Source organism: Halomonas lysinitropha (genome assembly GCF_902500215.1).
In the GTDB taxonomy this organism is placed as follows: Bacteria; Pseudomonadota; Gammaproteobacteria; order Pseudomonadales; family Halomonadaceae; genus Halomonas; species Halomonas lysinitropha.
Genome location: NZ_CABVOU010000039.1, coordinates 335,101 through 447,511, shown reverse-complemented (window position 1 = coordinate 447,511; position 112,411 = coordinate 335,101). Strand labels below are relative to the sequence as shown.

General features: G+C 63.9%; 109 protein-coding genes and 2 tRNA genes (2 of these 111 running past the window's edge). 43 read left to right on the top strand and 68 right to left on the bottom strand.

Features of this window, described 5'->3' with window-relative positions; all coding sequences use genetic code 11:
* From HALO32_RS13795 to HALO32_RS13780, 3 genes are all read left to right on the top strand, one after another.
* Positions 1 to 631, top strand: partial view of a type II secretion system F family protein gene (locus tag HALO32_RS13795; protein ID WP_151444458.1) — the 3' portion only. 605 nt of this gene lie to the left of the window's left edge; the window shows 631 of its 1,236 coding nt (coding positions 606-1,236); the start codon falls outside the window, past its left edge; the stop codon is at positions 629 to 631.
* 308 nt (positions 632 to 939) lie between these two features.
* Positions 940 to 1,173 (top strand): DUF4258 domain-containing protein, encoded by a 234-nt coding sequence (locus HALO32_RS13785; protein WP_225810008.1) that lies wholly within the window; start codon positions 940 to 942, stop codon positions 1,171 to 1,173.
* A gap of 2 nt (positions 1,174 to 1,175) precedes the next feature.
* Entirely contained in the window at positions 1,176 to 1,367 is a 192-nt protein-coding gene (locus HALO32_RS13780) for a DUF2283 domain-containing protein (RefSeq protein ID WP_138182481.1), read from the top strand.
* Between the two features lie 173 nt (positions 1,368 to 1,540).
* Here the strand turns inward: HALO32_RS13780 and HALO32_RS13775 are convergent, their stop codons facing one another.
* Positions 1,541 to 2,059 carry a L,D-transpeptidase gene (locus HALO32_RS13775; protein WP_151444455.1) on the bottom strand — a complete coding sequence of 173 codons (519 nt, stop codon included), beginning with the start codon at positions 2,057 to 2,059 and terminating at the stop codon, positions 1,541 to 1,543.
* Positions 2,059 to 2,727, bottom strand: coding sequence for a TetR/AcrR family transcriptional regulator (locus tag HALO32_RS13770; protein ID WP_151444454.1), 669 nt, complete (start codon positions 2,725 to 2,727; stop codon positions 2,059 to 2,061). Before HALO32_RS13770 ends, HALO32_RS13775 begins: the two co-directional genes overlap by 1 nt.
* Before the next feature lie 348 nt (positions 2,728 to 3,075).
* On the opposite strand from HALO32_RS13770, the gene lexA reads away from it, so the two are divergent.
* From lexA to HALO32_RS13755, 3 genes are all read left to right on the top strand, one after another.
* A complete protein-coding gene (gene lexA / locus HALO32_RS13765; RefSeq protein WP_151444453.1) occupies positions 3,076 to 3,729 on the top strand; it encodes a transcriptional repressor LexA in 654 nt (217 codons plus the stop codon).
* 36 nt (positions 3,730 to 3,765) lie between these two features.
* Entirely contained in the window at positions 3,766 to 4,812 is a 1,047-nt protein-coding gene (gene dinB, locus HALO32_RS13760; protein WP_151444452.1) for a DNA polymerase IV, read from the top strand.
* A 524-nt stretch (positions 4,813 to 5,336) separates the two neighbouring features.
* Positions 5,337 to 5,774, top strand: coding sequence for an REP-associated tyrosine transposase (locus HALO32_RS13755; protein WP_151444451.1), 438 nt, complete (start codon positions 5,337 to 5,339; stop codon positions 5,772 to 5,774).
* Between the two features lie 246 nt (positions 5,775 to 6,020).
* Here the strand turns inward: HALO32_RS13755 and HALO32_RS13750 are convergent, their stop codons facing one another.
* Complete coding sequence (locus tag HALO32_RS13750) at positions 6,021 to 6,692, bottom strand: energy-coupling factor ABC transporter permease (RefSeq protein WP_151444450.1); 672 nt, start codon at positions 6,690 to 6,692, stop codon at positions 6,021 to 6,023.
* A gap of 12 nt (positions 6,693 to 6,704) precedes the next feature.
* A complete protein-coding gene (gene purU / locus HALO32_RS13745) occupies positions 6,705 to 7,559 on the bottom strand; it encodes a formyltetrahydrofolate deformylase (RefSeq protein ID WP_151444449.1) in 855 nt (284 codons plus the stop codon).
* A 176-nt stretch (positions 7,560 to 7,735) separates the two neighbouring features.
* On the opposite strand from purU, the gene HALO32_RS13740 reads away from it, so the two are divergent.
* From HALO32_RS13740 to HALO32_RS13720, 5 genes are all read left to right on the top strand, one after another.
* On the top strand, positions 7,736 to 8,671 hold the full coding sequence (locus HALO32_RS13740) for a LysR family transcriptional regulator (protein ID WP_151444448.1): 936 nt from the start codon (positions 7,736 to 7,738) through the stop codon (positions 8,669 to 8,671).
* 111 nt (positions 8,672 to 8,782) lie between these two features.
* Positions 8,783 to 9,817, top strand: a complete 1,035-nt coding sequence (locus HALO32_RS13735) for a TRAP transporter substrate-binding protein (protein ID WP_151444447.1) — start codon at positions 8,783 to 8,785, stop codon at positions 9,815 to 9,817.
* Between the two features lie 117 nt (positions 9,818 to 9,934).
* Complete coding sequence (locus HALO32_RS13730; protein ID WP_225810006.1) at positions 9,935 to 10,384, top strand: TRAP transporter small permease; 450 nt, start codon at positions 9,935 to 9,937, stop codon at positions 10,382 to 10,384.
* A complete protein-coding gene (locus HALO32_RS13725; protein ID WP_151444445.1) occupies positions 10,381 to 11,658 on the top strand; it encodes a TRAP transporter large permease in 1,278 nt (425 codons plus the stop codon). The genes HALO32_RS13730 and HALO32_RS13725 overlap by 4 nt, the downstream gene beginning before the upstream one ends.
* A gap of 16 nt (positions 11,659 to 11,674) precedes the next feature.
* Entirely contained in the window at positions 11,675 to 12,421 is a 747-nt protein-coding gene (locus HALO32_RS13720; protein ID WP_325063459.1) for a M15 family metallopeptidase, read from the top strand.
* A 34-nt stretch (positions 12,422 to 12,455) separates the two neighbouring features.
* Here the strand turns inward: HALO32_RS13720 and HALO32_RS18150 are convergent, their stop codons facing one another.
* Both HALO32_RS18150 and HALO32_RS13710 read right to left on the bottom strand, forming a co-directional pair.
* Complete coding sequence (locus HALO32_RS18150; RefSeq protein ID WP_225810004.1) at positions 12,456 to 16,448, bottom strand: bifunctional diguanylate cyclase/phosphodiesterase; 3,993 nt, start codon at positions 16,446 to 16,448, stop codon at positions 12,456 to 12,458.
* A gap of 149 nt (positions 16,449 to 16,597) precedes the next feature.
* Complete coding sequence (locus tag HALO32_RS13710; RefSeq protein WP_225810002.1) at positions 16,598 to 17,269, bottom strand: transglycosylase SLT domain-containing protein; 672 nt, start codon at positions 17,267 to 17,269, stop codon at positions 16,598 to 16,600.
* Between the two features lie 270 nt (positions 17,270 to 17,539).
* Between HALO32_RS13710 and HALO32_RS13705 the strand changes: the two genes are divergently transcribed.
* From HALO32_RS13705 to HALO32_RS13685, 5 genes are all read left to right on the top strand, one after another.
* Positions 17,540 to 19,522, top strand: a complete 1,983-nt coding sequence (locus HALO32_RS13705) for a sensor domain-containing diguanylate cyclase (RefSeq protein WP_192576511.1) — start codon at positions 17,540 to 17,542, stop codon at positions 19,520 to 19,522.
* 212 nt (positions 19,523 to 19,734) lie between these two features.
* Positions 19,735 to 20,451, top strand: a complete 717-nt coding sequence (locus HALO32_RS13700; protein WP_407646886.1) for an amino acid ABC transporter substrate-binding protein — start codon at positions 19,735 to 19,737, stop codon at positions 20,449 to 20,451.
* Positions 20,452 to 20,468: 17 nt separating this feature from the next.
* Positions 20,469 to 21,143 carry an amino acid ABC transporter permease gene (locus HALO32_RS13695; protein WP_151444441.1) on the top strand — a complete coding sequence of 225 codons (675 nt, stop codon included), beginning with the start codon at positions 20,469 to 20,471 and terminating at the stop codon, positions 21,141 to 21,143.
* Positions 21,140 to 21,901 carry an amino acid ABC transporter ATP-binding protein gene (locus HALO32_RS13690; RefSeq protein ID WP_151444440.1) on the top strand — a complete coding sequence of 254 codons (762 nt, stop codon included), beginning with the start codon at positions 21,140 to 21,142 and terminating at the stop codon, positions 21,899 to 21,901. Before HALO32_RS13695 ends, HALO32_RS13690 begins: the two co-directional genes overlap by 4 nt.
* A 170-nt stretch (positions 21,902 to 22,071) precedes the next feature.
* Entirely contained in the window at positions 22,072 to 23,679 is a 1,608-nt protein-coding gene (locus tag HALO32_RS13685; RefSeq protein ID WP_151444568.1) for a ribonuclease J, read from the top strand.
* 203 nt (positions 23,680 to 23,882) lie between these two features.
* On the opposite strand, the gene HALO32_RS13680 is transcribed toward HALO32_RS13685, so the two are convergent.
* From HALO32_RS13680 to mobA, 7 genes are all read right to left on the bottom strand, one after another.
* Complete coding sequence (locus tag HALO32_RS13680; protein ID WP_151444439.1) at positions 23,883 to 24,173, bottom strand: H-NS family histone-like protein; 291 nt, start codon at positions 24,171 to 24,173, stop codon at positions 23,883 to 23,885.
* 259 nt (positions 24,174 to 24,432) lie between these two features.
* On the bottom strand, positions 24,433 to 25,425 hold the full coding sequence (gene moaA / locus HALO32_RS13675) for a GTP 3',8-cyclase MoaA (protein ID WP_151444438.1): 993 nt from the start codon (positions 25,423 to 25,425) through the stop codon (positions 24,433 to 24,435).
* On the bottom strand, positions 25,422 to 25,877 hold the full coding sequence (moaE, locus tag HALO32_RS13670) for a molybdopterin synthase catalytic subunit MoaE (RefSeq protein ID WP_151444437.1): 456 nt from the start codon (positions 25,875 to 25,877) through the stop codon (positions 25,422 to 25,424). The genes moaA and moaE overlap by 4 nt, the downstream gene beginning before the upstream one ends.
* A 3-nt stretch (positions 25,878 to 25,880) precedes the next feature.
* Entirely contained in the window at positions 25,881 to 26,741 is an 861-nt protein-coding gene (gene moaC / locus HALO32_RS13665; RefSeq protein ID WP_151444436.1) for a cyclic pyranopterin monophosphate synthase MoaC, read from the bottom strand.
* A gap of 13 nt (positions 26,742 to 26,754) precedes the next feature.
* Positions 26,755 to 28,008, bottom strand: coding sequence for a molybdopterin molybdotransferase MoeA (gene moeA, locus HALO32_RS13660; RefSeq protein ID WP_151444435.1), 1,254 nt, complete (start codon positions 28,006 to 28,008; stop codon positions 26,755 to 26,757).
* Positions 28,005 to 28,616: a molybdopterin-guanine dinucleotide biosynthesis protein B gene (gene mobB, locus HALO32_RS13655; protein ID WP_225810042.1), complete on the bottom strand. Its 612-nt coding sequence runs from the start codon at positions 28,614 to 28,616 to the stop codon at positions 28,005 to 28,007. Before mobB ends, moeA begins: the two co-directional genes overlap by 4 nt.
* Complete coding sequence (mobA, locus tag HALO32_RS13650) at positions 28,613 to 29,245, bottom strand: molybdenum cofactor guanylyltransferase MobA (RefSeq protein WP_151444434.1); 633 nt, start codon at positions 29,243 to 29,245, stop codon at positions 28,613 to 28,615. Before mobA ends, mobB begins: the two co-directional genes overlap by 4 nt.
* 195 nt (positions 29,246 to 29,440) lie before the next feature.
* On the opposite strand from mobA, the gene HALO32_RS13645 reads away from it, so the two are divergent.
* Positions 29,441 to 30,025 (top strand): cupin domain-containing protein, encoded by a 585-nt coding sequence (locus HALO32_RS13645; RefSeq protein WP_151444566.1) that lies wholly within the window; start codon positions 29,441 to 29,443, stop codon positions 30,023 to 30,025.
* Here the strand turns inward: HALO32_RS13645 and HALO32_RS13640 are convergent.
* The 14 genes from HALO32_RS13640 to HALO32_RS13575 all read right to left on the bottom strand — a co-directional run bounded on the left by HALO32_RS13640 (position 30,016) and on the right by HALO32_RS13575 (position 44,347).
* Positions 30,016 to 31,272, bottom strand: coding sequence for a uracil-xanthine permease family protein (locus HALO32_RS13640; RefSeq protein ID WP_192576510.1), 1,257 nt, complete (start codon positions 31,270 to 31,272; stop codon positions 30,016 to 30,018). The two genes, HALO32_RS13645 and HALO32_RS13640, sit on opposite strands and share 10 nt — an antisense overlap.
* Before the next feature lie 103 nt (positions 31,273 to 31,375).
* Positions 31,376 to 32,986, bottom strand: a complete 1,611-nt coding sequence (locus tag HALO32_RS13635; protein WP_151444433.1) for a glycerol-3-phosphate dehydrogenase/oxidase — start codon at positions 32,984 to 32,986, stop codon at positions 31,376 to 31,378.
* Positions 32,987 to 33,133: 147 nt separating this feature from the next.
* Positions 33,134 to 34,876, bottom strand: a complete 1,743-nt coding sequence (locus HALO32_RS13630; RefSeq protein WP_151444432.1) for an ABC transporter substrate-binding protein — start codon at positions 34,874 to 34,876, stop codon at positions 33,134 to 33,136.
* Between the two features lie 57 nt (positions 34,877 to 34,933).
* Positions 34,934 to 35,206 (bottom strand): DUF2160 domain-containing protein, encoded by a 273-nt coding sequence (locus HALO32_RS13625; RefSeq protein WP_151444431.1) that lies wholly within the window; start codon positions 35,204 to 35,206, stop codon positions 34,934 to 34,936.
* A gap of 11 nt (positions 35,207 to 35,217) precedes the next feature.
* Entirely contained in the window at positions 35,218 to 36,111 is an 894-nt protein-coding gene (locus tag HALO32_RS13620) for a carbohydrate ABC transporter permease (RefSeq protein WP_151444430.1), read from the bottom strand.
* Between the two features lies 1 nt (position 36,112).
* On the bottom strand, positions 36,113 to 36,994 hold the full coding sequence (locus tag HALO32_RS13615; protein ID WP_151444429.1) for a carbohydrate ABC transporter permease: 882 nt from the start codon (positions 36,992 to 36,994) through the stop codon (positions 36,113 to 36,115).
* On the bottom strand, positions 36,987 to 38,087 hold the full coding sequence (locus HALO32_RS13610; protein ID WP_151444428.1) for an ABC transporter ATP-binding protein: 1,101 nt from the start codon (positions 38,085 to 38,087) through the stop codon (positions 36,987 to 36,989). The genes HALO32_RS13615 and HALO32_RS13610 overlap by 8 nt, the downstream gene beginning before the upstream one ends.
* 1 nt (position 38,088) lies before the next feature.
* Positions 38,089 to 39,177, bottom strand: a complete 1,089-nt coding sequence (locus HALO32_RS13605) for an ABC transporter ATP-binding protein (protein WP_151444427.1) — start codon at positions 39,175 to 39,177, stop codon at positions 38,089 to 38,091.
* 401 nt (positions 39,178 to 39,578) lie between these two features.
* Entirely contained in the window at positions 39,579 to 40,208 is a 630-nt protein-coding gene (gene upp, locus HALO32_RS13600; RefSeq protein ID WP_151444426.1) for a uracil phosphoribosyltransferase, read from the bottom strand.
* 242 nt (positions 40,209 to 40,450) lie between these two features.
* Positions 40,451 to 41,134 carry a uracil-DNA glycosylase gene (ung, locus tag HALO32_RS13595; protein ID WP_151444425.1) on the bottom strand — a complete coding sequence of 228 codons (684 nt, stop codon included), beginning with the start codon at positions 41,132 to 41,134 and terminating at the stop codon, positions 40,451 to 40,453.
* Positions 41,135 to 41,137: 3 nt separating this feature from the next.
* Complete coding sequence (gene gpt, locus HALO32_RS13590; RefSeq protein ID WP_151444424.1) at positions 41,138 to 41,617, bottom strand: xanthine phosphoribosyltransferase; 480 nt, start codon at positions 41,615 to 41,617, stop codon at positions 41,138 to 41,140.
* A gap of 5 nt (positions 41,618 to 41,622) precedes the next feature.
* Complete coding sequence (locus HALO32_RS13585; RefSeq protein WP_151444423.1) at positions 41,623 to 42,168, bottom strand: adenine phosphoribosyltransferase; 546 nt, start codon at positions 42,166 to 42,168, stop codon at positions 41,623 to 41,625.
* Positions 42,169 to 42,210: 42 nt separating this feature from the next.
* Positions 42,211 to 43,515: an NCS2 family permease gene (locus HALO32_RS13580; RefSeq protein WP_151444422.1), complete on the bottom strand. Its 1,305-nt coding sequence runs from the start codon at positions 43,513 to 43,515 to the stop codon at positions 42,211 to 42,213.
* A 202-nt stretch (positions 43,516 to 43,717) separates the two neighbouring features.
* Positions 43,718 to 44,347: a riboflavin synthase subunit alpha gene (locus tag HALO32_RS13575; RefSeq protein WP_151444421.1), complete on the bottom strand. Its 630-nt coding sequence runs from the start codon at positions 44,345 to 44,347 to the stop codon at positions 43,718 to 43,720.
* Positions 44,348 to 44,803: 456 nt separating this feature from the next.
* Between HALO32_RS13575 and HALO32_RS13570 the strand changes: the two genes are divergently transcribed.
* The 4 genes from HALO32_RS13570 to HALO32_RS13555 all read left to right on the top strand — a co-directional run bounded on the left by HALO32_RS13570 (position 44,804) and on the right by HALO32_RS13555 (position 47,987).
* On the top strand, positions 44,804 to 45,862 hold the full coding sequence (locus HALO32_RS13570) for a methionine ABC transporter ATP-binding protein (protein ID WP_151444420.1): 1,059 nt from the start codon (positions 44,804 to 44,806) through the stop codon (positions 45,860 to 45,862).
* Entirely contained in the window at positions 45,843 to 46,496 is a 654-nt protein-coding gene (locus HALO32_RS13565; RefSeq protein ID WP_151444419.1) for a methionine ABC transporter permease, read from the top strand. Before HALO32_RS13570 ends, HALO32_RS13565 begins: the two co-directional genes overlap by 20 nt.
* A 160-nt stretch (positions 46,497 to 46,656) precedes the next feature.
* Complete coding sequence (locus tag HALO32_RS13560; RefSeq protein WP_151444418.1) at positions 46,657 to 47,451, top strand: MetQ/NlpA family ABC transporter substrate-binding protein; 795 nt, start codon at positions 46,657 to 46,659, stop codon at positions 47,449 to 47,451.
* A 77-nt stretch (positions 47,452 to 47,528) separates the two neighbouring features.
* Positions 47,529 to 47,987: a GAF domain-containing protein gene (locus HALO32_RS13555; protein WP_151444417.1), complete on the top strand. Its 459-nt coding sequence runs from the start codon at positions 47,529 to 47,531 to the stop codon at positions 47,985 to 47,987.
* Between the two features lie 51 nt (positions 47,988 to 48,038).
* Here HALO32_RS13555 and HALO32_RS13550 read toward each other — a convergent pair.
* The 5 genes from HALO32_RS13550 to HALO32_RS13530 all read right to left on the bottom strand — a co-directional run bounded on the left by HALO32_RS13550 (position 48,039) and on the right by HALO32_RS13530 (position 52,902).
* Positions 48,039 to 48,115 (bottom strand) — tRNA-Val (locus HALO32_RS13550).
* Positions 48,116 to 48,140: 25 nt separating this feature from the next.
* Positions 48,141 to 48,217, bottom strand: a tRNA-Val gene (locus tag HALO32_RS13545).
* Positions 48,218 to 48,397: 180 nt separating this feature from the next.
* Entirely contained in the window at positions 48,398 to 50,101 is a 1,704-nt protein-coding gene (locus tag HALO32_RS13540; protein ID WP_151444416.1) for a glycerol-3-phosphate dehydrogenase/oxidase, read from the bottom strand.
* A 122-nt stretch (positions 50,102 to 50,223) separates the two neighbouring features.
* On the bottom strand, positions 50,224 to 51,729 hold the full coding sequence (gene glpK / locus HALO32_RS13535; protein WP_151444415.1) for a glycerol kinase GlpK: 1,506 nt from the start codon (positions 51,727 to 51,729) through the stop codon (positions 50,224 to 50,226).
* A gap of 591 nt (positions 51,730 to 52,320) precedes the next feature.
* Positions 52,321 to 52,902 carry a DJ-1/PfpI family protein gene (locus HALO32_RS13530; RefSeq protein ID WP_151444414.1) on the bottom strand — a complete coding sequence of 194 codons (582 nt, stop codon included), beginning with the start codon at positions 52,900 to 52,902 and terminating at the stop codon, positions 52,321 to 52,323.
* Between the two features lie 36 nt (positions 52,903 to 52,938).
* Here HALO32_RS13530 and HALO32_RS13525 point away from each other — a divergent pair, with 36 nt between their 5' ends.
* From HALO32_RS13525 to glpD, 3 genes are all read left to right on the top strand, one after another.
* A complete protein-coding gene (locus tag HALO32_RS13525; RefSeq protein ID WP_151444413.1) occupies positions 52,939 to 53,223 on the top strand; it encodes a hypothetical protein in 285 nt (94 codons plus the stop codon).
* Positions 53,220 to 53,978 carry a DeoR/GlpR family transcriptional regulator gene (locus tag HALO32_RS13520; RefSeq protein WP_151444412.1) on the top strand — a complete coding sequence of 253 codons (759 nt, stop codon included), beginning with the start codon at positions 53,220 to 53,222 and terminating at the stop codon, positions 53,976 to 53,978. Before HALO32_RS13525 ends, HALO32_RS13520 begins: the two co-directional genes overlap by 4 nt.
* A gap of 172 nt (positions 53,979 to 54,150) precedes the next feature.
* Positions 54,151 to 55,728 (top strand): glycerol-3-phosphate dehydrogenase, encoded by a 1,578-nt coding sequence (gene glpD / locus HALO32_RS13515; protein ID WP_151444411.1) that lies wholly within the window; start codon positions 54,151 to 54,153, stop codon positions 55,726 to 55,728.
* Positions 55,729 to 55,748: 20 nt separating this feature from the next.
* Here glpD and HALO32_RS13510 read toward each other — a convergent pair whose 3' ends face one another.
* Positions 55,749 to 56,336, bottom strand: coding sequence for a histidine phosphatase family protein (locus HALO32_RS13510; protein ID WP_151444410.1), 588 nt, complete (start codon positions 56,334 to 56,336; stop codon positions 55,749 to 55,751).
* 102 nt (positions 56,337 to 56,438) lie between these two features.
* Here HALO32_RS13510 and phnD point away from each other — a divergent pair, with 102 nt between their 5' ends.
* From phnD to phnE (HALO32_RS13490), 4 genes are all read left to right on the top strand, one after another.
* Positions 56,439 to 57,446, top strand: a complete 1,008-nt coding sequence (gene phnD / locus HALO32_RS13505; protein WP_151444409.1) for a phosphate/phosphite/phosphonate ABC transporter substrate-binding protein — start codon at positions 56,439 to 56,441, stop codon at positions 57,444 to 57,446.
* An 83-nt stretch (positions 57,447 to 57,529) separates the two neighbouring features.
* Positions 57,530 to 58,345: a phosphonate ABC transporter ATP-binding protein gene (gene phnC / locus HALO32_RS13500; protein ID WP_151444408.1), complete on the top strand. Its 816-nt coding sequence runs from the start codon at positions 57,530 to 57,532 to the stop codon at positions 58,343 to 58,345.
* Complete coding sequence (gene phnE / locus HALO32_RS13495; protein WP_151444407.1) at positions 58,332 to 59,147, top strand: phosphonate ABC transporter, permease protein PhnE; 816 nt, start codon at positions 58,332 to 58,334, stop codon at positions 59,145 to 59,147. The genes phnC and phnE (HALO32_RS13495) overlap by 14 nt, the downstream gene beginning before the upstream one ends.
* Positions 59,141 to 59,950 (top strand): phosphonate ABC transporter, permease protein PhnE, encoded by an 810-nt coding sequence (gene phnE / locus HALO32_RS13490; RefSeq protein WP_151444406.1) that lies wholly within the window; start codon positions 59,141 to 59,143, stop codon positions 59,948 to 59,950. The genes phnE (HALO32_RS13495) and phnE (HALO32_RS13490) overlap by 7 nt, the downstream gene beginning before the upstream one ends.
* A 72-nt stretch (positions 59,951 to 60,022) precedes the next feature.
* On the opposite strand, the gene HALO32_RS13485 is transcribed toward phnE (HALO32_RS13490), so the two are convergent.
* Complete coding sequence (locus tag HALO32_RS13485; protein ID WP_151444405.1) at positions 60,023 to 61,402, bottom strand: class II fumarate hydratase; 1,380 nt, start codon at positions 61,400 to 61,402, stop codon at positions 60,023 to 60,025.
* Between the two features lie 213 nt (positions 61,403 to 61,615).
* Between HALO32_RS13485 and HALO32_RS13480 the strand changes: the two genes are divergently transcribed.
* The 3 genes from HALO32_RS13480 to ehuB all read left to right on the top strand — a co-directional run bounded on the left by HALO32_RS13480 (position 61,616) and on the right by ehuB (position 63,889).
* Positions 61,616 to 61,984, top strand: coding sequence for a phasin family protein (locus tag HALO32_RS13480; protein ID WP_151444404.1), 369 nt, complete (start codon positions 61,616 to 61,618; stop codon positions 61,982 to 61,984).
* 140 nt (positions 61,985 to 62,124) lie between these two features.
* Positions 62,125 to 62,697: a carboxypeptidase-like regulatory domain-containing protein gene (locus tag HALO32_RS13475; RefSeq protein ID WP_151444403.1), complete on the top strand. Its 573-nt coding sequence runs from the start codon at positions 62,125 to 62,127 to the stop codon at positions 62,695 to 62,697.
* A 313-nt stretch (positions 62,698 to 63,010) separates the two neighbouring features.
* Positions 63,011 to 63,889, top strand: coding sequence for an ectoine/hydroxyectoine ABC transporter substrate-binding protein EhuB (ehuB, locus tag HALO32_RS13470; RefSeq protein WP_151444402.1), 879 nt, complete (start codon positions 63,011 to 63,013; stop codon positions 63,887 to 63,889).
* Positions 63,890 to 63,905: 16 nt separating this feature from the next.
* Here the strand turns inward: ehuB and hda are convergent, their stop codons facing one another.
* Together hda and HALO32_RS13460 are read right to left on the bottom strand one after the other, a co-directional pair.
* A complete protein-coding gene (gene hda, locus HALO32_RS13465; RefSeq protein ID WP_151444401.1) occupies positions 63,906 to 64,607 on the bottom strand; it encodes a DnaA regulatory inactivator Hda in 702 nt (233 codons plus the stop codon).
* Positions 64,604 to 65,683, bottom strand: coding sequence for an AI-2E family transporter (locus HALO32_RS13460; RefSeq protein WP_151444400.1), 1,080 nt, complete (start codon positions 65,681 to 65,683; stop codon positions 64,604 to 64,606). The genes hda and HALO32_RS13460 overlap by 4 nt, the downstream gene beginning before the upstream one ends.
* A gap of 123 nt (positions 65,684 to 65,806) precedes the next feature.
* On the opposite strand from HALO32_RS13460, the gene purM reads away from it, so the two are divergent.
* Positions 65,807 to 66,880, top strand: a complete 1,074-nt coding sequence (gene purM / locus HALO32_RS13455) for a phosphoribosylformylglycinamidine cyclo-ligase (RefSeq protein WP_151444399.1) — start codon at positions 65,807 to 65,809, stop codon at positions 66,878 to 66,880.
* The gene (gene purN / locus HALO32_RS13450; RefSeq protein WP_151444398.1) at positions 66,877 to 67,629 is read left to right on the top strand and encodes a phosphoribosylglycinamide formyltransferase; all 753 of its coding nucleotides are present in this window, start codon (positions 66,877 to 66,879) and stop codon (positions 67,627 to 67,629) included. The genes purM and purN overlap by 4 nt, the downstream gene beginning before the upstream one ends.
* 122 nt (positions 67,630 to 67,751) lie before the next feature.
* Here purN and dcd read toward each other — a convergent pair whose 3' ends face one another.
* From dcd to HALO32_RS13415, 7 genes are all read right to left on the bottom strand, one after another.
* A complete protein-coding gene (gene dcd, locus HALO32_RS13445; protein WP_151444397.1) occupies positions 67,752 to 68,318 on the bottom strand; it encodes a dCTP deaminase in 567 nt (188 codons plus the stop codon).
* 95 nt (positions 68,319 to 68,413) lie between these two features.
* Complete coding sequence (gene apbC / locus HALO32_RS13440) at positions 68,414 to 69,214, bottom strand: iron-sulfur cluster carrier protein ApbC (protein ID WP_192576520.1); 801 nt, start codon at positions 69,212 to 69,214, stop codon at positions 68,414 to 68,416.
* A 150-nt stretch (positions 69,215 to 69,364) separates the two neighbouring features.
* A complete protein-coding gene (locus HALO32_RS13435) occupies positions 69,365 to 70,555 on the bottom strand; it encodes a coiled-coil domain-containing protein (RefSeq protein WP_151444395.1) in 1,191 nt (396 codons plus the stop codon).
* 137 nt (positions 70,556 to 70,692) lie between these two features.
* Positions 70,693 to 71,106 (bottom strand): alternative ribosome rescue aminoacyl-tRNA hydrolase ArfB, encoded by a 414-nt coding sequence (gene arfB, locus HALO32_RS13430; RefSeq protein ID WP_151444394.1) that lies wholly within the window; start codon positions 71,104 to 71,106, stop codon positions 70,693 to 70,695.
* Positions 71,107 to 71,142: 36 nt separating this feature from the next.
* On the bottom strand, positions 71,143 to 71,817 hold the full coding sequence (locus HALO32_RS13425) for a spermidine synthase (RefSeq protein ID WP_151444393.1): 675 nt from the start codon (positions 71,815 to 71,817) through the stop codon (positions 71,143 to 71,145).
* Positions 71,818 to 72,136: 319 nt separating this feature from the next.
* The gene (locus HALO32_RS13420; protein WP_151444392.1) at positions 72,137 to 74,818 is read right to left on the bottom strand and encodes an AMP-binding protein; all 2,682 of its coding nucleotides are present in this window, start codon (positions 74,816 to 74,818) and stop codon (positions 72,137 to 72,139) included.
* 258 nt (positions 74,819 to 75,076) lie between these two features.
* Positions 75,077 to 75,625, bottom strand: a complete 549-nt coding sequence (locus HALO32_RS13415; protein WP_151444391.1) for a YqhA family protein — start codon at positions 75,623 to 75,625, stop codon at positions 75,077 to 75,079.
* Positions 75,626 to 75,740: 115 nt separating this feature from the next.
* On the opposite strand from HALO32_RS13415, the gene HALO32_RS13410 reads away from it, so the two are divergent.
* The gene (locus HALO32_RS13410) at positions 75,741 to 76,670 is read left to right on the top strand and encodes a YihY/virulence factor BrkB family protein (RefSeq protein WP_151444390.1); all 930 of its coding nucleotides are present in this window, start codon (positions 75,741 to 75,743) and stop codon (positions 76,668 to 76,670) included.
* Positions 76,671 to 76,693: 23 nt separating this feature from the next.
* Here HALO32_RS13410 and HALO32_RS13405 read toward each other — a convergent pair whose 3' ends face one another.
* From HALO32_RS13405 to HALO32_RS13325, 17 genes are all read right to left on the bottom strand, one after another.
* A complete protein-coding gene (locus tag HALO32_RS13405; RefSeq protein ID WP_151444389.1) occupies positions 76,694 to 78,121 on the bottom strand; it encodes a phospholipase D-like domain-containing protein in 1,428 nt (475 codons plus the stop codon).
* Between the two features lie 166 nt (positions 78,122 to 78,287).
* On the bottom strand, positions 78,288 to 78,515 hold the full coding sequence (locus tag HALO32_RS13400) for a hypothetical protein (protein ID WP_151444388.1): 228 nt from the start codon (positions 78,513 to 78,515) through the stop codon (positions 78,288 to 78,290).
* 51 nt (positions 78,516 to 78,566) lie between these two features.
* On the bottom strand, positions 78,567 to 79,223 hold the full coding sequence (gene ureG / locus HALO32_RS13395; RefSeq protein ID WP_151444387.1) for an urease accessory protein UreG: 657 nt from the start codon (positions 79,221 to 79,223) through the stop codon (positions 78,567 to 78,569).
* A gap of 9 nt (positions 79,224 to 79,232) precedes the next feature.
* Entirely contained in the window at positions 79,233 to 79,949 is a 717-nt protein-coding gene (locus HALO32_RS13390; RefSeq protein WP_192576509.1) for an urease accessory protein UreF, read from the bottom strand.
* Positions 79,939 to 80,460 (bottom strand): urease accessory protein UreE, encoded by a 522-nt coding sequence (ureE, locus tag HALO32_RS13385; protein WP_151444386.1) that lies wholly within the window; start codon positions 80,458 to 80,460, stop codon positions 79,939 to 79,941. The genes HALO32_RS13390 and ureE overlap by 11 nt, the downstream gene beginning before the upstream one ends.
* 9 nt (positions 80,461 to 80,469) lie before the next feature.
* Positions 80,470 to 82,173 (bottom strand): urease subunit alpha, encoded by a 1,704-nt coding sequence (gene ureC / locus HALO32_RS13380; RefSeq protein ID WP_151444385.1) that lies wholly within the window; start codon positions 82,171 to 82,173, stop codon positions 80,470 to 80,472.
* Positions 82,173 to 82,490 (bottom strand): urease subunit beta, encoded by a 318-nt coding sequence (locus HALO32_RS13375; protein WP_151444384.1) that lies wholly within the window; start codon positions 82,488 to 82,490, stop codon positions 82,173 to 82,175. Before HALO32_RS13375 ends, ureC begins: the two co-directional genes overlap by 1 nt.
* Before the next feature lie 92 nt (positions 82,491 to 82,582).
* Positions 82,583 to 82,885, bottom strand: coding sequence for an urease subunit gamma (locus tag HALO32_RS13370; protein WP_151444383.1), 303 nt, complete (start codon positions 82,883 to 82,885; stop codon positions 82,583 to 82,585).
* Between the two features lie 124 nt (positions 82,886 to 83,009).
* A complete protein-coding gene (locus tag HALO32_RS13365) occupies positions 83,010 to 83,891 on the bottom strand; it encodes an urease accessory protein UreD (protein ID WP_151444381.1) in 882 nt (293 codons plus the stop codon).
* A complete protein-coding gene (gene urtE, locus HALO32_RS13360; RefSeq protein ID WP_151444379.1) occupies positions 83,888 to 84,586 on the bottom strand; it encodes an urea ABC transporter ATP-binding subunit UrtE in 699 nt (232 codons plus the stop codon). The genes HALO32_RS13365 and urtE overlap by 4 nt, the downstream gene beginning before the upstream one ends.
* Positions 84,586 to 85,431 carry an urea ABC transporter ATP-binding protein UrtD gene (gene urtD / locus HALO32_RS13355; RefSeq protein ID WP_151444378.1) on the bottom strand — a complete coding sequence of 282 codons (846 nt, stop codon included), beginning with the start codon at positions 85,429 to 85,431 and terminating at the stop codon, positions 84,586 to 84,588. Before urtD ends, urtE begins: the two co-directional genes overlap by 1 nt.
* Positions 85,428 to 86,573, bottom strand: coding sequence for an urea ABC transporter permease subunit UrtC (urtC, locus tag HALO32_RS13350; protein WP_151444376.1), 1,146 nt, complete (start codon positions 86,571 to 86,573; stop codon positions 85,428 to 85,430). Before urtC ends, urtD begins: the two co-directional genes overlap by 4 nt.
* A gap of 6 nt (positions 86,574 to 86,579) precedes the next feature.
* Complete coding sequence (urtB, locus tag HALO32_RS13345) at positions 86,580 to 88,187, bottom strand: urea ABC transporter permease subunit UrtB (protein WP_151444374.1); 1,608 nt, start codon at positions 88,185 to 88,187, stop codon at positions 86,580 to 86,582.
* A gap of 76 nt (positions 88,188 to 88,263) precedes the next feature.
* On the bottom strand, positions 88,264 to 89,571 hold the full coding sequence (gene urtA, locus HALO32_RS13340; RefSeq protein WP_151444371.1) for an urea ABC transporter substrate-binding protein: 1,308 nt from the start codon (positions 89,569 to 89,571) through the stop codon (positions 88,264 to 88,266).
* Positions 89,572 to 89,894: 323 nt separating this feature from the next.
* Entirely contained in the window at positions 89,895 to 91,421 is a 1,527-nt protein-coding gene (locus tag HALO32_RS13335) for a tripartite tricarboxylate transporter permease (RefSeq protein WP_151444369.1), read from the bottom strand.
* Complete coding sequence (locus tag HALO32_RS13330) at positions 91,421 to 91,873, bottom strand: tripartite tricarboxylate transporter TctB family protein (RefSeq protein WP_151444367.1); 453 nt, start codon at positions 91,871 to 91,873, stop codon at positions 91,421 to 91,423. The genes HALO32_RS13335 and HALO32_RS13330 overlap by 1 nt, the downstream gene beginning before the upstream one ends.
* The gene (locus HALO32_RS13325; protein WP_151444366.1) at positions 91,873 to 92,859 is read right to left on the bottom strand and encodes a Bug family tripartite tricarboxylate transporter substrate binding protein; all 987 of its coding nucleotides are present in this window, start codon (positions 92,857 to 92,859) and stop codon (positions 91,873 to 91,875) included. The genes HALO32_RS13330 and HALO32_RS13325 overlap by 1 nt, the downstream gene beginning before the upstream one ends.
* A 206-nt stretch (positions 92,860 to 93,065) precedes the next feature.
* Between HALO32_RS13325 and HALO32_RS13320 the strand changes: the two genes are divergently transcribed.
* The 4 genes from HALO32_RS13320 to HALO32_RS13305 are packed head-to-tail and all read left to right on the top strand — an operon-like array spanning position 93,066 to position 96,788.
* Positions 93,066 to 93,680: a helix-turn-helix domain-containing protein gene (locus tag HALO32_RS13320; protein ID WP_151444364.1), complete on the top strand. Its 615-nt coding sequence runs from the start codon at positions 93,066 to 93,068 to the stop codon at positions 93,678 to 93,680.
* Entirely contained in the window at positions 93,677 to 94,339 is a 663-nt protein-coding gene (locus HALO32_RS13315; RefSeq protein ID WP_151444363.1) for a response regulator transcription factor, read from the top strand. The genes HALO32_RS13320 and HALO32_RS13315 overlap by 4 nt, the downstream gene beginning before the upstream one ends.
* Positions 94,336 to 95,709 (top strand): sensor histidine kinase, encoded by a 1,374-nt coding sequence (locus HALO32_RS13310; protein ID WP_151444361.1) that lies wholly within the window; start codon positions 94,336 to 94,338, stop codon positions 95,707 to 95,709. Before HALO32_RS13315 ends, HALO32_RS13310 begins: the two co-directional genes overlap by 4 nt.
* A complete protein-coding gene (locus HALO32_RS13305) occupies positions 95,706 to 96,788 on the top strand; it encodes an ABC transporter substrate-binding protein (RefSeq protein WP_151444360.1) in 1,083 nt (360 codons plus the stop codon). Before HALO32_RS13310 ends, HALO32_RS13305 begins: the two co-directional genes overlap by 4 nt.
* Positions 96,789 to 96,826: 38 nt before the next feature.
* On the opposite strand, the gene HALO32_RS13300 is transcribed toward HALO32_RS13305, so the two are convergent.
* The 4 genes from HALO32_RS13300 to HALO32_RS13285 form a co-directional block, all read right to left on the bottom strand.
* Complete coding sequence (locus HALO32_RS13300; RefSeq protein ID WP_151444358.1) at positions 96,827 to 97,213, bottom strand: septal ring lytic transglycosylase RlpA family protein; 387 nt, start codon at positions 97,211 to 97,213, stop codon at positions 96,827 to 96,829.
* A 374-nt stretch (positions 97,214 to 97,587) separates the two neighbouring features.
* Positions 97,588 to 99,048, bottom strand: coding sequence for a sodium-dependent transporter (locus HALO32_RS13295; RefSeq protein WP_151444357.1), 1,461 nt, complete (start codon positions 99,046 to 99,048; stop codon positions 97,588 to 97,590).
* Between the two features lie 160 nt (positions 99,049 to 99,208).
* Positions 99,209 to 100,315: a 4-hydroxyphenylpyruvate dioxygenase gene (hppD, locus tag HALO32_RS13290; RefSeq protein WP_151444355.1), complete on the bottom strand. Its 1,107-nt coding sequence runs from the start codon at positions 100,313 to 100,315 to the stop codon at positions 99,209 to 99,211.
* A gap of 303 nt (positions 100,316 to 100,618) precedes the next feature.
* Positions 100,619 to 100,924: an MTH1187 family thiamine-binding protein gene (locus HALO32_RS13285; RefSeq protein ID WP_151444354.1), complete on the bottom strand. Its 306-nt coding sequence runs from the start codon at positions 100,922 to 100,924 to the stop codon at positions 100,619 to 100,621.
* 146 nt (positions 100,925 to 101,070) lie between these two features.
* Between HALO32_RS13285 and cfa the strand changes: the two genes are divergently transcribed.
* From cfa to HALO32_RS13270, 3 genes are all read left to right on the top strand, one after another.
* Positions 101,071 to 102,222 (top strand): cyclopropane fatty acyl phospholipid synthase, encoded by a 1,152-nt coding sequence (cfa, locus tag HALO32_RS13280; protein ID WP_151444353.1) that lies wholly within the window; start codon positions 101,071 to 101,073, stop codon positions 102,220 to 102,222.
* Positions 102,223 to 102,412: 190 nt separating this feature from the next.
* On the top strand, positions 102,413 to 103,327 hold the full coding sequence (locus tag HALO32_RS13275) for a GGDEF domain-containing protein (protein WP_151444351.1): 915 nt from the start codon (positions 102,413 to 102,415) through the stop codon (positions 103,325 to 103,327).
* A gap of 84 nt (positions 103,328 to 103,411) precedes the next feature.
* Positions 103,412 to 105,373 (top strand): RecQ family ATP-dependent DNA helicase, encoded by a 1,962-nt coding sequence (locus HALO32_RS13270; protein ID WP_151444349.1) that lies wholly within the window; start codon positions 103,412 to 103,414, stop codon positions 105,371 to 105,373.
* Between the two features lie 5 nt (positions 105,374 to 105,378).
* Here the strand turns inward: HALO32_RS13270 and HALO32_RS13265 are convergent, their stop codons facing one another.
* Both HALO32_RS13265 and HALO32_RS13260 read right to left on the bottom strand, forming a co-directional pair.
* Positions 105,379 to 106,008 (bottom strand): hypothetical protein, encoded by a 630-nt coding sequence (locus HALO32_RS13265; RefSeq protein WP_151444347.1) that lies wholly within the window; start codon positions 106,006 to 106,008, stop codon positions 105,379 to 105,381.
* Complete coding sequence (locus tag HALO32_RS13260; RefSeq protein WP_151444346.1) at positions 106,008 to 107,567, bottom strand: sigma-54-dependent transcriptional regulator; 1,560 nt, start codon at positions 107,565 to 107,567, stop codon at positions 106,008 to 106,010. Before HALO32_RS13260 ends, HALO32_RS13265 begins: the two co-directional genes overlap by 1 nt.
* Positions 107,568 to 107,792: 225 nt before the next feature.
* Between HALO32_RS13260 and HALO32_RS13255 the strand changes: the two genes are divergently transcribed.
* Together HALO32_RS13255 and HALO32_RS13250 are read left to right on the top strand one after the other, a co-directional pair.
* Complete coding sequence (locus HALO32_RS13255; RefSeq protein WP_151444344.1) at positions 107,793 to 108,131, top strand: 4a-hydroxytetrahydrobiopterin dehydratase; 339 nt, start codon at positions 107,793 to 107,795, stop codon at positions 108,129 to 108,131.
* Positions 108,132 to 109,319 carry an amino acid aminotransferase gene (locus HALO32_RS13250; protein WP_151444342.1) on the top strand — a complete coding sequence of 396 codons (1,188 nt, stop codon included), beginning with the start codon at positions 108,132 to 108,134 and terminating at the stop codon, positions 109,317 to 109,319. It abuts the gene before it with no gap.
* A 115-nt stretch (positions 109,320 to 109,434) separates the two neighbouring features.
* On the opposite strand, the gene HALO32_RS13245 is transcribed toward HALO32_RS13250, so the two are convergent.
* Complete coding sequence (locus HALO32_RS13245) at positions 109,435 to 110,733, bottom strand: MATE family efflux transporter (RefSeq protein ID WP_151444563.1); 1,299 nt, start codon at positions 110,731 to 110,733, stop codon at positions 109,435 to 109,437.
* Positions 110,734 to 110,851: 118 nt separating this feature from the next.
* Positions 110,852 to 112,411, bottom strand: the 3' portion of a protein-coding gene (locus tag HALO32_RS13240) for a putative bifunctional diguanylate cyclase/phosphodiesterase (RefSeq protein WP_151444340.1). Its footprint extends 267 nt past the window's final position; only the last 1,560 of its 1,827 coding nucleotides appear in the window; its start codon lies beyond the right edge, outside the window; its stop codon occupies positions 110,852 to 110,854.

The window sequence follows — 112,411 nt, the reverse complement described above, 5'->3', positions numbered from 1 at the left end:
GAGCCTCTTCCAGGGCTTCGGCGCCGAGCTGCCCGCGCCGACCCGCGTCACCATCGCGCTCTCCGAGTTCGCCCAGCAGTACTGGTGGTGGGGGGTGCTGGGCCTGGCGGCATTCATCTTCCTGCTGCGCGCCGGCATGAAGAAGTCCGACGCCTTTCGCTACCGCATGCATGCGCTCTCGCTGCGCATCCCGGTGATCGGCGACATCCTCGACAAGTCCTCGGTGGCGCGCTATTCGCGCACCCTGGCCACTACCTTCGGTGCCGGCGTGCCGCTGGTGGAAGCCCTGAATACCGCCGAGGGTGCGGCGGGCAACATGGTGTACGAGCGTGCCATCGCCCAGATCCGCGAGGACGTGTCCACCGGCCAGCAGCTCAACTTCGCCATGCGCCTCACCGAGCAGTTCCCGGCGCTGGCGGTGCAGATGGTGGGCATCGGCGAGGAGGCCGGCTCGCTGGACGCCATGCTCAACCGGGTAGCGGACTACTACGAGGAGGAGGTCGACAACAAGGTGGATACCCTCACCTCGCTGCTCGAGCCCTTCATCATCGTGGTGCTGGGCGTGCTGGTCGGCGGCCTGGTGATCTCGATGTACCTGCCGATCTTCGAACTGGGCAGCGTGATCGGGTAAGCGCCGAGCGCCGAGCGCCGAGCGCCGAGCGCCGAGCGCCGAGCGCCGAGCGCCGAGCGCCGAGCGCCGAGCGCCGAGCAGGATGATGGCACCGGCCGTAATGTGGGAGCTGTTTGTTCGACGCTTCGCCTTGCAGCGCAATGAGGGTTTTGTGGGAGCTGTGCTTGCACGGCGATTTTTGCCCTCCGCCTTTCGCCGTGCAAGCACGGCTCCCACGAAACTCTGCTTTCACATCGTCAGTCATCTAGCCAGACCGGTGTGCCCGGTTGGATGATCCGAGATAATTCATGTACTGCCAAAGATTTGACTTGAACGTACATATTACCCGTCATGCCCGTGAACGTATGGCAGAAAGGTGCATCAACGAGTGTGAATTGCACGACCTGCTCGAAACCGGCGCTACGCGCCAAAAAGATGATGCCAGACTATGGATCGCCAAGAAGATGCCGGGCCGAGCGGACAATCTGGTCTGTGCAGCCGTGATCCTGGAAGATAATCTGGTCGTCAAGACAGTGATGCATCATTTCCAATGGGAGGACTGATCATGCGCACCACCTACGATGAGGCGGATGACATCCTGGTACTGCACCTTGCAGACAAGCCGATCGTTCGTGAACGCTCACAGGACTGGAATACGCATATCAGCTATGCAGAGGACGGCACCATCGTCGAGGTGGTGATCCTGGAAGCATCGAAACAGGGTGCCTGGCCACTGCTCAAGAGCGAGGCGGCATAAGGCGCCGAGCGCCGAGCGCTTTGTGTGAATCGCCGCTCCCACAACTGCTCCCAGAATAGGTGCCTGATTCCTTGTGGGAGCACTGCTTGCAGCGCGATCTGTGCCTTCCCCCATTCGCCGTGCGAGTCGAAGCGTCGAACCGACGGCTCCCACAAGACCCTGCTCTCACATCGTCAGTCATGCAGCCAGACCGGGGTGCCCGGCACGGCGATCTCGAACAGCGCCAGCAGATCGGCGTCGCGCAGGCGAATGCAGCCGTGGGAGCGGGCAACGCCCATGGGCTCGCTCGGTGGGGTGCCGTGCAGGTAGATATAACGGCGCTGGGAATCGACGCTGCCACCGCGGTTGCGGCCGGGCTCCAGGCCGCTGAGCCACAGGATGCGCGTGAGGATCCAGTCGCGACCCGGGTGCTCGGCGGCCAGGGCCTCGCTGTAGACCTCGCCGGTGGGCCGACGGCCGCGGTAGACGGTGCCCGGCGAATTGCCCGCGCCGATGGCGGCGCGCACCTGGTGCCAGCCCAGCGGCGTGGCGCCGCTGCCCTCCTCCTCCCCGGTGCCGTTGGCGCCCGTGGAAACCACACACTGCCAGTCGATCTCCCGCCCCTGCCACACCGTCAGCCGCTGGGCGGCGGTGTCGATCTCCAGCCACACGCCTTCCGTCGGCGGCAGCTCGGTGAGCACGGGCGGGCGCATCAGCCCGCCTCGCGCTGTGCCGGAAGGGGCTCGGGCAAGGGCGCGTTCATGGCCGCCACCACCACCGGGCGCAGGCGGCGCACCAGGTCGCGCACGCTGACGTGCTCGCCGTAGTCCTTCTCGGCGATATCGCGCAGGGCATCCAGGCCGGAGAGCGTGAAGATCACCGTGCCCAGCATGAAGTGCAGCCGCCAGAAGCGTTCGGCGTCGGGCAGCTCCGGCGTGGCCCGGCGCACCAGCTCGGTGAAACGGGTGAAGACGCTACCGTACTCCTCCTGGATGTAGCGCCGCAGGTGCCCCTGGGCCTGGCTGTAGGCGAGCCCCAGCAGGCGCATGAACACCTTCAGGCTGTGGCGCTCCGCCGGCACCTCGAGCACGCTGCGCGCCATGGTTTCCAGCAGCTCTTCCAGGGGGATGTCGTCGCCCTCGTGGCGCGCCTCGAGCTCATCGAGCGCCGCGTGGAAGCGCACGGTAAAGGGGTCGAGATAGCGCGCGAACACCGCCTGGATCAGCGACTTCTTGGAGCCGAAATGGTAGTTGACCGCCGCCAGGTTGACCCTGGCCTTGCTGGTGATATTGCGCAGCGAGGTCTCGGCGAAGCCGCGTTCGGCGAACAGCACCTCGGCGGTATCCAGGATGCGCGTGACGGTGTCGGGCTGCTGGGCCATGAGAAGCGGCTCCATCTGATTGGAAACGGCAGTTTGAAAGCCATGAAAGTGTATGACAGCCAAGGGCGTGGCTCAAGACAGGAGGATGATGGGTGTTTGAAACGGGAGCAAAAAGCAGCCGAGGACCAGGTCTCTGTAGGAGCCGTGCTTGCACGGCGATTCCTGCTATCCGCCTATCGCGATGCGAGCATCGCTCCTACAAAACACCAAACCCACAAAACGACCGTTCCTGCAAAGCTGCACCGCTCGGCGCTTCTCGCTTTTACTGGACAGAAAGACATGCTGTATACTTGGCCAGACAGGTGGCGAGGCAACCGCCACTCCCTGGTTACCGACCCTGGAGGCCCCATGAGTCGCTCTCTCACGGCCCGGCAGCAGAACGTATACGACTTCATCGTCAAGACCATGAACGACCTGGGCTACCCTCCAACCCGAGCGGAGATCTCTCGGGCGCTGGGGTTCAAGTCGCCCAATGCCGCCGAGGAGCATCTGCGCGCCCTGGAGCGCAAGGGGGCGATCAAGGTGATCCGCGGCACCTCCCGGGGCATCCGCCTGCCGATCCAGGAGCCGGAGGCCGCCAACGAGGAGGGGCTGGAAGAGCCGGCCCAGGGCCTGCCGATCATCGGCGAGGTGGCCGCCGGGAGCCCGATACTGGCCGCCGAGCATATCGACCGCTACTGCCCCCTGCCGCCGGAGTACTTCACCCCCCGGGCCGACTACCTGCTGCGGGTGCGCGGTCTCTCCATGAAGGATGCCGGCATCCTCGAGGGTGACCTGCTGGCGGTGCACCGCACCGAGCGCATCCGCGACGGCCAGATCGTGGTGGCGCGCCTGGAGGACGAGGTCACCGTGAAGCGCTTCCATCGCCAGGGTCACGTGGTCACCCTGGAGGCCGAGAACCCCGACTTCGCGCCCATCGAGGTGGACCTGCGCCACGACCCGCTGGAGATCGAGGGCATCGGCGTCGGCGTCATCCGCGGCGGCAGCGGCCAGGCCCTCTGAGCAAGGCTGGCCGCCCCTCGCCCCATGACCGAGCGCGTGCGCAAGATCCTCCACGCCGACTGCGACTGCTTCTTCGCCGCGGTGGAGATGCGCGACAACCCTGCCCTGCGCGACATCCCGCTGGCCATCGGCGGCTCGCGGGAGCAGCGCGGGGTGATCGCCACCTGCAACTACCCCGCGCGCACCTTCGGCATCCACTCCGCCATGCCCACCGCGCGAGCCCTGCGCCTCTGCCCCCATCTCACCCTGATGCGCGGGCAGTTCGAGAAGTATCGCGAGGTATCGCGCCAGATCCAGGCGGTGTTCCATGAACTCACGCCGCTGGTGGAGCCGCTGTCGCTGGACGAGGCCTTCCTGGACGTCACCGAGGTCGAGGGTTTCCGCGGCAGCGCCACCTGGATGGCAGAGTGGATAAAGGCAGAGTGCTATCGGCGCACCGGCATCACCGTCTCGGTGGGCGCAGCGCCCTCGAAGTTCCTGGCCAAGATCGCCAGCGACTGGGAGAAACCCGACGGCCTGACGGTGATCCCGCCGGAACAGGTCGATGCCTTCGTGCGCGACCTGCCGGTCAAGAAGCTGCACGGTGTGGGGCCGGCCACCGGCGCCAGGCTCGACGCCATGGGCATCCGCACCTGTGCCGAGCTGCGCACGCTGCCCATCGAGCGCCTGCTGGACGACTTCGGCAAGTTCGGGCGTCGTCTCTATGAGCTCTCCCGCGGCCTCGACGACCGCCCGGTGCGCATCGAGCGCGAGCGCAAGTCGGTCGGCGTGGAGACCACCTTCGACCAGGACCTGCCCGATCTGGCGGCGGCCAGCGCCGCCCTCGCCCCGCTCTGCGACAAGCTGCAGGGCCGCCTGGAGCGCCACGGCCACCCGCCGATGGCGGGACTCTTCGTCAAGGTGCGCTTCGACGACTTCAGCCTCACCACCCTGGAAAGCCGCGGCCTCACCCCCGACGCCGACAGCTACACCCGCCTGCTGGAACAGGCCTGGGCCCGCGCCCGCCGCCCCGTCCGCCTGCTCGGCGTCGGCGTTCGACTGGTGCCCGAGGAAGCGCGGCAGCAGCTGACCCTGCCGATCTAGACCTTGTGGGAGCCGTGCTTGCACGGCGATTCAGTGCTCTCAGCCTTTCGCGGTGCAAGCACCGCTCCTACTGATGACCTGAGCCTGCTGCAGGAGCCGTGCTGGCACGGCAATTCAATGCTCTCAGACTTTCGCGGTGCAAGCACCGCTCCTACTGATGACCTGAGCCTGCTGCAGGAGCCGTGCTGGCACGGCAATTCAATGCTCTCAGTCTTTCGCGGTGCAAGCACCGCTCCTACTGATGACCTGAGTCTGCTGTAGGAGCCGTGCTGGCACGGCGATTCAGTGCTCTCAGTCTTTCGCGGTGCAAGCACCGCTCCTACTGATGACCTGAGCCTGGTGCAGGAGCCGTGCTGGCACGGCAATTCAATGCTCTCAGCCTTTCGCGGTGCAAGCACCGCTCCTACTGATGACCTGAGCCTGCTGTAGGAGCCGTGCTTGCACGGCGATTCGCTGCCGGCCTGCGCAGTTCGGGGTGCAAGTCGCTAGACTGAAAATCACGGCAATCGGAGGGATCCAAATGCATGCCCCAACTCCACAGCCATGATCTTCGAAAGGGCCGCAAGTCCATTCCCGGGTACTGCTACCTGCTGACGATCGTCACCGATGATCGGCAACCTCATTTCCGTAACCCGCTCAAGGCATGTCTGGCCTGCCGCTACCTGTATTGCGATGCGGTACAACGGCATGCGGATACCCTTAGTTTTGTGCTGATGCCTGACCACCTGCATTGGCTGATTCAGCTAAAGGGGTCTTCGATTTCTACCGCAGTAAAGCTCTACAAGGCCAAGGTAGCCCGCGATATCGGCGAAGCCGTGTGGCAGCGTGGCTTTCATGACCATGCCCTGAGGCATGAAGAGGACCTTAAGTCGGTTGCCCGCTATATCGTGGCCAACCCCCTTCGGGCGCGCCTGGTGGACAACATCATGGACTACCCATACTGGAATGCGGCGTGGCTGTAGGGAGGTGGATGCGGGAGCAGTCGGTTAGACGCTTCGACTTGCACGGCGATTCAGTGCTCTCAGCCTTTCGCGATGCGAGCATCGCTCCTACTGATGACCTGAACCTGTTGTAGGAGCCGTGCTGGCACGGCAATTCAGTGCTCTCAGCCTTTCGCGGTGCAAGCACCGCTCCTACTGAAGACCTGAGTCTGCTGTAGGAGCCGTGCTTGCACGGCGATAGGTTAGACCCATTCGGCGCTCGGCCGGTTATTTAGTATCGATATAGCGATGATCGTTGAAGGTGGCGACCCAGCCGGGGTGATAGACCAACAGGATGCTCATCAGCATGCCGGTGATGAAGGCCTCGGAGGGCATCAGTAGCGGCAGGAAGCGGGCGTACTCCAGCGCCTGGCGCAGCGCTTCGGCGTCACTGGCGCCCAGCGCCATCAGCCCCACGGCGGCCAGGCCCGCCGCCAGGGTGGCCAGCGCCGAGCCGAAGAAGGCGCAGACGAACAGGAAGACCATCAGGTTGTCGGGCAGGCGCCGGTCGACCAGCCGCCAGATGATGCCCATCACCAGGGCCGGCACCACCCCGGTGATCAAGACGTTCACCCCCAGCAGCGGCCACTCGATGCGCCCCAGCAGCACCATGGCGATATTGATCGCGGTGATCGAGAGCAGCGCCAGCGGCGCCTTGAAGACCAGGGTCAGCAGCGCGGTGAACATCAGGTGCAGGGTCAGCCAGTCCACCGCCTGGGCCCGCAGCTGCCAGAACAGCATCACGATGACGGTGGCGGCCAGCCAGCGATGCTGCAGGGCATGACCGTCGAGCAGTGCCGCCCACGGCCGGCGACTCAGTGCCAGGCCGATGACCGCCAGGGAGACCAGGCCGCAGAGCCACAGCAGCCAGGGGGCAAGAACCGGCTCGGCAATCGTCATGCAGTCACCTCGTCAGGCAAACACCACGGTCTTGTTGCCGTGGATCAGCACACGATCCTCCAGGTGCCAGCGCAGACCGCGTGCCAGCACCGCCTTCTCCACATCGCGCCCGAAGCGCACCAGGTCGTCGGGGGTATGGCAGTGGCTGACCCGGTGGATATCCTGCTCGATGATCGGCCCGGCATCGAGTTCCTCGGTGACGTAGTGGCAGGTGGCGCCGATCAGCTTGACGCCGCGCTGGTGCGCCTGGTGATAGGGCCTGGCGCCGGCGAAGGAGGGCAGGAAGCTGTGGTGGATGTTGATCATCCGCCCCTGGAAACGCTGGCAGAGCTCGGGCGGCATGATCTGCATGTAGCGCGCCAGCACCACGCAGTCGGCGCGGGCGTCGTCGACCAGCCGCTGCACCTCGGCGAAGGCGGCCTGCTTGTCGTCGGCCTTGACCGGCACATGGTGGTAGGGGATGCCGTGCCACTCCGCCAGGCCGCGCATGTCCTCGTGGTTGGAGATCACGCCGGCGATGTCGCAGTCGAGTTCCCCTGCCGTCCAGCGATAGAGCAGGTCCACCAGGCAGTGGGTCTCCCGGGAGACCATCAGCACCACGCGACGCCGCTGGCGGGTGTCGGTGAGCGCCCAGGTCATCTCGAATTCGGAGGCGATGGGCGCAAAGGCCTCGCGCAAGGCCTCCGGCGGCATGCCCACGGAGTCGGCGAGGATCTCGTAGCGCATGAAGAAGCGACCGGCCTCCAGGTCGGAGTGCTGGCTGGCCTCGGTGATCGAGCCGCCGTGGCCGGCGATGAAGTTGGAGACCCTGGCGACGATGCCCAGGCGGTCGGGACAGGAAACCACCAGGCGGTAGTAGTGTGACATCGGATGATCCCGGGTTGCGGCGGTGACTGAGGGCGACAGTGTAGCCAAAACAGGGGCTTCGGGCACGCTGGGGAGCCACGCGACGCTGCGGTGTCTGCTGCGCCGGGGTATGGTGAAATCCTCAGGGTGCCGACTCCCGACTCCCCCTTCATGACTGACACCTGGAGCTAAGGCCGATGCTCAACAGCAGAGCCCTGTCATATCTGAGCGAAGTCATTCGTCGCGGCTCACTACGCAAGGCGGCCACCTACCTCGGTATCGATGTCTCGGCCATCAGTCGGCAGATACGTTATCTCGAGGAAAATCTCGATATTCGGCTGCTGGAACGCCATACGGGTGGCATCAAGGTGACCGAGGCGGGGCGCCTGCTCGTCGATCATTACCATCGACAGCAGGCAGCAGAGGACGCCGTGATCTCACGTCTGTCGGCGCTGCAGGGACTGGACAGCGGCCATGTCCGGATTGCGGTGGGCGAAGGCTTCATCGCCGACCTGATCTCCGCTCCCCTGCAATCCTTCATGACCACCTACCCGGGAATCGAGCTGGAGGTCGTGATGGCCGGTGTCAATGAGGCCATGGCACTGGTCAAGGATCGCGAGGTCGAGCTCGCCCTCCTCTATGCGCCCCCCGTCGACCCGCAGCTGACCTGCCATGTCGAGACACGCCAGCCGCTGGACCTGATCGTCCCCTCCGTCCATGAACTGGCCCATGTCCCGCGGCCGGTCACCCTGCAGGACCTGGTGCGATGGCCGATCGGCCTGATGGACAATCCCTTCGGCATGCGCCAGATGATCAATGCCGTGGCCCATCAGGAACGCATCTTTCTGCATGCCCGCCTGCACACCAACTCCGTGGCCGTGCTGAAGAATTTCGTGCGTTCGGGCATCGGAGTCACCTTCATGCCCGAGTTGACCGTGGCCGAAGAGGTCCAGCAAGGGGATATCGCCGTGCTCCCCATGGCCTACGACATGCTCAGTGATGCCCGAGCCCAGATCGTAAGCCTTGCGGGCCGCGAGCTCACGGTGGCCACGAATGCCTGTCTGGACCACCTATGCCGCGGTATGCGCTTTTTCAATGCCGATGCCCCTCGCCTTCTGAGCGCTGAACGTTGATGTAAAAACAACACCATCGGGTTTGATTAGTCAACACAACAACGCCTAGTCTGCTGGTATGCCGGCCGACAGGCCGGGAGTTCCGCCAACAATAACGTCCGGAGTCCAAGCATGAATCCTACTCGATCGTTTGCCATTTCCTCCCTCGCTGCCGCCGTGCTGGCCGCTGGCACCCTGGCCAGCCAAGCATATGCCGCCACGACCGTGAACCTGAGCTACAACGGCGCCCCGGATCCCGAGAAGAATGCCGTGCATGTCTTTGCCACCAACCTCAAGGAGCTGGTCGAGGAGAAGACCGACGGCGAACTCGAGCTCGAGCTCTACCCCAACAGCATGCTGGGGGAGGAACAGGAGCGCATGGAGCAGACGATGAACAGCGCCAACCTGAACATCGCCTCCTTCGCCGGCATGTCGCCGCTGGTACCGGAAGTCTTCGTGAGTGCCATCCCCTTCCTCTTTGACGATTTCGAATCGGCTCGCACCTTCTTTGATGAAGGCCAGTACTGGCAGGCCGTCGAGGATGCCCTGCACGAACGTACCGGCATGGAGCTGCTGGCCGTCGTCGAGGAAGGCGGTTTCCTGGCCTTCACCAACGACGAGAAACCCATCTCCTCCCCCAGCGACTTCGAGGACCTGCGCTTTCGCGCCATGGACCCAAGCCAGGTAGCACTTTATGAAGCCTTCGGGGCATCAGGCACGCCGATCCCCTGGACCGAGGTCTACATGGCCCTGAAGACAGGCGTCGCCGATGGCCAGATGAACCCGCCGATGTACATCATCATGGGCAGTCTCTATGAGGTGCAGGACTACCTGACGCTGGCCAACATCCAGTACTCGGACCAGTTCCTGATCGGCAACGGCGCCATGATCGACGGCTGGGACGACGCGACGCGCCAGGCCTTCATGGAGGCCGTCGAGGAAGCCAACCAGATGGCTCGCGAGCACAACGAGTCCCGGGTCGACGAGCGCATCGCCTTCCTCGAGGAAGAGGGCATGGAGGTGATCCGGCCGTCCGAGGACGAGCTGGCAGCGTTCCGCGAGCAGGGCCAGCCGGCCTATCTGGAATGGCTCGGCGAGCAGGACATCGATCCGTCCTTCATCGACATGGCGCTCGAGGATGCGGGGATGACCCATCTGGCCGAGTAAGCCACACCGTCCCTGAGACGTCCTGCAGTTCGGGCAGGGGCTCTCCCCCTGCCCCATGACAGATGGCATCCCTCTATGACGTTATCGAATTCTCGCATACTGGCCATCAGCCGGTCCGTGTCCTTAACTGTTGCCGGTAGCCTGCTGCTCATCGATCTGGCGATCATCCTCTTCGGCGTGTTCATGCGCTATCTGGCCGGAGGGGCGCCCATCTGGACAGACGAGCTGGCCCGCTTTCTGATCATCGGCAGCGTGCTGCTCGGGGCCGGTGCTGTCTGGGTGGAGGGTGGCCACATGCGCGTCGCGCTGATCGAGCGCCTGCTGCCAGCGCCGCTGTGCCGCCTCCTCAACCTCTACCAGTGGCTCCTCACGCTGGGCATTGCCGTTGGCGCCGCCATCATCAGTTATCGCTACGCCATGTCCGTCTCGATGTTCACCAGCCAGGGCCTGGGAATCAGCAGGACCATTCCCATGCTGTCGGTGCCGGTCGGCTTCGCGCTGCTGGCCTGGCATGCCCTGTGGCATGGTCCGGCACCCCTCAAGACGCTAACGGAGGACCCCGCATGACCTTGACCATGCTGGTTGTCTTCCTCGTGCACGTGCTGCTGGGGTTGCCGCTGTTTATCTCGCTGCTCGCCACGGCGGTGGTGGGCTTCATGTTCGTGGATCCCGCCATGATCCCGCGCATGATGCCCCAGCAGTTCTTCGGCGGTATCAATGCCTTCTCGCTGATGGCCATTCCGCTGTTCATCCTGGCCGGCAACCTGATGAACGTGACGCGACTGACGGATCGGCTCATGGCCTTCGCCAAGCTGCTAGTCGGACACCTGCGCGGCGGCATGGGCCATGTCAACGTGGTATCCAGCATCTTCTTCGCCGGGGTGAATGGCTCAGCGGTGGCCGACACCTCGGCGCTGGGCTCGCTGCTCGTGCCGCCCATGCGCAAGGAAGGCTACTCCACCGCCTTTGCCGCGGGCCTGACGGCCGGGAGCTCGCTGATCGGGCCGATCATCCCGCCCAGCATCTTCATGATCCTCTACGCCTCGCTGACCAACACCTCGGTCGGTGACCTGTTTCTTGCCGGGGTGATCCCGGGCTTGGTGCTGGGTCTTGCGTTCATGGCCATGAATGCCTGGTATGCCTGGCACAAGGGACTCGAAAAACGTGGCGGTCTCCCTTCACGACGGGAGCTGGCCGTGACGGCCCTGGGCGCCCTGCCCGCGCTGGTGGCACCGTTCATCATTGTCTCGGGTATCGTCATGGGCTTTGTTACACCTACCGAATCCGGCGCACTGACGGCGCTGTACGTGGCACTTTGCGGCCTGGCCCAAGGCAACTTGCGCATCGCCGACTTCTGGAAGGCCATGGTCGATACCACGCGCCTGACCTCGGCGATCTTCCTGATCATGGCCGCCTCGGCCACCATCAGCTGGCTGCTCTCCTATGCCCAGGTGCCCAACGAGTTCGTGGCGCTGCTGGCTCCCTACATCGAGCAGCCGGTGCTGATCCTGCTGCTGCTGAGCTTGATCACCTTCGTCACCGGCATGTTCATGGAGGAGGTCTCGGCCCTGATGCTGCTGACGCCGATCTTCTCCCCCGTGGCCATGATGGCGGGCATCGACCCGGTGCATCTGGGCATCATCATCACCTTGAACATCACGATTGCCCTGATCACCCCGCCGATGGGCGCCTGTGTCTTCGTCGCGGCCGCGGTAAGTCGGCTCGAGATCACCTCGCTGTTTCGTACCATCTGGCCGTTCGTGGTGACGGCGATCCTGGTACTGATCCTGCTCATCCTGTTCCCTTCCCTGACCCTCTGGCTACCAACCCAGCTTGGCTGACCCCATGGAGACCGTCGTGAACCCCTCCCCGTCATCGCCCATCGACCGTTACCCCGATCCCGACTGGCCGGTGGTGAGCCGCATCCCCATCACGGGAAGTGACGAGCCGCTGGTCCCGCTGAGCCTGGCGCCGTCACCGATCAAGATCTTCCCGGTCTATGCCAAGGAGGATATTCCCGGCGCCATCAACGAATGCTATGTCCGTGAAGGGGTCTACCGGCGGCTACTGAAGGTGGCACGTGCCCTGCCAGCGGAATATGGGCTGATTGTCCTCGACGGCTGGCGGCCCTGGCGCGTGCAGCAGTACCTCTTCGATACCCTGCAGGAGGCCATCCGGACGCACCACCCTGCCCTCGACGAGGAGGCGCTACTGGAGCGGACGCGGGAATTTGTCTCCGTGCCCAGCCGGGAGCCGAGTTCCCCTAGCCCTCACCTCACCGGCGGTGCCGTGGATGTGACCCTGAGCGATGCCGACGGGCTGCCGCTGGACATGGGCACCCTGTTCGACGAGGCCGTGCCGGGATCCCACACCGCCGCGCTGGAAGCCAGCTCTCGCCCGGATGCTCGGCAGCGACAGGCGCGTGACAACCGACGTCGCCTCTATCACGCCATGTGCGAACAGGGCTTTACCAACTTGCCGAGCGAATGGTGGCACTACGATGCGGGGGACCAGCTCTGGGCTCATTACAGCGGTCGCGCCCGGGCGCTCTACGGGCCGGCGGAGCTGGAGACCATCGAAAGTCGCTGGCGTCGGCAGCTGTGACCGGCACGCCACTCCCCGGCCGGACGGCAGTGGATCATTCTCGCGGCCCGATGCTGTCGAGTGCGCGTGACGCGCCGATGAATTCGATGAGGCGCTCCAGGGGCATGGGGCGCGCCAGATGGAAGCCCTGAAAGAGGTCACAGCCATGGCTCATCAGCAGGCGGTACTGCGCTTCGTGCTCGATACCCTCGGCGACCACCTTGAGCCCGAGGTGATGCGCCATGGAGATGATGCCCTGGATGATGGCGTCATCTTCCGCACTGCGTGTCACTTCGCTGACGAAGCTGCGGTCGATCTTCACCGTATCGACGGGCAGATTCTTGAGATAGCTGAGACTGGAAAAACCGGTACCGAAGTCATCGATGGCCACCCCCACGCCCATGCCCCTGAGGGCATGCAAGATGTCGATGGCACTTTCGGTATCGTTCATCAGCACGCCCTCGGTCAGTTCCAGTGACAGTTTCGGCGCCGGCAGCCCGGTCACCGCCAGGGTCTGGCGCAGGTTGCCGAGAAAGCTCGAACGGTGGAACTGCAGCGGCGAAAGATTGACCGCGACATTGAGGATGCCGTGTCCTGCCTGGTCGAGCATGCGCAGGTCCTGGCAGGCTCTGGAAAGCACCCACTCGCTGATGGGAATGATCAGGCCGGTCTCCTCGGCCAGGGGAATGAACTGGGCGGGAGAGACATCGCCGCGCACGGGGTTGGACCAGCGCAGCAGCGCCTCGACGCTCGCCACCCGTCCGTGGCGATCGATCAACGGCTGATAGTGGAGCTCGAAGGCCTCGGTATCGATCGCCTCCTGGAGCTCGTTGCGCAACGCGACGCGATCCCCCAGCCGGTGGGTGATCTCGGGCGTGAACCACTGGTAGGCATTGCACCCTTGCTGCTTGGCCCGGTACATGGCCATGTCAGCCTGCTGGATAAGCTCGATGGCCTGGGAGACCGCGGGGCTGCTGACGGCGATACCGATACTGCACGACAGCGAAAGCTCATGCTCACCGATCCGATAGGGCCGGGCGATGATCGGCAGCAGCCGCTCGGCCACCTGCAGCGCCTGCGCTTCGTCATGCAGGTCGGGTAGCAGTATCACGAACTCGTCGCCGCCCAGGCGCGCCAGCGTATCGCCCGGACGCATCGCCGCGGAGAGTCGCTGTGCGACACCCTGCAGCAGCTGGTCTCCTATGGCATGGCCCAGGCTGTCGTTGATCGGCTTGAATTCGTCGAGGTCGACGAAGAGCACCGCCAGCAGGTGCCCCTGTCGCCTGGCCAGGGCAAAGTCATGGACAAGTCGATCCTCCAGCAGCGAGCGGTTCGGCAACCCGGTCAAGGCATCATGGCTGGCATGGTAGGCCAGTCGGGCCTCATAGGCCTTGTGCTCGGAGATATCGTGCTGGATGCCCACATAGTGGGAGACGCGACCCGCTTCATCGCGCACCGGCGCGATGAAGAGGTCGTTCCAGAAGGGGGTGCCGTCCTTGCGATAATTGCACAGGGTGACATGTGCCTCACTCTGGCTGGCCAGCTGCTGGCGAATCTGCTGCACCGCCGCCATGTCGGTCTCGGCGCCCTGCAGAAAACGGCAATTGCGGCCGATGACCTCCTCTCGCGAATATCCCGTCATGCGCTGGAAGGCGTCATTGGCATAGATGATCGGCAGATCGGGCTGTCCCGCGTCGGCGATCAGCACCCCGTTGACGCTGGCTTGCACACTGCGCTCGAGAATCCGCAATCGGGTCTCGTGCTCGCGTCGCTGGGTCACATCCTTGGCGATGCCATAGACGCCCTTGATTCGCTGGCCGACAACGATCGGCAAATTGGTGAGATCCAGACGGCGCATCTTGCCATCCAGATGAGGAATCTGCAGCTCATAGCGGCAGGGCTCACCGTCCAACGTGACCTCGAATTTCTGTTGCACGTCGGCAAGGTCGTTCGGGTTCAGGAATCGAGAAAAGTGCGTGCCGATGATCTGTTCGACGGGGAAACCGGTCAGCTCGGCACAGTGTGCATTGGCGGAAACGAAATGGCCCTGCAGGTCGAGTGAAAACACCGCATCCGGGTTATAGACAAACAGCGAACGGTAGCGCTGCTCACTCTCCCACAACGAACGCCTGTCCTGCTCACGCTCCACGGCCAGCGCCACCAGATCCACGGCCTGTCGCGTCATTTCCAGTTCGGTATTTCCCGGCTTGCCCGGGCGGCGATAGTAGGTCGCAAAGGTCCCCAACAGGCGACCCTCACTGGCGATCACCGGATAGGACCAGCAGGCCAGGAGCCCCGCGTCGACCGCCAGCGACTTGAACCCCTCCCAGCGCGGATCATGCTCGATGTCCTCACAGATCACGACTTCACGGCCATGGGCCGAGCTGCCGCAGGTACCGACGCCGGCCCCGATGGGAATCGAGCCGAGGGCCTCACGGAAGCTGACCGGCAGACTCTTGCCCGCCACCAGGCGCAAGGTGTGGTCTTCGTCGTCGGCCAGCATGATCGAGCATAAGCCCCCCGGTAGCTGCTTCTCGAGCATGGTGCAGATGGCCTCCAGGATCTGATCGACCGGCACCTCCTCGGCGATCATCGCCTGGATGGATTGTTGCTGCTCGAGCTGCTCCCGGGCTGCCATCAGGTTCCGGGAATGCCCCAGGGCCAGGCGCACCATCCCCAGGCTGAAGACCAGCAGATAGCTCAGCGTCAGACCGCCCAGGCCAACGGCCGACGGCACCAGACCCGCCTGCAGCCAGTTCGCCTCGGCACGGGGATGCACCGAGGGGCTGAGCATGGTGCCACCCGGCAGACCGATGTGGCGTACGGCAAGGAGGGGCGCATCACTCACATCACGCGCTCTCATGCCCCGCGCCGCCAGGGCGGTGATCAGCTCGGCGTCACGGGAGAGGTTGACCTGGAAGCCGACCAGTTGAATACGCAGCCCTCGCTCGAGGAGGGTCGCCATGTCCAGCACGGCCACCAACTGCTGGTCACGACTCGGTACCGCGATCGCCATGATCGCCATGCCGGGTGTGCTGTCATCCGGCACCATCATGCGCGGCTCGGGAAACGGCATGCTCAACCAGTCCTGCACCCGCTCGGCATCCGACCATTCTGCCAGCCACGCCTGAGCCTCACGGCTGCGCGCCTGGCGCCACAGCCAGTCCTGGTCGCTGCTCAGCAGGCCGATGACCTCGAGACTCGGCGTGTCGCTCAGATTGTTGGCCACATCGCGTTGGCGTACGGCGGGTTCCAGTCCCGTAGCGGAGGCATCCAGGCGCTCGGCCATGCGCTGCATCAGCGTCAGGTGAGACTCCATCACCTGCTCGGCATTGAAGCGAACGTTGTCGAGCAGGTGTTCCGCCTGCTGGTAGGTCCGTTGCTGCTGTTGCCAGCCCAGCAGGTACCACGCCAGACTGCTGGCCAGCACGCCGACCAGACCGGCCGTCAGGGCCGCTCTTCCCAACTGGAGCTGACCGTGGCGCGTTCTGACACTCGCCGCGACCATGGCACTGCCATACGTCAGCGTGACCAGTGCCACCCCCGGCGGAGATGAGATCATGTCCGCCAGAGCCGGGCCATCCGCCGGGAGCAAGAGCGTGGCACCCAGCACGAAGGCCCCGAACAACAGCAGCAGGCCGCCACACAGCTGCCACAGTCGTCGCCCGCCTGGTCGATCGAGCCCGGACAGCAGACAGCTGGCCACCCCCACCAGCAAGACGGCTGACGGCGATGCTACCCGCGGCTCCCCGGACAGCCAGTAGACGCCGGACTGACCGGGGCCGAGGAGGGTGTTGTACAGCAGGATATAGCCCGTCAAGGCCAGCAGGCCGCCACCCGCCAGAAGGCGTAACCGCGGCCAGCACTGCACCACGGCAACCAGGCCAGTCCCGCACAGCAAGGCGGCCAGCGCGGCGTCCGCGGCCAGCAGCGTCGGCAGGGCGTCCTCAAGCCACTGCATCATCCCGGCCAGCCCCATCAGCACGAAGGCGGCCGACACCATCAGCAGCCAGCTGTCCAGGGCGATATCACGGGTCTTGAACGGCATGAGCCTTGCTCCCTGCGCATGATCGACACGGTGCCGGGCAACCGCCGGCCCGGCACACCCTTGTCGTGATATCCAGGATGATGCGGCGCTTCGTACGCGGATGCCAGTCTCCGCGCTCCTCCCCTCGAGGGCAACTCATCAGCGTGAGATCAGCGGCAGAAGGGCCATATCTCGAGCGGACCATCGCAGCGGAACTCCGCCTCACAGGCGGCCAGCTGTTGCCTGTAGCGCGAGGCGGTAGCCGCAACCTGGCGAGCGGTGCGCCGCACGGCGGGCTTGCCTCGCCAGGAGCCGCGCCGGTAACCGCCCTGTCCTTCGTGATAGGCCAGATAGAGGTGCTCGGGGTTGTGCAAGGAAACCCCGGTCATGCGCCGGGTACGGGCGTTGTACCAGCCGATGAAGTCGGTGGCGTGTTTCATGTGGGAGCGCCGTGCAAACAGCCGCCCTGCCTCGTCCTGGTACTCGCCCCACACCGGGTCCTGGGCCTGGGCGTATCCGTAGGCGGAAGAGGGCCGTGTCCAGGGAATGAAGCCGAGCAACTTGTCACGAGGCGGCTTCACATGGCTACGGAAGCTGGATTCGCGCTGGATGAACGCCATCTGGGTCGCGATAGGCGTCCCCCATCTCTCCTGGGAATCCCGGGCGTAGTCGTACCAGTCGGGCTGCTCGCGGAAGATCTCGCAGATGTTCGACGGAGTCTCGGGGGGTGCCGGGGCCAGCATCGCACAGCCAGAGAGCAACAGGAGGAACGCCAGAGCGGACAGAAGGCGTAGCGCCACCCCAAACGGCGAAGTCCGGTTGACAGTGTCAGTCGAGGTCATGGTTCAGCCGCCTTGTTGGCCCGGGTGGCGCTCTCCTTTCAACGGCGCCTTGGGGGTAAACTGTAGCGAAAACAGGCGAACACTGCGATGGCTAGCGTTGACCGGTCAAAAGCCAACACGCCATCCATCAGCCCGTGGTGTTTTCAAGGCACGAATGCGCCGTAACCATGCCTTTCCGATCCCGGTAGCGGGGTGACATCCTTTTTCGTCAGATGTCCAAGACCCACACCCGCGACACGAGCCCCGCGGGACGACGGCATAAGGAGAGCCGTGGCCTTTCAACAGAAATTCGCTCAGCCCTTGAGACATGCTCTCCATCGCCACCTCTTCTCGCTGCGGGGCCGCCTGCTGCTGGGGGTCGTGGTGATCTGGACACTCTTGTGCCTGATACTGCTGGCCCTGGGCTGGCAGTCCGGCACCCTGCTGGTCGAGGAATCCAACCGCATCCACCTTCGCTACGAGGCGAACCTGATACGCAACGACATCACGCATGAGATCGAGCAGCGCCTGGAGGTGCTGGACCGCCTGGCCGACCAGCTCCCGGACCCCTCGCCGGGATCTCTGGCCCAGGGAAACCACGACCCCTTGCTCGCGCTGTTCGAGGGCCTGGTCGTGGTCGATGCCGAGAATACCGTCATCGATGACTGGCCGACGATAACGGGGCGTATCGGCCGGGACATCAGCCACCGGACCTACGCACGCTTCATGCGCAATATCCAGCGCCCCCATGTCAGCGAGCCCTTCGTCGGGGAGGTCTCCGGCAGGCTGCTGGTCATGATGCTCGTTCCACGCCACGATGAGCGGGGCCGCTATGCCGGTTTCCTGGGCGGACTGGTCGAGCTCGACCACAGCGAACTGTTCACGGGGTTCGATCGGCTCCGGCTGGGCGACGAAGGCCATGTGGTGATCACCACGACCTCGGGCCGGCTGATCTATCATCCCGACCAGAGGCAGAACCTGCCGACGCGGGATGATCTGATGGAAGACCCCTGGCTGGACCTGGCGCTGGATGGCTGGGAGGGCGAAGCCAGTGGCGAACTGCATGAAGGCGGCTCGGCGCTGACGGCCTATCGACAGATCTGGCCCGCCGACTGGATACTGGGCCTCTACCTGCCCCTCGAACAGGTCTATACCCCCTTGACAAACGTCATGGAGCGCATTGCTCTGCGGGCCTTGTGGGTCCTGGGGCTGTTGTTGCCGGTGATGGCAGCCTTGATCTGGCTGGTGCTGCGGCCACTGACGCGTCTGGCGCATCAGATCAAGGATCTGAGGCACGGCCGCCGGCGCGCTCTTCAGATAGCGACCCGCATGCACGAATTGCGCCGCGTCATTGACGTCTTCAATGAGGTGGAACAGGACCGTGCGAGGACGATGGACGACCTGCAACGGCGCAAGGCGTTCCTCAAGGGCATCCTGGCCGCGTCACCCCAGGCCATGTTCGTCACCGATACCAGGGGACGTCTGACCTTCGTCAACCGGGCACTGAAAGACCTGCTGGGGATCAAGCCGCCGGTCCATCTGCCAGTCTGGGCCAAGCGTATCCACGAGGAGGATCGCGAGCCGCTGGTGGCCGCCTGGCAGGCGTGCCTTCTCCAGCAAAAGGACCTTGTCCGACAGTTCCGTTACTTCAGCAAGGAGGGAGAACTTTACTGGCTGGACGTCCACGCCAACGCGATCCGCGTGGACGGCGAGATCATCGGCCTGGTGGGGATCGTACGCGACATCACCCAGCGCCAGCACGAGGATATCCTGCTGCGTTGGGAAGCGGAGCATGATCCACTGACCGGCCTGCTCAACCGTCGCGGTTTCCAGCGCCGGGTGGAAGAGGCCTTTGCTGCCTGGGAAAAAGCCGGCACTCCATCCTCCCTGCTGATATTCGATCTGGACCACTTCAAGGCCATCAATGATACGGGCGGCCACGCCCTGGGCGACAGGATGCTGCAGCAGGTATCCGCCGCGATGGTTGCTGAAACCCGCAACAGCGATCATGCCGCTCGTCAAGGGGGCGACGAATTCGCCATCCTGCTACCGGGCTGCGAGGCCTCTCGGGCCTTGCGCATCGCCGAGTCGCTGCGGGCGCGGATTGCGGCCAATGGCCTGGAGCAGAACGGCCAGACATGGCGGGTGACGGTCAGCATCGGGGTGGGTAGCTTCCAGGGGACGGACCAGACCATCGACGACGTGATAGCGCGTGCCGACGCGGCGAGCTATGCGGCCAAGTCACTGGGGCGCAACAGCGTGGTCGGCGAGTGACCGGACCCCGCAGGAAAGCCGTTGCGGAACGGATAGCCGGCTTGACACCCTATACCTAATAACCAAAGGCTATTGGAAATACCTCTCCTTATTCTTTAGCGTATGCGGCCATGAGCGACGGGCACGCCGTGCCAATTTCCTAGTTCCAGCCAATACACAGGAGCCATCCCATGCTCAAGCGCATTGCCTTGACCACTCTGGCCGCCGGCCTGATGACCGCCGGCAGCCTGGCCCACGCCGACGAGCACGCCATCAAGGTCGGCATGTCCGGTGGCTACTTCCCCTTCACCTTCGTCGAACAGGACAAGCTTCAGGGCTTCGAGGTGGATGTGATGGAGGCCGTGGCCGAAGAGTTGGACGTCGAGGTCACGTTCGTCACGGCGAACTTCTCGGGGCTGTTCGGCATGCTCGAATCCGGCCGGATCGACACCATCGCCAACCAGATCACCATCACCGAGGAGCGGGCCGCCAAGTACGCCTTCACCGAGCCCTATGTCTATGACGGCGCCCAGGTCGTGGTCCGGGAAGGCAACGAGGCGATCCAGGGCGTCGAGGACCTGAAGGGCAGGACGGTGGCCGTCAACCTCGGCTCCAACTACGAGGAGCTGCTGCGCGAACTGCCCTACGCCGACGAGATCGACATCAAGACCTACGAGAGCAACATCGAGCAGGACACCGCCCTGGGCCGCGTCGATGCCTTCGTCATGGACCGGGTGAGTGCCAGCCAGGTGATCAAGGAGAAGCCGCTGCCCCTGGCGCTCGCCGGCCAGCCGTTCTCCAAGATTCGCAATGCCCTGCCCTTCCGGAACACCGAGGAGGATCGCACCCTGCGTGACCGCGTCGATACCGCACTGGCCAGCCTGCGCGAATCGGGCGAGTTGCAGGCGATCTCGGAAGAGTGGTTCGGCACCGATATCACTCGCCCCTGAGGGGCTGAGTCGCTGCCATGCCACTGCTTGATTTCGACTACATGCTGGGGCTGGTGCCTGTCCTGCTGCGCTACCTGCCGCTGACCCTGCAGATGGCCGCCGTGGGCATGGCGCTGGCCCTGGTTCTGGCCTGCGGCCTGGCCGTGATCCGCGTGCTGCGCATCCCGGGCCTGAACGCGGCCACCCTGCTGTTCATCTCCTTCTTTCGCGGCACGCCGCTGCTGGTGCAGCTGTTCCTGTTCTATTACGGGTTGCCTCAGCTGCTGGCCTTCCTGACCCAGATCAACGGCATCACCGCCACCATCATGGGGCTGACGCTGCACTTCTCGGCCTACATGGCCGAATCCATCCGTGCCGCCATTGTCGGGGTCGACCGCAGCCAGACCGAGGCGGCGCTGTCCATCGGCATGACCAACGGCCAGCTGATGCGGCGCATCGTGCTCCCCCAGGCCACGCGGGTGGCGGTGCCGACGCTGATGAACTACTTCATCGACATGATCAAGGCGACCTCCCTGGCCTTCACCCTGGGCGTCACCGAACTGATGGGCGCCACCCAGAAAGAGGCCGCCGGCAGTTTCCTCTACTTCGAGGCCTTCATCACCGTGGCGATCTTCTACTGGATCATCGTCGAGCTGCTGGCCTGGTTCCAGCGGCGCCTGGAAACCCGACTCAACGAGGCGTATCGCCGATGATCAAGGTACAGGGACTCATCAAGCGCTTCGGTGGCACCGCCGTGCTCGACGGCATCGACCTGGCCATCGAGCAGGGCGAGATCATCGTGGTGATCGGCCCCTCGGGAACCGGCAAGTCGACGCTGCTGCGCTGCCTCAACTTCCTCGAGCGACCGGATGCGGGGCGGCTGACCATCGGCGACCTGGACGTGGACGTCACCCGGGCCAGCCGCGCCGACATCCTGACGGCTCGGCGGCGCACGGCTTTCGTATTCCAGAACTATGCGCTGTTCGCCAACAAGACGGCGCTGGAGAACATTGCCGAGGGGCTGATCGTCGTCAATCGCTGGCCCAAGGAGAAGGCCCATGCCCGCGCCCGGGAGATCCTGGAGCGCATCGGCCTGGCCGACAAGGCCGATGCCTACCCCGCCTCCCTGTCCGGTGGCCAGCAGCAGCGGGTGGGCATCGGCCGAGCCATGGCGGCTCAGGCCGAGGTGATCCTCTTCGATGAGCCGACCTCCTCGCTGGACCCGGAATGGGTCGAGGAGGTCCTGGGCCTGATGAAGCAGCTCGCCCGGGAGCGCCAGACCATGCTGGTGGTGACCCATGAGATGAGCTTCGCCCGGGACGTGGCGGACCGGGTGATCTTCATGGAGGGAGGGCGTATCGTCGAGCAGGGACCGCCCGGCCAGCTCTTCGGTTCACCCCAGGATCCCCGCACCCGGGACTTCCTGCGCAAGGTGCTGGCGACCCAGGTCGCGCTGGACACTCCGACCTGAGCCGAATGCCTTACGGCCGCGTTGTGGGGCCCGGCGGGCTTCCCGTATAGTGTCGTAACACTTTATCCAGGCCCGCCCCTTCCTCGATGCCACAGCCACGCGCCCAGATTCGCCCTCGCCGCCGCACTCCCCTGTATTTCCTGCCGCTGGGCGGCTGTGGCGAGATCGGCATGAACCTCAGCCTCTATGGACATGGGGAGCGCGGCCAAGGAGATGACTGGATCGCCGTGGACTGCGGCATGATGATCCGCCAGGATCTGCCGGACAACCCTCTCCAGGTGCCGGATCTCTCCAGCCTGGAAACGTTGTCGATCCGGCCTCGGGCGCTGATCATCACCCACGGCCACGAGGATCATATCGGCGCCGCCGCCTGGCTTTGGCCCAGGTGGGGCTGCCCGATCCACGCCACGCCGCTGGCCGCCGGCCTGCTGAGAGCCAAGTTCGCCGAGCGTGGGCTGGCCACCGACGCCATCCGGGTCATCGAGCCCGGCGAGGCGCTGGAAACCGGGCCCTTCACCCTGCGCTTCCTGCCGGTGACCCACTCGATTCCCGAGAGCTGCGCGCTGTTAATTGCCGCCGGCGCTCATCGCGTGCTGCACACCGGCGACTGGAAGCTCGATCCCGAGCCGCTGATCGGCCCCCCGATCTCGGCCGCGACCTTTCGCGCCATCGCTCCCGTGGATCTGGTGGTGGGCGACTCCACCAACGCGCCGATCCCCGGCCACTCGCGCAGCGAGGGAGATGTCGCGGAGGCGCTGAGCCACACCATTGCCCGCTGCGAGGGGCGGGTGGTGGTGAGCTGCTTCGCCAGCAACCTGGCACGGGTGCTGGCGATTGGCCGCGCGGCCGAGCGCTGCGGGCGCCGGGTCAGCCTGATGGGACGCTCCATGGAGCGCATGGTGGGCGTGGCCCGCGGACTTGGCTACCTGGACGACCTGCCCCCCCTGGTGCCGGTGACCGACCTTGGCTACCTGCCTCCCGAGGAAGTGCTGGTGGTCGCGACCGGTAGCCAGGGCGAGCCGCGCGCCGCGCTTTCACGCCTTTCCCGGGGGCGCCACCCCCACTTCGAGCTGATGGCCGGTGACACGGTCATCTTTTCTGCCAAGGCCATCCCCGGCAACGAGCGGTTAATCGACCGCCTCAAGCGTGGCCTCAAGCACTTCAGCGTGACCATCCTCGACGACGAGAATCACCCCGAACTGCACGCCTCGGGCCATCCGGCCCAGGACGAACTGCGCACCTTCTACGGCTGGGTAAGACCACGCCACCTGCTGCCGGTGCATGGCGAGCCTCGCCACCAGCAAGCCCACCGGGACCTGGCCGAGTCCCTCGGCATCCAGGCACCACTGGCGCCGACGAATGGCGATTTGATCCGCCTGGATGCCGAGGGGCTCTCCCTGGAGGCGCGCCACCCCCAGCAGCCACATATCGTCAGCCAGGATGCGGTCTCCGCCCTGCCCGGTCTGGGGAGTGGCGACGGGATCAACCGTTCACGCCATGGGAGCCTGTATCTGGCCATTTCGGTGGCCGCCACCGACAGCGGCTGGACCCGAATCGGCCGACTGATGCTCGACACCAGTCATGCGAGCCCGATGGACGAGACAGCCTTCGCCGACTGGCTGGACGACTGCCTCGAAAGGATCGAGGTGGATTCCCTGGCAGAATTGCGCCTGGCCCTGCAACCCAGGCTGCTCGGCTGGCTCGCCGATCATCTGCACCGGGTACCCGAGGTACACCTGCAGATTCTGGCGGTGGAAGCCGAAGCGTTGGGGAAGTAAAAGGATAAGTCTCAGGTCATTAGTAGGAGCGGTGCTTGCACCGCGAATAGCGGAGATCGGCAGACAATCGCCGTGCAAGCACGGCTCCCACAAGTGCGCAGTGGCATCATCGTGCTGTGGGAGCTGTGCATGCACGGCGATTTCAAGCAAGAGCCCTGCTCACGCTACACCATGACTGCAGCAAAGCTCACAATAAAAACGCTTTAACCCTTGCTGGCGTTCTTCGGCGGACGACCACGCTTGCGCTTGGGCTGTTCGGTCACCAGATCGTCCAGGGAAAGGCCGGCTTCGTTGATCTGCTCACGGATCTCGGCGAGTTTTCTGGCTTTATCGGCTTCCTCTTCCTGGCGCTGTACTTCCTCGTCCCTCTTCTGATCGATCACTTCACCGATGACCTCGGCCAGCTTACGAAGCTGTTCCATGCTCAGCTGGCGTGCCGCGGCACGAGCCACGTTCTTGTTGCGGGCGATGCGCTCCAGTGATTCGCTGGACATTAGCGGTCTCCATGCCGAATGTTGGACGGTTGTGTTGCGTAATGACACGTCAAAAGTATATGCAATTGCGCCATATTGGCAAGAAAAGCCGCGGGAAAAAAGGGACAAGGCCAGGAAAGATTCACGCCACCTGAACCAGACAATCGGGCGGGAAACGCAGTGTCTCGGCCGGATTTCTTCTGCCCACAAAAAAGCGGGCGACATCGTGATGTCGCCCGCTATGCCATGATGCCGGCCTCGGCCAGGCGATAGTGTCGGCTCAGCCGCCGGTCATGTTCATGAAGCGTACCACCTGGACCTCGCCGTCCGTGGTGAAGTAATGACGCTCCGGCTTGAGCGGCATGGCATGCACGATGGCGTGCTTGAGCGCATCCATATCGCCGGGGTGGCGACGCAGCACGGCGCGCAGGTCCACGGAGTGCTCGTTGCCGAGGCACAGCAGCAGCCGCCCTTCCACGGTGACCCGAACCCGGTTACAGGTGTCGCAGAAGTTGTGGCTGTGGGGAGAGATGAAGCCGACGCGAGACTCACTGTCGGGCATCTTGAAGTAGCGCGACGGGCCGAGGGTCGATTCGGTGGTGGGAATCAGGGTGTGACGGGTCTCGATACGTGCCTGGACCTCGTCGCTGGAACAGAAGGTCTCGGCACGCGAGTGGTCCGACACATCGCCGAGGGGCATCTCCTCGATGAAGCTGATGTCGAGCCCCTCATCACGGGCGAAATCGACGAGGTCGACCACCTCGTCATCATTGCGACCCTTGAGGATGACGGCATTGAGCTTGATACGCTCGAAACCGGCATCGCGAGCGGCACGAATGCCGTCGATGACCTTGTGCAGGTCACCGGTACGAGTGAGCCGGCGAAAGCGCTCGGGGTCTAGGGAGTCGAGGCTGATATTGAGTCGCTGCAGGCCGCCCTCGCGCAGACGCCCGGCGAATTTGGGCAGGCTCGCACCGTTGGTGGTCATGGCAAAGTCCTTGAGCCCCGGCAGCGCCCCGATATCACCGACCAGGTGATCGATATCACGCCGCACCAGGGGTTCGCCCCCGGTCAGGCGGATCTTCTCCACCCCCATTTCGGTAAAGGCCCGGGCGACCATCGCCAACTCCTCCAGGGTCAGCACCTGGGCGCGCGGCAGGAAGGTCATCTCCTCGCTCATGCAGTAGACACAGCGAAAATCGCAGCGATCCGTGACCGAAATGCGCACATAGCGCACTCGCCTGCCGAAGTCGTCGATCAGCTCATCGGTCATGTAGACATCTCCCAGCGACGGGCATCCTGATGATCGCCGTCGCGTTCCGAAACCCAGTAGTCCCCGCTGGCAGTGTGCTCCTTCTTCCAGAAAGGCGCGCGGGTCTTGAGGTAATCCATGATGAAATCGCAGGCATCGAAGGCGGCGCGTCGATGGGCGCTGGCGACCACTACCAACACGATAGGGTCTGCGGGGTCGAGGCGTCCAATCCGGTGGATCACGGTCACCCCCTGGAGCACCCAGCGAGACCTCGCCTGCTCGACGATCTCGCCCAGGGCCGCCTCGGTCATCCCCGGATAATGCTCCAGGGTCAGTGCCTGAACCTCGGGGCGCTCGTTGAAGTCACGCACCAGGCCGGTAAAGCTCACCACTGCGCCGATGTCGCTGCGCCCCTCGAGCAAGGCTCGCTGCTCAACGCCGGCATCGAAGACGCTGTCCTGCACGCGGATCATCGTTCAGCCTCCGGTCACGGGGGGAAAGAAGGCGACCTCGTCGTTATCGGTCAGCGGCGTGGCATCGCTGGCCATCACCTGATTGACGGCACACAGAACACGCCCCTGATCGAGGCCTTCGAAGCGGGCGTCGAGTGCCTTGAGGGCCGTCTTGAGTCCTGCCACATCGGAACTCGGCAGACGCTCGATCGGCACCGAGACATCGCCGACCCCGAGTCGCTCGCGCAGCTCGGCCAGGCACTTGACGCGCAGGCAGGGCGCGGCAATGTCGCATCGCGGCCCCACCGAGACCTCGCCGGTTACCCCCTCGCCGGTGACGATCGGTGACGGGGCGGACTCGATGATGGAGGGCGCCACCGCTCGCGATGCCCAGGCTTCGTCACGCCGGTAGTCGCCGGACTTGCCGCCGGTCTTGGTATCGAGATGGATACCGCCAATCTCCATCTCCTTGTCAACGGCCTTGCACATGTCGTAGAGGGTCAGACAGGCCACCGAAACGGCGGTCAGCGCCTCCATTTCCACCCCGGTTCGCCCGTTGAGACGACAGGTGGCGATGACGTGTACACAGGACTGGGCCTCGTCGACGTTGAAGTCGATGGCGACCTTCGACAGCGCCAGGGCATGGCAGAGCGGGATCAGTTCATGGGTGCGCTTGGCGGCCTGAATGCCCGCGATACGCGCCGTGGCCAGTACGTCGCCCTTGGGCAGACCACCCTCGGCGAGCAGCGCCAGGGTCGCGGGCTGCATCCGGATGAGGCCCGAGGCAGCGGCCTCGCGGCGGCTCTCCGGCTTGTCGGCGACGTCGACCATATGGGCCTCGCCGCGCGCATTGAGATGGGTCAGGGGCTGATTGGTCAGAGGCATGGGGGTCAGCGTCTCATGGCAGTCGATGAAGGGGTTGGATACTCACCGTTTCGCCCGGGGCCACCCCCTCACGGTCGTCGGTGAGCTCGATCAGGCAGTTGGCCGCCACCATCGAGGAGAGGATCCCGGATCCCTGGGCCCCGGTGCTGCCTACGTGGAGGCGGCCATCGGTATCGGCGTAATAGCGACCGCGCAGGAAGTCGGTCCGCCCGGGGCGGCTCTTCAGGGCCTCGTCGGTGATGGCGTTCAGCCGCTCGGGCTCGCATGCCGGCCTGCCCTGCAGCTTGGACAGCAGCGGCGCCACGAATTGCAGGAAGGTCACCATGACCGCCACCGGGTTGCCGGGTAATCCCAGGAAGGGCACGCCCCGCTCGCCCAGCAGGCCACACGCCAGGGGGCGCCCGGGGCGGATGGCGATCCGCCAGAAGGCCAGGCGGCCCACGGATTCCAGCGCCGCACGGGTGAAGTCGGCGTGTCCCACCGACACCCCGCCGCTGGTGATGACCATGTCGGCGAACCCGGCGGCATCGCTCAGAGCGGCAACCATGGCGTCGCGGTCATCGGGAAGGATGCCAAGGTCGATCAACTCGGCGCCCTGCTCGGCCAGCAGGCCGGTCAGGCTGTAGCGGTTGGCATCGAAGATACCCGCGGGTGGCAGCGGCTCACCGGGCGCCGTGACCTCGTCTCCCGTGGAGAAGATCGCCACCCGCGGGCGTCGGTGCACCTTCGCCTCGGCCAGGCCCAGCGAGGCCAGCAGGCCAAGTTCGGCGGCGCCCAGCCGAGTACCGGCGACCAGCGCCGTGTGGCCGCGGGGGATGTCTTCGCCGGCCCGGCGTACGTTCTGGCCACGCCTGACGCGCTCGGGTTGGCGCACCACCACCGTCTCGCCGCGCTCCTCGAGCTGTTCGAGCATGATCACGCTGTCGGCCCCCGGCGGTAGGGGTGCCCCGGTGGTAATGCGCACGCACTCGCCGGCACCGAGCGTCTCATCAAGGCAGCGGCCGGCAAGCACCTCTCCTACCACGCGCCACTCGCCAGGCACTTCGTCAGCCAGAGGCCAGGCCAGGGCGATGCCGTCCATGGCGGCATTGGTGTTCTGAGGCACATCGATGGGCGAGACGAGACCTTCGGCCAGTACCCGGCCGTAGAGCTCGGCTAGCGCGACATCTTCGGTGGGTAGTGGCGCTTCGACAAGACTGGTCAGGCGTACGCGTGCCTCCGACACCGGGAGCATGCGTTCGCCGAGATCGAAGCAGGAAAGCGTCATGGCGCGGTCTCCTCATCACAGGAACGCTCGCGAGGCCGTTGACTGGCCGGCCAGCGGGCGGGCCAGGCTGTGATCCAGTCACTGAGGGCCTCGAGGTCATTGAGGTCCAGCGCCTCGACGCCCTCGGGCAGGGCGAGACTCGCGTCACTGGCCACGGCCCGTACCCAGGGATCCTCGGCCACCCGCAGCGTCTTGCCGACCTCGGGACGGTAGAGCTCGAGCTTGGGCAGCGGCCAGGCCTTGAAGCCTTCCACCAGTACCAGGTCAGGGCGCTGAGGACGCACCATGTCGATGAGCTCGGCCAGGTCCGCTTCCTTGCGCCCGGGCGTCTCCATCATCAGCGCCACCCGGGCACGAGAGGCCACCAGCATCGGGGAGGCGCCGGCCTGGCGCAGGCGATGGCTGTCCTTGCCGGGCTGGTCCACGTCGAAAGCGTGGTGGGCGTGCTTGATTACCGCCACGCGCAGCCCCCGCGCGCCGAGGTGCGGTAGCAGCTGCTCCAGCAGGGTCGTCTTGCCGGTGCCGCTCCAGGCGGCAATGCCGAGCAGTGGCAGGTCATCATCGAACGGCACCGCCTTCGGTACGCCATCGCCCAAGGGTTCGGTCACTTCCAATCCGCTGGCTCCTCTCTTCCGGGGGCTGACGTCACCCCACTGAGGGCGCGCTCAAGCCGCTGCTTGTCGTCGTCGGTATTGAGGTTGGCGAAGGCGTCGGGACAATCGCTGACGTCCACCCGACACCAGGCGTGGCGCGCATACCAGCGATCGATCTTGCGTTCCCCGTCGGCCAGGGCCGCCGCCAGGTCCTCGGCCAGGGAGGTGCGGATCAGCGCCACCACCGGATGGAGGCGCTCGCCATCGAAGGCCACGGCGATATCGCCCTCGCCAACGCCGACCACCAGCCGATCCACCAGGTCATGGGGCAAGGCCGGCGTGTCGCAGGGCGTCACCAGCAGCCAGGGGGTCCTGGCCGCACACAAACCGCTGTAGATCCCCATCAGCGGGCCCTGGAAGCCGCCTTCGGCATCCGCGATCACGCGGTCGGCCAGCGGCGCATAGGCCTCGGCATTGCGGTTGGCGTTGATCAGCACCTCAGCGACTCGCCCTGCCAGGCGCTCGCGAACATGGGCCACCAGCGGACGACCCGCGAAGGATTCGAGCCCCTTGTCGCGACCGCCCATCCGGCGTCCCTGGCCGCCGGCCAGGATCAGGCCGGTAAGGTCGTCTCGGGTGATCATCGGCTCTCTCCTGACGAATCGGTCATGGTATGACGCATGATGCCTTAGCCCGACGGCGGGTGCCATGCCGGACGTCCACGCTGGCGCCCTGCCCTGACGCCGGTCAAGCCATGGCTTATCCCCGTGCCTCCAAGGAGGTACACTATGTTGAAAATAATCCACGAATGCGGCGACAACCGCGCCAAGGATCGACCCATGGACGAGGCATTCGATGTCGGCGCTCGGCTCAAGCAATTGAGGCTGTCGCGCGGACTTTCCCAGCGAGAACTGGCCAAACGGGCCGGGGTTACCAACAGCACCATCTCACTGGTCGAGCAGAACAACGTCAGCCCGTCGGTGAGTTCACTGAAGAAGATACTCGACGCCCTGCCGGTGTCGATCAGCGCCTTCTTCGCCGGTGACGAGCCCAGTCAACCACAGTCCTTCTATCGTCAGGGCGAGCTGACCGAGATCGGCGATGGCCAGCTCTCCTGGCAACTGGTGGCCGCGCGGCGACCCGACAGGCGCATGTCGATCATCTACGAGCGTTACCCACCCGGGGCCGATAGCGGCGAGGAGATGCTGGAGCATGACGGCGAGGAAGGCGGCGTGGTGGTCGCGGGGCAGATCGAGATCACCGTGAACGGCGAGGTGGGTGTGCTGAGCGCGGGCGACGCCTACTACTTCGACTCCCGCCTGCCCCACCGCTTTCGCAACACCGGCGACGAGGAGTGCGTGATCGTCAGCGCCAGCACCCCGCCGACCTTCTCCGACGCGGGCCAGGAACAGCATCACGCCTGAGGCGTCTCATCCTCGTCGGCCCCGGGCAACACCCAGTTGAGGACAATACCGACCAGGGCGGCGAGGCTGACCCCCTGCAGGGTGAACTGGCCATTGCCGAACTGCATGCCGCCGATACCGAAGACCAGTACCAGGGACACCACCACCAGGTTGCGCGGCGCCGTCAGCGGCTTGCCGGCTCGCACCAGGGTGTTCATGCCGATCACGGCAATCGACCCGAAGAGCAGCGTCATGATGCCGCCCATCACCGGACCGGGGATGGTCTGCAGCAGCGCGCCGAGCTTGCCGAGAAAGGCCAGGAGAATGGCGATGCAGGCGGCCACCACCATGATCCGGGGATTGAACGCACGGGTCAGGGTCACGGCACCGGTGACCTCGGAGTAGGTCGTATTGGGCGGGCCACCGAAGATCGCCGCCGCGGTGGTGGCCAGGCCGTCGCCCAGCAGAGTGCGATGCAAGCCGGGCTTTTCCAGGTAGTTCCTGCGGGTCACCGAGCCGATCGCCACCATGTCGCCGATATGCTCTACCGCGGGGGCGATGGCCACCGGAATCATGAAGAGGATGGCCGCCCAGTGAAAGCTCGGCGCGGTGAACGACGGCAGCGCCAGCCAGGCCGATTCCTGCACCGGAGAAAAATCCACGACGCCCATCACCAGCGCCAGGGCATACCCTGTCACGATACCGCCCATGATGGGGATCAGGCGGATCAGGCCGCGTCCGAACACCGCCAGCACCAGCGTCACCAGCAGGCTGGCCATGGAGAGAAAGATGGCCGCGCCATAGCCGATATTGTCGCTGGTCTCGCCGGTGGCCATGTCCACCGCCACCGGGGCCAGGGCCAGGCCGATCACCATGATCACCGGCCCCACCACCACCGGGGGCAACAGCCGATGCAGCCAGGCGGTGCCCTTGAGGCGCACGAACTGCGAGATCACCACGTAGACCAGGCCGGCTGCCATCAGGCCCCCCAGGGTGGCGGGGATACCGAAGTTGGCCACCGAGCCCTGGATGGGGGCGATGAAGGCAAAGGACGAGGCCAGGAAGACCGGCACGCTGACCCGGGTGACGCCATGAAAGATCAAGGTGCCGACCCCTGCCGTGAACAGCGCTACATTGGGGTCCAGCCCGGTGAGCAGCGGCACCAGCACCAGGGCACCAAAGGCCACGAAGAGCATCTGCGCCCCGGTCAGCAGGGTGCGCAACGGGGTCTCGGTGGGCATGGCGGCGGCCGCCGTGTTGTCGGTCATGGTCCAGGGCTCCAGAAAGGTCGAGGGGAACGGGTCGCGCGGCATTCTACCAGCAAGGCGCTTGCAGGGGTCCCCCGGGGATCCCCGCGCCCCCTCCCCTCTTTCAACCTTCCTCTGTCTCGAGGAACTCCTGCAGGCGTGCCTCGGCCTGGTCGTCGAACAGGATATCGCAGGCCTCGCGCAGCCCCGGCGAATGGCGGATGCTCTCCTCGGGCACCACCAGCGATACCTTGGCGCGACGCCTCAGGAAGTCCTCGAGCTTGGTCACCATCTCGCGACGCCTGGCCAGCTTGAGTTCGCAGCGCAGGTATTCCGTCCCCTCGATGAGCACCTCGCCCTGGGTCGGGTCCTGGCGGATGTCCTCGAGCATTTCCAGTGCCTGAGCGCCATAGCGGCGCCATAACCGTGTGCTCAATGGCTCGGAGGCCTCCGCGCTGGTCATGGCGTCCAGGTCCATCAGCCGCGCCTGGTGCATGAAGGCCTCGCGCACCGAGGCATCGGGTTCCCCGTACCAGCGGACATCCGGGTACGGAATCTCGACACCGAGCCGACGCACTTCCTCGACGACTTCCTCCCCCACATTGAGGCAGTCGGTCAGCTTGCCACCGAAGATGCTCAGGTGACGCTTTTCGCTGTCGATGTCGATGGCATGCTTGCGCGACAGATTGAGGAAGTCACGACCGCCGTCCCCGCTGGGCTTGACCGCCAGAGGACGCACGCCACAGCGCGTGGCGATGATGTCCTCCTTGCCCAGCGGGGTCTGGAGCTCGAGGCGCGTATTGATATTGTCGAGCACGAAGCGGATATCCTCCTCCGTTGCGCCGACCTCGGGTTTCTCGACCCGAGTATCCGTGGTGCCGATGCAGGTACGCGGGCCCATGGGAATGACGAAGAAGAGCCGTCCGTCATCGACAAAGAAGGCCAGCACACGCTTGCTGTCGGTCAGTCGGGGCACGATCAGGTGGATGCCCTTGGAAAAGACATGATGATGGTCGGTCTTCTGGCCCGAGAGGCTGTTGTGCTGATCGACCCAGGGACCGGCGGCATTGATAAGCACCCTGGAGCGAATCTCGAAGGACCTGTCGTCGGTGCGATCCCGGACCCTGGTAATCCAGAACTCCCCTTCGCGGCGCGAGCCCAGGGATTCGACGTAGTTCGCCGCCACGGTCCCGAAATCCAGGGCGCCGCGTACGAAGTTGAAGACGAAGCGCGCATCGTTGTCGTGCAGGTAGGCATCGGAATACTCGAAGCCCCCCTGGGCATTGCGGGTATCGATGATCGGCTCACGCGCCTTGATGCCCGAGGGGCGCAGAAAGTTGGGCATACGCGTGAAGGCGCTGCCCATCAGCCAGTAGAGCCAGGTGCCGGCCCAGGGATAGAGGGGATGGTGGCGAAAGCCCTTGTTGATGGTGGTCAGGAAGCGGATCTCCTGGACCGTGGATGGATAACTCTTGATCAGGTGGTTGCGGCTCTTGCACAGCTTGCGCACCAGCTTGAAGTCACCGCTTTCCATGTACTTGATGCCTCCCCAGACAAGGTTGGAGGAGTGCATGCTGGTACTGCCAGCGAAGTCGCCGCGGTCGATCAGGGCCACCTTGGCCCCTTTTCCACTCAACGCTGCCGCCGCTGACGCCCCGTTGATGCCACCTCCGATCACTAGAACATCAAAGGTCTGATCGGGAAGCTTGCGGATATTGTTCGCTCTGAGTTGCATGTCTGGCCCTTTTTCAAAGCAACGGGCCCCGCTCGGACTGCACCGAGCGGGGCCCTGGGTCCCGTTCAGGCAACCGGTTACACGGACTGACGTCGCCCCGGCAACACCGGGGAAAGGTGTGGGCGGGTCAGACGACCCGCCCGCCCATCATTCGCGAGAACCGGCGGCCATCCACGCCTCCATCATGTCGTCGTAGGGGACGGTCGTGCCCTGCGGCATCTCGTCGGCCAGCTTCGCCTTCGGCGAGCCGGGCTGATCGAGCCAGTACTGCGGATCACGTTCGTCGTTCAGGTTGGGCGCGTACTGCTCGAAGACCCTGGCGCGTGCCAGGCGCGCCATGATGCTGTCCATGTCGCCGGCCAGGTTGTCGAGTGCCTCCTGAGGCGTGACCTCGCCATTGACCGCGGGCGCCAGGTTCTGCCACCAGAGCGGTGCCATGCGCGGATAGTCCGGCACGTTGGTGGAGGACGGCGTCCAGTTGGACTCGTTGGGGCTGCGGTAGAACTCGACCAGACCCCCCAGCTTCGGCGCCATGTCGCTCATCTGCTCGGAGAACACGTCGGACTCGCGGATCGGCGTGAGACCTTCCATGAGTTTTTCCAGGGAGACGGACTTGGAAACGGTAAACTGAGCGAACAGCCAGGCGGCGGTGCGGCGGTCTTCCGGGGTGGAGTCGAAGAAGGTCCAGGACCCCACGTCCTGATAGCCGACCTTCATGCCCTCTTCCCAGTACGGCCCGGCGGGCGACGGTGCCATCCGCCACTTGGGATTGCCGTCCTCGTCGGTCACCGGCAGGCCGGGGTCGGTCATGTCCGCGGTGAAGGCGGTGTACCAGAACATCTGCTGGGCGATGTTGCCCTGGGCAGGCACCGGCCCGGCCTCACCGAAGGTCATGCCGCTGGCCTCGGGCGGGGCGTACTTGTCGAGCCAGTCCACCATCTTGGTCACGGCGAACACCGAGGCCGGCGAGTTGGTGGCCCCGCCGCGAGACACGCTCGCGCCGACCGGCTGGCTCTCCTCGTTCACGCGAATCCCCCAGTCGTCCACCGGGTTACCGAACGGGACGCCGGGGCTGCCCATGCCGGCCATGGAGAGCCAGGAGTCGTGGAAGCGCCAGCCCAGCGACGGATCGCGGCGGCCGTAGTCCATATGGCCATAGACCTTGGTGCCGTCGATCTCGCCGACATGCTCGGTGAAGAACTCGGCGATGTCCTCGTAGGCCGTCCAGTTGGTCGGCACCCCCAGGTCATAGCCGTAGAGCTCGCGGAACTGCGCCTGGAGGTCCTCGCGCTGGAACCAGTCGTAGCGGAACCAGTAGAGGTTGGCGAACTGCTGGGTGGGCATCTGGTAGATGCTGCCATCCGGCCCGGTGCCGTACTGCAGACCGATGAAGTCGTCCAGATCCAGGGTTGGCAGGGTGTAGTCGGCCCATTCATTCTCCATGGCGTTGGAGATGTTGATGGTGGTGCCGTAGCGAATGTGCGTGCCGATGGCGTCGGAATCGTTGACGTAGCCATCGTAGATGTTGCGGCCAGACTGCATCTGCGTCTGCATGTTATTGACCACATCACCCTCGCCGATGATGTTGTGGGTCACGTCGATACCGGTCAGCTCACTGAACGCCTCGGCCAGTACATCCCGCTCGTAGATGTGCGTGGTCAAGCCCTCGGCAACGGTATTGATCTCCATGTCGCGAAAGGGCTCGGCCGCCTCGGCGAACCACATCAGTTCCTCGATCTGCTCCTCGCGGGACAGCGTCGAGTTCTGGAAGTGCTCGTCGACCAGGCGTTCGGCAATGGCGCGCGCGTCGTGCTCGTCGGCGTGCAGGGCACCGCTCGCCAGCATGACACTGGCAGCGAGGAGAGAGAGTCGCATTGTTGTCGCTTTCATATTGACCTCTTGAGTTGTAGTAGTCCGTCCGTGGACATTCGGCTCCATGCGTTTCTGTCAGCCCCAGCGCATCAGGACGAGTAGCCAGAGACCCGATGCCCCCAGAGCCAGCCAGATGCTGAACGGGGTAAAGCCCACCACCGCAAGGTGGATGTAAGCCGCGGAGAGAAGCCCGATGAAGAGCCGATCACCGCGGGTGGTCGAGATCGGCAGGAAGCCCTTGCGCTCGACCGTTGGCGAGATGACTTCCCAGGACGTCATGCCGGCCAGCATGACGGCAATGACCGCAAAGAAGATCGTGGTGGGCGTGGTCCATACCATCCATTCCATGTCGCGTCTCCTCAGGTGCGGCCCAGGGCAAAGCCCTTGGCAATGTGATTGCGAACGAAATAGACCACCACGATGCCCGGCAGGATGGTCAGCGTGCCGGCGGCCGCCAGCGTCCCCCAGTCAATCCCCGAGGCCCCCTTGGTCTGGGTCATTACCGAGGCGATCGGCTGAGCGCCCGTGGAAGTCAGGGTGCTGGCCAGCAGCAGCTCGACCCAGGAGAACATGAACAGGAAGAAGAGGGTCACGCCGATCCCCGAGCTGATCATCGGAATGAAGATCTTCACGAAGAACTTCGGGAAGCTATAGCCATCGATGAAGGCGGTCTCGTCGATCTCCTTGGGAACCCCGCTCATGAAGCCCTCGAGAATCCACACGGCCAGCGGAATGTTGAACAGGCAGTGAGCAAGGGCCACCGCGATGTGCGTGTCGAACAGACCGACCGTGTAGTAGAGCTGGAAATAGGGCAGCAGAAAGACGGCCGGCGGCGCCATCAGGTTGGTCAGCAGCCAGAAGAAAAGATGCTTGTCGCCGATGAACTTGTAGCGGCTGAAGGCATACGCCGCCGGCAGCGCCACCGCAATGCTGATCAACATGTTCATCAGCACATAGGTGATGGAATTGACGTAACCCATGTACCAGCTGGGTTCGGTCAGGATCTTGGCGTAGTGCTCGAACGTGAAGGCTTCCGGCCAGAGGGTCAGCCCACCGAGAATTTCGGTATTGGACTGGAAGGACATGTTGAGCAGCCAGTAGATCGGCAACAATACGAACACGATATAGGCGGTCATGAGCCCCCGGCGGCGCCACTGGCGGGAGGCCGGACGTGCCTTGCGACGACGGCGGTTGTCGGCGGCCGCGGCACGCTGGCGCACGGCGTCGGGGGTCGTGGGCAATGAATCACTCATGTCATGCCTCCTGGTTGTTGTCGTCTTTCTGCATGTTCATGATCGCGGTGTAGAACACCCAGGTGACCAGCAGAATGATCAGGAAATAGATCAGCGAGAATGCCGCCGATGGCCCGAGGTCTTGCTGACCGATGGCCATGGTCGTCAGTGACTGGCTGAGGAAGGTCGTGGAACTGCCCGGGCCACCGCCCGTGAGCACGAAGGGCTCGGCATAGATCATGAAGGAGTGCATGAAGCGAAGCAGTACCCCGATGACCAGTACGTTGGTGAGCTTGGGTAGCTGGATGTAGCGGAACACGGCCCACTTCGAGGCACGGTCGATACGCGCAGCCTGATAATAGGCATCGGGAATCGAACGCAGGCCGCTATAGCAGAGCAGTGCAATCAGTGGCGTCCAGTGCCAGACGTCCATCAGGATGATGGTCGCCCAGGCATCTACCGGGCTGGCCGTAATGTTGTAGCCATAGCCGAGTTCCCGCAGGCTCCATCCCATCAGGCCGATATCCCCCCGGGTGAAGATCTGCCAGATACTGCCTACCACGTTCCAGGGAATCAGCAGGGGCATGGTAACGAGGATCAGCACGGCCGAGGCCTGCCAGCCCTTCTTGGGCATGATCAGGGCGATGCCGATCCCCAGGGGCACCTCGATGGCCAGCACGGTCAGCGAGAAGGCAAACTGACGCAGTACTGCCGACTGCAGCGCCGGGTCGTTGAGCATCTGCTCGAACCATTCAGTACCGGTAAAGAAGCGCGTATTGGCATCGAAGACATCCTGGACCGAGTAATTCACCACGGTCATCAGCGGGATGACGGCCGAGAAGGCCACCAGCAGCAGCATGGGCAGGATCAGCCACCATGCGCGATTGTTGTAGACTTTATTCATGGTCGATCTCCACGCGAAATTCGTCGACGTAAAGGCCAATTCGATCGTCCGGGAAGCGCAGCCATGCCTTACCCGAGGGCGTCTTCTGGTCCTCCTCGATGCGTGCCTTGAGCGAAATGTTGCCCAGTTTCAGGTAAACGATAGAGTAGGTTCCCAGATCCTGGGCGTGCTCCACTCGGGCTTCCATGCCACTTTCAACCGGCTCGGCATGCACCTCGATAAATTCAGGACGGATACCGAGCTTGATGTTGGAGGAGCGCGCGTTGGCAACGGCATCGTGCACGTTGTTGCCTACCGTCAGCCGGGTATCACCGGCCATTACCCTACCGTCACGCGTCGTGACCTCCAGGAAGTTCATCCCGGGGCTACCAATGAAATACCCGACGAAAGTGTGGTTGGGCTTTTCAAAGAGCTCTCTGGGCGTGCCGAACTGCACCACCTGTCCTTCGTACATGACGGCAATCTTGTCCGCGAAGGTGGAAGCCTCGAGCTGGTCGTGGGTCACATAGACCATGGTGATCTCGAAGCGCTGGTGGATCTCCTTCAGCTTGCGGCGCAGCTTCCACTTCAGCTGAGGGTCGATGACGGTGAGCGGCTCGTCGAAGAGGATCGCCGAGACGTCCTCGCGCACCAGCCCCCGGCCCATGGAGACCTTCTGCTTCTCATCGGCAGTGAGGTTCTTGGCCTTGCGCTTGAGCTGGGCAGTGAGTTCCAGGACGTCGGCGACTTCCATGACGCGCTCTCGCACACGCACTTCGGGCGTGCGCACATTGCGCAGCGGAAAAGCCAGGTTATCGTAGACCGTCATGGTGTCGTAGATGACGGGGAACTGGAAAACCTGGGCAATATTGCGCGCCTCGGGCGGAAGGGCGTTGACCACTTCGCCATCGAACAGCACTTCACCGCTGGAGGGCTCCAACAGGCCGGAGATGATGTTGAGCAGGGTCGACTTGCCGCAGCCGGAAGGCCCGAGCAGCGCATAGGCCCCACCCTGGTGCCAGACGTGATTCATCTCGCGAATGGCGTAGTCTTCCGGCGACTGCGGATCGGTCAGATAGGTGTGAGCCAGGGATTTCAGGGTGATCTCGGCCATATCAGACACCCCCCAGGTGGGTCGGTATATGCACCACCGCCCCTTGGCGGTCGAAGGCGTAGACCTTGTGGGTCGGGAAATAGAGCGTCACGGGTGCATCGACGGGAAATTCGTGAACCCCCTCAAGGTGGACCGTCATGTGGAAGAGGTCGTTGTGCACATGCAGAAAGGTTTCGGAGCCACTGATTTCGGCCAGATCGACGGTCATCTTGACCTCGATATCATCCTTGTCACGCGGCGCGAGTGAGATGTGCGAAGCACGCACACCAAAGCGATACTCGCCGGGTGCCAGGGTGCGCAGATCGTCGTTGATGGGAAAATGCAGTGACTTGTCGAAGGTCACCTCGGACCCGGAGATGATGCCCCTGACGATATTGATCGGGGGCTCCGAGAACATTTCCGCGGTGAGAATATCGCACGGCCGGTGATAGACGTCTTCGGTACGTCCGTACTGCAGGAGGCGACCCTCATGAAGGACCGCAGTGTTTCCGCCCAGGGCGAGCGCCTCGGCAGGTTCGGTGGTGGCATAGACGGCGATGCAGTTACGCTCGCTGAACACGGAGCGCAACTCCTCACGGAATTCCTCGCGGAGCTTGTAGTCGAGGTTGACCAGTGGCTCATCGAAGAGCACGACATCGGCATCCTTTACCAGCGCGCGCCCCATGGCGGTCCGCTGCTGCTGGCCACCGGAAAGTTCGAGAGGCTGGCGGTCTAGCAGATGCTCGATATGCAACATCTCGGCGACCTCTCGCACTCGCCGATCGATTTCGGCACGCTCGACCTTGGCCAGTTTGAGGGGTGAGGCGATGTTGTCGTAGACGGAGAGCGCCGGATAGTTGATGAACTGCTGATAGACCATGGAGACGTTGCGCTTGCGCACGGAGCGACCGGTCACGTCTATCCCATCCATCAGGATGCGGCCCCGAGTCGGCGAATCCAGCCCCGCCATCAGGCGCATCAAGGTGGTCTTGCCGGCCAGGGTTCGCCCCAGCAAGACGTTGAAGGAGCCGGGCTGGAGCTCCAGGTTCACGCCCGCTATGTAGGTGTCACCACCTACCACGTGATCGATGTTTTCTAGGATCAAGGACATACGGATCTCGACGGTTCGTTGTTATGTGTTGATTCAGGGACAGCTGAATACAACGTAGCCGAGATTCGCTTTCAAACACAAATGTCGTCAACCGAAAATAGCGGTCAGCGCCCTGACCTTTCTCGCAAAACCTCTCCAAATGACTGTTATTGTTTATTTTTTAAAAAGCATTGAACTTTTGTCTTAGGACAGGCGGGACAGGGCCCGAGGGACAAACCTGGGACTTCCTGTTTCTTTATGATCGAAAACGAACATTGCGCAGCACCACACAGTCGGTGCGACGAAAGTCGAAAATCGGGCCAGGGGAGTGGTGAAACGAAGGGAGGGAAGAACAGCGACGGGTTAACCCCGAAGGCCTCAGTCTTCGGGGCGGGAAGGCATCGAGAGTCGTGGCATGTCGCTCAGCGGGTGCCGAAGATCTTGTCGCCGGCGTCCCCCAGGCCGGGGACGATATAGCCGTTTTCGTCGAGGTGGTCATCCACCGCGGCGGTGTAGAGCTCGATATCCGGATAGGCGTCCTGGACACGCTTGATGCCCTCGGGAGCAGCGACCAGCACAATGACCTTCATGTGCTTGCAACCCCGCTCGCGAAGCATGTCCAGGGTAGCGACCATGGTGCCGCCGGTGGCCAGCATGGGATCGATGACGATGGCCATGCGCTCGTCCAGATCGTTGGCGAATTTGGCGAAGTAGGGCACCGGCTCCAGCGTTTCTTCGTCGCGATAGAGACCGACCACGCTGATCCGCGCACTGGGAATCAGATCGGTGACGCCGTCGAGCATGCCCAGCCCCGCGCGCAGGATCGGAACGATCGTCACCTTCTTGCCCTTGAGCAGCTGCACCGCAATCTTGTTGCCGCTCCAGCCATCGATCTCCTGGGTTTGCAGCTCCAGGTCGCTGGTCGCCTCGTAGGTGAGCAGCTTGGCCAGCTCGCCGGACAGTTCACGGAAGCTCTTGGTGCTGATGCCAGCTTCTCGCATCAGACCAACCTTGTGCTGAACCAGCGGATGCTGGATGGCATGGACGCTCATGGGGGAACCTCTTGGACGGCGGTAAGTAGCTGATGGGAGCACCACTTGCAGCGCGAAAGGCGGCGGGCACACATCGCCGTGCAAGCACGGCTCCCACAAGGGTATAGAGCCTACATCGGATTGTGGGAGCGGTGCTCGCACCGCGAAAGGCGTCGGCCATACATCGTCCTGCAAGTCGATGCGTCGAACCGACGGCTCCCACGATAATTAGCGCGCCATTCTAACCGCATCCCGCGTTGAGGTTAAGGCTGGGCGGGAAGCTGCCAGTCGATGGGCTCGCGGCCCTGCTCGGCCAGAAAGGCGTTGGCGCGGGAGAAATGGTGATTGCCGAAAAAACCGCGATGGGCCGAAAGCGGCGACGGATGCGGGGATTCCAGCACCAGATGGCGCGACGTGTCGACCAGTGCCTTCTTCTGGCGGGCGTGACTGCCCCACAGCAGAAAGACCGCAGGCTCGGCATGCTCGCTTACCGTGGCGATGGCGCGGTCGGTGAAGGTCTCCCAGCCCTTGCCGCGATGCGAGCCGGCATTGCCCTGCTCCACCGTCAACGATGTGTTGAGCAGCAGCACCCCCTGGCGCGCCCAGTGCTCGAGGTTGCCGTGGTCCACCGGCTGAAAGCCCACGTCTGCCTGCAGTTCCTTGTAGATATTGACCAGCGAGGGGGGCACACGCACACCGGGGCGCACCGAGAAACAGAGCCCGTGGGCCTGATTCGGCCCGTGGTAAGGGTCCTGGCCAAGGATCACCACCTTCACGCGGTCCAGCGGCGTCAGCTCGAAGGCGCGAAACCAGTCCGTCGAGTGCGGATAGATCACCTTCCTGGCGGCCTTCTCGGCCGCCAGGAAGTCGCGCAGCGACTGCATGTAGGGCGCCTCGAACTCGTCGCCCAGCCACTGTTGCCAGCTGTCAGGGAGCGGACAGGCCATGGCTCAGCGCTTCGCCTGATCGACCAGCGGCTCGACATAGGCCACGCCCATGTCCCAGGGAAACTGGATCCAGCAGTCCTGAGCCACCTCGGTGAGGTACTGATCCACCAGCGGCTTGCCCTCAGGCTTGGCATAGATGGTCACGAAGTGGGCCTTCGGCAGCATCTCACTCACGGCCTTGGCGGTACGACCGGTATCGACAAGATCGTCGACCAGCAACCAGCCTTCTCCGTCATGGTCGACGCCCTTCAACACGTCCAGGCCGCCCTGATCCATGTGCTCGTAGCTCTTGATGCAGACGGTGTCGATCAGGCGCACGTTGAGCTCACGGGCGATCAGTGCCGCCGGGATCAGGCCGCCGCGGGTGATGGCGATGATACCCTTGAAGTCACGCTCGATCAGCCGGTGGCAGAGCTCGCGCACGTCGCGGTGCAGCTGGTCCCAGGAGACGGTAAAATGCTGGTGGTAGCGATGGGTGCTCATGGGGCTCACTCGTCCTCGGTGAAGGAACAGACGGCGAAGACACCATACCCGGCCTCACGGATTCGCTGGGATCCGCCGAGGTCGGGCAGGTCGACGATGGTGGAGGTTTCGACCACCTGCCCGCCGCTGCGGCTTATCAGCTTGGCGGCAGCCAGCATGGTACCGCCGGTGGCGATCAGATCGTCGACGATCAGGATGCGGTCTCCCCGCTTGAAGGCGTCGGAGTGCAGCTCCACCTCGGCCTCACCGTACTCCAGGGTGTAGGTCTCGCTGATGGTGCGGAACGGCAGCTTGCCCTTCTTGCGCACCGGCACGAAGCTGCAGCCCAGCTCATAGGCCAGGGGCGCGCCGACGATAAAGCCCCGGGCGTCGATGGCGGCGACGGCATCGATGCCCATCTCCTGATAGCGATGCACGAAGCTATCGATCAGTTTGCGGAAGGCAGACCTGTTCTGCAGCAGCGGGGTGATGTCGCGGAAGTTGACCCCCGACTGCGGCCAGTCGGGGACGGTGCGGATCACGGACTTGATGTAGTCGCCGTAGATGCTCATCGGGTCGAGTCTCGGTGAGTGAATGCAATCGATAGGCAGGAATCAGCCAAGGAACAGGAACTTGCCGGCAAACAGCAGGGCCAGCACGATAACCGCAGGATTCAGGTCCTTGAAACGCCCTGAGAGCGCCTTGATAGCGGCATAGCTGATGAAGCCCAGCGCGATACCTTCGGCAATCGAGAACGTCAGCGGCATGGCCAGGGCGGCGATCAGCACCGGGGCAGCGTCCGTGGGATCGTCCCAGTTGGCATGGGCCAGGCTGCCGGCCATCAACACCGCTACATAGAGCAGGGCGCCGGCGGTGGCATAGGCGGGAATCGAGCCCGCCAGCGGCGCGAAGAACAGGCTGATCAGGAACAGCACCGCCACCACCACGGCGGTCAGACCGGTACGCCCGCCGGAGGCAATGCCGGCGGTGGACTCGATGTAGCTGGTGGTGGTGGAAGTCCCCAGTACCGCGCCGGCCATGGAGGCGCCACTGTCGGCCATCATCGCGCGCCCGATGCGCGGCAGCTTGCCGTCCTTGTCCAGCAACTTGCCCTTCTGGGCCACGCCAACCAGCGTACCGGACGTATCGAAGAGATCGACGAACAGGAAGGCGAAGATCACGCTGAGCATCGCCACGTCGAAGGCACCGGCCAGATCGAGAGCCATCAAGGTCGGGGCGATGGAGGGCGGCATGGACATGAAGCCACCGAACTCGTTATGGCCGAAGAGCATCGCCAGCAGGGTGACCCCGAGGATCCCGATCATCACCGCACCGGTGACCTTGAGATAGGCAAGCGCGGTGATCACGAAAAAGCCCAGCAGCGCATAAAGAGCCGGCGGCTGGGACAGATCCCCCAGCGCCACGAAGGTTGCCTCGTTGGCCACCACGATGCCGGCATTCTTCAGCGCGATCATCGCCAGGAAGAGCCCGATACCCGCGGCGATCCCCAGCCGGAGGGAGAGCGGAATGGAGTTGATGATCCACTCCCGGATCTTGAAGACGCTGAGCAGGAAGAAGATGAAGCCCGAGAAGAAGACCGCGCCCAGCGCCGCCTCCCAGGTATACCCCATGCCCAGCACCACGCCATAGGTAAAGAAGGCGTTGAGACCCATGCCGGGCGCCTGGGCAATCGGGTAGTTGGCCCACAGGCCCATGATCAGACAGCCCACCGCGGCGGCCAGACAGGTCGCGACGAACACCGCGCCATAGTCCATGCCTGCCTCGGAGAGGATGCTGGGGTTGACGAAGATGATGTAGGCCATGGTCAGGAAGGTGGTGATCCCGGCGATGACCTCGGTCTTCACGTCGGTGTGGTGTTCGACCAGCTTGAACTGGTTGTCGATCAGGCGTTTCAGCATGGTTATTGTTCCTGCGCGCAGTGACGTCGTGGCGTCCGGGGTGCGAGAAAAGCCGCCTATGGTACCCAAAGCCTCGAGATGTTGCGAGGCGCCCAAGGGCTCATAGGCAGCACGGCTCCACCTAGTTAAGCAACTTGCGGGCCATACGCCACCCGGCCGACCAACGAAGACTTGACGGAACGGTCAAGTTTTCCATGGCACATCAGGCGCCTCGCGCTTGAAGCACTCGCTCCACCGTCTCGACGATGGCCTGGGTCTGGGGATCGATCTCGATATTGACGCCGTCGCCCGGGGCCCGGTCCACCAGGATCGTCCGGGCCAGTGTCTCGGGAATCAGGTCGACACAGAACCGCGGCCCCTGGCCCGTGGTGGCCGCTTTTACCTCTCCAATGGTCAGGCTGATGCCATCCACTCCGATGTAGCCCTTGTCGAACAGGAAGCGGCTCAGGGCGTGAGGCACCTCGAACCAGAGCCGGCGATTGTTGGGGGCCTCGTCGAGTTCGACCAGTTCGGCCAGCGCCATCACATGGCCGGACATGACATGACCGCCGATCTCGTCCCCGAATCGCGCCGCGCGCTCGATATTGACGCGATCTCCCTCCCTGACTGCACCGAGATTGGTCACCCGCAGGGTCTCGCGCATCAGATCGAAGCTGACCCGTTCGCCGTCGATGGCGGTGACGGTGAGACAGACCCCGTTGTGGGCCACCGAGGCACCCAGCGACAGGCCCTCGCACAGCTCGGCCGGCAGCGCCAGCACATGGGTGCGAAAGGCCTTCGCTTCATGGATGGCCACCACCTCGGCGGTGCCCTGTACGATGCCAGTGAACATGAACGCTCCTCGTGCTGGCCGGCCGCGAATGGGCCGGGAAAGATCGCCAGTCTAGGAAACCCCGGGGACAACGTCCACGACAGCGAGGAGCGAGGGTCGAGTGACATGGGGCAAGGGGGCCCACTGAGCGCCATTACCATCGATATGTTCCAGGTCCACCCCTTCACGCAGGAAATCCCACCAGAGATAAGCTTTCTTAACGGCATCATCTCCCATTCTCATTGACTTACGCTCGTTCGAAACCTAAGATGCACGGCTACATTTTGAAGGCGCCGATTTGACCCCCGGATTGCGGGCGCCGACGTCGCGGACCGTCCCTCGAGGCAGTCCGCGGCGTGAAGTGCAGCTAAAAGGGTGTGTCCAGCGTTGATGGCCACCCGCCAGGGTGGCTTTTTTTCGTGCCTGCCCACTGCCCTGCCCGCCCGACACTCGACCGGCGCCCCACCGGTGGCTGTGATGATTCGACTCCACGACGTTTCCAAGACTTACTACCCCAAGGGGCGACGCAGTACCGCCTCGGGCGTGACGGCGCTAAAGCATGCCGACCTCCACGTGCCCCAGGGCCGGATTCATGGCGTGATCGGCCTTTCGGGTGCCGGAAAATCCACGCTGATCCGCTGCGTCAACCTGCTCGAGCGCCCCACCACGGGCACCGTCACCGTGGACGGCCAGGAACTGACGGCCCTCTCCGGGTCGGCCCTCAACCAGGCCCGCCACCGCATCGGTATGATCTTCCAGCACTTCAACCTGCTGACCTCGCGCACGGTCTTCGCCAACGTGGCCCTGCCGCTGGAGTTGATGGGCATGAAGCGCGGCGAGATCCGCGAGCGGATTACCCCCCTGCTGGAACTGGTGGGCCTCACCGACAAGGCGCGACAGTACCCGGCACAGCTCTCGGGCGGCCAGAAGCAGCGCGTGGCCATCGCCCGGGCATTGGCCAGCCGTCCCAAGGTGCTGCTCTGCGACGAGGCCACCTCGGCCCTGGACCCTCATACCACCGGCGCGATCCTGGACCTGCTGCGCGACATCAACCGCAAGCTCGGCCTGACCATCCTGCTGATCACCCACGAGATGGAAGTGGTCAAGTCGATCTGCCACCGGGTCAGCCTGATCTCGGACGGCGAACTGGTCGAGGAAGCCGACGTCGGCGACTTCTTCACCGCGCCGCGCACCCAACTAGGGCGAGACTTCCTCAACGACTTCCTGGAACTCGAGCCGCCCCGCGCCTTGATCGAGCGCCTCGAGGACGCCCCCGGACCACACAGCCATCCGGTGGTGCGCCTGGCTTTCTCGGGCGACGCCGTCTCGACACCACTTATCTCGCGACTGGCCAGAGAGTGCAGCGTGGACGTCAGCATCCTCCAGGCCAAGGTGGAGTCGATTCAGGAGCGCACCCTGGGGCTGATGATCGCCGAACTGATGGGCCCGGCGGAGAAGACCCGCGAGGCCCTCGACTATCTCGAATCCCACGACCTGCAGGTGGAGGTGCTTGGCCATGTCCAGCGCGATGATTGATCTGATCCTCAAGGCCACCCTGGACACGCTCTACATGGTAGGCGTGTCGGGGGTGATCTCGGCCCTGGTGGGTATCCCCCTGGGTGTGCTGCTCTACGTCACGCGGCCACGACAGATACTCGCCGAGCCGACGCTCAACCGGGTGCTGGGGGCGGTCACCAATATCGGCCGCTCGATCCCCTTTATCATCCTGATGGTGGCGATCATCCCCTTCACGCGGATGCTGGTCGGTTCATCGATCGGCACCAATGCCGCTGCCGTGCCCCTCACCATCGCCGCCATCCCCTTCGTGGCGCGCCTGGTGGAGGGCGCCCTCAACGAGATCCCCCCGGGCCTGGTCGAGGCCGCCCAGTCCATGGGCGCCACGCCCTGGCAAATCATCACCAAGGTGCTGGTCCCCGAGGCGCGCGGCGGCATCTTCACGGCGCTCACGGTAACGGCCGTCACCCTCGTCAGCTACTCGGCCATGGCCGGTGCCGTGGGCGGCGGCGGCCTCGGCGACCTGGGCATCCGCTATGGCTACAACCGTTTCAACCCCACCATCATGCTGATCACCGTGGTGATCCTGGTGGTGATGGTCCAGGGCTTCCAGAGCCTGGGGGATTATCTGGTCCGCAAGAGCGACCACAAGTGAATCACTCGGCCTGATAACCAGAATGCATTATAGTTTTTCTGGTTATTCTATTACTATTGGCTTGAACGGTAATCAGGGCTATCCCCGGAACAGCCTTGAGCGTTCCTTGCATATGCGATAGCCCCGGAACAGTAATACCTTCAACGAGGAGAACCAAGATATGCACAAGCGCCTGATCGGCACCCTGGCGGCCTCCGCCCTGACCCTCGGCGCCGGCACCGCACTGGCCGACGAGCACGCCATCAAGGTCGGCACCGTGGCCGGCCCCGAGACCGACGTCATGCAGGTCGCCGCCGAGATTGCCGAACGCGAGTACGGTCTCGAGGTCGAGATCATCGAGTTCACCGACTACGTGACACCCAACGCCGCCCTGGCCGACGGCAGCCTCGATGCCAACGCCTACCAGCACGAGCCCTACATGCGCTCCATGGTCGAGGACCGCGGCTACGACTTCGCCATCGCCGGCTACACCTTCGTCTACCCGATCGGCGCCTACTCGGCAAAGTACGACAGCATCGAGGAGCTCCCGGACGGGGCCACCATCGCCCTGCCCAACGACCCCTCCAACGAGGGACGCTCCCTGATCCTGATGCACAACGAAGGGCTGATCGAACTCGAGGATCCGGAGTTCCTGGAAGCCACGCCGCTGGATATCGCCGAGAACCCCCGCGACTTCGACTTCCGCGAGATCGAGGCCGCCCAGCTGCCCCGCGTGCTGCCCGACGTGGACATGGCCTTCATCAACAACACCTTCGCCCAGCCGGCCGGCCTGAGCCTGGACGACGCCCTGATCAAGGAGGGGCCGGAGTCTCCCTACGTCAACCTGATCGTGGTGCGCGGCGGTGACGAGGATCGCAAGGCCATCCAGCAGCTGGTCGAGGCCTACCAGACCGAGGAAGTCGAGGCCAAGGCAGCAGAGCTGTTTGGCCCGCAGGCGGTGCCCGGCTGGAAGTGAGTGAACTCCCTTACCCGGGTTTGATGAGTTTGGGGGCCGGCCGCTGTGCCGGCCCCTGTCATGTTTGAGGAGTGACGATGACGCCCGACTATGCCCTGCTGGCTCGCCAGCTCGAAGCCCTGCTCGATACCCGCGACTGGCTGACCAACAGTGCCCAGACCGGCGCTTTTCTGATGCAGGAGCTCCCCGACCTCAACTGGGTCGGCTTCTACCTGCAGCGTCAGCCGAATATGCTCTCCCTGGGCCCCTTCCAGGGCAAGCCGGCCTGCCACCCCATTCCCTTCTCGAAAGGCGTCTGTGGTGCCGCCGCCCGCACGCACGAGACCCAGCGCGTGGCGGATGTGCATGCCGTGGCGGACCATATCGCCTGCGATGCGGCCTCCCGGGCCGAACTGGTGGTGCCCAGCGTGGCCAATGACCGGCTGTGGGGAGTCCTGGACCTGGACAGCCCAATGAAAGAGCGCTTCAGCGAGGCCGACCAGGCGGGTATCGAGCGGCTGGTCGCGGTGTTCATCGCGCACACCGACATCCAATAATCCAATGAAAAACGCCCCCGCAGTTCAAGACTGAAGGGGCGTTTCGGAATCTGGTAGGACCAGGCGGATTTGAACCGCCGACCTCCACGATGTCAACGTGGCGCTCTAACCAACTGAGCTATGGTCCTGACGCTGTCGTCACCGGGCGGGATCTGGTAGGACCAGGCGGATTTGAACCGCCGACCTCCACGATGTCAACGTGGCGCTCTAACCAACTGAGCTATGGTCCTGCTTCACCGCGACGGCCGAAATTCGCCGTGACAACGGATGCGTATTCTACCCATCCGCTTCGGAAATGCAAGTCAATAAACGACGCCCCGTCGGCATCCAGCAACGCCGCGGGAGCAGTGACTTGGCTCTGATGACCAAGGCGCCGGACCGCTACGCGCGCCCCTCGTATCGACGGGATCTCAGGTCGACGAAAAGCCCCTGTTCGACCAGTTCAGAGACTCGGAGTGCGCCGGATTGTCGGCCTCGGCTTCGGGACTGAGCTTCTCGGGGGTCCATTCCGGTGTTTCGGCGAAGTACTCGTCGAAACGCTCCCTGGCCTGGTCGCCGAAGAGGATCTCGCAGGCCTCCATGAGCCCCGGGGACCGACGGATCCTTGCATTGCTGACCACCAGGGAGATCTTCGAACGACGACGCAGAAAATCCTCGAGCCGAGTGATCATTTCGCGCCGCTGTGCCTGGCCAAGTTCGCAGCGCAGATACTCGGTGCCCTCGATCAGCAACTCACCCTGCCGCGGGTCCTCGCGGATCTCCTCGAGCATGTCGAGGGCGTGAGTGCCGTAGCGCCGCCACAGGCGCGCCGTCAGCGGCTCGGAGGCCTCCGGCGCGGTCATGGCGTCAAGATCCATCAACTCGGCCTGATGGAGAAACTCCTTCCTGACCGATTCGGAGGGTTCGCCGTACCAGCGATAGTCCGGATACGGCACCGAGACACCGAGGCGCTTAACTTCGCTGACGATCTCTTCCCCGACGTTCAGGCAGTCGGTGAGCTTGCCGCCGAAGATGCTGATATGCGCCTCGGCATCGTCGGTATCGATGGCATGCTTGCGCGAGAGTTGCAGAAAGTCGCGACCTCCACCCGCGCGGGCCTTGACCGCGAGGGGCCGAACCCCGCAGCGAGTCGCGATGATATCCTCCCTGCCCAGCGGCTTGTCCAGTTGCAGGCGCTTGTTGATGTTGTCCAGCACGAACTGGGTATCTTCGTCGGTAACATGCACCTCGGGGTTCTCCACTCGAGTGTCGGTGGTACCGATGCAGGTGCGCTGCCCCATGGGGATAACGAAGAACAACCGTCCGTCGTCGGCAAAGAACGCCAGCACGCGCTTGCTGTCGGTCAGCCGTGGCACGATCAGGTGGATGCCCTTGGAGAAGACGTGATGGTGCCCGGGCTTCTGCCCGGTCGATTCGTTGTGCTGGTCGACCCAGGGCCCCGCGGCATTGATCAACACCCTTGAGCGAATCTCGAAGGTGGCGTCGTTCATGACGTTGCGGGCACGCGTGACCCAGACACCGTTCTCCCGTCGTGCGCCCCGGGACTCGACATAGTTGGCCGCCATGGCCCCGTAGTTCAGCGCGGAGCGCACGAAATTGAAGACGAAGCGGGCGTCATTGTCGTGCAGATAGGCATCGGAATACTCGAAGCCGCCTATGGCGTCCCGGGTATCGATGATCCCCTCCCGCTCCTTGATGGCAGACGGTTTCAGGAAACGCGGAATCCGCGTGAAGGCATTGCCCATCAGCCAGTAGAGCCAGCTGCCGGCCCAGAGATAGCGCGGATGATAGCGAAAGCCCCTGGCGATGGTGGTCAGGAAACGGATCTCCTGGACCGTGGAGGGAAAGCTCTTGATCAGGTGGTTGCGGCTCTTGCAGAGCTTACGCACCAGAGGGAAGTCGTAGCTCTCCATGTACTTGATGCCACCCCACACCAGATTGGAGGAGTGCATGCTGGTCTCGCCGGCAAAATCGCCGCGGTCGATCAAGCCGACCCTGACGCCTTTGCCAGCCAGGGCGGCGGCGGCTGAGGCGCCATTGATGCCGCCACCGATGATCAGGACATCGAAGGTCTCGCGGGAAAGTTTCTCGATATTGCTGTCGCGCAATTGCATGAAGGGGTCCCTTCACAGATGGCTAAGATCCTGTCCGGCGGACACCGACAGGTGCCTGGAGGGCGCCCCCAGATACTCGTCGGGACGCTCCGGGGAAACACGTGCTGACGAAACGCCTTACTTTACTCCTCGTCTTCCCGCTCCCAGTCCATGGTGCGGCGAACGGCCTTCTTCCATCCCCTGTAGGCGCGTTCGCGACATTCGCTATCCATCTGCGGCTCGAATGTGCGCTCCACCTTGCCCTTGTTGACCACCTCGTCCTGCGTCCAGAGGCCCACGGCCATGCCGGCCAGATAGGCCGCCCCCAGGGCGGTGGTCTCGGTGATCCTGGGGCGATCCACGTTGACGCCCAGCATGTCGGCCTGGAACTGCATCATGACGTTGTTGGCCACGGCGCCCCCGTCAACGCGCAGGGACTTGAGCGTGATCCCGGAATCGGCCTGCATGGCATCGATGACATCCTTGGTCTGGTAACCCAGGGAGTCCAGCGTGGCGCGGATGATGTGCTCCTTGCGGGTTCCGCGGGTGATCCCGAAGATCGCACCGCGTGCATACATGTCCCAGTAGGGGGCTCCCAGTCCCGCGAAGGCTGGCACCACGTAGACCCCGCCGGAATCCGCCACCTTGCCGGCGTAGTATTCCGAATCCTCGGCCGAATCGATGAGCTTGAATTCATCACGCAGCCACTGCACGGCCGCTCCGGCAATGAAGATGGAACCCTCCAGGGCATAGTAGACCTTGCCTTCCGCTCCCCAGGCGATGGTGGTCAGCAGGCCGGACTTGGAGGCCACAGGCGTTTCCCCCGTGTTCATCAGCAAGAAACAGCCCGTGCCGTAGGTGTTCTTGACCATCCCTTTCTCGAAGCAGGCCTGCCCGAACAGGGCCGCCTGCTGATCGCCGGCAATGCCGGCGATAGGTATCCGTGCACCGCCGAACATCTCGGCCCCCGTGGTTCCGTAGACCTCGCTGGAGGGCCGAACCTCGGGCAGCATGGCGTCCGGAATATCGAGCTCCTCGAGCATGCGCTTGTCCCACTCCAGGGTGCGGATGTTGTAGAGCAGCGTCCGCGAGGCGTTGCTGTAGTCGGTCACATGACGCTCCCCGCGGGTCAGGTTCCAGACCAGCCAGGTATCCATGGTCCCGAACAGCAGGTCGCCGTTTTCCGCCCGCTCGCGAACCCCCGGGACATTGTCCAGGATCCAGCGAATCTTGGTGCCCGAGAAATAGGCATCCGCCACCAGGCCGGTGGTCTCGCGAATGTAGTCCTCCAGTCCGCGCGCCTTGAGCTCGTCACACAGGGCCGCGGTGCGGCGATCCTGCCAGACGATGGCATGGTGCACGGGCTTTCCGGTGTGACGATCCCAGACTACCGTGGTCTCCCGCTGGTTGGTGATGCCGATCGCCGCCACCTCGGAAGGCTTGATGCCCTGGGTCTCCAGCACTTCTCGGGCCACCCCCATCTGGCTGCCCCAGATCTCCATGGCATCGTGTTCTACCCAGCCCGGGGTCGGGTAGTGCTGCTTGAACTCCTTCTGGGCGATACCCACGATCTGGGCGTCACGATCGAAGAGGATGGCGCGGCAGCTGGTGGTGCCCTGATCGAACGACAGGATGTATTGTTTTTCCATGGGACTTTCCTCGGTGTTGACAGCTGATTGTTGCTTTCTTTTGGTGTGACAGTGCTCCCCAGGCCTTGCAAGAGCTATCGAAGGCGCCAATCAAGGGTTTCACGATGGGCACCCAGGCGTATTTCCCGTTCGTCCCTCCCATGCCAACAACGGGCAGAAGACGATGCGCCAGGCGCGGCGCCAGGTTGCGGGCCGGGTTGATGGCTTACAAAAAACAGCACCTGAGTATCTGACGGAAAACCGTATCCTGCCGAGGCTCTATGCCGCATGCCTTTGCGGAGTACCAGGCGACAACAAGGTTCGTTTTCGAACATTAGAGTATCTTTTCGAACTCAGCAAGAGGGCTCTATCAAAAACATCGGGGGTGTATGTACTAGATTGTTTTATATGAACTTTATTAACATTATACTTTTGTCTATCCCGCCTGATCGCAAGAAATCCATCATGCTCGAACCGTGGCAATTGGCCAGGAGCGATACAATTATGCTCCAGGATGTTCGTTGTTGAATATATCGACAGGGCCCCAGGACCGCCCCAACGCAGCGAGCGCCGACCGGCGGCGCTCCTGTGACAGCTGGCCCGGAGAGGGGGTTAGAGAGTAATGCGTGTTCCCAGGACCTCGAGGAATTGCGCCAGCCAGGCCGGGTGGGCCGGCCAGGCCGGTCCGGTGACGAGATTGCCGTCGGTTTCGGCGCCATCGATGGCGATGTCGGCATACGTGCCACCGGCCAGTCGTACTTCCGGCGCACAGGCGGGATAGGCAGAAATGCTACGACCTTCGATGACTTCCGCCGCAGCCAGCACCTGGGCACCGTGGCAGATGGCCGCCAGGGGTTTGTTCTCGTCGGCGAAGTGGCGCACCAGCGCAATCACCTCGGGATCAAGCCGCAGGTACTCCGGGGCCCGGCCGCCGGCAATCACCAGAGCATCGTAGTCGGCCGCCTTGATGTCCTTGAAGGTGGCGTTAAGGGCGAACTCATGTCCCGGTTTCTCGGTGTAGGTCTGGTCGCCCTGGAAATCGTGAATGGCGGTCTTGACCTTCTCGCCCTTCGCTTTTCCGGGGCAGATGGCGTCCACCTGGTGGCCCACCATCTGCAGGGCCTGAAAGGGGACCATCACCTCATAGTCTTCGGCGAAGTCGCCGACCAACAGCAGGATACGTTTTGCAGCCATGGAACCATCTCCTTGTTAATCATTGCAGGATAGAGAATGCTCGATATGATCGATATCGAACATTCACGCCCGAATCGTGCCGCCTCTGTATTGTATTTGCAACTTTGCATTGCCGCTATTTTCACATTCAATCACCACCACCGGAACTCACGGGTTTCCGGCACCATAAAATCGCGAGGCCCTAATAAAGAGGGCCATGACACGTCGGCGGTTATAGAGGGCAAGGAAGCGCCGTCGCCGTTACCGACTCCGCATCTGCACGACCATCCCCCAAGCGACGGAAATGCAGTAGAATCATGCTTAACCAAGGAGATGCCATGAACCAGCAGCAACGCCAGGACGCCATCATCGAGCTGGTGCGCCGCCAGGGGTATGCCAGCATCGAGCAGCTCACCGAGCACTTTACGGTCACGCCCCAGACCATTCGTCGCGACCTCAACACGCTCTCCACCGAAGGGCGCATTCGCCGGGTTCATGGTGGTGCAGGCCTGGAGTCGAGCACCGTCAATACCGCCTACTCGACACGCAAGACCCTGAACCTCGAGGCCAAGCAGCGTATCGCCGTGTTGCTCGCTCGGCACATTCCCGACCACTCGTCGCTGTTCATCAACATCGGAACCAGCAACGAGGTCATCGCCGAGGCGCTGCTCGATCATCAGGGACTGGAGGTGATCACCAACAATCTCAACGTGGCGGCGATCCTCCAGCACAAGGATGACTTCAACGTGATCATCGCCGGCGGCGAGGTCCGCTCCCGGGATGGCGGCATCATCGGCGAGGCGACCATCGATTTCATCAATCAGTTCAAGGTCGACTACGGCATCATCGGCATCAGCGGTATCGACGAGGATGGCTCCCTGCTGGAGTTCGACTACCAGGAAGTGCGCGTCGCCCAGGCCATTATCCGCAATTCCCGAAAGATCTTCCTGGCCACCGATCACTCCAAGTTCCAGCGCAACCCGGTGGTTCGTCAGGGCAACCTGGCACAGCTCGACGCCCTGTTCACCGACCGCGAGCCCCCCGAGGCTATCCTGCGCCTGCTGAAGCAGCACGATGTGACGCTGCATATCGCCTGATGCCGCGTCTGGCAGCGATTTCATCCCTTGCCCTCTACATCCGGCACATTCGCCATCACTCCTCTGGCAGGACGCCAGGGCGTGATGACGCGCCTTGATGTTCGTTTGGTTTTCGTCTATTTTCGAATTCAAACATCCTAGCGGTCCAAGCCAGTGTCGGGAGGGGGAATCCATGGATAACACATCGGATGAGGTACTCGACCTCTTCGTGATCGGCGGCGGCATCAACGGCACCGGTATCGCCAATGATGCGGCCGGACGCGGCCTGTCGGTCGGGCTATGCGAACAGGGGGATCTTGCCGGCGCCACCTCATCGGCCAGCAGCAAGCTGATCCACGGTGGCCTTCGCTACCTGGAGCACCATGAATTTCGTCTGGTGCGCGAAGCCCTGCGCGAGCGCGAGGTACTGCTTGCCAAGGCGCCCCATATCATCTGGCCACTGCGCTTTATCCTGCCGCATCGTCCACACCTGCGACCGGCCTGGATGCTTCGGGCCGGCCTGTTTCTTTACGACCATCTCGGTAAACGCGAGACGTTACCGGGCTCGCGCAGCGTCAGGCTCTCAGCGCATCAGGGCCTGGCCACGGACATTAGCCGCGGCTTCGAATACTCGGACTGCTGGGTGGAGGATGCCCGCCTGGTGGTACTCAACGCCATCCAGGCTTGCCGCAACGGGGCCGAGATTCGAGTTCGCACACGCTGTACAGGCGCCCGGGAAGTCGACGGCATCTGGGAGGTGGATATCGAGGAAATCTCCGGCCAGCGCCTGACCCGCCGCTGTCGAACACTGGTCAACGCGGCGGGTCCCTGGGTCGAGAAGGTGGTACGCCACCAGGTACAACGTCAGTCTCTCTACGCTGTTCGCATGATCCAGGGTAGCCACCTCATCGTGCCTCGCCTGAATCGCGACGACCGCGCCTACATCCTGCAGAACAGCGATCGGCGCATCGTCTTCGTGCTGCCCTACGAGGAAGACTTCAGCCTGATCGGCACCACCGACCGCCGCTACGAAGGGGACCCATCGCGCGTCGAAGCCAGTGAGGAAGAGATCGACTACCTGCTGTCGGTGGTCAACACCCACTTCCGCACCCAACTTGCGCGCAGCGCCGTGATCCGCACCTTCTCCGGGGTGCGCCCGCTGTGCGATGACGAATCCACCGCCCCCTCGGCCATGACGCGCGACTACACCCTGGACCTCGATACCCAGGGCGCGCCGCTGCTCTCGGTGTTCGGCGGCAAGATCACCACCTATCGCAAGCTCGCCGAAGCGGCGCTTGAAATGCTCGCCCCACACTTGCCGGCGATGGCCGCTCCCTGGACGGAGGAAACGCCGCTGCCCGGGGGCGATATCGGTAACCAGGCCAGCTTTGCGGCGCAGTTGCTCGAGGAGTATCCGTTCCTGGATGCCTTCCAGGCGCGCCGCTATGCGCGCACCTACGGCTCGCTGTGCCGTATCTTCCTCGACGACAAGGGGTCCCAGTCCGCCCTGGGGCCGGCCTTCGGCGCCGGCCTGACCGCTGCCGAAGTGGATTACCTGGTCGATCAGGAGTGGGCTCGGTCGCTGGAGGACATCCTGTGGCGACGGACCAAGCTGGCGCTGCACCTCAATGCGGTCCAGACCCGGCGCCTGGCCAACTACCTGAACGATCGCCTTGACCTGCGCGATGACAGCCCGCTCCCTCCTGCCGCGCCTCCCGAGTCGCGTGTCGGCGCTGCTCGCGACCCATCGCGGTCGCTGCGCAGTGCCTGACGCGGTGCCCCAAGGCGCCATCACAACGGCGTGATGCTGGCCGGGGCAAGCGACACCCGCTCGCGGTGCCGTTTCAGATCGCCGCCTTCCAGGGCGGTCAGCAGAATCTGCAGGGGATCGCCGTGGCTGACCAGCAGAAAGGTCTCTCCCCGGTGGTGCTGTTCGAGCTCGGCGACCAGTCCCGCGGTGCGCGCGGCCACCTCAGTGACGGCCTCCACTCCGGCGAGGGTGTGGGCCGGGTCTCGGGCGTCGTGTGCCCATACCTCGGCGTAACGGGCATCCCCTTCCCCTTCGAAGTCACCGAAGTGTCGCTCGCGAAGCCGTTGCTCTGGCTCCAGGCGCAGCCCAAAGTGGCGCGCCACGCGCTCTGCCGTCTCGGTGGTACGCCGAAAATCCGAGTGCAGAATTCGGCTGGGGGGATCCCAGCGCCACTCGGCCAGGAGTTCATCGAGTTGGTCACGGCCAATGGGCGAGAGTCCGAAACCGGCTAGACCGCGTTCCGGCGAACTGATGATCAGCCCCTGCTGGTTGGCCTGGCTATGACCGTGGCGCATCAGCAGGTAGCGGTTACGCCGATGACACGACGCGGGCGGGAAAGTGTTTGACATGGTTTTGTCACAAACTCTAGATTAGAAAGAGCTGTTCGGAATCGATCGTCGACATGTCGAAAACCGAACGCACTGTACAACAATAATCTCAGGAGACACGCCATGATTCATCATCCCAACCGATCTGGAAAGCGCTCGTTCGCCAAGCTGGCCCTCACTTCTTCGCTGCTGCCCCTTGCCCTGTTGGCCGCCAACCAGGCCCAGGCTCAGGAGGACTGTGAGCGCGGCGCCCTGGCCGAGATCTACTGTGACAGGAACGGTGACATGGTAGCCGACCTCCCGCAGGACGAGTCGGAGTGGGCCAACCCCGACACCCTGATCTTTGCCTATACGCCGGTGGAAGACCCCGCCATCTACTCGGATATCTGGCAACCCTTCATCGATCACCTGGAGGCAGTAACGGAACGTGACGTGCGTTTCTTTGCCGTACAGTCCAACTCGGCCCAGGTCGAGGCCATGCGCAGCGGCCGCCTGCACATCGCCGGCTTCTCGACGGGTCCGACGCCCTTCGCCGTCAACCTGGCCGGTGCCGTGCCCTTCGCCCTGATGGGCTCCGACGATGGTCGCTTCGGCTATACCCTGCAGCTTTATACCCACGTGGATTCCGGCATCGACGAAATAACGGACCTCGAGGGCAAGCGAGTCGCCCACACCTCGCCGACCTCCAACTCGGGCAACCAGGCGCCGCGCGCCCTCTTTCCCGAGATGGGCATCGTGCCCGGCGAGGACTACGAGGTGGTCTACTCCGGCAGCCACGACCAGTCCATGCTCGGCGTGGTGGCTCAGGACTACGACGCCGCCCCGGTGGCCTCGGAAGTGGTGGATCGCATGGCGGCCCGCGACCTCTATGACCCGGAAGACGTCAAGATCATCTACGAGTCCGACCGCTTCCCGACGACGTCCTACAACTATGCCCACAACCTGCATCCCGATCTGGTCGACAAGATCGAGGAGGCCTTCTTCAGCTTCGAGTTCGCCGGTACCGAGCTCGGCGAGGAGTTCGAAGGGGTCGAGAAGTTTATCCCCATCAATTACCAGGAAGACTGGAAGGTCATTCGCACCATCCAGAATGCCAACGGGGTCGAATACACCCCCGACAATCTCCAGTAACCTTCCCTGACACCACGACGCCGGCCTTCCCGACGAGGTCGGCGTCGCTGTCTCGTTGACCCTTCGCCCGCCCGGAACCGCCGATGCTAGAGATATCCAACCTGATCAAGCGCTACGGACACGACGAGCCCGTACTCAAGGGGCTCGATCTGAGCGTGGAGGACAACAGCGTGGTGGCCATCGTCGGTGCCTCTGGCGCCGGCAAGAGCACCATGCTCCGTTGCATCAATCGACTCGTCGAACCGACCTCGGGCTCGATCAAGCTCAACGGTACCGAACTCGTCAATCTCAGGCATGGGGAACTGCGCCGTGCCCGACGCAAGATCGGCATGGTCTTCCAGGGCTTCAATCTAATCGATCGCCTCACCGTGATGGAGAACGTGCTCTCCGGCCGGTTGGGCTATGTCAGCCTCTTCCAGGCCATCACCCGCCGCTACCCTGCCGCGGATATCGAGCGCGCCTTCAAGCTGATGGAGCGGGTGGGCATCGCCCACTATGCCAACAAGCGCGCCGACGAGCTCTCCGGCGGCGAACGCCAGCGGGTCGGCGTGGTGCGCGCTCTGATGCAGGAACCGGAGGTGCTGCTGGCCGACGAGCCCACGGCCTCCCTGGACCCGCGTACCTCAGAACAGATTATGGTGCTGCTGCAGAGCCTGGCCAGCGAGCTGTCGCTGCCGGTGCTGATCAACATTCACAACGTGGCCCAGGCGAGGGCCTATACCGACCGTATCGTCGGTCTGCGCCACGGCACCATGATCTTCGATGGCGCCCCCGCGGACTTCGACCAGGAGGCACTGGATGCCATCTACGGCGGTATCGAATCGCCGGAGGACGAGACCGCCACCCCGCAGGACGGCTCGCAAGCATCTGGAGGGGAGGCCCGCCATGACGCGACGTGACAGTACCACCACGTCAACGCCGCGGACCTGGCGCAAGCCGCCCTTCATCGCCAACCCCCTGCTGCGCTATGGCCTACTGGCGGTGCTAGCATTCTATCTGGTGTGGGCCTTCGCCACCCTGCCCTTCAACTGGGAACGCATCAGCGAAGGGCTGCCCCGGGCGGCTCGTATCTTCGGCGGCGGCTTTCCGCCAAGCTTCTCGCGCTTCGACCTGCTGCTGACCGGCTTCACGGAGAGCCTGCAGATCGCCATTCTGGCCACTCTGCTCGGGGTGCTGCTGTCGATCCCCTTTGCGGTGATGGCGGCACGCAATATCGCGCCCTTGCCAGTCTACCTGCTGGGGCGAGCGGTGATCATCGTCTCGCGCAGCTTCCATCCGGTGATTGTCGCCATCCTCTTCGTTGCCGCGGTGGGCTTCGGGCCCCTGGCGGGAATTTTGACCCTGACCCTCTACTCCATCGGCTTCGTCGGCAAGCTGCTCGCCGAGGAGATCGAGGAGATCGACTGGGGCCAGGTCGAGGCCATGCGCGCCACGGGTGCCGGCTATCTGGCCACGCTCTACTATGCGGTCTTCCCGCAGATCCTGCCGCGTCAGGTGGGGCTCTCCATGTACCAGCTCGACAGCAACCTGCGCGCCTCCGCGGTGGTGGGTATCGTCGGCGCAGGCGGCATCGGCAGCACCCTGATGAATGCCTTCGGGCGCTACGACTATGATTTCGCCTTCGCCATCCTGCTGGTGATCATCGCGGTGATCCTGATCAGCGAAGGCGTCAGCGGCTGGGTAAGGAAGAAGATATGGTAAAGGATGCCGACCTGCTCGCCGATCGCATCTGGCGACGCCACAATCCCAGGGAGCAGCTCATCCGTTACGCCGTGATGCTGGTGACGCTGATGCTGGTCGTCTGGGCAGTCCGCGACATCGACATCTTCTGGCCCTGGGTCTGGGATGCCCCCAATCAGATCTCGAGCCTGGGGGCACGCATGTGGCCGCCGGACCCGAGCCGCCTCGGCGAGATCGTCAATGCCATGATCGAGACCGTGCATATCGCCACGCTCGCCACCATGCTGACTATCTTCATCGCCCTGCCGGTCTCCTATATCGCCGCCCAGAACACCACGCCCAATCGTGCCTGCCTGTGGTTGGGGCGCTTCATCCTGGTCTCCAGCCGCTCGGTGAACACCATCATCTGGGCACTGCTTTTCGTGGCGATATTCGGGCCCGGGGTGCTGGCCGGGATACTGGCCATCATGTTCCGCTCGGTGGGCTTCATCGGCAAGCTGATGGGTGAAGCCATCGAGGAGATCGACCGTCGCCCGGTGGAGGCCATGGAAGCGACAGGGGCCTCCAAGGCGAAGGTGATCGCCTATGCCGTCGTCCCCCAGGTGATGCCGGCCTTCTTCGCCATCATCATCCTGCGCTGGGACATCAATATTCGCGAGTCCACGGTACTCGGGCTGGTGGGGGCCGGCGGTATCGGCGTGATCCTGCAGGGCTCCATCGACACTTTCGCCTGGCAGACAGTCGCCACCATCCTGATCGCCATCGTTGTACTGGTACTGATCGGCGAGGGGATTACCGGCCTGCTGCGCCGCAAGGCACTCTGATCATCCGCAGCAGGCATTCACGCAAGACGACCACCGGCCCAGGCGATGACCGGGCCGCCAGCGAATTCACGTCTACTCCGGCACGCCGCCTCGCGTCAGGGCAGCGGGGTCGAGCAGCCGCTCGAGTTCCTGTCGCGACAGATCGGTCTGTTCCTCGGCCACCTCGATGATCGGCCGCCCCGCCTGATAGGCCTGCTTGGCGATGGAAGCCGCAGCGTCATAGCCGATCACCGAATTCAGCGCCGTGACCAGGATGGGGTTGCGCGCCAGTGGCCCCTCGAGGTTGTCATGGCGCACCTTGAAGGTGGCGATGGCGCGGTCGGCCAGCAGCCGCGAGGTATTGGTCATCAGGGTGATCGAGGTCAGCAGGTTGTTGGCGACCAGCGGCAGCATGACGTTGAGCTGGAAGTTGCCGCTCTGCCCGGCCACCGTCACCGCCGTGTCAAGCCCGATCACCTGAGCGGCGACCTGAGCCGCCGACTCGGGAATCACCGGATTGACCTTGCCGGGCATGATCGAGCTGCCGGGCTGCAGGGCCTCAAGCTCGATCTCACCCAGCCCGGCCAGGGGCCCGGAGTTCATCCAGCGCAGGTCATTGGCGATCTTCATCACCACGCACGCCAGGCCCCTCAGCTGCCCGGAGAGCTCCACCGCGGCGTCCTGGGCACCGAGGCTGGCGAAGAAACTGTCATTGGGCGAGAACAACAGCCCCGTCTGCTCGCTCAGGTCGCGCGCCATGCGCCCGGCGAACTCGGGATGGGCATTGATGCCGGTGCCCACCGCCGTGCCCCCCTGGGCCAGGCGACAGAGCCGCACCAGGGCGCTGTCCAGACGCTCGATGGCCTGCCCGACCTGGCTCGACCAGCCCCCCAGCTCCTGGCTCATGCGCAGCGGCATGGCGTCCATCAGGTGGGTACGCCCGGTCTTGACCACACCGTCGAGTTCCCCGGCGCGCGCGTCGAGGGTCTCGCGCAGGTGCTCAAGCGCCGGACGCAGCTGGCCGGTCACCGCCAGTGCGGCCGACACATGGATCGCCGTGGGAATCACGTCGTTGCTCGACTGCCCCATGTTGACATGGTCATTGGGTCCCACCTCGAGACCATCACGGCTGGCCAGGTGGGCCAACACCTCGTTGACGTTCATGTTGCTGGACGTTCCCGAACCGGTCTGGAAGACATCTATCGGGAACTGATCATCGTGTTCGCCACGGATAATCGCCTCGGCAGCGGCAACGATCTCCCCGCATCGCGCATCGTCGAGCAGTCCCAGCTCGCGATTGACCCGGGCCGCCGCCAGCTTGATACGGGCAATGGCATGGATAAACGCCGTGGGCATCGGCTGGCCGGAGACCGGGAAGTTGTTCACGGCGCGCTGGGTCTGGGCACCGTAGAGAGCTTCCCTCGGCACCTGCAGCTCGCCCATGCTGTCGCGCTCTATGCGATGGTCGCTCATGTCCAGCTCCTCCTTTTCTGCGTGAATGACGCTCTTCTCAACATGGCGTCAGGCGGTCGGCCTTGCAAGAAATCGCCCTGATCGAAAAAAGAAAGAAAGCATGTTGCACTGCACCAATCGCTTTGCTATTGTGCATTGCAACAGAGACGCAGAAGGCATCGGCAGACCGCCACGGCCTTCGAATTGATCCGAAATCCCCGGGAGGGACTCACGATGCAAAACTTCGACACCAAGCAGTTCACCGAACAGTTCGAATCCATGTTCTTCGGCCCGGCTCGCGCCTACGCCGCCCTGTCCGTGGATTACACCGAGAAGCTGGTCAATGCCCAGCTGGATGCCAGCAAGGCCTACACCGACACCGGCATGGCGCAGCTCCGCAGCCTGCTGAACGTCAAGGATGCCGAAGACCTGCGCACCTACATGGAAGGCCAGCAGAAGGTCGCCAAGGACCTGACCGAGCGCCTGAAGGGCGACACCGAGAAGGTCGTCTCCCTGCAGCAGGACTTCGTGCAGCAGAGCCAGAAGCTCACCGAAGACAACGTCAAGCAGGCAACCGAGACTGCCACCAAGGCAGCCAAGTAAGCCTGACGGCGCCCGCGCTGCCGGCGCCCGCTTGATCACAAAAGGGCCGCCGATCGATGATCGGCGGCCCTTTTGCGTTATGCTCACCGGGTACTTTGCTCACCGGCCCGGGGCATCCTCCACCCGCAGGGAGACTGAAGATGAAACCTTGGATTCTACCCGCCCTGCTGGGGCTCTGGCTGACCGGCTGTCAGATCATCGAGCCGCGCTATCCCGCCGGTGAACGCGAGCGCGTCGAGGTGATCGAACGCGGCACGGAGGCGCCCCGCGAGACAGGCGAGACACGCGAAACCGAGCGTGCCGAGCGCCCTTCCACCACCGGCCGGGTCGCCCGCCAGGTAGCCTTCCCGGACGAGGAGTATGCCGCCCTGGAGAAGAGCGGCAGCGGCGTGATCAGCGGACGTCTGCTGCTGGGTGGCCGCCCCGTGCCAAACGCAGGCGTCGCGGTTGCGCCGGTGACCACCTATTCCGCCGAGGCCGCGGAGCAGGCCCTGGCGGGAAACGCCGTGGAGCGTGCGGATCCTCGAGCTCGCGCCTACACCCACACCACCCGTACCGACGGCAACGGCTACTTCCGCATCACAGGCCTGCCGGCCGGTGAGTTCTATGTTTCTGGCAGCGGCCAGGATCCATCCACCGGCGAGACGCGCGTGGTCATCCAGCAGGTCAGCCTGGGTAACGGCCAATCGCGCAGCGTTGAGCTCAGTCGCTGAGCCCTCCCTGACACTGGCTCCCTGTTGCTGACAGCCACCTGCCCGCGTCATGCAAGACATTGCCGACAGTCGCTGTGCTTGATCTGAGATAATGCTTGTTGGCCCTAGCATTCCTTCAACGGCACTTCTACGCTGAATGTGTCGCCATCGAGAGATGGCGGACATCACGCCATGAGGGCTTCAATACGCAGACGCCATGCAACATGGTCAACCACCCACCGTTCTGACCCTCCTCGGCACCACCCATCAGTCAAATCCCGGATGATCCGAGACGAGAGACGGGTCAGAAAAACAGTACGCGGGGCTGACAACAATGACACCCAACACACCTTTCTTTGGCAGAGAGTCCCTTCTGGTCGGCGCTCTCGCTGCCCTGATGGCCATCCCTGGCCTGCAGGCCGCCACCCTCGAAGAGATCCGCGAGCGCGGCGTGATCCGCATTGCCGTCGCGAACGAGCAGCCCTATGGCTACCTTAACGAGGAGGGCGAAGCGCTCGGCGTCGGCCCGGAAGTCGCACAGCGTATCCTGAAGGAGCTCGGCATCGAGGAGATCGAATGGGTCGAATCCGAGTTCAAGAATCTCATTTCGGGGCTCGAGGCCGGCCACTTCGACATGGCCGCAGCGGAAATGGCCATAATGCCTGAACGCTGCACGCGCGTGCTCTTCTCGGACCCCAATACCTCCTACGGCGAGGGGCTATTGGTGCTGGCCTCCAACCCCAACAACATTCGCGCCTACGAGGACTTCGTCGAACGCTCGGATACCATCCGCGTCGCTGTACAGGAGGGAACGGTCACCCAGGAGATGTTCACTGCCCTGGGTATCGATCCGGACCGGATCGTAACGGTGGAACGCCTCCCGGAGGCCGTGGACGCCATCGTTCGCGGCAGGGCCGATGCCTTCGCCGCCACCGGCATGACGGTCGCGGCCCTGGAGGATACGAGCCCGCGGGTAGAAGCGGAATTCAACTTCAAGGACCCGGTGATCAACGGGCAGGAGATCCGTTATTTCGGCGGCTTCGCCTTCCCCCCCGATGCCGAAGACCTGCGCGATGCTGTCAACGAGGAACTGCTGGAAGAGAAGCGTTACGGCGATTGGCAGCAGACGCTGGCTCGCTACGGCTTCATGTCAAAGGACATCATCTACTCCTACCGTTTCAATGCCGACCAGCTCTGCAGCGGGGCAGGCTAGGCCATGCGCTTCGCCGCTACCAGCCCAGCGCCTGCTTGACGAAGGGAATGGTCAGCTTGCGCTGGGCCGAGAGCGAGGCCCGATCCAGAACCGCCAGGATGTCGAAAAGCGCGTCCAGGCGGCGTGGTCCGCGATGCAGGATGTAGCGGGCCACCTCGTCGGGCAATTGCATGCCACGCCCCCGAGCACGCAGCTGAAGCGCGGCCAGACGCCCGGCATCATCGGGCCCCTGCAATTGGAACGTCATTCCCCAGGTGAGTCGCGAGGCCAGGTCGGGCAGCTTTATGGGTAGCTGGCGTGGCGGTGCCGCGGCGGCGATCAGCAGGCGCTTGCCGGCATCCCGCAGACGGTTGAAGGCGTGAAACAGCGCCTCCTCCCAGCGCTTGCGCCCCGCCACCTGGTCGAGGTCGTCGATCGCCACCAGATCCAGGCGCTCGATCTCTTCGAGCATCAGCGGTGGAAAATGGCCGAGCTCAGACAGCGGCAGGTAAAGCGCCCGACAGTCGCGATCGGAGGCCTCGTGGCAAGCGGCCTGCAGAAGATGGCTGCGTCCGGTGCCGGAGGCCCCCCATACATAGAGAAAGGGTTCACCGCCGTCGTCGAGCTGATGCACGAGCCGGTCGACCAGGGTGGCATTGGGTCCGGGGTAGAAATTGCCAAAGGTGGCATCATCGCGTAACCCCACGCCCAGCGGCAACTGCGTGGGTAATCGGCTCATGGCGACTCCTCGTCGTGGCCACGTTGACGACCGGCGTCATACAAGGTGCTGTTCTTGTAGTGCTCGAAGAGATAACGCAACACTACCATCAGCACGGCGGCCACGGGCAGCGCCAGCAGCACCCCGGTGAATCCGAACAGCTGTCCCCCAGCCAGCACGGCGAAGATGACGGCCACCGGATGCAGGCCGATCTTGTCACCAAGTAGCTTGGGCTGCAGCACCACGCTCTCCACCAGCTGACCGAAACCGAACACCCCCGCGACGCCGAGCAGGATCAACCAGTCGCCGAACTGGAAAAACGCCACTACTCCGGCCACCGAAATCCCCACGATCACCCCGAGATAGGGGACGATGCTGGCCAGGCCGGCGAGCAGGCCAATCAGCAGGCCGAAACGCACGCCGAGCAGGGTCAATCCTACCGCATAGATCACGCCCAGGCAGAGCATGACGATCAACTGGCCGCGCAGGAAGGCGGACAGCACCTCGTCACATTCACCGGCAAGGCGAACCGCCGCCGGCTCCCAGCTGCGCGGGAGCAAGCCGCGCAGCTTGGCGACCAGAACATCCCAGTCCAGCAGCAGATAGAAAGTGACCACGGGGATCAGCGCCAGGTTGCCGATCCAGGCGACCAGCGCCAGTCCGGAACGCGAGGCCTGCGCCAGCACAGTGGCGGCGAAGGTCCCGGTCTCCTTCCAGTTGTCGACGATCGCCTGACGCATCTGGTCGATATCGGTGGAGAGATCCATGCCCGTCAGCGCCTGGATGTGTGGCACCACCGTCTGTTGAAGCCAGTTGAGCACCGCCGGCAGCGATTCGACCAGCTGGCCAAGCTGTCGGCCCAGTATCGGCACCACCAACAGCAGAGTGAGCACGATGGCAAGCGAAAGCAGCAGGAAGACCAGCGAAACCGCCAGGCGCCGCGAGAGGCCGCGAGCCTCGAGGCGGTCCGCCAGGGGGTCACCCAGATAGGCCAGGATCATGCTGACGAAGAAGGGCATCAGCACCGGCTCGATACTGATCACGAACCACAATCCCAGCGCCGCGACGGCGGCCACCACCCACCACTGCCTGTGCATCGTCTCCTCCCTGTGTGCGGCATGGCTGACGGCTGCCAGTCGCGCGCCGTGATGCTACAATTCTCTGCCTTAATCTGACCGCTGCGCGTCGTCCTGCGACCGCCATCTCATACAGGAAGCGTCATGACCGATTCCACCCATCGCCCTAGCGGGGCATCGCTCAGTTACAAGGATGCCGGCGTCGACATCGATGCCGGCAATGCCCTGGTCGATCGCATCAAGGGCGTCGCCAAACGCACATCCCGCCCCGAGGTCATGGGAGGGCTGGGCGGTTTCGGCGCGCTGTGCGAACTGCCGACCGGCTACCGGGAGCCCGTGCTGGTCTCCGGTACCGACGGCGTCGGCACCAAGCTGCGCCTGGCCATGGACCTGGGCCGCCATGACACCATCGGCATCGACCTGGTGGCCATGTGCGTCAACGACCTGGTGGTGGCCGGGGCGGAACCATTGTTCTTCCTCGACTACTATGCCACGGGCAAGCTGGACGTGGATATCGCCGCCGATGTGGTGACCGGTATCGGTGAAGGCTGCGAGCGGGCCGGCTGCGCCCTGGTGGGCGGCGAGACCGCCGAGATGCCGGGCATGTACGAGGGCAGCGATTATGACCTCGCCGGCTTCTGCGTTGGCGTGGTGGAAAAATCAAAGATCCTCGACGGCAAGCAGGTCGGTGAGGGTGACGTACTGCTGGGCATGGCGTCCTCCGGCCCCCACTCTAACGGCTACTCGCTGATCCGCAAGATCCTTGAGGTCAGCGAATCGGCGCTGGACACCGCCATCGACGGCCGGTCGCTGGGCGAGGCGCTGCTCGCGCCCACGCGCATTTACGTCAAGCCGCTGCTCTCCTTGCTCAAGGAGACCGACATCCCGGTGCATGCCCTCTCGCACATCACCGGGGGCGGCCTGCTCGAGAACCTCCCCCGTGTACTACCCGAGACCCTGGCCGCGCGCATCGATACATCCAGCTGGACGCGCCCGGCGGTGTTCGACTGGCTGCAGACGCAGGGCAACGTCGACGAGCAGGAGATGCACCGCGTACTCAACTGCGGCATCGGCATGGTGATCGTCGTTCCGGCGGAGAAGGCCGACCAGGCCCGTGCCCATCTGCAAGCCCTCGGCGAGACGGTTTACCGCATCGGTGAAATCACCGCGCGGAGCAATGACGAAGAGCAGGTCCAGCTGGAGAACCTCAAGGGATGAGCGTCACCGACTATCAGAGCGACACGCTGAACGCCTTCACTCCCGAGCCCAGCGAGACGCGCCGGGTAGTGGTGCTGATCTCCGGTAGCGGCAGCAACCTGCAGGCGCTGATCGAGGCCCAGCGTCATGACGCCCTGGGCGGCGAGATCGTCGCGGTAATCTCCAATCAAGCGGATGCCTACGGACTCAAGCGTGCCCGTGACGCGAGCATCGATGCCGTGGCCCTGCCGCATCGCGAGTACGACAGCCGCGACGCCTACGACGGCGCCCTGATCAAGGTCATCGAGCGGCACGAACCCGATCTGATCGTGCTGGCCGGCTTCATGCGCATTCTCACGCCGCGCTTCGTCAACCGTTTCCTGGGGCGCATGCTCAACATCCACCCCTCGTTGCTGCCGGACTATCCCGGGCTGCATACCCATGCCCGCGCCCTGGCCGATGGGGTAGCCCTGCACGGCTGCAGTGTGCACTTCGTCACCGAGGAACTGGATGGCGGGCCGGTCGCCCTGCAGGCCGAGGTGGCCGTCACCGAGGACGACACCGAAGACAGCCTCCAGGCGAAAGTGCAGGCCCGCGAGCATCTGATCTATCCGATCGCCGTGCGCTGGTTCCTGGAGGGGCGCCTGCAGCTCAAGGGCGACAGCGCCACCATGGACGGCGTTGCCCTGCCGCCCACCGGCATGCGGCTCTCCCACTCCGATGCGGCCGAGGAAGTGGACGAGGACGAGGACGAGGACGTCGAGGAGTAAGCGGCCAAGCGGCCAAGCGGCCAAGCGGCCAAGCAGTGTTTGTTGATCTCGTGCAAAAGCGAGCCCCGTAGGTCTCGGCCTTCGGGGTTCGCTTGTAGCTCGGCGCTTGTAGCTCGGCGCTTTCAAGTCCGCGGCAAGGTCACTCCCCGCTGCCCCATGTACTTGCCGCCGCGGTCCTTGTAGGAGGTCTCGCAGATCTCGTCGGATTCCAGGAACAGCATCTGCGCCACCCCCTCATTGGCGTAGATGCGCGCCGGGAGGTTGGTGGTGTTGGAGAACTCCAGGGTCACATGCCCTTCCCACTCAGGTTCCAGCGGCGTGACGTTGACGATGATGCCGCACCGCGCATAGGTGGACTTGCCCAGGCAGATCGTCAGCACGCTGCGCGGGATGCGGAAGTACTCCACGGTGCGCGCCAGGGCGAAGGAGTTGGGGGGAATCACGCAGACATCGCCCTTGATGTCGACAAAGCTCTTGTCGTCGAAGCCCTTGGGGTCCACCACCGCCGAGTGGATATTGGTGAACACCTTGAACTCGTCGGCACAGCGCACGTCGTAGCCGTAACTGGACGTCCCGTAGGAGATCACCCGCCGCTCGTTCTCGTAGCGGACCTGGTCGGGCTCGAAGGGCTCGATCATGCCGTCTCGCTCGGCCATGCGGCGTATCCACTTATCGGATTTGATGCTCATCGAAGCGTCCTGAACTGGGTAAACAGGCAAGAAACCGGGGCCACATCATAGCGGCCCCGACGCTGAAGGTCACGGCAGGCGTCGCCGTCGCCAGATCACTCGCTGAAGGAGATCTCCGGCCCCTCGGTATCCTGACCACGAATCTGCTCGGCAACCTGGCGCGCCATACCACGGAAGGTGACGGTCACCTCGCTGTCCGGTTGGGCCACGACCGTAGGCCGCCCGCCATCCACCTGCTCGCGGATCGACAGGGTCAGCGGCAGACGACCGAGCACCTGGGTCTCGTACTCGTGGGCGATGCGCTCGCCCCCGCCTTCGCCGAAGATCGGCTCACTGTGGCCACAGTTGGAGCAGATGTGCAGGCTCATGTTCTCCACGACTCCCAGCACCGGCACATTAACCTTGCGGAACATCTCGATGCCCTTGCGTGCGTCCAGCAGGGCAATGTCCTGGGGCGTGGTGACGATCACCGCGCCATCCACCGGCACCTTCTGGGCCAGGGTCAATTGGATGTCGCCGGTGCCCGGTGGCATGTCGATGAACAGATAGTCCAGGTCATCCCAGACGGTCTGGTTGAGCATCTGCTGGAAGGCGCCGGCGACCATCGGCCCGCGCCAGACCATGGGCTCGCGGATGTCGACCAGAAAGGCCATGGACATGGCCTGAATACCATGGGCCTCGAGCGGCTTGAAGCGGTTCTCGCCTGCAGACTGGGGACGCACGCCCTCGCCCACCCCCAGCATCTGCGCCTGGCTAGGACCATAGATGTCGGCATCCAGGATACCTACCCGATAGCCTTCGGCGGCCATGGCCAGTGCCAGGTTGACGGTCACGGTGGACTTGCCCACCCCGCCCTTGCCGGATGCCACGGCGACAATATGCTTGACCCCTTCGATCACGACTCACTCCTTATCCAGTTGGGGTTGCCACGCAAGCGGCAAGAAGTGCCAGTATACCCGTCGAGTCGCCCTGCCATGCAATGCCTGCCAACGCACGACGGCGAGCCAGTGGCTCGCCGTCGTGGCTGATGGAACGTCCCGTGAGAATCAGTCGGTATTGCCGTCTTCCAGGACATCGGCCTGTTGCTCCAAGGCACCACCATCACCTTCTTGCGGGTCATCGGCCTCTTGCTGTGCGGCTCCGCCATTACCCTCTTGCGGGGCCTCGGCCTGCTGCTGGGCCGCAGCACCATCACCCTCTTCCTGGGCACTGGCCTCCTGCTGGCCGGCAGCGTCATTGCCGCCCTCGGAATTTACGCTGTTCTCCAGACGTGACAGCTCGTTGCGCCAGGTATCGAGCTGGCCTTCCAGGCGCTCGAGCTGGGACTGGCGGGATTCGATCTGAGACTCGATCTTGGCAACCTCGTCACGGCCTAACTGGATGGCGAGTTCGAGGTCCTTGAACGTCTCACGAGCCTGGACGAGTTCTGATCTGGCCCCTTCCAGTTCACCACGGGTCGCCTCCAGCGCCTCGCTGGCCTGGTTACGGCTGGCCTCGAGTTCGCTGATCTCCTGCTGGAGGGCATCACGCTCTTCCTGACTAGCGGCGATCTCGTCATTGACGCCGGCCAGGCTCTCTTCGGCCGAAGCGATCTCGTCCTGCAGCCCCTCGAGCTCGGCACGGGCTTCGTCGCGGGCAGCAATCGCCTCGCTACGCTTCTGCTCGGCCTCTTGGCGAGCGGCCTCGGCTTGCTGTCGTTCCTCTTCGGCAGCCTGGCGAGCCTCCTCGGCTTCCTGACGCGAAGCTTGAGCCTCGTCACGAGCCTCGGCGGCCTGCTGACGCTCCTCTTGCGTCGTCGCGAGGGCCTCCTCGGCGGCTTCGAGTTCGCTCTGGCGAGCTTCCAGGTCAGCCTGAGTTGCCTCTACCGAGGCCCGGGCCTCCTCTTGCTCGGTGCGAGCCGCGGTAATCTCGTCCTGGATGCCCTGCAGCTCGGCCTCGGCGGCCTGCAGTTGCGACTCGAGATCGCTGCGCTGCTCTGACAGCTCATCTACATTGCCGGCCGTGTTGCGCAGTTCCTCGACGCGCTCGGTCAAGGATGCATTCTCGGCCTGGACACTCTCGTTTTCGGCCTGAACATTCTCGAGTTCAGCCTGGGTATTCTCGAATTGCGCCTGCAACGAATCGCGGGCCTCGTTACTGGAACTGACGCTCGACTGGGCAACCAGGGCCCAGATGATGGCAATCACCGCCACGGCCGCCAAGCCCTTGACGCGATTGTCCTTGAACAGCTCACTCATCGACGTATCCGCCATCGATGTATCCCCCTACGTGGTTGGATGTCGCCGGCCAAGGATGGCCAGCCTTCGTCGTCACGACTTTCAGCATACACGCCCGGTGAGACGTCGCCACCCGAACATCCACCTCTCAGTCAACGTCAGGTCTCGACCTTGCCACGCAACGCCTTGTACCGGCCGCGTTTCTTCTTGCTGTCGAGCCGACGCTGCTTGGCGCCCTTGCTGGGACGGGTCGCAACGCGCTTCTTGGGCGCATACATCACACTCTTGATCAACGCCTTGAGCCGTGCAAGGGCCTCGGCACGATTGCGCTCCTGGGTACGATGGCTCTGGGCCTTGATGATCACCACCCCGTCGCGTGAGATGCGCTGGTCGCCCAGCGCCAGCAGCTTCTCCTTGAAGCCCTCGGGCAGGCTGGACGCCCGAACATCGAAACGCAGGTGAATGGCACTGGCAACCTTGTTGACGTTCTGACCGCCAGCCCCCTGAGCGCGCACAGCCTGCATCTCGATCTCTTGATCGGGAATGCTCACCTGGCGAGAGAGTTCCAGCATGCGTTGGCCCTCCGGGTGAATATTGAATGTGGGGCCTCAGTATGCCAGCCAGATCCGATGCTTGGCGCCCTTGCCGGGGCGATGAGCGCGCACCGTGACCTCCTCGACCAGCAGCCCGACGCGCCGCAGTCTCTCGGTGAACGCCGGGTCCTGACCTGCCGACCAGACCGCTAGTACCCCCTCGGGTCGCAGGGCCTGCTGGGCTGCAGCCAACCCCCGGGGAGAATAGAGCCAGTCGTTCTCACGGCGCGTCAGCCCTTCGGGGCCATTGTCCACGTCGAGCATGATGGCATCGAAGCCGCCGGGCTCACGACGCAGCAACTCGCCGACATCCCCCGGGCTGACGCGGGTTCGGGGGTCATCGAGGGGACGACCGGCGGCATCACCGAGCGGGCCCCGATTCCATTCCACTACCCCCGGGACCAGCTCGGCGACGACGATTTCGGCGTCCTCGCCCAGTGCCTTCAAGGCCGCGGCAAGCGTAAAGCCCATACCCAGTCCGCCGATCAGGACACGCGCTCCCGGACGCTGAGCGATTCGCTCACAGGCCAGTTCCGCCAAGGCATCCTCGGAACCATGCAGGCGGGTGTTCATCAGCTCGCCTGACTTGCCGGCGATACGGATCGAGAACTCGTCATTACGCTGCAGCAGCCGCAGCTCGCCACCCTGCCCGGGAATGCTCGCCGTGCCGATCTCTTCGAATTTTGCCATGGGGCCTCTAAGAGGAAGGGAAAGAAGTGCCTCGAGGATACCTGCCGGGAAACCGGTCACCGCCCTTGCCTCGGCAGGCTACCCGGGAAGCGCACCCCATCAAGGGAGACAAAGAATGTCCATGCCGGTGAGCGGGTCTACTATGGCAGGGGGTTTGGCACTGGAGGTGGATCAGATAAGTCCAAGCAGGGACAGAATGAATAACACCACCACGATCAAGCCAATAAGATAGATGATATTTCGCACGTTGTTCTCCTTGCCGACACCTCATATGAAAAAGTGAGGGGAAATTCCCCGTTACCTGGCCGCAGGCTACCACTCAGTGTAGCCGGGAGCGGCGACCGGACAACCTCCTCTCACCCAGCGCCGCCATTTCGTCCTGGAGCCGTTCGATGATCTCGCGCTCGTCCCCTTCCAGCCGTTCTGGATCGACGGGCTCGCCGATGACCACCCTGACCCGCCCTCGCCGCGGCAACCGCTGCCCTGGGGGCATCAGCTCGTGGGTTCCCTCGATCCACACCGGCACCACCGGTACCGGCTGGGCCCTGAGCAAGAGCCCCAATCCGGGACGAAAGGGCTGCAGCCGGCCATCCGGCGAGCGTTGTCCCTCGGGAAACCAGACGAGCTGATGACCGCGGTCCAGGGCGGCAGAGGCGAGCACCAGACTGCGCCTCGGCGCGGTCCCCGGATCGATGGGCAGTATCCGCGCGATGCGACTGAACCCGCGACGCACGCGCCCGGTGAAGAGCATGCCGGTCCAGCCGGCCCAGTAGAGTGATTCTGCCTGACAACGATCCATGATCTGCAGCAGCACCAGCGGATCGAGTACGCTCAGATGTCGCGGAGCGATCACACAAGGCATCCTGTCGGGCCACTGACCACTGACAGAGACTCGCAGCAATCCTCTGCTGATCAACCGCGCCAGCCCCCAGACCCACCATCCCATGAATCCGTGGATACGCCCGGGTGGCATGAGAGCCCTGCGCTGTCTGTCATCCAGCAACCCCTCGGGGTTCCGCAAGGCTTCCACCAGATCCTCGTCCTCGCCTTCGCTGCCGGTCGGACCGGCGGCCGCCTCGTTGAGCAGATCCCGCACGGTCTCCACTCGGGCGATCGCCGAATCCTCCAGATCGATGCCCGCATGCTCGCGCAGGGCCAGGGTCAGGTCCACCCAGCTCAGCGAATCGATGCCCAGGTCCATGGCGAGGTGGCTGTCCGGTGTCAGGCGAATGTCGTGGAAGCGCCGAGCCAGGTAGCGCCAGGTGCTATCGGCGGCGGGATCGGACAGCAGCTGCTGGTCCTCGGGGGCCATGTCCTCGGGCGAGAGGGGCTCAACAACCGCTTCGGCGGCCTCGTCGCCTTCCTCGAGATGCTCGAACAACGCCTCGAGCTTGTGACGCCGCAACTTGCCCAGGCGGGTTCGCGGCAGCGGATCCAGTGACACCCGCACTTCACCAGGCCGATGATGGCTCGGCAGAGCCGCGGATATCTCGCTCACTGCCTTCTCGAGGGTGCGTCTCAGCTCATCGCCGGTTACCTCGCGCAGCAGCCCGGGGGCGGGGACGACGACGACCGCCAGCCGGTCCGCATGCGCGAGGAGGCCGGTCTCACGAATCCTGTCCGACGCCTCGAGGGCCTTCTCGACCCGTTCCGGATCGACGTTCTCACCCCCGGAGAGCACGATCATCGCCGATGCCCTGCCATGCAGGTAGAGATGGCCCTCCGCATCGAAGGAGCCCGTGTCGCCGGTATGGAACCAGCCCTCCTCGTCGAGGGATTCCCGCGTCTTGTCCGGCAGGTTCCAGTATCCACCGAAGACATTGGGGCCGCGTGCCAGCACCTCGCCACGCCCCCTGCCCTCTCTGTCATCGATCGCGAGCTCCACCCCGGGCAGCGCCTTGCCCACGCTCTCCAGCTTGACCTTTTCGGGAGGATTCATGGTCAGGATCGGCGAAGTCTCGCTGAGTCCGTAGCCGGTCGCCACATCCCAGCCAAGGCCACGTAGTTTGCGGCCGAGTTCCGGGTCCAGGGCGGCGCCCCCTGCCACCATCAACCGCAAGCGCGGGGCAATACGCTGATGAAGACTAGCGAAGAGTTGCTTGCCCGGGTTCCAGCCCAGGCGCTGCCGTACCGCCATGGAAACGCCGAGCATGCCGGAAAAGAGTAAAGCCGCCACCCGTCCGCGCTCGGCCACGCGCTCATGAAGGGCGCTCCATATCGCCTCGTAGAGGCGTGGCACGGCCAGCATCACGGTGGCCTCTCCCTCGCGCAGGGCGCGCACGATCTGGGGACCGACGAGGGAGAACGGCACGATGATGGAAGCCCCCAGGGTGAAGGGAACCAGGATACCCACGGTGAAGGGATAGACATGATGGAACGGCAGCGGCACCAGGACGCGGTCGCTGCTGTCGGCCAGCTCCTGGGTACAGAGGGCCTCCACGTTGCTGGTCATGTTGTGGTGGGTCAACGGCACCCCCTTGGGAGGGCCGGTGGTACCGGAGGTATAGAAGATAGTGGCCAGATCTTTCCCATCGGCGCAGGCGGCCACGGGCTCGGCCTGAAGCAGGTCCTGCCAGGCGCGACCCGACTCCCTGTCATCCCCATCGCCATCGAAGAGAAACAGGGCGACCTCTCCCGGCAGAGGAGAGAGCCGCGAACGCAGAGCCGCCGTCGTGAAGACCATGCAAGGCGCACAGTCACCCAGGGCGTGCTCCAGATCCTCTTGGGGCATCTGGGTGTCGAGGGGTACGACCACGCCACCGACATGCAGGATGCCCAGTGCCGACACGACCCAGTCGACGCTGTTGGGCGCCATGATCACCACGCGATCACCGCGGACGAGACCCTGCTGGCGGAGACCGCCGGCCAGGCGGGCAGCACGATCGAGGAGATCCCGCCGGCTGGTGCTGCCGAGGGTGTCTCGCCCCAGGGAGACGATGGCCTCATGTCGGTCGTCGATATTCCGGGAAACGATGAGTTCGTTGAGAGTTGCTGTGTCCATTGGCCTGAAGCTCCTGGGTCGAGGATCGGCTGCGCCTTCTTTATTCAAGCCCTTGGTGAAGATCGCCCTTTATCCAAGGATGAGGGATATATGAATAGCAGAGAAACTCACCCGATACCTGGCCACAGGTCACCTCTCAGTGGAGTCGGCAGCGGTGACTGGATAACCTCGGCGCCCGCCGTGCAAGGATGCAACCGACGGTATCGGCCACGAAGCTCTCCACTGGCTGCACGGCACGCACGTTTCTCGAGCCCGGTATTACTCCTGCTTGTGAGCCAGCGCCATCAGGTAGAGGGCGAGAGCCAGGGCCAGCACCGACAGCGCCAGGTAGATGGCATCCAGTGGCGTATCGAAGCTGATCCCCACCACGGCCCGGAAGAACTCGATGATCACGGCCAGAATGACCACCCGGGCGATCTTGTCCTTGAGTTGATCGAGAGAGCTGACGTTGAAGGGGTGCTGGGGGTCGCGCCCCTCGACGGGCTCGATACGGGAGACGAAAAGCTTATAGACCCCCAGGCCGAAGATCATCAGCACCAAGGCGATCAGGTAGATATCCACGGCGACAATGATATCGGTGACCACGCTCTTGTGGATGTCGTCTCCCCCGCCCAGGTAATGACGCCAGGTATCGGCCACAACCGAGAGGATATCCAGGCTGGCGATAATAAACAGTACCAGGGCCCCCAGCAGGGCCGGCACCACGGCCAGAAGCACCATCAGGCGTGAGTTCCAGAGGAAGGCCTCGAAGTGCCGCTCGAGCTGACCGCGTCTCGTCTTGGGTGCGGGCCGGGAATCCGGATCCATGATTCTCTCCTTGTGAATTCAATGACATCGGCTGAACACCTTGTCGGCCGGGGGTTTGACCCGACGACGCTGGATGCGCCTATGATGACGGAAGTCCTTTCGCATGGCAGCTCCGATGACATCACCGACTGTTCGCTCACGACGTCTGATCTTCACGCTGTTGCCACGCATTCTGCGCTTCCTGTGGCGGGTGCTGTGCGCCTTCCTGCGCAACCGCGGCATTCTGCTGGCCGGTGGCGTGGGTTACAACATCCTGCTCTCCATCGTGCCGCTGTTTTCTCTGCTGGTGGTACTACTGGCCGGCGTGGTCGACGAGGCGCACCTGCTCGAGGTGCTCAGCGTCCAGGCTCGCCATCTGGCGCCCGCTCATGCCGAAGTCCTGCTCGATGCGGTACGCACCCTGCTCGATTCGCGTGACGTGATCGGCATTCTGGGCTTTCCCGTGCTGCTGCTGTTCAGCTCCTTTGCCTTTCGCATGCTCGAGGACGCCCTGGCCATCATCTTCCATGCCCCGGACACCCACCCCCATGGCCGCAGCGCCTGGGTCTCGGTGTTGTTGCCCTATGCCTTCATGCTGGTACTGGGGGCAGGCCTGCTGGCCCTGACCCTGCTGGTGACCTTGGTCAGCTCCATGAATGCCTTGTGGCTGGCACTGTTCGAACGCGAACTGCCCCTTGCCGGCCTTTCCGAGCCGATGCTCAACCTGACCAGCTTCCTCGGCGTCTTTCTGCTTTTCAGCGCCATCTACAAGGTCCTGCCCGTGGTGACGATCGCCCTGCGACGCGCCATAGTGGGCGGATTCATCGCTGCCCTGCTGTGGGAGGGCGTGCGCCTGCTGCTGGTCTTCTACTTTGCCAACATCTCTCTGGTGAACGCGGTATACGGCTCCCTGGCCACCCTGGTGGTCGTGTTACTTAGCCTGGAGGTGGGCGCCATCATTCTGCTGCTCGGGGCACAGGTCATCGCCGAACTGGAGCGCAACGCCCGCCTGGGCCTAGCCTGGTACATCGATCCTCGCTACCAGGCAGTGACGCATGTCGACTAGTCACGAGCAAGAGGGATCAGCCATCAGAACGTGGAAAGTCCCGTCGCCTCCATGACTCGATAGCGCAGCCACTTCCAGACCGTGGTGTCGTCATGGGCCTCGAAAGGCTCGCTGGTGATCCGCCGGGGGGTACTCTGCCAGCGACGTTCGAAAAAAGAAGCGGCGTCGAGCAGGGCCGGGGTGTCTGGAGGACCGACCAGTCGCACACTGGTCTCCAGATTGAGGTCATCCAGATTGCGCCGTGTGAAGTTGGCCGAGCCGAGAATCATCTCGGCCTCGCTGCCCGGCTCGGCGGGCCGACGCAGCAGCAGCTTGCTATGGCACTGCTCGCCCCGGCTGACACACCAGCGCACCGTGATGCCGGCCTCGTGGAGTTCATGGGCCACGGGACGGTTAGGAATCCCGCCTTTCTCCAGCCCGAAGGCATCGCGGTTGGGGTCGAGCAGGACGCGAAGCACCACTCCGCGCTCCTTGGCCGCCACCAGCGCGTCGATCATTTCCCGATGGGAGAGATAGAAGACGGCGATGTCCAGTCGGTCACCGTGGCCGCTGGCATCGATGGCCGCCATCAGGGCATCGCGGATCGCGCCCTCGGTCAGCACCTGAAGCCTGGCCTGCTCGAGCGGCCTCTCGTCGCGGTCGAGCGGTGCCGGGCCACCCAGGCTAACCCCCGCCCAGCCCGCCACCGGACGTTCCGAGGCCAGCAGATCGAGTGCCGCCGCGCCTTGGAAACGCAGCGCCATATTGCCATGTAAGCTGCTGGCATCGTGGGGGTTGGCAGAGGTGACCAGACCCGCCCAGCTATCGCCATGGTCCACCACCAGGGTCTTGCGATGGTTGGCGTTGAAGTTGAGCAAGGCCAGGTAGCTGCGCAGTGACACCCGCCCCGGGCCCAACGCATTGGGCAGCCAGCCGCCGTCGCTATCGTTACCGAGCCAACGCGGGCCCAGGTGCCAGATCCCCGACCAGAGGGGATTGGAGGCCCGTAACCGATTAACGTCGCTGATCACCACGCGCACCCCGGCTTTGCGTAGTCTGTCGAGATGTGCGAGTTCCAGCCCCCCGTAGAGGGTGTTGAGCGGGTCGGTGATCACCACCGCCTCAAGCTCAGGATATTGCCGCTTCTGTGCGATCAGGGCATCGCTGACCTCCGTCGAGAGCGGTCGGAAGGCCTCGTCGGCGGCACCGGTAAAGTCGTTGAAGAGGAACATGTCCAACACCACCAGTCGCCGGGCCTGACCGATCAGGGAAAACACCTCGTCGAAGATTTCATATCGAGCGTGCCGTTCCCCCGAAGGGGTGTACCAGGTCTCGTCGGCAAGAAAGCGTACCTCGGTGGCGACCCGTTCCGGAAAGGCTAGGGAGACCCCGTCGGGCAGTGGCTTGTAGCGCTGCCAGGCGCCCATAACGACCCAGGCCACCAGCAACACCATCACGATCCATGGCCACATTCGGCGCCTCCGCTGTCCCAGCTTGTGCTTGCCGTCCATGACGCCCTCAGTCAGTCGCGTCGCCTCATCGTGCAACGTCAGGGGCCAGCATAGCGACAGGGCTGGCAAAAAGCAGGTGTGCCCGGCCGAGGCCGGGCACAACGAACGTCTAGCGGCTCAAGGGAGCTCAGTCCTGGCGGCTCAGCCGGCGGCGGCGCAGGATCAGGCGTGCCACTCCTGCCAGGGAAGCGATTCCCAGAGCAATGATACCGAGCACGACCAGCATCGACGGGCTGCCGGTATGGGCATGCACCGAGGGGGCACCATGCCCCGAGTGTCCGGAGGCAACGACCGGCAACAAGATGACAGCGCCAGCACCGAGGGTGCGCAGGGTGGTAGAACAAAGTGGCTTCATTGGAGTGTCTCCTGGTCATGACAAGAACGGAAGTGGCGAGGCTTCAGGCGATCATCCTGCGGTCGCGGTATCCGCTGCGGCGCGGCGTTCGGTCGGCCGGCGGTCCGGCAACATGCCTCGGTCGAGGATGAAACGGATGATCTCCTCGAGGCCGACGCCGTCGTAGAGATTGGTAAAGACGAAGGGCCGCTCGCCGCGCATCTTTCGAGAATCACGATCCATCACCTCCAGGGAGGCGTGAACCTGTTCGGCAATATCGATCTTGTTGATGATCAGCAGATCCGACTTGGTGATGCCGGGGCCACCCTTGCGTGGAATCTTGTCGCCGGCGGAGACATCGATCACGTAGAGGGTCAGATCGGAAAGCTCCGGGCTGAAAGTGGCCGAGAGGTTGTCGCCGCCGGACTCGACCAGCACCAGTTCCAGTCCCGGATGCCGTGCCTGGAGCTCGTCGATAGCGGCGAGGTTCATCGAGGCATCTTCGCGGATCGCGGTGTGCGGGCAGCCGCCGGTCTCCACGCCGAGGATGCGATCCGCGGGAAGCGCCTCATGCTTGAGCAGGAAGTCGGCGTCCTCCCGGGTATAGATATCGTTGGTGACCACGGCGATGTCGTAGAGGTCGCGCAGTGCCAGGCAGAGCTGCTTGAGCAATGCCGTCTTGCCGGAACCCACCGGGCCGCCGACGCCGATACGCAGGCAATGTGTCATCTCGTTCTCCTAGCTTCGAAAAAGTCGCGAATACTGGGTCTCGTGCAGGGCGCTGGCCAACGCCAGGCCCGGCAGGACGGGCCCCAGATCGTCATCGTCCAGTACCAGTGCCTCCTCCACGGCGGCCACCAGCGCCGGGCGCAGTCGTTCTACCAGGCGTTGGGCGGCGGTGTGGCCCAGCGGCAGCGCCTTGCAGGCGACGGCAAGCTGGTTCTCCAGCCAGGCCCAGGAAAATCCCAGCAGCGCCTGGCGTTGCCCGATGCGGCGCTGATGGGCCGTCCAGGCGAAAACCGTCACATAGGCCGCACCCGCCGGTAGTTCCGGCGACGCGCTTGAAGGTCCCGGGGGCAGAAGCCCCAGACTATCCAGCAGGCGAGTCAGCGAGGCGCCAAGTCGCGAATCCTCGGCGGCCAGTTCGGCGGTCTCCCGGTTGGCCGCCAGCCAAACATCCCAGGCGGCGATCGCTTCCCCGTCCCCGGCCTCCCAGGCCGTCATCAAGCGAGCCAGCACCGGCAGTTCGCAGCGGGTCAGTCCATCGTCCAGCACGCCGTCCAGCCACTCGCCGAGGCTCGCCTCGTCCCACACCCAGCCCAGTTCGAAGGCGCTCTCCAAGCCCTGGGAAAAGGCGAAGGCGCCGATGGGCAATGCCGGACTCACCAGTTGCAGTAACCCCAGCAGTGCCAACTCATTGCCCTGCCCTGCCGTCTCGTCGATCTCAATGCGCATGCTCTTGCTCACGGTCATCCTCATGCAGGTGGTCATGGGCATGGCCATGTTCATGACTGCCATGGCTGTACGCCCCCGACTCCGGGTCGAAGGGCGCCTGGTGATGCGTCAGGCGCGCGCCCAGGCGCTCGGCGAGCGCCTCGAGCACATGGTCCGGCGGGAAGCGCACGAAGCCCTGACCTGATGAAGAGTCCTCGTCCTCACCCAGCGCCAGCTGCACATGGCGGTTGCCCAGGTGGTAGGCGAGCCGCGCCAGAGGCAGCCCAGCGGCAATACGCGCGGTGACCACCGGCTCCACGGCCGCACGGATACGCACCACCTCGCCGTTCTCGGCGCGCAGCCCCTCGCCGTCGCGCAGCACCGGGCCACGATCGAGGAAGAGGCCCAGCTGGCAGCCGCTGTCGCTGACCGCCTTGAGGCGACCCAGCATGCGCTGATCGAAGGGCAGGGTCAGGGTGTCATCCGCCTGCCTCGCCGCGATGGGCCCGAGGCGTTCGGTCAATTTCAACATGTCGAGCTCCTAGAAGAGGTGATAGCGCTGTGCCAGAGGCAATTCAGTCGCGGGCTCGCAGGTCAGCAGCTCCCCGTCGGCATGCACCTCGTAGGTCTGGGGGTCGACACTGAGTTCAGGGCAGGCGCCGTTGAGCTTCATATCGCCCTTTCGTACCTGACGGACATCACGACATGCTGACAAGGGACTCTGCAGGCCCAGCCGTTCCTTGATGCCGGCGTCCAGCGCCGCCTGGCTGACGAAGGTAAGGCGGGTCTGGCTCGCCGCCCGGCCGTAGGCGCCGAACATGGGTCGGTAGTGCACCGGCTGGGGCGTGGGGATCGAGGCGTTGGGGTCGCCCATGGGTGCCGCGGCGATCATCCCGCCCTTGAGGATCATGGCCGGCTTGGTGCCGAAGAAGGCCGGTTTCCAGAGCACCAGGTCGGCCAGCTTGCCCACCTCTACAGAGCCCACCTCATGAGCAATGCCATGGGTGATCGCCGGGTTGATGGTGATCTTGGCGATATAGCGCTTGGCGCGGAAATTGTCGGCGCCAAGGGCCTCGTCTTCCGGCAGCAGGCCTCGCTGGACCTTCATCTTGTGGGCGGTCTGCCAGGTGCGGCAGATCGATTCGCCCACCCGCCCCATGGCCTGGGAATCCGAGGCGATCATCGAGATAACGCCCAGGTCATGAAGGATATCCTCGGCGGCGATGGTCTCGCGGCGGATGCGCGAGTCGGCGAAGGCCACATCCTCGGGGATCTTGGGATCGAGATGGTGGCACACCATCAGCATGTCGAGGTGCTCGTCGATGGTGTTAACGGTATAAGGTCGCGTCGGATTGGTCGATGACGGCAACACATAGGGCTTCGCACAGGCAGTGATGATATCGGGCGCATGGCCGCCCCCGGCCCCCTCGGTGTGGTAGGTATGGATGCAACGTTCCTGGAACGCCGCCAGGGTATCCTCCACGAAGCCCGACTCGTTGAGGGTATCGGTATGGATCGCCACCTGGACATCGTACCTGTCAGCCACGCTCAGGCAGTTATCGATGGCCGCCGGCGTGGTCCCCCAGTCCTCGTGGAGCTTGAGCCCCATGGCGCCGGCCTCGAGCTGTGCCTCCAGTGCCTCGGGCAGGCTGGCATTGCCCTTGCCCAGAAAACCGATATTCATCGGCATGTCGTCCACCGCCTGAAGCATCTTGCCGATATGCCACTCGCCGGGCGTACAGGTCGTCGCATTGGTGCCGGTGGCCGGCCCCGTGCCGCCGCCCAGCATGGTGGTGATGCCGCTCATCAGGGCCTCCTCCACCAGCTGCGGACAGACGAAGTGGATATGGGCGTCCAGCGCCCCGGCGGTGAGGATCTTGCCCTCGCCGGCAATGATCTCGGTGCCCGGGCCAATGATAATCTCCACACCCGGCTGGGTGTCGGGATTGCCGGCCTTGCCGATGGCCGCGATGCGCCCGTCCTTGAGGCCCACATCCGCCTTGACGATGCCCCACCAGTCGAGGATGAGGGCGTTGGTGATCACGGTGTCCATCACGCTCTCGTCGGCGCGCTGGCTCTGGCCCATGCCATCGCGAATCACCTTGCCGCCGCCGAACTTGACCTCGTCGCCGTAGTGGGTGGCGTCGCGTTCCACCTCGATCCATAGCTCGGTGTCGCCCAGTCGCACCCGATCGCCCACCGTGGGGCCGTACATATCGGCATAGGCTTGTCTCGAAATTTTCATCAGGTGTCGTCCTCCAGGCTGCCCATGACGGCACCGCGAAAGCCGTAGATATGGCGCCGCCCGACATAGGGAATCAGCGTCACCTCGCGGCTCTGCCCAGGCTCGAAGCGGATGGCGGTGCCGGCCGCCACGTCGAGGCGATAGCCGCGCGCCTTGTCGCGGTCGAAGGTCAGGGCCGGGTTGGCCTCGGCAAAGTGGTAGTGGGAACCCACCTGGATCGGCCGGTCGCCGGTGTTGGCGACCTCGACGCTGATACGCTCACGCCCTTCGCAGAGAGCGATCTCACCGTCCTGCAATTTGTATTCGCCGGGAATCATGGCGTGCTCCTTCGTCGCGTGAGGGGTGAGGAGGGAGGAGTGAGGGGCAAGGTGGTGAACACACCTCATGCCTCACGCTTCTCTCCTCACACTCAAACAATCGGTTCGTGGATCGTGACCAGCTTGGTACCGTCCGGGAAGGTCGCTTCGACCTGCACGTCCTCGACCATCTCGGCCACCCCCTCCATGACGTCATCACGTCTCAGGATCTCGCGGCCATAGCTCATCAGCTCCGCCACGCTGCGCCCGTCCCTGGCGCCTTCCAGTATCTCGAAGCTGATCAGCGCAACGGCCTCGGGGTAGTTCAGCTTGAGGCCACGGTCGCGGCGCCGCTCGGCCAGCTGTGCCGCCGAGAACAGCAGCAGCTTGTCCTTGTCTCTGGGGGTCAGTTCCATGCAATTCTCTCCTCTTTAAATATTCGCGACTGAGCATTCATGCCGCTTGTGGGAGCCGTGCTTGCACGGCGATTACTGCCGCCATCGCTCTGCAAGCAGAGCTCCCACCAGAGAGCTCCTGCTCCTACGTCAACCAGATACGCGGTACCTGCGCGGGTTTACCGATCAACAGGGGGCGCAGGATCTCCCAGGCGCCCTGGCAGAGTTCCCAGGCCTCGTTGCGCTCGTTGCCGAGATAGCGCAGCAGCAGTACTCCGTGGCGCACCGTAACCGCCCAGCGGACCGCGGTCGGCAGGGTCTCGCGCAGCGCCTCGATGGCCTCGCGCTCGTCATCCAGGCCTACCGCCCAGAGGGTAGCCTGCACCGTGGCGCCGCCCTGGCCCCAGCGTCCGAGGAAGCGTGGATGTGCCGGGTCAAGGGGCTGGCGTTCCAGCCACAACGGTCGGCCGTCACGGGTCAGGCGAAAGCGCTGGTCGATCCGGCCCGAGACATAGGGCAGCGAACTGGCCGGCCGGCCCAGCGCCAGCACCTCCCAGCCCAGGCAGCGGGCGCCTCCCTCGAGCTCGATCGTCGTGGCCTGCTCTCCCCGGGAGCCGTCGAAGGCCAGGGTTTCCTGAGGCAGCCACTCGAGAATGCCGTCATCGGCTACCGCCAGCCGGGAGTGCTGAGACCAGGCCACGCCATGGGTATCCGCCTTGTAGAGTTTATTGGCCGCCGGGGTGGTGAGCAGCGCATGGGCACCAGGTTCGACGCAGGCCGATATCGACAGGGCATCGCCACTGACTAGCCCGCCGGGCGGGTGCAGCAGATAGGCATGACAGGCGCCCGTGGTCCCTTCCGGATGAAAGGTGCGCTGGACGCGAAGCGGTCCCTGGTGACGTGCCCGGACCATCCGGGTGATGCCCTCTCGTGCCGCGAAGGCCAGCTCGAGGGAGGCCGCCCAGTGGCGCCGGGCATCGAAGCGATGGCCGGAGCGCCCGGGTATCGTCGTCTCGAAGGCCGTCATACCGTCAGATGCTCCTTGATGAGTGCATCGGAAAGCCCGTCGATCCCGCCCCCCGCCACGGGGCGCCCGCGATCAATGATGGCGAAGCGGTCGGCGAACTTGCGGGCGAAGGGCAGTTTCTGCTCCACCAGCAGCACCGTCAGGTTGTCCTCGCGGATCAGGCGACGAATCACCTCGCCGATCTGAGTGACGATATTGGGCTGGATGCCTTCCCCCGGCTCGTCGAGAATCAGCAGCCGCGGCTCGATCACCAGGGCACGGCCGATGGCCAGTTGCTGCTGCTGGCCGCCGGACAGGTCCCCGCCGCGACGATGCTTCATCTCCTCGAGAACCGGGAAGAGTTCATGGACCCGATCGGGGATGCGCTTGACACCGTCCCCCCTGGCGGCGAGGCCGGTCCTGAGGTTTTCCTCAACGGTCAGCAGGGGAAAGATCTGGCGGCCTTGGGGCACATAGCCGATGCCCAGCCGTGGGCGATCCTCGATGGGCTTGCGGGTGAGGTCGATATCGCCGTCATAGCGGATGCCGCCCGAGGAGATCGCCACCTCGCCCATGATGGCCTTCATCAGAGTGGTCTTGCCCACCCCGTTGCGCCCCATCACACAGGTGCACTGACCGGCCGGCACCTCGAGGTCGAGATCCCAGAGGGTGTGACTCTCGCCGTAGTACTGGTTGAGTCCCTCGACGTTGAGCATCAGGCGGCCTCCTCGTCGGGATCGGCGCCCAGGTAGACCTCGATCACCCTGGGGTCACTGGCGACCTGGTCCATGCTGCCCTCGGCCAGCACGCTGCCCTGATGCAGCACCGTCACGGTCCCTGCGATAGAGCGCACGAAACCCATGTCGTGCTCGACCACTACCACCGACTGCTTGCCCTTTCCGGCAAGGCCGGTCAGCAGTTCGGCGGTACGCTCCATCTCCTGTTCGGTCATGCCGGCCACCGGCTCGTCGATCAACAGCAAGCGTGGCCGCTGCATCAGCAACATGCCGATCTCCAGCCACTGTTTCTGGCCATGGGAGAGGATGCCCGCGGGCCCGTTACGCAACGCCTCGAGCCCGATGGTCTCGAGCACCTCCTCGATACGATCTCGCACCTCGCCGGTCATCCGGGCGGTCAGCGTCGGCAGGATGCGCTTGTCGGCGGCCATGGCCAGCTCCAGGTTTTCGAAGACACTGAGCGCCTCGAAGACCGTGGGCTTCTGGAACTTGCGGCCGATGCCGAGGCTGGCGATCTCCGGTTCGTTCATGGTCAGCAGGTTGTGACGACTGCCGAACCATACCGAGCCACTGTCGGGTCGGGTCTTGCCGGTGATGATGTCCATCATGGTGGTCTTGCCCGCCCCGTTGGGGCCGATGATGCAGCGCAGTTCGCCGTCATCGATGGTCAGGTTGAGATCATCGATGGCCTTGAAGCCGTCGAAGCTCACGCTGACATCCTCCAGGTAGAGGATGGGACCGTGACGCACATCCACCGGAGAGGTGGCGGGCACCAGGAAATCGAAGACATGATCGCGATCGGCCAGGGAACTCAGGAAACTCATGCGGAGGCCTCCTTGCTGATATCGTGAGACAGCGTTTCATTACTGCCTCTCTTGAATCCCTGCCCTTTAAAACGATAGGCCAAGAGGCCGGCGACGCCCCTGGGCAGGAAGACCGTGACCAGCACGAACATCCCCCCCAGGGCAAACAGCCAGGCGTCGGGCATGACGCCGGTGAAGACGGTCTTGGCATAGTTGACCAGCAAGGCCCCGATCACCGCGCCATACAGCGTGCCGCGACCGCCCAGGGCGACCCAGAGCACGATCTCGATGGAGAAGATGGGCGAGAACTCGCTGGGATTGATGATGCCCACCTGGGGCACATAGAGGGCGCCGGCCACCCCGGCGAGCATCGCCGAGACCACGAAGACAAACAGCTGGAAGCGCTCGACGCGATAGCCCAGGAAGCGCGTGCGCGCCTCGGCATCACGACAGGCGACACTGACCCGGCCTAGCTTGCTGGCAACGATGGCGCGGCACAGCACATAGCCCAGCGCCAGGGCCACGCCGGTGGCGATGAAGAGCCCCAGGCGGGTGGCGTCGGTACGCAGGTCGAAGCCCAGCAACTCGCGGAAATCGGTGAGGCCGTTGTTGCCGCCGAAGCCCATCTCGTTGCGGAAGAAGGCCAGCATCAGAGCGAAGGTCATGGCCTGGGTGATGATCGACAGGTAGACCCCGGTGACCCGCGAGCGGAAGGCCAGGAAGCCGAACACCAGCGCCAGGGCCCCCGGTACCAGCATCACCATCAGAAAGGCGAACCAGGGCATGTCGAACCCCAGCCAGTACCAGGGCAGGCTGTCCCAGTTCAGAAAGACCATGAAATCCGGCAGGATCGGATCGCCATAGGTGCCGCGATCGCCGATCTGGCGCATCAGGTACATCCCCATGGCGTAGCCACCCAGGGCGAAGAAGGCCCCATGCCCCAGGCTGAGGATGCCCAGGTAGCCCCACACCAGATCCACGGCGACAGCCAGCAGGGCATAGCTCAGATACTTGCCGAGCAGCGTCACGGTGTAGGCCGAGACGTGCAGGGGGTGCCCGGCCGGGACGGCCAGATGAAGCACCGTCACCAGTGCCAGGCAGGCGAGCAGCACGCCCAGGAAGAGTCGGGTCGCGCCTTCATTGAAGGGTTGCATCAACCACATGGCAGTCTAGCCCTCCGCTGCACGGCCCTTCTGCGGAAAGAGTCCGCGAGGGCGTTTCTGGATGAACAGGATGATGAAGACGAGCACGATGATCTTGGCCAGGACGGCACCGGCCCAGGGCTCGAGGACCTGGTTGATGACGCCCAGCGAGAGACCCGCCACCAGGGTGCCCCAGAGGTTTCCCACGCCGCCGAACACGACCACCATGAACGAATCGATGATGTAGTTCTGGCCGAGGTTGGGGCCCACATTGGTGAGCTGGGACAGGGCGACGCCCGCCAGCCCGGCGACGCCCGACCCCAGGGCGAAGGTCATGATGTCCACCCGGGTCGCCCGAATGCCCATGGAGCGCGCCATGGCCCGGTTCTGGGTCACCGCGCGGACCTCGAGGCCGAGACGGGTACGACGCATCACCAGCATCAGGCAGGCGAACACCACCAGGGCGAACCCGAGGACGAAGAGACGGTTCAAGGTGAGGGACAAGCCTTCATTGATCATCAAGGAGCCGCTCATCCATTCGGGCGAGACGACAGTACGGTTCTGCGGGGAGATGACCGTGCGAACCAGCTGCTGGAGAATCAGGCTGACCCCGAAGGTCGCCAGCAGGGTCTCCAGGGGACGCCCCTTGAGGAACTGGATGACGCTGCGCTCGATAGCGACGCCGGCCAAGGCCGCCACCAGGAAACCCGCGGGAATCGAGAGGACCAGTGCCAGGCCGGGCTGGCCGGGCAACAGCTGTTGCATCGCCCAGGTGGTGTAGGCGCCCAGCATGATCAACTCGCCGTGGGCCATGTTGATCACGCCCATGACACCGAAGGTGATGGCCAGGCCGATGGCCGCGAGCACCAGCACCGAACCCAGCGACAGCCCGAAGTAGAGGGTCTCGAGGCCGCTGTTGATGCGCAGCCTCTGTTCGATATCGGCCAGGGCCGCCGAGGCGGCATCGGCCACCAGGGGATCGTCGCTGCGGGTGGCCGAGTTGAGCGCCGAACGCACTCGGCTATTGAGGCTGCCCTCCAGGTCGGCGATGGCCTCGATCTCTCCCTGCTCGAGGCGATGGATGGCCAATGCCTGCTCGAGCAGGCGGCGAACCTCGGCATCGTCTTCACTGGCGATCACCTCGCGTAACGGCTCGACCATGGGGGCATCCACGCTGCCCAACAGCTCACGGGCCGCATCGCGCCGATCATCGACATCATCGGTATAGAGATCGAGCACCGCGAGGGCACTCTGCAGCTGACCCCGCAGGGCATTGTTGATGCCGATACGGTCCAGATCACGACGCGACATCTCGCCAGCGTCCTCGAAGGTCAGGGCATCGATGACCGGCCAGTTGCGACTGCGGTTCTCGAGCACGATCACGAAACGCCCGGTGTCCTTGTGGCGCTGCAACTTGCCCCCGAGCAATTCGTCGAGCCAACGGCGGCTGCGTTCATCACCGCTGACGATAATGGCCTCGATGGCCTCGGCCTTGGCGTCGTAGGAGGGGGCATCGAGAGATTCCAGCAGGGCCTGACCCTGGCCTGTCTGCTGCTGGGCCTGGGCCGTCGGTGCCAGGCCCAGCAGCAAACAGAGGAGCCATACCCCGGGCAAGACGGCTCGGATCATCCACATGGGAGAGTCCTGTGGTTTATCGATTAACGTTAGAGTGGCGTGTCACGGTGGGCCGGCCTTGCGGCCGGCCCGGGGATCATTCGGTCTCGGCTTCGCTGCCGCCGCAGCTGCCCTCGACCACGTTGTAGTTGCCGCACTCCATGGGCTTGCGCCAGTCGCTGATCAGGTCGCGCGAGCCTTCCAGATAGTCGGACCAGGCGTCACCGGCCACGGTGGACGGGGTCTCCCAGACAATGGAGAACTGGCCGTTGTCCTGGATCTCGCCGATCAACACGGGCTTGGTGATGTGATGATTGGGCATCATGGCGGCATAGCCACCGGTAAGGTTGGGCACTGAAACGCCGATGATGGCATCCTTCACCGCGTCGACATCGGTGGTGCCGGCCTTGCGCACCGCCTCGGCCCACATGTTGAAGCCAATGTAGTGGGCTTCCATGGGATCGTTGGTCACCGCCATCTCGTCGCCGGTGTACTCGATCCAGGCATCGATGAAGTCGTAATTGACGTCGGTATCGACGCTCATGAAGTAGTTCCAGGCCGCCAGATGCCCGACCAGGGGCCCGGTATCGATACCGGTCAGTTCCTGCTCGCCCACCGAGAAGGCGACGACGGGAATATCGGCGGCATCGAGGCCCTGGTTGCCGAGTTCCCGATAGAAGGGCACGTTGGCGTCGCCGTTGATGGTCGAGACCACCGCGGTCTTCTTGCCCTGGCTGCCGAAATCCTTGATCTCGGACACGATGTTCTGCCAGTCCGAATGCCCGAAGGGGGTGTAGTTGATCATGATGTCTTCATCGGCCACGCCGTGTGACTTGAGATAGGCATCGAGGATCTTGTTGGTGGTACGCGGATACACATAATCCGTGCCGGCCAGCACCCAGCGCTCGACACCGACATCGTTCATCAGGTAATTGACGGCGGGAATCGCCTGCTGGTTGGGCGCCGCCCCGGTGTAGAAGACATTCTCGGAGGACTCCTCCCCTTCATACTGCACCGGGTAGAAGAGAAGCCCGTTGAGTTCCTCGACCACCGGGAGTACCGACTTGCGCGATACCGAGGTCCAGTTGCCGAAGATGACGTCGACCTCTTCCTGGGCCAGCAGCTCCCGCGCCTTCTCGGCAAACAACGGCCAGTCGGAGGCCGGGTCCACCACCACGGCTTCGAGTTCACGCCCGAGCAGCCCGCCTTCGGCATTCTGCTGCTCGATGAGCATCTCGACGGTGTCCTTGAGCACCGTCTCGCTGATCGCCATGGTGCCGGAAAGGGAGTGCAGGATGCCCACCTTGATGGGGTCTTCCTGGGCCAGGGCTGGCGTGGCGACGGCAGCGCTCAACAGCGAAGCGGCCAGCCAGCGGGGAGTGCGATAAGGATTGGACGGGATCATGGGATCTCCTTGCGATCGATGTTGTTGTCGATGAGTCCAGCGAGGGAGAACATCGCAAGATGCCTCTCGCTGCTATCGCAAGGGATGTGCCAGATTGGCACGATGCCAATTTTTACTCGTTTATTCAGAGAGTTGGCCCATTCCCTCTACGCCACCGAATCCATCAAAAGGCAATATCCTGGTGCAAGAGGGTCGCTGCCCTGCCCCATAATGGTCTGGTCGTCTGGTGCAGCGCACCGCCATGACGCAAAAAGGGCCACAAGGAAAGCGGGGGCACCGGCCTGGCCGGTGCCCCCGCTGGGCAGTCGCAAAGAACGCTGGAGTCAGTCGCTCTCGGGCCCACCCGTGCCGGTAGTGTTCTGCATCCGACGGCGCAGGATCGGGCCGACGATATAGGGCAGGATCAGCCCCAGGCCGGCGAAGACCCAGAGACCGATGGCCAGGCCACTGTCCCACAGGATGGTCCAGTCACCATCGGAGATGTCCATGGCATGGCGCAGGTTCTTCTCCATCTCCGGCCCCAGCAGCAGGCCGAGGATGATCGGTACCAGCGGGATCTCCAACTTGCGAAAGATATACCCGGCAACACCGAAAGCCACCATGAAGTAGAGATCAAAGACGGTGTTGCTGATCGAGTAGATGCCCACGAAAGCGATCATGGTCACCACCGGCAGCAGATACATCGGCGGCACCGAGAGCAGCTTGACGAAGATGCCCACCAGCGGAATATTCAGGATCAGCAGCAGGAAATTGCCGATCAGCAGCGCCGCGATCACCCCCCAGACGATATCGGCGTTCTGGGTAAACATCAGCGGCCCGGGGGTGATGTTCAGCGAGATCAGCAAGGCCAGCAACACGGCGGTCGTACCGCTGCCCGGGACACCCAGCGTCAGCATGGGCACCAGGGCCCCGCTGGAGGCACCATTGTTGCCGGCCTCGGGACCGGCGACACCGCGCGGGTCCCCCTGGCCGAAATAGCCTTTCTTGCCGACCATCTTCTTCTCGAGGGTGTAGCCGATAAAGCTGCCCAGTGAGGCCCCGGCGCCGGGCAGGACGCCGGCGATGAAGCCCAGCACGCCACCCCGGAAGCTGGAAGGGAGGATGTTGCGGATATCCTTCCACTTCAGCGTGAGCTTGTTGACGGCCATCTTCTCCTTGCCGCCGCCGGCCTTCTCCTCGATGAAGAAGAGCAGCTCGGAAATGGCGAACAACCCGACGATGGCGATGATGAAGTCCACCCCCTCGTAGAGCTCCAGGGTGCCGAAGGTATAGCGCTGGACCCCGGTGGAGTCGATGCCCACGGTGGCGATCATCAGGCCGATGGCGGCGGCCACCACGGTCTTCATGGGATTCTTGCCGGTGATGCCGCCGAGGGTGGCAAAGGCCAGCAGGAAGAGCGCGAAATACTCGGCCGGGCCGAAGGTCAGGGCGAAATTCGCCAGCAGCGGAGCCAGCAGGATCAGGCCGATGGTGGCGACCAGGCTGCCGATAAAGGAGGCCACCGCGGAAATCGCCAGCGCCTCGGAGGCCTTGCCCTGCTGCGCCATGGGATAACCGTCAAGGCAGGTCATCATGGCCGGTTCGTCACCGGGAATATTCAACAGGATCGACGAAATGCGTCCGCCGTACATGGCCCCGGCATAGACCGAGGTGAGCATGATCATGGCTGTTTCCGGGGCAAGCCCCAGGGTGAAGGCCAGCGGAATCAGGATGGCGACCCCGTTGGCCGGCCCCAGGCCCGGCAAGGCACCGATCAGGGTACCGAGGAAGGCGCCCAGCAGGGCGAACATCAGGTTATGCGGTGCCAGGGCGACGCCGAAACCGTCCATCAGAAAGCCGAGCGTCTCCATCAGTTCACCTCCAGGAAGGACAGCAGTCCCATCGGCAACGCCAGGTCAAGGGCGAAGTTGAAGAGCAGGAAGACCACCACCCCGGACACCGCACCGGTGACATAGGCCTTGACCGGACGCGATCCCATGCGCCAGCACAGGGTGCCCACGGCAAGGGTGGTGCTGATGATGAAGCCCAATGGCTGCAGCAACATGGCATAGAGGATCAGCACCACCACGGCGATGATCAGCTCGATGCCCGTGCGGCTCCAGGGCCAGGCATTATCCGGATCCGGCCGCACGACCATATACAGGCTGGAAAGCGCCAGCACGACGGCCAGCAGGCGGGGGAAAGTATCGGGACCGACGGCCTCGCTCCCGCCGAAGGGTTCGGTGAACTGAGTAGTGCCCCAGCCGTACGCGACGGCCAGGACAATCATCAAGACCCCGAAGATGCGGTCGTTGAAGGTCATTACTGAATCAGCCCTATATCCTTGGAGAGGGTTTCGATCTCGTCGATCTGGTTGAGAACGAAGTCCTCGAACTCGCCGGCGGTCATGTGGAAGGGCATCAGGCCATTCTGGGTCATCACGCTCTGCCACTCATCGCTGGCATAAATGGTGTCCATGGCCTCGGTCCAGTAGGCCTTGGCGTCATCGGAGATATCCGCCGGCATATAGAAGCCGCGCCAGTTGGGACCGAGCGCATCGATACCCTGCTCCATGGCGGTGGGGATATCCTCGAACTTACCGGGCAGACGCTCCTCGGACAGCACGGCAAGCACCTTGAGATCCCCGGATTCCATGAAGCCCTGGGCCTCGGTGATATCACCGGTGAAGGCCTCGACATGGCCCCCGATCACCTGGGTCAAGGCCTCACCGCCGTTGTTGTACGACAGGTAGGCGATGCGCGGCAGGTTCTCGACATCCGCGGCCTGGGCGGCGATCAGCACCTTGAGGTGATCCCAGCCCCCCTTGGCACTGCCCCCGGCGAACTTGACGCTGCGCGGGTCTTCCTTGAGGGCATCCATCAGCTCATTGAGATCTTCATACTCGGAATCGGCTGACACGGCGATGATGCCGTAATCGGCCCCGAGCGCGCCGATCCAGTTGACCATGTCGGCGGTCATGTTCGGGAACTGGCCCTGAGCCAGGCGGGTCGTGGTGGCCGTCGAGGCGGCCACCAGCAGCTGCTCGTCACCGGCGCGCTTGCTGATGGTGTGACCGAAGGCCACCCCGCCGCCGGCACCGGCCATGTTGATGGTCTGGACGCTACGCGGAACGATGTCCAGATCCTCCATCACCTTGCCGACGCTTCGGCAGGTGAAGTCCCAGCCGCCACCCGGATCGGCGGGCGCCAGGCACTCCACCTTGCCCTCGGGCTCGAAGGCCTGGATACCACCGGCGCCAGCGGCGAAGACGGCTACGGCAAACAGCTTGAGCGGTGTTTTCATCGGCATTGTTATGTCCTCTTGCGTTGCGGGTATATCGAACAAGGAAGCAGGCCTTGCCAGGTGTCGTCGATTACCTTACAATTCTGTAAGGCGGAACAACGTTCTTCAGGATAGAAAACTAGGGTTTGCCGATGATCGCGTCAATGGCGATCCGGGAAATTGCGACCAAAGTTTCATACCGGAATACCCCACCCGAAGGGAGTCTTGTCAGTATGGCTCAGGATCGTGTGGAGGCCGTGGAGCGAGCGCTTAGCGTGCTGGAGGCCTTCGACTCCGACCAGCAGGCCTTCAGCCTCGCCGAACTGGCCCAGGCCACAGGCTTCTACAAGAGCACCCTGCTGCGGTTGCTGGGTTCGCTGGTACGCTTCGACTATGTCAGGCGCGACGAGGCTGGCCTCTGGCACCTGGGCGAGAGCCCGCGGCGCCTGGCCCGACGCCAGGATCCCGACCAGCTGCTGGCCAGTCGGGTCCAGCCGCTGCTCGATAGGCTGGCCGCCAAGATTGGCGAGACGGCCTCGCTGCTGGAGCGATCGGGCGACAGCGTCGAGTGCCGACTGGTGGCCCTGCCGGCTGCCGCCCTCCGCCACGACCTGCGCCCCGGCATGACCTGGGCGCCAGCCATCGATAACGCTCCTTGCCCCGCTCTTCCCGGCGGATGCATGGTCAGTCATCCGCTTCCCGAGATACCTGGCGCACCGCGACGTTGGCTGGCCCTGTCGGGTCCGGAGGGGCGCCTGACGGTCGCCGATGCGACCCTTGCCCTGGCCGAAGCCGGCGCTGACCTCAAGACCCCACGCGGGAACACCGGCGAGGAACTGACGCCATGAGATTGCTGCTGGTGGAAGATGACACCCTGCTGGCCGAGACCCTCATCGATACCCTGAGCCTCGAGGGCCATGAGGTATGGCATCTCGCTGACGGCGAAGCCGCACGGACACATCTTTCGGAGCCGGAACATGGCGCCGCGCTGGTGTTGCTCGACCTGAACCTGCCGGGGTGCAACGGCCTTTCGGTTCTCGAAGCACTGCGTCGCCACGACACGGAAACCCCGGTACTGATCCTGACCGCACGCGGCGCCGTGGAGGATCGCGTGCAGGGCCTCGACCTGGGCGCGGACGACTACCTGGCAAAGCCCTTCGCCCTGGGTGAACTCGAGGCCCGTGTCCGCGCCCTGCTGCGGCGGCGCAGTGTCGACCCTCAGCTCAGGGTCGGACCCCTGATGCTCGACACCCGGCATCAGCGTTTCACCCTCGAGGATGCAACGCTCGCCCTGCCGCCCCGCGAGCAACGCCTGCTGGCCTGCCTGATGCGCCATGCCGGCGAGCCGGTGGACAAGGTGCAACTTGCCGAGGAAGCCTTCCAGGGCGACGCCATGGGCGACAACGCCATCGAGGTCTATGTTCACCGCCTGCGCAAGCGACTCGGCCACACCGGCGTAGCCTTGCGGACGGTGCGTGGGTTGGGTTATCTGCTGGAGGTGGAGTGAAGCGGGGCGACAGCCTCTACAAGCGCCTGCTGGGATGGCTGCTGCTGCCCCTGCTGGTGCTGGGCAGCCTGATCCTGATCCAGGCCTGGGTCGACGCGCAACGGACAGCCGACCGTGCCTTCGACCGACTGCTCGAGGCTGCCTCCCTGGCCATTGCCGAACAGGTGCAGTGGCAAGATGACCGACTGTGGCTCGACCTGCCCCCCGCAGCCCTGGAGATGCTGGCCACCGATGCCGAGGAGCGGGTCTTCTACAGTCTGGTGGACGACCAGGGCCATGTGATCACCGGTAATGCCGAGCTGCCCGCCGATCCCCGGCAGGAGGAGACCTCCGATGACACCCTTCTCTACCGCGACATCGACTGGCAAGGCATGACGCTGCGCCAGGGGGTGAGGCGCACACGGCTCGAGGAGTGGCGAATTCGCGAGCCCTTCGAGGTCCGCGTGGCGCATAGCCGCGAAGGTCGTGATGCTCTGACAGCCGAACTCTGGCGGGCCAACCTCTCGGGTATAGTGATCATGGGGTCTTTGGCGGTGATCAGCCTGCTGTTCGCCATCCGATCCGCCCTCTCTCCCCTGACCCGTCTACGTCGCGCCATCCGCGCCCGAGACCCGCGCACCCTCGCTCCCCTGGAGCTCCCACTGCCGCGGGAACTTGCCGAGCTTCGTGATACCGTCAATGGGTTGCTCACCAGGATGCGCCGCGTGCGTTCCAACCAGGAACGCTTCATCGGCGATGCGTCGCACCAGTTGCGGACCCCCCTGGCGGGCCTTTCGGCGCGTGCCGAGCTCGCTCTTCGCCAGGACGATCCGGCGCGCTGGAAAGAGGCGCTGGTCGCCATGCAGGCCACCAGCGCCCGTACCGCCAGGCTCGCAGGCCAGCTGCTTTCGTTGACGCGGCTGGACAACCCCGAGTACCGCCCGGACCTGGTACCCCTGGAGCTCAACGCCCTCGCCCGCCAGGCACTACACGATCACTGGGGGACCTGCCACCGACAGGGGGTCGACCTGGGAATGGAGACCGCCGGAAGCGAAGTCTGGATCCGGGGCATCGACTGGCTGCTTGCCGAAGCCATCGGCAATCTGATTGACAATGCCTGTCGCTATGGAGGGCGCCGGGTCACGGTACAGGTCGAGGACAAACCGCCCCGCCTGACCGTGGAGGATGACGGCCCCGGGATCCCTGCACAGAAACGCCTGCTGATGCTGCGCCCCTTCCACCGCGACCGCGACGATCAGGAGGGATCGGGGCTGGGATTGGCCATCGTCGATGGTATCGCCAGAACGCATCGCGCCCGCCTGCAGCTATCGGCAGGCCATGACGACCACGGACTCCGCGTGACGCTGCAATTTACGGGAGACACCCCATGAATCGCCCAGGCCGGCCTGCCAGCCGTTGGCTGCTGCTTCTCTTTCTGGTGGGCACCTTCGTCAGCGCCGACGAGAGCCTGTACTACCCCGCGGCGTCCGATGGTGGGCCCAACGCATCACTGGTGATCCATGGCGCCCTGGACCTGCCCCAGATGAGTCCGCTGCTGGAGGGCTTTCATCGCCAGAATCCCGGCCTGGAAGTGCACTACCGCAATCTGACCACCCTGGCGCTGCACGAGCGCTTTCTTGCCGCGCCGGACGAGGCCGATGTGCTGCTCTCGTCGGCCATGCCCTGGCAATACCGGCTGGCCAATGCGGGCCATGCTCGTTCCCTGGACAGTCCCGCCGCATATCGCTGGCCGGCCTGGGCGCGTTGGCGCCATGAACTCTTCGCCATCACCTTCGAGCCCATTGTCATGGTTGTGAACGAGACAGTCATCGAGCGCTTCGGGGAGGTGCGCGGCCATGCCGACCTGCTCGCCCTGCTGGAGCGCCATGCAGAGACTCTTCAGGGCAAGGTGGTGACCTATGACCCGGCCATCAGTGGCGCAGGCTATACCTATGCCATCGAGGAGTCGCGGCTGTCACCACGCTACTGGGATCTGGTGGCCGCGCTGGGGCAGGCCGATACCGAACTGGTGGAGACCACCGGGGCAATGCTGGAGGGACTGATCGAAGGACGCTACCTGGTGGGCTACAACCTGCTGGGCAGCTACGCCAGGGCCCGTCTGGCCGACCAGCCGCAACTGAGGATCGTGATGCCCGAAGACTATACGCTGGTCACCCAGCGCCTGGCACTGATACCCCACCAGGCACCCCACCCCGCGGCGGCCGAGCGCTTTATGGATTATCTCATCGACAAGACAGGACAGACAGTCCTGGCTCGAGAGACCAGCCTGGGCGCCATTCATCCCGCGCTGGAAGGGGCGGGTACGGCGACATCACTGCGTCAGGAAAGAGGCGAGACACTGCGGCCGATCATCCTGGGGCCCAGTCTGCTGGCTACCCTGGACGACCTCAAGCGTGAGGCACTGCTGTCCCGCTGGCAGCGGGAATTTTCGCGCAGGGCTTCACGCTGACCATCGAACCGACGGGCTCTTAGCCCGACACGGCTGACTCACTGCACGAATGAGATTTCCACCGGGACGGTACCACGCTGCAACATGCCGAGCTCCTTGGCGGCACGCTTGGAGAGGTCGATGATACGCCCCTTGGCGTAGGGGCCGCGGTCATTGATCAGCACCTCGACTTCGCGGCCGTTGTCCTCGCGGGTCACCACGACTTTGGTTCCAAATGGCAGGGTCGGATGCGCCGCCGTGAAAGCCTGCTGGTCGAAGGGGTCGCCGCTGGCCGTAGTACGACCTTGAAAGCGGTCGCTGTAATAGGACGCGACACCCTGCTGGGTCTCTGCCGACTTTTCGTGAGCCAGCCCCTTGCCGACAAAGCCGGTCGCAAGAAGAGCTGCCACGCAGCAGTTTAGAATCAGGCGAGATCGAATCGCCATAATGTCACCTCATGACTTGCCGTAATGCGCCGACTTCGCATCCAGCGATTAGGCGCCATGATCGGAAATTGACGGACCAGAAAGCTTACCCTGCATCCTACCCGAACTCGAGACCAGGCCTTGATCGAAGCAGGCTAGCCGGTGATGCAACGACACCACGCGGCCAACGACAACCGGTGTCGGGGGTCGGATAGTAACCACTTCGCCGGTCGGCGGCAACCGTTTCACGGTTCCGACATGCATTCATTGCCGTGCCATAGTCCGGCCTAGGCGGTACATGCCTGTCGCCAGGTATCGTCACGACTCCACGGCATAAACGACGTCGCCCCCCCGGGGGGGGGGCGACGAAGCGTCTTCCGGAGTTTGCTACGTGCTCAGTGGGCGAGCATACGACGCAGGCGAGGACTAATCAGCTCACCAACCAGGGTGATGGTCACCAGCACCGCCAGCAACCAGGGCCAGTGCTGCGCAAACACCACCTGGGTGATGCCCAGTGCATCGATGAAGATCACCAGGATACCCAGCGGGCTCACGTAGCGGACCATGAACAGCCAGAGCGCATGCCAGCCGGCAGAGAGCCCCAGCTCCTCGCGGAACGTCTCGTTCTTGAGCACGAAACCGGCGAGCAGCACCATGCCCAGACCGCCCAGCGGCATCATCCAGCGCGAGGTCAGGTAATCCAGCCAGCCGAAGAAGTGCTTGCCTGCCAGGGTCCAGTCGGCGCCGACATTGAACGACAGCATCGCCAGGGTGCTGACCAGCCACAGCACGATGCCGGTGCCCCAGGACGCTGTGCGCCGCGAGATGCCCTTGTTGTCGGTCAGCCACGATATCGTGGCCTCGACCATCGAGATCGAGGAGGTCAGGGCCGCCATGGAGAGCATGACGAAGAACAGGATGCCGAACAGGGTACCCAGCGGCATGGCCTGGAAGGCCAGCGGCAGGCTCATGAAGATCAGTCCCGGCCCGCTTTCCGGACTCATGCCGTTGGCGAAGATCACCGGGAAGATCGCCAGTCCCGCCATCAGCGCCACCAGGGTGTCGGCGAGGGCCACGGACAGCGTGGTGCGAGCAATGGAGGCCCGTGCAGGCAGGTAACTGCCGTAGGTGAGGATGGCCCCGGAGGCCAGGGAGAGGGTGAAGAAGGCATGCCCCAACGCAGCCAGCGCGCCTTCACTGGAGAGGCTGCCGGCATCGAACGAGAACAGGAAACGTACCGCCTCGCCGAAGCCGCCGGAAAACATCCCGTAGCCGATCAGCACCAGCAGCATCACCACCATGCCGGGCATCATCCAGCTGACACTCTTCTCGATCCCGGCCTGAACCCCCTTGCCGACAATCACCATGGTGGCCACCGTGACCAGGGTGCTCCAGAACCCCAGATTGAAGGGGCTTTCGTTGTTGGCGCCGAAGATTGCCGCCATCTCCTCGACGCTGGAGGCGGCCAGGCCGCCGCTGAGCATCTTCCACAGGTACGAGAAGGACCAGCCGGCCACCACCACGTAGAAGGACAGGATCATGAAGCCGGCCAGCATGGCCATCCAGCCCAGCAGTGACCATGCCGAACCACGGCCGGACTCGCTGGCCACTCGACGGATGGCATCGATGGGGCTGCCGCGACCACGACGCCCCAGGGCAATCTCGGTCATCATCACCGGTACCCCCACCGCCAGGATGCAGGCCAGATAGACCAGCACGAAGGCCCCGCCACCGAACTCGCCGGTGATATAGGGGAATTTCCAGATGTTACCCAGGCCCACCGCAGAACCGGTTGCCGCCAGTACAAAGCCCCAGCGGCCGTGCCACTGAGTCCGGGATTGTTGATTCGTTGTCATATCACACCAGGGGTCATGAACATTGTTGTTCCGTCACGATGCAGAATCGCTAATGATAGCTCTGACGTGAGGGATTTTATCGTGAAGAGGCAGGCAGGTGGTCGATCGTACCGTTATGGGCCGTTACCACCTGCCCCCTGACCGGGAGATCACAAGAGGATCAATCGTCCTTGAGTACGCCACGACGAATCTGGTCTTCCTCGATGGACTCGAACAAGGCCTTGAAATTGCCTTCGCCGAAGCCGTCGTTGCCCTTTCGCTGAATGATCTCGAAGAAGATCGGCCCGATGACCGTCTCCGTGAAGATCTGCAGCAGGACGCCCTCATTGGGACCACCATCGATCAACAGGCTCAGCTCGCGCAGATCCTCGACGTTCTCCTGATGGTTGGGCACACGCTGGTCGACCTTCTCGTAGTAGGTATCCGGCGTGGAGAGGAAAGTCACGCCATTAGCCCGCAGCGCCCGCACCGTGGCGTAGATGTCGTCGGTGGCCATGGCCAGGTGCTGAATGCCCTCGCCGTTGTACTCGCGCAGGAATTCGGCAATCTGCGACGTATCATCGGCAGACTCGTTGATGGGGATATGCATCGTGCCGCAAGGAGCGGTCATGGCACGGGAATGCAACCCGGTCTTCTTGCCCTTGATGTCGAAATAGCGGTTCTCACGGAAATTGGCGATACGGGTGTAGAAGTTGGCCCAGGGATCCATCTGTCCACGATCGACGTTGTGGGTCAGGTGGTCGAGGACCTGCAGGCCCACGCTGTTGTCCTGCGGTGACCGCCCCGGGATCGCCTCGAAGTCGATGTCATAGATGGTACGACCTTCGCTGTCGACCTTGTTGTCGACGAAGTACAGCAGCGAACCACCGATGCCCTTCACTGCGGGAATACCCACCTCACCGGGACCGACCGGATTCTCCATCGGCTCGGCACCGTTGGCCACGGCATACTCGAATGCCTGGCGGGCATCTTCTACCTTCCAGGCCATGGCACAAGCGCTGGGGCCATGCACATCGGCAAAGGTCGCCGCATGGCTACCCGGCTCGGCATTGAGCACGAAATTGACGTTTTCCTGCTGAAAGAGGAATACCTGCTTGGAGCGGTGCTTGCGGGTTTCGGTGAAGCCCATGCGGTGGAAGAGTGCCCGCAGCGCCTCGATACCGTCGGTAGTCGGTGCCGTGTATTCAACGAATTCGAAGCCGTCGGTACCGATGGGATTGTCGTGGGTGACAGGCTGTACGGTCTGATGCTGGGTGGTTGCGGTCATGGCGACTCTCTCCTGGGGAACTATTATTGTGAATTTGCATTGGAACGGTCATCGGCCCGTCGCAGGTGATGTTCAATTGCTGACGGGCTCTCGATGACGCTCAGCCTAGTGCCTCGGCCCTTCCCCCGGAATCCGTAAACGATGCCGTTGGGACTCCAGCGACATCACCCGCACCCCTATTTCGTAACGAATTCCTTACAAACACTGCAAACCCATCCGTTCCAGCCTTGGCATGGCGCAAATGTCTGACAAGGTGTAACGTTGAATTTACGCACAGAGTGACGCCATGTCCGGTCGCCGGGGTCACTGCTCGCCCAGCAGGGTCTCGACGCTCGCCACCTTGTCATCCATTCGCTGGTCGCGGTCGGTGCGCGTTCCGAGCTTGAGCGTTGTGGTGATGCGTGGCGCCCCCATCTCGTGCACGACCTCGTGACAGCGCTTGACCACTGCCATCACCTCGTCCCATGGCCCCTCGATGTTGGTGCCGTAGGCATGCATGCGGTACTCAAGCCCCGACGCCTGGATCTCCCGCTGGCAAGCCGCGATCTCCGCTGAAACGGACACTCCGACCCCAAGGGGCACCACACAAAGATCGATGATCACGTGCATTGAGACACCTCCTGTTTCGTTAACCTGGTGCAATATACGACCCATGATTGCTGGTCTATGCTAATCCACATAAGAAAAATGCGGTCGCAGAGCCATGCCCAGCGCGTTCGCCACCCTGACTTCCATCACCGGACCAGGAGGAATCCATGACCAGCGAACCCCGTATCGGCCCCATCGCCCTGCCCGACACTCGCGCCCGCCGAGTCGTCGAACAGCTTCTCGAGGGATCGGGCGTCACCCTCAACGGCGATGCGCCCCAGGATATCCGCGTGCTGCATCCCGACTTCTTCTCGCGGGTGCTGTACCACGGCAGCCTGGGCCTGGGCGAATCCTACATGGATGGCTGGTGGGAGTGTGACAGCATCGACGAGCTGGCCTACCGGCTCCTGATGAACGGGCTGGGCGAGAATGCCCGCTCGACCACGGAACGCCTCAAGTACCGCCTGCAGGCCGGCTTCCTCAACCTCCAGAGCAAGGCTCGCGCCTACATGGTCGGTGAAGCCCACTATGACCTGGGCAATGACCTCTTCGAGCGCATGCTCGACCCCACCATGTGCTACTCCTGTGGCTACTGGAAATCGGCCAATGACCTGCACCAGGCCCAGCAGGCCAAGCTGGAGCTTGCCTGCCAGAAGCTGAAACTCCAGCCGGGCATGAAAGTGCTGGATATCGGCTGTGGCTGGGGCAGCTTTGCCGAGCATGCCGCCCACCACCACAACGTCGAAGTGACCGGCATCACCATCTCCCGCGAACAGGCCGCCCTGGCCAGGGAGCGCTGCGAAGGACTGCCGGTGGAGATCCTGCTGCAGGACTACCGCGACCTGGACGGGCACTATGACCGCATCGTCTCCATCGGCATGTTCGAGCACGTGGGACACCGCAACTACGCCACCTATTTCGAGACGGTACGGCGACTGATGCCCGCCGATGGCCTCTTCTTGCTGCATACCATCGGTTCCAACCGCTCCGAGATCACGGCGGACCCCTGGATCAATCGCTACATCTTCCCCAATGGCGTCCTGCCTTCCGCCATGGACATCGCGCGCACCAGTGAAGACCACCTGCTGATGGAGGACTGGCAGAACTTCGGGCCCGACTATGACAAGACACTGATGGCCTGGCTGACGAACTTCGACGCCCACTGGCACGAAATCGCCCATCGCTACAACGAGCGCACCCGCCGGATGTTCCGCTACTATCTGGCGATCTGTGCCGGCGCCTTCCGGGCTCGCCACTTGCAGCTGTGGCAGGTCGTCTTCTCCCGCGGACGCCCGGGACGCTACGATGCCCCACGGTAGTGCCGCTCAATCCCGCACCATCTTGTAAGCGATCTCCTACGTCGCAGGAAGGATGCCGACTCGACTCCGTCGGCGTATCATAATGTGCTTGATCAAGAGACACCCAGCGTCCACCAGCTGCCGTCTCCGTGGGGCAGGACGATAACCAAGCACGAATCCCCCTGTTCGCCGCAGGGGAAAGGACACCCGCATGCCTTCCAACGACCTCGGGCCGGTTGGGGAAAAGCCGCAACCGGACTGGATCCTCGAGTTGACCGAGCAATTGCCCGGGGTGATCTTTCAGCTGCACCGGGCCCCGGATGGCCGGATGTACTTCCCTTACCTGGCCGGCAGCGGTATTCAAAAGCTCGGGATCGACCGACTCGACCTGGCGCAGAGCGCCCTGCCGGCACTCGAGCGCCTGTCCGAGGACGGGTACCCCCGCCTGATGGCTGCCATCGAGCGTTCCGCCCGCTGTCAAAGTCCCATCACCACCAAGTTCCAACTCAGGCTAGCCGATGACCGAATGAGCTGGATCGCCCTGCGTGCCCAGCCGCGCAAGATCGACACCGGCACCCTCTGGTACGGCATGATGATCGATATCAGCGAACAGATGGCCGAGGAGCAGCGATTGCGCCGGCTTTCCGACACCGATGATCTGACCGGCCTGGCCAATCGCCGCAAGCTGATGCAGCGCCTCGACGAGGAGATATCGTTGAGCAACCGACACGCCTTCCCGCTGTCGCTGATGATGCTCGATATCGACCACTTCAAGACGATCAACGACACCTGGGGACATCTGCAAGGAGACCAGGTACTGAAAGACCTCGCCACCCTGTGCCAAGAAATACTGCGAGAGGAAGATCTGGTGGCCAGGCTAGGGGGCGAGGAGTTCGCCCTGCTGCTGCCTCTGACCCCCGAGCTTCATTGCCGAAAGTTGGCGGAACGCCTTCGCGAGCGGGTTGCCATCCATGACTTCGGTATCGGTCCGAAACGTATCACCGTCAGCATCGGCATCGCCGAACATCGCATCGGTGACTCCCAGGAAACCCTCATCCACCGAGCCGACGAAAACCTCTACGCGGCTAAGCACAGCGGGCGCAACCAGGTCATGGTCGGCGTCTAACTCCTCGGCGCGGACGAGAGTCGATGGGCACGTTATACTGGAAGAATTCCCAGTAATACTCCGTCGACACGGCAGGATGTGCCCATGATCCAGCAGACGCTCCAAGAGGTCTTCGGCCATGACGATTTTCGCCCGGGTCAGCGACCGGTCATCGAGGCCATCGTGGCCGGCCGCTCGGCCGCGGCGATCTTTCCCACCGGCTCCGGCAAGTCGCTGTGCTATCAGTTGCCGGCGCTGCATCTCCCCCATCTGACCCTGGTGATCTCTCCGTTGTTGGCGCTGATGCAGGATCAGTTGGCCTTCCTCAGTCGTCACGGCATCCTCGCCGCCAGTCTCGACTCGGGACAGAGCCGTGAGCAAGCGGCCGCGGTCATGGAAGGCGTCAAGCGCGGCGATATCCGCATCCTGATGGTCTCGGTGGAACGCCTCAAGAACGAGCGCTTTCGCGCCTTCATCCAGCGAGTGCCGATCTCGCTGATGGTGGTGGACGAGGCCCACTGCATCTCGGAATGGGGCCACAACTTTCGTCCGGACTACCTCAAGTTGCCGGACTACCGCCGCCACTTCGCCATCCCGCAGGTTCTGCTGCTCACCGCCACGGCCACCCCGCGAGTCATCGACGATATGCGAACCCGCTTCGCCATCGACGCGGACGACGTCACCGGCACCGGCTTCTACCGTCCCAATCTCGATCTCCAGGTAACCCCGGTACCCGCAGCCGAGCGCCCCCGCCGGCTGGTCGAGTGGCTGCGTCCGCGGTTCGAACAAGGGCCACCCCAGCCGACCATCGTCTATGTCACCCTGCAGCAGACAGCGGAACGGCTGGCCGCCTACCTGGCGCAAGCGGGCCTGCCGGCCACTGCCTACCATGCCGGGCTCGACGGTGAGCGCCGCGAAACCATCCAGCGAGACTTCATGGCCGGCCGCACGCCCTGCATCGTCGCCACCATCGCCTTCGGCATGGGCATCGACAAGGCCGACATCCGCAACGTGGTCCACTTCGATCTGCCCAAGTCCATCGAGAACTACAGCCAGGAGATCGGCCGGGCCGGCCGCGACGGCCTGCCCTCCCACTGCCTGATGCTGGCCGGGCGCGACCATCTCGAGATACTCGAGAACTTCGTCTACGGCGACACGCCCGAGCCTCATGGGATTCGCCGCGTGATCGACGAGCTGAGAGCCGCCGGACGCCAGTGGGAGCTGATGCTCAACACCCTGTCGCGGCACAGCAATATCCGCCCCCTGCCGCTCAAGACGCTGCTCGTCCAGCTCGAGTTGAGGGGCCTCATTGCTCCCCGCTACAGCTACTTTGCCGACTATCGCTTCCGGCTGGAGGAGGAGGCCGACACCCTGGTCGGCCGTTTCCAGGGAGAGCGTCGCGCCTTCGTTCAGGCGATCCTGGACGCCTCCTCACGTGCCCGGACCTGGTACAGCCTGGACTTCGCCGCCCTGGAGGTCCTGGGTGGCGAGCGTGGCCTCGATACACGTCGCAGCCGCGTGATCACCGCCCTGGACTACTTTGTCGAGAAGGGCTGGATGGTGCTGGAAAGCAAGCAGATGACCGAGGTCTACGAGGTTCTCTCGGTCGAGATAGAACCCGAATCGCTGACCGACGACCTCTACGCCTACTTTCGTGACAAGGAGAGCGCCGAGATCGACCGCCTGCACGCCATGCTCGCGCTGTTCGAAAGTGACCACTGCCTGAGCCGTCGGCTCGCCGACTGGTTCGGCGATGCCCGGGCGCCAGAATCCTGTGGCCACTGTTCCGCCTGCCGCGGCCAGGTGGCACACCTGCCACCGGCCGAGCCGACGAGCCCCCTAGTGACCCAGGATATCACCGCCCTGTGTGAGCCATTCCTGAAACGGCTCGGAGAAGCTGGCGAGGGGCACCCGGCCACAGCGGACCTGCTGACGCGCTTCCTGTGCGGGATCACCACGCCGCTGTTCACTCCCATGAAGGCACGCCAGTTGCCGGGGTTCGCCGCCCTGGAGGACTATCCCTATGCTGAGGTTCGACATTACCTCGCCGGGTACCTCGCCGACTAACCGGGTCAGCCGCAACGGCGACGTGACAGCGCCAGGGTCAGCCCGTGCACCGGCAGATAGACCACAAGGGGCCAGAGCAGCATCAAACCGGCCAGATACACCAGGGGCGGGAGACTGTCCTGGGGCTGCCCGAAGGGCCCCTCGACCCAGTTGATATTGCGTTCGGCCTCGGTGAAGAGGTAGCTGGCGGGAATCACCAGCCAGGTGAGCAGGCTCTGCCAGACCAGCGCCCGGCGGTCATAGCCGATCCGCCAGATCGCGAAGCCCGCCACCAGCGGCAGGATCAGGTGGTAGAGCGACATCGCCCGTGTCAGCGGAGGATGTTGGGGATCGAACATGTATTCGGTACCGCCGATGGGGTGCCAGCCGGTCACCCAGGCGGTACCCACATCCACCGCCCAGAAGGTGCCCACCAGGGCCACGGCCAGCCACTGCATGGAGATCAGCCGCCGGCTCTCGCTCCAGAGTCCCGCCAGGAGCAGGAAGTTGGCCAGGTTGCACAGCCAGAAGTAGTTCTGGGGGCCCAGCAGCATCCAGTAGGTCGGCGCCCAGGTGGCGACCCAGAGGCTGAAGACCAGCTTGAGCCACAGAGGCAGCCCTTCAGGCGACGGAGAGCTTCGGGTAGGACAGCGCATCACTCCTCCCCGCCGATTCCGTGGCGTCTGAGCTTGTTGGCGATGGTGGTATGGGAGACCCCGAGACGCTTGGCCAGCTGGCGGCTGGATGGATGCCGGGGATAGAGTTCCTCGAGCACCCGGCGCTCCACCTCGCCGAGGATGCCGGCGAGGGAGCTCTCGAGGTCGATGCCCGCCAGGCCTGCCGAATCCCCGACGTCGGGCAGGCGAAGGTGGTCGGGCTCGATGGTCTCGCCGTCGCACAGCGAGACCGCCTGGAAGAGCACGTTCTCGAGCTGGCGGACATTGCCGGGCCAATGGTAGGCGACGAGCCTCGCCAGGGCCGGCGAAGAGAGGCCCGGGAGGCCGCAGCCGATCTGGCGCGCGGCGCGGTCGATGAAGTGCATGGCCAACGCCTCCATGCCATCCCGACACTCGCGCAGGGGTGGCACCTGCAGCGACAGCACATTGAGGCGATGGTAGAGGTCATGGCGAAACAGGCCCTGGGCACAGAGTGCGGGAAGGTCCTGCTGAGTGGCACAGATGACCCGCACGTCGAGCCAGGTCTCCTCGTCGCTCCCCACTCGGCGGAAGCCGCCATCCTGCAGGAATCGCAGCAGCTTGACCTGCAGCCGTGGGCTCATCTCGCCCACCTCGTCGAGAAAGATGGTGCCGCCAGCCGTCAGTTCCAGCAGGCCCAGCTTGCCCTCGGCTCGCGCGCCCTCGAAAGCACCGGGGGCATAGCCGAACAGCTCGGTCTCGGCCATGGACTCGGGCAGGCCCGCGCAGTTGAGGGCCATGAAGGGAGCCTGGCCCCGCGCACTGGCCAGATGGCAGGCCCGGGCCAGCAGCTCCTTCCCGGTGCCGGTCTCGCCCTGAATCAGCAAGGGGGCATCCAGCGGCGCCATCCGCCGGGCCTCGCGAATCACTGTCTGCAGTCGTGGGCTCGCTTGAAAGATCGCCTCGAAGCCACGTAGCTCCTGACGCTGCACCTGGTAGATACGCTCCCCGATGCGATCGGCTCGGTGCAGGGTCACCACGGCACCGGCCAGAGAGGCCACGTCCTCCTGGTGCTCCCGGTGCAGCGGCGCGATATCGGCAAGGAAAGTGGTATCGCGAAGCTTGATACGCAAGCCATTGACCCGGGCATTGTTGCGCCGGATCAGGGCCGGCAGGTCCAGCTCCGGGAGATGACGATCCAGCGACAGCCCGGGCACCTCGTCGATGCGTACGCCAAGCAACTGCCCGGCGGCCCGGTTGGCGGCCACGATATGCCCTTCCATGTCGATGGACATCACCGGGTCGGAAAGCGAGGAGAGCAGCGCATCCAGCTCCAGGTGTCGTCGCTCGCTGGGCATCAGGCTGACCTGGCGCACTGCAAAGACCCCCGGGACCGCCTCCAGCTCCGGCCTGAGGGTGGCCAGTTGCGCATGAAGCAGATGGGGCACATGCAGGTAGATGGCATTGCCGTGCTCGCCCCCCACCTCCCCGCGGGCCACGTTGAGGCCGTAATCGGAGAAGTGGGCGACGATGTCACGCAGGATGCCGATCCGGTTCTGGCAGTGAAACCTCAGTCGCATCGGGACAGGTTCTCTCTTGGGTGTCAGAAAAGTCGTCACGCTAACGTGACCGAAGTGTCAAGATAACGTGACACCTGCTCTGCCTCAAGGCGCGCCAGCTCCCGTCGACCGCCTCCAAGCGTGCTACCGCGCGCTTGACGATCTCGGGACTCTGCACGACCTTTTCGGACAGGAGACCACGAGCAAGGTTGACCAAACGACCCATTGAAACGACAAGGAGATACCATGAGCCAGCTTTCCGAACAGCAGTGCGAAGCCTGCAGCATCGACGCCCCCAAGGTGACCGAGGACGAGATCGAGCAGTACAAGGCCGATATCCCCGAGTGGCAGATCGTTGATCGCGATGGCATCATGCAACTGGAGCGGACCTTCAAGTTCCGCGACTTCCAGCAGGCTCTCGACTTCACCCAACGGGTTGGCGAGATCGCCGAGCAAGCCGATCACCATCCCGCGATCCTTACCGAATATGGCAAGGTGACCGTGACCTGGTGGTCACACAAGATCAAGGGCCTGCACCGGAACGATTTCATTCTTGCCGCCAGAACCGACGAGGTAGCGAAATAAATGTTCGAGAAAATTGAGCGGGTTCCCGGGGACGCCATCCTCGGTCTGATCGAAGCCTTCAAGAAAGACACCAACCCTCAGAAGGTCGATCTCGGCGTCGGCGTCTACAAGGACGACCAGGGCAATACGCCTGTGATGCGCGCCGTCAAGGAAGCCGAGGCCCTGCTGCTCAAGAACGAAACCACCAAGACCTACATCGGCTCGCATGGCGCGCCGGCATATGGCGAGGTGATCCTGCCCATGGTGCTGGGCGACGGATCGCCGGTGCTGGAGGCCAAGCGTGCCAGCGCCACCCAGTCACCCGGCGGCACCGGTGCCCTGCGACTGGCGGCCGACTTCATTGCCACCCAGCTGCCCGGCAAGGACATCTGGGTCTCCGACCCGACCTGGCCGAACCATCTGGGCATCTTCCCGGCCGCCGGCCTGACCCTGCACAAGTACCCCTATGTGGACGCCGAGAACCGTCTCGACTTCGACGGCATGCTGGGGGCGCTCAAGCAGATCCCCGAGGGTGACGTGGTGCTGCTCCACGCCTGCTGCCACAACCCCACCGGCTTCGATCTTTCTCGCGACCAGTGGCAGCAGGTGTTCGAAGTCGTCAGCGAGCGCAACCTGCTACCGCTGATCGACTTCGCCTATCAAGGCTTCGGCGAGGGCCTGGATGAGGACGCCTACGGGGTTCGGCTGATGGCCGAGAATCTCGACGAGGTCATCATCACCAGTTCCTGTTCCAAGAACTTCGGCATCTATTGCGAGCGCACCGGCTGCCTGATCATGGTGGCGAAGAATCACGAGCAGATGGAAAACGTCCGCTCCCAGATCGCCATCGTGGCCCGTGAGAACTACTCGAACCCGCCGGCCCACGGCGGTGCCATCGTCAGCGAGATCCTGCACTCCGCTGAGCTCGCGGCCGTCTGGCGCGAGGAGCTCACCGAGATGCGCGACCGCATCAACACCCTGCGTCGCGACTTCGTCGAGGCCCTGAAGCCCTACGAGCTGGACCAGAAATACGCCTGCGTGGCCGAGCAGCGCGGCATGTTCTCCTACACCGGCCTGACACCCGAGCAGGTCGACCGCCTGCGCGACGACTTCGGCATCTACATGGTGCGCTCGGGCCGCGCCAACGTGGCGGGCTTCTCCCACGACAACCTGGGCTACCTGGCCAAGGCGATCGCCGCGGTCAACTGATACCAGCATTCTGGCAACGACGACGCCCGGGCCATCGGCCCGGGCGTCGTTGTTGCGGCGAGCCAGAATGCGAGGCCTCAGAGTTACCCGCTGAGCACTCTGTCTTGCCCGTCACTTAGCTGATCGGACGCTCCATCGTCACTGGCTGCCTGCGAGGAGCCGCGAGGATGCGTCGCAGCACCTGCCAGGCCGCCAGTCCCGCCAGCAGGTTGCCGAGCGCCGCCCCCATGGCCAGACCCAGCAGGTCCCCCAGCCAGGCCCCGACCCAGAGGCAAGGCAGATAGAAGACGAACAGCCGGGCGGCCGACATCAGCATGGCGCGTAGCGGCCAGCCCAGGGCGTTGCCCGCCGAGACCACGATCATGCAGACGCCCAGTGCCGCATAGCTGGGCAACAGGAAGCGAATCAGCGTCGCCAGGTCATCGCGCACCTCGGGATTGCCGGAAAGGGCAAGCGCCACCCAGGGCGATGCCAGGGCCATCAGCAGACCCAGCGACAACTGCCAGACGACCACTACCTTGAGCGCCAGGCGCATCAGCCGGTGTATCTGGTCCCAGTCACCGCTACCGTAACAGCGTCCGAGCCAGGGCGGCAGCGACATCGTCATGGCCAGCACTACCATCAACGAGAGGGTTTCCAGGCGGCTGGCCAGCCCCCAGGCCGCCACCTGAGCTTCGCCCAGGGAGGCCACTACCGAGATGGCGAGCATCGCCGCCAGGGGCGGCATCAGTTGGCTGATCATGGCCGGGCCGGCAATGCCAGCGAAGGGCACCAGCGAACGGCGCAACTCCCCGAGGAGCCCCTCGGCCGCCAGCCAGTCCATGACAACCAGCCGACGGCTCAGTACCAGCAGGCCGGTTGCGAAGGCGATCGACGTTGCCCAGGCCGCCCCGGGCAATCCCAGACCCGCCCAGGGCCCGATGCCGAAGATCAGCAACGGATCAAGGACCAGATTGACCAGGCTGGTGATCACCATCATCTTGCCGGGCAGCCAGGTATCCCCATGGGCCCGGAACAGGCTATAGCCGAAATAGAGCACGGCCCCCAGCCAGGCCGCCAGCAGTTGGGGCGTCCAGTACGCCCGGATCAGCTCACGGGTGGACGCGTCGGCCCCCAGCAGGGTAAAGATCGGCGTCTGGATGGCCCACAGCAGCAATACCAGCAGGGCAATCGTCACGGTTCCCACCAGCAGCACCAGACTGCCCAATCGCCGTGCCCGGGCAGACTCCCCTGCCCCCAGGGACCGCGAGATCAACGCCGCAATGGCGATTCCCATGCCCACCTGGATGCCGATGACCAGGAAGGACAACGGAAAAGTGAAGGACTGGGCAGCCAGCGGCGCCGTGCCGAGCCGCGCGATGAAGGCACTGTCCACCAGCTGGAAGCCGAGCAGTGCCAGCACGCCGATGGCCATGGGCCAGGTCTGGCGCCAGAGGACGAGACCAAGCGAGGAAGGGGATTCGTCGTGGGAATTCACAGGGGCTCCGTGGCTGTTCGGAAGCCTGGCATTCTACGCCAAGGTGGCGTCGTCCTCAGCACGAACCGTCTTGGTGCGCTACCAGCAGCCCGTCCAGCACGCGCTCCAGCTCCGGGGCGGGCATGGGATGAAAGAAATAGAACCCCTGGACCAGGTCGCAGCGCATCTCCCGAATCAGGGTGAACTGCTCAAGGTTCTCGACCCCCTCGGCCACGACCTCGAGCCCCAGACGATGGCCGATAAAGATCGCGGCCTCCATGATCGCCCGATCCTCGGATTGGTCCGGAGCATCCCGCACGAAGGTCCGGTCGATCTTGAGCGCCGTGACCGGGAAGTGCTTGAGGTAGCTCAGCGACGAGTAGCCAGTACCGAAATCATCGATGGCAATGCGAAAGCCCAGGTGATGGAGCCGTTGCAAGCCCTCCAGCACCCTGTCGTCGGCTTCGATCAGCACATTCTCGGTGAGCTCGAGACCGATATGCCGCGGTCCCAGATCATAACGCGCCAGGCAATCCTCGAAACGCTGGAATACGTCGCTCCGGCTCATCTGACGGCCGGAGAAATTGATATCGATGCGTTCGATGGCCCGGCCAGCGTCTCGCCACTGAGCACGCTGATGGCAGGCGGTCTCCATGACCCAGTCACCGAGACGATGGATCAGGTCGGAGCGTTCGGCGAGGGGAATGAACTCGGCCGGGGAGACCGGCGCCCCGTCCGCCGGCTGCCAGCGAAGCAGCGCCTCCAGGTTCTCGATGCGACCACTCCCAACGGCTACCTGCGGCTGGTAGTGCAGCGAGAGCTCTTCACTGTCCATGGCCCGCTCCAACCGGTCGACAAGGCGATGCTGGTGGAGCAACTCGTCGTGAAGCTGCTGATCGAAGAACCACACGCTGCCGCGACCATCCAGCTTCGCTCGATTCTTGGCGACATCAGCATTGCGTATCAGCTCCCGCGCCGTATTGCCGTTATCCGGATAGAGACTTACGCCCAGGCAGGCCGACACCTGGCGCCGCGAACCATTCATCAAGAAGGGAGCCCTGAGGACCTGCTGGACCTTGTGCACCAGTTGCGGAAGCACATCCTCGCGCTGGAACCCCGGGAAGGCGATCACGAACTCGTCGCTGGAGAGCCGAGACATCAAGTCGGAGGATCGCGTCGCAAGGTAAAGCCGCCGAGTCAACTCGATCAGCAATCGATCACCCTGTTCATAGCCGAGGGCATCATTGATGTCCACGAAGTGATCGATGTCGAGATAGACAAGGGCTAGCCCAACGCCCTGTCGGCGACAGTCGGCGATGGTCTCATCCAATCGTGCCTCGAAGGTCTGACGATTGGGCAAGCGGGTCAGTGAATCAAAGCGTGTAGCGAAATCCAGTTCGCGATTTGCTCGCTTCTGATCCGAGAGGTCCACATCGATACAGAACATCAGGGGATTGTCGGTGTGTTCGGCGAGCATGACGTGATGAGAGAAGACCGGAACGAGTTCCTCGCTCTTGTGCTGGAGCTCGAGCTCCTCGGCGGGAATTTCTACCCCCTCCCTCAACCAGGCCCCGTGCGCCTGAATCACCAGCTCCCGCATCGGCGCGGGAATGATCAACTCTTCCAGCAGCTGGCC

Excerpts from the sequence above, each read along its gene's own strand:
- HALO32_RS13250 (WP_151444342.1), top strand. The coding sequence starts at position 108,132 with ATGTTCGAGAAAATTGAGCGGGTTCCCGGGGACGCCATCCTCGGTCTG.
- arfB (WP_151444394.1), bottom strand. The coding sequence starts at position 71,106 with ATGCTGGAACTCTCTCGCCAGGTGAGCATTCCCGATCAAGAGATCGAG.
- HALO32_RS13480 (WP_151444404.1), top strand. The coding sequence starts at position 61,616 with ATGCAAAACTTCGACACCAAGCAGTTCACCGAACAGTTCGAATCCATG.
- mobA (WP_151444434.1), bottom strand. The coding sequence starts at position 29,245 with ATGATCACCCGAGACGACCTTACCGGCCTGATCCTGGCCGGCGGCCAG.
- urtE (WP_151444379.1), bottom strand. The coding sequence starts at position 84,586 with ATGCTCAACGTCGAGGGACTCAACCAGTACTACGGCGAGAGTCACACC.
- HALO32_RS13565 (WP_151444419.1), top strand. The coding sequence starts at position 45,843 with ATGTCCAGCGCGATGATTGATCTGATCCTCAAGGCCACCCTGGACACG.
- HALO32_RS13305 (WP_151444360.1), top strand. The coding sequence starts at position 95,706 with ATGAATCGCCCAGGCCGGCCTGCCAGCCGTTGGCTGCTGCTTCTCTTT.
- HALO32_RS13405 (WP_151444389.1), bottom strand. The coding sequence starts at position 78,121 with ATGTGGCCATGGATCGTGATGGTGTTGCTGGTGGCCTGGGTCGTTATG.
- HALO32_RS13275 (WP_151444351.1), top strand. The coding sequence starts at position 102,413 with ATGCCTTCCAACGACCTCGGGCCGGTTGGGGAAAAGCCGCAACCGGAC.
- purM (WP_151444399.1), top strand. The coding sequence starts at position 65,807 with ATGACCGATTCCACCCATCGCCCTAGCGGGGCATCGCTCAGTTACAAG.
- purN (WP_151444398.1), top strand. The coding sequence starts at position 66,877 with ATGAGCGTCACCGACTATCAGAGCGACACGCTGAACGCCTTCACTCCC.
- HALO32_RS13610 (WP_151444428.1), bottom strand. The coding sequence starts at position 38,087 with ATGGCCGAGATCACCCTGAAATCCCTGGCTCACACCTATCTGACCGAT.
- HALO32_RS13335 (WP_151444369.1), bottom strand. The coding sequence starts at position 91,421 with ATGGAGACGCTCGGCTTTCTGATGGACGGTTTCGGCGTCGCCCTGGCA.
- upp (WP_151444426.1), bottom strand. The coding sequence starts at position 40,208 with ATGAGCGTCCATGCCATCCAGCATCCGCTGGTTCAGCACAAGGTTGGT.
- HALO32_RS13295 (WP_151444357.1), bottom strand. The coding sequence starts at position 99,048 with ATGACAACGAATCAACAATCCCGGACTCAGTGGCACGGCCGCTGGGGC.
- HALO32_RS13540 (WP_151444416.1), bottom strand. The coding sequence starts at position 50,101 with ATGCAATTGCGCGACAGCAATATCGAGAAACTTTCCCGCGAGACCTTC.
- urtB (WP_151444374.1), bottom strand. The coding sequence starts at position 88,187 with ATGTGGATGATCCGAGCCGTCTTGCCCGGGGTATGGCTCCTCTGTTTG.
- HALO32_RS13630 (WP_151444432.1), bottom strand. The coding sequence starts at position 34,876 with ATGAAAGCGACAACAATGCGACTCTCTCTCCTCGCTGCCAGTGTCATG.
- HALO32_RS13700 (WP_407646886.1), top strand. The coding sequence starts at position 19,735 with ATGACCGCCGGCAGCCTGGCCCACGCCGACGAGCACGCCATCAAGGTC.
- HALO32_RS13460 (WP_151444400.1), bottom strand. The coding sequence starts at position 65,683 with ATGCACAGGCAGTGGTGGGTGGTGGCCGCCGTCGCGGCGCTGGGATTG.
- HALO32_RS13425 (WP_151444393.1), bottom strand. The coding sequence starts at position 71,817 with ATGGCAAAATTCGAAGAGATCGGCACGGCGAGCATTCCCGGGCAGGGT.
- HALO32_RS13620 (WP_151444430.1), bottom strand. The coding sequence starts at position 36,111 with ATGAGTGATTCATTGCCCACGACCCCCGACGCCGTGCGCCAGCGTGCC.
- HALO32_RS13710 (WP_225810002.1), bottom strand. The coding sequence starts at position 17,269 with ATGACCTCGACTGACACTGTCAACCGGACTTCGCCGTTTGGGGTGGCG.
- HALO32_RS13645 (WP_151444566.1), top strand. The coding sequence starts at position 29,441 with ATGGACGAGGCATTCGATGTCGGCGCTCGGCTCAAGCAATTGAGGCTG.
- HALO32_RS13255 (WP_151444344.1), top strand. The coding sequence starts at position 107,793 with ATGAGCCAGCTTTCCGAACAGCAGTGCGAAGCCTGCAGCATCGACGCC.
- HALO32_RS13580 (WP_151444422.1), bottom strand. The coding sequence starts at position 43,515 with ATGCTGAAACGCCTGATCGACAACCAGTTCAAGCTGGTCGAACACCAC.
- moeA (WP_151444435.1), bottom strand. The coding sequence starts at position 28,008 with ATGACGCTTTCCTGCTTCGATCTCGGCGAACGCATGCTCCCGGTGTCG.
- HALO32_RS13510 (WP_151444410.1), bottom strand. The coding sequence starts at position 56,336 with ATGTCAAACACTTTCCCGCCCGCGTCGTGTCATCGGCGTAACCGCTAC.
- HALO32_RS13260 (WP_151444346.1), bottom strand. The coding sequence starts at position 107,567 with ATGCGACTGAGGTTTCACTGCCAGAACCGGATCGGCATCCTGCGTGAC.
- HALO32_RS13635 (WP_151444433.1), bottom strand. The coding sequence starts at position 32,986 with ATGCAACTCAGAGCGAACAATATCCGCAAGCTTCCCGATCAGACCTTT.
- HALO32_RS13570 (WP_151444420.1), top strand. The coding sequence starts at position 44,804 with ATGATTCGACTCCACGACGTTTCCAAGACTTACTACCCCAAGGGGCGA.
- moaE (WP_151444437.1), bottom strand. The coding sequence starts at position 25,877 with ATGATCCGCGTGCAGGACAGCGTCTTCGATGCCGGCGTTGAGCAGCGA.
- HALO32_RS13285 (WP_151444354.1), bottom strand. The coding sequence starts at position 100,924 with ATGCACGTGATCATCGATCTTTGTGTGGTGCCCCTTGGGGTCGGAGTG.
- HALO32_RS18150 (WP_225810004.1), bottom strand. The coding sequence starts at position 16,448 with ATGCCGTTCAAGACCCGTGATATCGCCCTGGACAGCTGGCTGCTGATG.
- HALO32_RS13365 (WP_151444381.1), bottom strand. The coding sequence starts at position 83,891 with ATGACGGCCTTCGAGACGACGATACCCGGGCGCTCCGGCCATCGCTTC.
- HALO32_RS13390 (WP_192576509.1), bottom strand. The coding sequence starts at position 79,949 with ATGCGCATTGAGATCGACGAGACGGCAGGGCAGGGCAATGAGTTGGCA.
- HALO32_RS13605 (WP_151444427.1), bottom strand. The coding sequence starts at position 39,177 with ATGTCCTTGATCCTAGAAAACATCGATCACGTGGTAGGTGGTGACACC.
- HALO32_RS13525 (WP_151444413.1), top strand. The coding sequence starts at position 52,939 with ATGCTCGATATGATCGATATCGAACATTCACGCCCGAATCGTGCCGCC.
- HALO32_RS13780 (WP_138182481.1), top strand. The coding sequence starts at position 1,176 with ATGCGCACCACCTACGATGAGGCGGATGACATCCTGGTACTGCACCTT.
- ureG (WP_151444387.1), bottom strand. The coding sequence starts at position 79,223 with ATGACACATTGCCTGCGTATCGGCGTCGGCGGCCCGGTGGGTTCCGGC.
- urtC (WP_151444376.1), bottom strand. The coding sequence starts at position 86,573 with ATGTGGTTGATGCAACCCTTCAATGAAGGCGCGACCCGACTCTTCCTG.
- HALO32_RS13690 (WP_151444440.1), top strand. The coding sequence starts at position 21,140 with ATGATCAAGGTACAGGGACTCATCAAGCGCTTCGGTGGCACCGCCGTG.
- HALO32_RS13555 (WP_151444417.1), top strand. The coding sequence starts at position 47,529 with ATGACGCCCGACTATGCCCTGCTGGCTCGCCAGCTCGAAGCCCTGCTC.
- cfa (WP_151444353.1), top strand. The coding sequence starts at position 101,071 with ATGACCAGCGAACCCCGTATCGGCCCCATCGCCCTGCCCGACACTCGC.
- HALO32_RS13410 (WP_151444390.1), top strand. The coding sequence starts at position 75,741 with ATGACATCACCGACTGTTCGCTCACGACGTCTGATCTTCACGCTGTTG.
- HALO32_RS13735 (WP_151444447.1), top strand. The coding sequence starts at position 8,783 with ATGAATCCTACTCGATCGTTTGCCATTTCCTCCCTCGCTGCCGCCGTG.
- ung (WP_151444425.1), bottom strand. The coding sequence starts at position 41,134 with ATGGCCTGTCCGCTCCCTGACAGCTGGCAACAGTGGCTGGGCGACGAG.
- phnD (WP_151444409.1), top strand. The coding sequence starts at position 56,439 with ATGATTCATCATCCCAACCGATCTGGAAAGCGCTCGTTCGCCAAGCTG.
- ureC (WP_151444385.1), bottom strand. The coding sequence starts at position 82,173 with ATGAAAATTTCGAGACAAGCCTATGCCGATATGTACGGCCCCACGGTG.
- HALO32_RS13685 (WP_151444568.1), top strand. The coding sequence starts at position 22,072 with ATGAACCTCAGCCTCTATGGACATGGGGAGCGCGGCCAAGGAGATGAC.
- HALO32_RS13300 (WP_151444358.1), bottom strand. The coding sequence starts at position 97,213 with ATGGCGATTCGATCTCGCCTGATTCTAAACTGCTGCGTGGCAGCTCTT.
- HALO32_RS13420 (WP_151444392.1), bottom strand. The coding sequence starts at position 74,818 with ATGGACACAGCAACTCTCAACGAACTCATCGTTTCCCGGAATATCGAC.
- HALO32_RS13725 (WP_151444445.1), top strand. The coding sequence starts at position 10,381 with ATGACCTTGACCATGCTGGTTGTCTTCCTCGTGCACGTGCTGCTGGGG.
- HALO32_RS13520 (WP_151444412.1), top strand. The coding sequence starts at position 53,220 with ATGAACCAGCAGCAACGCCAGGACGCCATCATCGAGCTGGTGCGCCGC.
- dcd (WP_151444397.1), bottom strand. The coding sequence starts at position 68,318 with ATGAGCATCAAATCCGATAAGTGGATACGCCGCATGGCCGAGCGAGAC.
- hppD (WP_151444355.1), bottom strand. The coding sequence starts at position 100,315 with ATGACCGCAACCACCCAGCATCAGACCGTACAGCCTGTCACCCACGAC.
- HALO32_RS13680 (WP_151444439.1), bottom strand. The coding sequence starts at position 24,173 with ATGTCCAGCGAATCACTGGAGCGCATCGCCCGCAACAAGAACGTGGCT.
- HALO32_RS13370 (WP_151444383.1), bottom strand. The coding sequence starts at position 82,885 with ATGGAACTGACCCCCAGAGACAAGGACAAGCTGCTGCTGTTCTCGGCG.
- HALO32_RS13475 (WP_151444403.1), top strand. The coding sequence starts at position 62,125 with ATGAAACCTTGGATTCTACCCGCCCTGCTGGGGCTCTGGCTGACCGGC.
- HALO32_RS13325 (WP_151444366.1), bottom strand. The coding sequence starts at position 92,859 with ATGCCGATGAAAACACCGCTCAAGCTGTTTGCCGTAGCCGTCTTCGCC.
- ureE (WP_151444386.1), bottom strand. The coding sequence starts at position 80,460 with ATGTTGAAATTGACCGAACGCCTCGGGCCCATCGCGGCGAGGCAGGCG.
- HALO32_RS13485 (WP_151444405.1), bottom strand. The coding sequence starts at position 61,402 with ATGAGCGACCATCGCATAGAGCGCGACAGCATGGGCGAGCTGCAGGTG.
- HALO32_RS13400 (WP_151444388.1), bottom strand. The coding sequence starts at position 78,515 with ATGAAGCCACTTTGTTCTACCACCCTGCGCACCCTCGGTGCTGGCGCT.
- HALO32_RS13245 (WP_151444563.1), bottom strand. The coding sequence starts at position 110,733 with ATGGCCATCGGCGTGCTGGCACTGCTCGGCTTCCAGCTGGTGGACAGT.
- phnE (WP_151444407.1), top strand. The coding sequence starts at position 58,332 with ATGACGCGACGTGACAGTACCACCACGTCAACGCCGCGGACCTGGCGC.
- HALO32_RS13265 (WP_151444347.1), bottom strand. The coding sequence starts at position 106,008 with ATGCGCTGTCCTACCCGAAGCTCTCCGTCGCCTGAAGGGCTGCCTCTG.
- phnC (WP_151444408.1), top strand. The coding sequence starts at position 57,530 with ATGCTAGAGATATCCAACCTGATCAAGCGCTACGGACACGACGAGCCC.
- HALO32_RS13640 (WP_192576510.1), bottom strand. The coding sequence starts at position 31,272 with ATGACCGACAACACGGCGGCCGCCGCCATGCCCACCGAGACCCCGTTG.
- HALO32_RS13575 (WP_151444421.1), bottom strand. The coding sequence starts at position 44,347 with ATGTTCACTGGCATCGTACAGGGCACCGCCGAGGTGGTGGCCATCCAT.
- urtA (WP_151444371.1), bottom strand. The coding sequence starts at position 89,571 with ATGATCCCGTCCAATCCTTATCGCACTCCCCGCTGGCTGGCCGCTTCG.
- HALO32_RS13615 (WP_151444429.1), bottom strand. The coding sequence starts at position 36,994 with ATGAATAAAGTCTACAACAATCGCGCATGGTGGCTGATCCTGCCCATG.
- urtD (WP_151444378.1), bottom strand. The coding sequence starts at position 85,431 with ATGAGTTTCCTGAGTTCCCTGGCCGATCGCGATCATGTCTTCGATTTC.
- ehuB (WP_151444402.1), top strand. The coding sequence starts at position 63,011 with ATGACACCCAACACACCTTTCTTTGGCAGAGAGTCCCTTCTGGTCGGC.
- HALO32_RS13695 (WP_151444441.1), top strand. The coding sequence starts at position 20,469 with ATGCCACTGCTTGATTTCGACTACATGCTGGGGCTGGTGCCTGTCCTG.
- HALO32_RS13740 (WP_151444448.1), top strand. The coding sequence starts at position 7,736 with ATGCTCAACAGCAGAGCCCTGTCATATCTGAGCGAAGTCATTCGTCGC.
- lexA (WP_151444453.1), top strand. The coding sequence starts at position 3,076 with ATGAGTCGCTCTCTCACGGCCCGGCAGCAGAACGTATACGACTTCATC.
- HALO32_RS13330 (WP_151444367.1), bottom strand. The coding sequence starts at position 91,873 with ATGACCTTCAACGACCGCATCTTCGGGGTCTTGATGATTGTCCTGGCC.
- purU (WP_151444449.1), bottom strand. The coding sequence starts at position 7,559 with ATGTCACACTACTACCGCCTGGTGGTTTCCTGTCCCGACCGCCTGGGC.
- HALO32_RS13530 (WP_151444414.1), bottom strand. The coding sequence starts at position 52,902 with ATGGCTGCAAAACGTATCCTGCTGTTGGTCGGCGACTTCGCCGAAGAC.
- HALO32_RS13415 (WP_151444391.1), bottom strand. The coding sequence starts at position 75,625 with ATGGATCCGGATTCCCGGCCCGCACCCAAGACGAGACGCGGTCAGCTC.
- HALO32_RS13775 (WP_151444455.1), bottom strand. The coding sequence starts at position 2,059 with ATGCGCCCGCCCGTGCTCACCGAGCTGCCGCCGACGGAAGGCGTGTGG.
- HALO32_RS13315 (WP_151444363.1), top strand. The coding sequence starts at position 93,677 with ATGAGATTGCTGCTGGTGGAAGATGACACCCTGCTGGCCGAGACCCTC.
- HALO32_RS13435 (WP_151444395.1), bottom strand. The coding sequence starts at position 70,555 with ATGAGTGAGCTGTTCAAGGACAATCGCGTCAAGGGCTTGGCGGCCGTG.
- HALO32_RS13375 (WP_151444384.1), bottom strand. The coding sequence starts at position 82,490 with ATGATTCCCGGCGAATACAAATTGCAGGACGGTGAGATCGCTCTCTGC.
- phnE (WP_151444406.1), top strand. The coding sequence starts at position 59,141 with ATGGTAAAGGATGCCGACCTGCTCGCCGATCGCATCTGGCGACGCCAC.
- HALO32_RS13585 (WP_151444423.1), bottom strand. The coding sequence starts at position 42,168 with ATGAGCATCTACGGCGACTACATCAAGTCCGTGATCCGCACCGTCCCC.
- glpK (WP_151444415.1), bottom strand. The coding sequence starts at position 51,729 with ATGGAAAAACAATACATCCTGTCGTTCGATCAGGGCACCACCAGCTGC.
- moaA (WP_151444438.1), bottom strand. The coding sequence starts at position 25,425 with ATGACCGATGAGCTGATCGACGACTTCGGCAGGCGAGTGCGCTATGTG.
- HALO32_RS13755 (WP_151444451.1), top strand. The coding sequence starts at position 5,337 with ATGCCCCAACTCCACAGCCATGATCTTCGAAAGGGCCGCAAGTCCATT.
- glpD (WP_151444411.1), top strand. The coding sequence starts at position 54,151 with ATGGATAACACATCGGATGAGGTACTCGACCTCTTCGTGATCGGCGGC.
- hda (WP_151444401.1), bottom strand. The coding sequence starts at position 64,607 with ATGAGCCGATTACCCACGCAGTTGCCGCTGGGCGTGGGGTTACGCGAT.
- HALO32_RS13750 (WP_151444450.1), bottom strand. The coding sequence starts at position 6,692 with ATGACGATTGCCGAGCCGGTTCTTGCCCCCTGGCTGCTGTGGCTCTGC.
- HALO32_RS13320 (WP_151444364.1), top strand. The coding sequence starts at position 93,066 with ATGGCTCAGGATCGTGTGGAGGCCGTGGAGCGAGCGCTTAGCGTGCTG.
- gpt (WP_151444424.1), bottom strand. The coding sequence starts at position 41,617 with ATGAGCACCCATCGCTACCACCAGCATTTTACCGTCTCCTGGGACCAG.
- HALO32_RS13270 (WP_151444349.1), top strand. The coding sequence starts at position 103,412 with ATGATCCAGCAGACGCTCCAAGAGGTCTTCGGCCATGACGATTTTCGC.
- HALO32_RS13560 (WP_151444418.1), top strand. The coding sequence starts at position 46,657 with ATGCACAAGCGCCTGATCGGCACCCTGGCGGCCTCCGCCCTGACCCTC.
- HALO32_RS13770 (WP_151444454.1), bottom strand. The coding sequence starts at position 2,727 with ATGGCCCAGCAGCCCGACACCGTCACGCGCATCCTGGATACCGCCGAG.
- HALO32_RS13625 (WP_151444431.1), bottom strand. The coding sequence starts at position 35,206 with ATGGAATGGATGGTATGGACCACGCCCACCACGATCTTCTTTGCGGTC.
- moaC (WP_151444436.1), bottom strand. The coding sequence starts at position 26,741 with ATGCCTCTGACCAATCAGCCCCTGACCCATCTCAATGCGCGCGGCGAG.